Consider the following 115,343-nt stretch of genomic DNA (forward strand, 5'->3'; position numbering starts at 1 on the left):
TTCACCGCATTCGGTTGTTCTTGAATCGTAGATTGGGTATCTAAAAGTAAAAATATACGTTGTGCACATGCTGCCCCATTGGCATAACGTTCAAATAGATCAGTCAGTTCCTGTAAGGGTGCTAAAAATAAAAATACATAGAAAATACTTTCTGCAAACTGGCCAATACTAATGATGCCGTCACTATAAGCATAACTACCAATCACAATAAATCCAGCAGTGGCTAGCGTTGAAAGTAAGCCTGTAAAAGGTGCAAACCAACTGGTCCGCTTACTGCCATAAATAATAGAATGATTAAAGTCTTTCAATAATTCTTGATAACGAGATTGATTGGTTGCGGTGTAATTTAACTGCTGAATGATTTTTGCTCCATTTACTGTTTCAACCAAATGAGCAGTAAATCGACTGCGTTCCTCTGCAACTCGCCCCCAATGTTTTTGCGATGATTTCTTAAAAATTGCAGTCATCCCAAATAAAATGGGGAGCGTCGCAAATAAGCACCAAAAGAAAGGTGGATAGATATGCCAAAGCAGTACTGAAGCTAATCCACAACGCAAAATTGCGGAAAGTAGCTCTGGTGGCCCTTGTATTAAAACAGGCTCTAGCGTTTCGACATCACGATCGGCCCGTGAAATAATCCTGCCAGCCTTGGTACGATCAAAATAGCCGATATTTAAACTTTGGATATGCTGAAATAGAGAACGTCTTAAACCATTAATCACTTTCAAAGCTGCCCGGCCTGAAAGGTATTTTGATACACCTGCTAAAGCAAAACGACACATCCAACTCAAGGTTAAAATGCTCATCGCAATCAATAAAACAGGCTGATGCAATACTGCTTTTCCAGCAATCTGTTGAAAGCCCGAATCTAAAATATATTTCACCACCCAAGGTCGAACAAAAACACTCATCACTTGTAAAATCTCTACCACAATTAACGCGAGCAGCAAGTAGCGAATGGGATAAACCAAAGGAATAAGTTTTTTTAGCATTGCTCTATGAATTGAGGTATTTGCCAAATTTTCTTCGATTTGTAGATCAGCTGATTTTGCGAATGGGCGGAAATTTTTAACACTGCTATTCATGCATTCATCTCCTGCTGTTGTAACTGAAAGCCCATCAACTCACGATAAAATAAACAATCTCGAACTAATTCAAGATGCGTGCCTTGGGCAATAATGTGGCCCTGATCAAGCACAATCACTCGATCAGACAATGCAATCGTGGTTTGTTTATTCGAATTAATAATGATTGTTTTATTCAAAGGGTTGCCACTGCCAGAAAGTGCTGAAAGCCGCTGTAAAACCTGTTTTTCTGTGGTCGCATCCAAGGCACTGCTTGAATCATCTAAAGCTAAAATGGGTGAATTCTTTAGAATAGAACGGGCCAAAGCAAGACGTTGTTTTTGCCCTCCTGACAAGGTAACTCCTTTGTCCCCAATCAACGTATCTAATCCTCCATCAAGTCGTTGTAATAGTTCTGATGCAGAGGCTAAATGTAGAGCATCCCTCATCTCTTGCTCAGTTGCATCTTGCTTAGCAACTCTTAAGTTGTCTGCCAATGTACCGCTAAAAAAGAAATTTTCCTGAGGAATGATCTGAACCAAATGGCGTAATTCAACTAGGCTTAAATCTTTGATATTCGTCCAGCCCGTTTGCTCAGAGCCAATCGAAACTTGCCCTTCTGTTGGGTCAATAAACCGATTGAGTAAATTCATCAAAGTCGTTTTACCTGAGCCAGTTTTACCGACTACAGTGACGATTTCACCTGCTCTAAATTCAACATGACAGTGTTTTAGAATATACTTTTGCGTTGTCTTATCTTGAAAGCTGACATTTTCTAATCGAATGTTTAACTCATCATTTCCTTGCCAAGACAGCGGATATTGTGGATCTTCAATTGCGGACTTCTGATCTAACATTTGCCAGATTCTTGTCGCAGACGAACGTGCATCAGCAAAAATATGTAAGACCTGACCAATGCTTTCAATACGAAACACCAATAAATTTGCCATCAGAATGGCAGCGACAAATTGCCCCACTTGCAACTGATTTTGTCCAATTAAATAAGCACCAAAAGCGATGACCCACAAATAAGAGCATGCAATAATCACTTGGGGGATAGGTAAGCGTTTCGCACTTGTGCTGATGGTCTGAATGGAATGATGAATAAATAGATCTACGGCATGATTAAAGCGCTGTAAAAGTTTCTGTTCGAGTTGAAACGCTTTGACCACCCGAATCCCATTCACGCTTTCCGCTAAGCTATCACTGACTTTTTCGTAGGTAGATGCAACTTGATGATCCAATACCACCAATTGATTGGTCAGTTTAAATAGAACCCCAAGCCCTAAAAAAATAAAGAATAAAGGAACTAATCCGAGCCAAGGATGGTACCAGCACAACAGTCCGACGGTCACAGCAACAACCAGACTTGACTCAAATACTTGTCGCCAGAAATTGATCAATGCTTCTTTTAATTTATCTGAATCACGGGTAGTTCGGGATAACACTTCTCCCAGCCCATGCTTCCAGTGCCATGAAACATCTAAATGCTGTACTTGGGAAAAGATTCTTTCTCTTAAAATACTCAGTAATTGCTGACCAATAGTTAAAGCACTCAGCCCTGCCAGATACTGAACAACTGCCCTCATGCCAGCGATACTGCTAAGTAGAATAAACCAGAACCAAGGATTTAAAGGATCAGAAAGCGCATGCTGAAATAAAGTTTCTCTTTCACTATGTTTTAAGCTATCAATCGCATGTCCGATTGAATATTGTTGCAGTGCCAAGCCGATATTCGCAATAACAAATAAAGTCGCCGTTAATAAGAAACGAAATGGCATAAAGCGATACAAAGCCAAACTTCGTAATAATGGATAATTTTTAAACATAAAAGATAGTAAAAATTTGAGATTTTGTATGAGTGCGAGATTCATGCCAAATTAATGATCTGAAAAAATATTTTAATTCTTTGTTTTATATTACTTTTATAGATGGCTATTTATGGGGGTGTTGATTTTAAAACACTATAGAAATTGATTTGCTGTAATCGCAACAAAATTTGATATATCAACATCATAAAAAACGATATTAAAAATAATTAATAAATATCAACAATTTAATAAATGGCATCAATTTTGCTTTAAAGCATAAAAATCACAAAAGGATGTCATGATGACAACACTTCAAACTCAACCCTTAAATACGCTTTGGTACACGCGCTGCCCTGTACCAACAGGCCTAGGCATTTCAATTCAAAAAGGCTGGCTCAAAGAAAAGTTTAATGAGCAGCAGATTGAAATAAAATCAATTCGAGAATCAAATTCCAAAGATATTCGTAACTCTCATTTTAATCATACGCTTGCCAATTCAGTTCGACACGGTGGCAGTATTCCTGCAATCTGGGCATATGCATCTGGTCAAAAAACTAAAGTGATTGGATTATCTTGGGCTGATGAAGTCCAATTATTGTTAACACGCTACGACTCAAACATCAAAACGGTTGCAGACCTAAAAGATAAACGTTTTGGAATTCCATTCAATCAGGATGCAATTATTGATTTCTCGCGTGCACAGGCGATTCGTGGTTTAGAGAATGCCTTAAAGACAGTAAATTTGGAGGTAAGCGATCTTGAATTAGTCGATTGTTTACGAGCAGATATTTTAACAGCACAACAACAACAGCCAGAAGAAAATGATTCTAGCTTTTATGGTAATCGCAACAAAATCAGCGCAAATGCAGAGATCGTGGCATTAATTAAAGGTGATGTGGATGCCATTTTTCTAAAAGGTGCACATGCTGCGCAGATTGCCCATGATTTCGCCCTGCATACCATTATTGATATTGGCTCACATCCAGATCCTATTCTACGCTCCAATAATGGAACACCGAGAACGCTCACTGTTGATGAAGATTTTCTAACGCAATATCCAGAACAAGCCCAATCGATTGTTGATGCTGTTTTACAAGCAGAACAATGGGCACATGCACATGCAGATGAAACCCATCGTTATTTAGCAAAAGAATGTAATAGCAGTGAGCAATGGGTTCATGCAGCATATGGTGCAGATGCACATCTGAAACTGAACACTAACTTTGATGAAATCTCTATTATTGCTTTACAAGACTTGAGTGATTTTCTCTATCGCTGGAACTTTATTCCTGCACAAATTAATGTTCGTGAATGGCTTGCACAGGATATTTCTATTCAAACTCAAGTGGCTTAATACTTTAAAATTAAAAAGGTTGTCATGATGACAACCTTTTTTTATTGACTTCATTTTACTTAGAAAATTTAGTCACATTTTCCGCCTGCTTCTTTAGAAGTACGGAGTTGTATTCTCCTGGTGGAATATTATTTAAATAATAATTTCCAACATGATAGAGCCTCCAGCGAATTGGATCATGCGTGGTGTGAGTTCGTGCATTTCGCCAGAAGCGGTCTAGGTTCCATTTCGATAAAGTTGAACTTGCCCCAAGTAATCCAAAAATTTCACTCGAAATTTTTAAAGATGCATGATCAGACTGACTACGGGTAGCAGCAACCGATAAAATCAGTTCAGTTTGTAAATCTTCATCCTCTACATTTGCCAAATGCTGTTCAAAAATCTGTGCTGAACGATCCAATAATGCCTCAGCTGAACGAACTAAAACAGCGAATTCACCAATCTGTTTGATGATATGAGGTTCATGTGTAGGCGAATCGACGCCACTTTCTACCCAAGGTCGAGCATGATGTTGTAAATAATCAATCCCACCTTGTAGGGCTCCTTTGGCAATTCCTGTGTCCATTGCAGCATGTAGAATTTGAGGCCAAGTGAGTCCTGTACGTAAAACCGTGCCCAAACCACCGGTATTCCGCTTGGCAACATAACGTTCATCAACAATCACATCTTTAAAATTAACAGTGCCACTGACACTATTATTTTGTCCCATTGCATCCCAGTCATCGAGCAACTCGACTCCCTGCGTATCACGATGAATTAAAATCGAGACTGGTCCATCATCACTCCCAGCAAATAAGGAAATCCATTCTGCGAGTAAAGAGCCGGTAGAATAGAATTTACTACCATTTAATATTAATTGCCCTTCTGAATTTCGCTCTACACGCGTCTTATGCTGAAATTTATCTTTGCCACCCACTTCTGCAAGTGCATTGCCCAAACGCTTTCCGCTTAAGATATCACCCAGTAACTGATCACGAATTTCATCATCATAGCCCGTTAAAACGCCTCGGAACATGGTGAAGTGAATCTGTAATAACTGTCCGACACCACCATCTGCGGATGAAATAATTTTCACCACATTGACCAAGGTTGAAATACTGGCGCCTAAGCCCCCAAATTGCTTGGGTACAATAATCGCAGTTAAACCCGCTTCTGAAATTAAGCGAGCTTGTTCATAAGGCACGGTCTTGTTATAACTGGGGTCTCGAGCAAATTGATTCAGTTGATCCGCCACCTCTTTTGCAATATCAAGTGCTTCTTGCTCACTTTGAATATGCCTGATACTACCTAATTCTAAAAAATTACGTTGGTTAATGTCGTTCATTGTTAACTCCGGAAAATCTGTTCTTTTTTATGCGCAAACTTCAAGTACCTTGTTTTTAAACAAGCTTGGCGCATGAGTAAGCAAAGTTTTGGTATATGTATGTTGAGGGTGACTCAGCACTTGATCTGTTTCGCCATATTCAACAATATGTCCATTTTTTAATACGGCGACTCGATCTGCGATTGCACGAACAACCCCTAGGTTATGGGTCACAAATAGTAAGGTCACCCCTTGCTGTTGGAGGTCTTGTAGCAGTTTTAAGATGGAAGCCTGAACTGAAACATCCAAAGCAGATGTAATCTCATCACAAATCAAAACATCAGGTTGGCATAGCAAAGCGCGTGCGATAGCCACGCGTTGTCGCTCCCCACCCGATAAATCTCTTGGATAGAGTTCTTGAACTTGTATAGGCAGAGAGACTTGTTGAAGTACCTGTGTGACTTTTGCTATGGCGTCTTGTCGAGATGCTCCAAAGAAATGCTGTACAACTTTAATTAATGTCTGACCAATCGTATGCGCTGGATTCAAAGCCTTATAAGGGTTTTGAAAGATATATTGCAGTTTATGCCGCTGCTGCAAATGACGCTGTTGCCCACGCAACGACAAGACTTCATCTGCTAATGTAATTTTTCCATCTGCATTTTCATTCAGTCCAGCAATGACACGCGATAACGTGGTCTTACCCGAGCCCGACTCACCTACCAATGCTAAACACTCGCCTTTTTTAAGTTGAAATGAGATATCAAAAAGTGCCTGTTGCTGCCCATACCATGCATGAATATGTTCAACTTTTAATAAAGCTTCTCTGTCTGTTTCTCTTTCAATCACTTGATGATCAATCTCTTTAAAATGAATCACACCGACATGATCCGAATGGTGACAAGCAACAAAATGCGAATCAAACTGATCTTTTAATTGAGTTAATTCAGGTTGTTTTTGACGACATATATCTGTAGCGAAAGCACAACGTGCCGCAAAAGCACATCCTACTGGGCGCTCATTGGGCGAAGGAGCATGTCCTTCAATTGGAGATAAATATTTACGAATGGCCACATCGGGAATGGCGTTCAGTAAACCTTGCGTATAAGGGTGCTTAGGAGTTTCAAATAGTTGGGTTAATACCGCATCTTCTGCAATTCGACCCGAATACAGAACAATCACCCGATCTGCAATATCTTTGACCACCGTTAAGTCATGCGATACGTAAATAGCCGCAACATGATATTCCCGACATAATTTACGAATGATGTTCAACACCAAGGTCTGGGTCGTCACATCTAATGCGGTGGTTGGCTCATCCAGAACGATCAAACGTGGCTGTAGCAAGAATGCCAAGGCCAATAAAATTCGTTGTTGTTGCCCACCCGAAAGCTGATGAGGATAGCGTTTGAGAAATAGCTCATCCTGCGGTAATCCCACTTCATTTAAAATTTTGGCAACCTTTTGGTATTTTTCAGCGCTCGATAACTGTGTCTGATGGACATCTAATAATTCAAATAAATGTTGTCCAATACTTAATGCTGGGTTGAGTGCTGTTCCAGGATCTTGGGCGACATGACTGATTTTATAACCACGAACCTGACGCAAAGCATGATCATCTAAACTGAGAATATCTTGATTCTCTAGCTCAATTGAGCCTTGAATAATCTTGGCTCCATAGCGTGCATAGCCTAATAAAGCACTTGATAATGTGGTTTTACCTGAGCCACTTTCTCCAACTAGCCCTAGAACTTCTCCTTCTCGTAGGCTAAATGAAATATCAGAAACGATGTGATTGCCGGTGTTGACCAATGCCACGGTTAAGTCTTTTACCGTTAATACGGTATTTTTAAATAGATATGCCATGCTTATTTTTCCTCAATCCGAGCCGCTGCACGTCCAACGCCCTCAGCCAATACATTGGTTCCGAGTGCAAACAAGGCAATTAAGATGACAGGAGCAAATACCGCCCATGGCTGTACCAATAAACCAGCGCGATTTTCATTAATCATGAGTCCCCAATCTGCTGCTGGAGGTGCCACACCATAACCAAGAAAAGCCAAACCAGATAACATACCCACAGCCCATGTCAGCATCACACCCAAATGGATGAGTAAAGGCGTCAACATGTTGGGTAAAATTTCACGAAATAAAATATAGGTTTTTGAGTACCCAAGCATTCTAGCTGCTTCGATATATTCTTGTTCCACCAGATTCAGTGCAACGCTTCGCGCAAGACGCACGACCCCAGGAATAAAAGCAATTGAAACCGTTAAAACAATGAGCCAAGGTTCCCGACCTAACATTGAAACGATAAGCAAGACCAATATAAGATCCGGAAAGGCCATAAAAACATCAGTCAGCCAAGTCACGAACTGATCAATCTTATTTCGGGCAAAAGCAGCGAATATGCCTAAACTAGAACCAATAATTAATGCAACCAAACTGGCAGCCAGTGTCATCCAGATAATAGAAGCCCCACCAGCAAGGACACGTGACCAGACATCATGACCAATATAGTCATAACCTAAAAATGATTTTCCTTCAGGCGGGCCATACGTCATGCCGACTAATGCAGTGGGTTCAAATGGAACCAGTAGCGGGCCAACCAGTGCAAAAATTAAAACTAGAGCTGTGACAACAAATCCAAACCGTACTTGTCTTTCACGAATTAAGGTTTGAAAAAAATTTCTTTGGTACCAATGAAGTGAGCTCATTTCCCACCTCCTTGCTGAAGGTTCTTTAACGCATTGCGGCGGTCAAAAGGTTTTACCGTAATGGGCCGACCCGACTTCCATAACCGTAGCGCCTGACGACGACCTGGCGAACGTGCTTTATGCCTTTTGGCTGTTCGTATCTTGGGGGTGAGTAAGGTTGTGATTAAATCTGCAATTAAATTGACCACCACTACACAAATGGTGAGCAATAAAACAATGGCTTGAATGGTTGGGATATCTCTTAATTCAATTGCGGCATTGAGTGCATTACCAATACCGGGATAACTGAACACCACCTCAATGATGAGTGCACCGCTCAGCAGAACTCGTATGGTGAGGGCTGTTCCCTGCACCACTGGCACCAGTGCATTGGGTAAAACATGTTTCCATATGATCCGTCGCTCAGGAATACCACGTAATCGTGCAGAGGTCACATAGTCCGACTCAAGTGCGTCAATCATGGAACCGCGCACCAACCGCATCAGATATGGAATAAGCGATAAAGCCAAAGTTAAAATCGGTAAAACTAAAAACTCGATTTGGCTAAAAGCTGACTGCTCTGGAATCAACAAAGATGCTGCTGGCAATATGTGCAGGATTGAGGTTGAGAAAAACATCATGAGCCAGATTGCTATTACAAATCCAGGAACAGCCTTGAATAGAATAGAGCTAGAAACAATAATACGATCGAGTTTGCTATCTCGACGGAGTGACAGCCATACACCCAGTACCACAGAAATTGGTACAGTAATGACAATCACCAAGATCGTTAATGCAACGGTATTACCAAAATAATTCTGAACAATCTGCACAACAGGGACATTGGAATCAATCGAACGGCCAAAATTACCTTGCAATAATTGACTCAACCAATGCCAGTATTGAAGCAGTATTGGATCATTCAGGCCCAATTGTTCACGAAGAATTTGAACTGTCGCTTCCGGTGCTTCTGGGCCCAAAATGACGCGAGCCGGATCAGATGGGAGTGCTTGTGTGGCAATAAATACAATAAGACTAATCACCAATACAACCAATACACCTGACAACAACCGTGTGAAAAACCAAGGTAACCATGCTGGTATTTCAAATGATCTCGTCATTGTTTGATGTGGAATGGCTGTCTCTATTTTGCTGGATTGCGTTGTCATAGCGGTCACCCCCTACGCCAAAATTCATCTGTACGCCACGCAGCAAAGCCTGTGCGATCGGGTGTTACGCCACCAATTTGGTTCGAATGTGCATCGAGTACATGGTTAAAACCCCAAATGAGCAAACCACCTTGCTCATGTTGAATATGCTGTGCTTCATGAATGAGAACTTTGCGTTTTTCCAAATCAGGCTGTTGTAATGCGGTATGAACCAATTCAGTAAAACGTTCATTGTTAAATCGGGTTTTATTATTTGCCGCACCTGGCCCATCAATTTGCAAGACGGTTAATAAAAAAGGTCGTGAAACGTTTGAACCTGTACTAAATGCCCAATCCTGTTTTACAGCATCAGCAAAGGTGGCAGCTTCAACCTGTTTAACATTAACGATAACACCCGCCTGAGCTGCATGCTGAGCAAAAACCAATGCAGCATTGCTATCTGGACCTGTATATAAATCAATCGCCAAGCTATTGCTAAAACCAGCTTCTTTCAACAACGCCTTCGCTTTATTTAAATCTTGCTTACGTTGCGCAATACTGTGGTCATATACAGGATCACTAAAGGAATAGAGATCATTTGCAACTCGTCCTTGTCCAGCCAAAGCCCGTTTAACCAAATCATCTCTATTGGCAATCAATCTAAAAGCTTGTCGTACCCGAGAATCATTAAAAGGTGCTTTTAAGGTATTCATATCAAAAGATTGCCAAGCATCAGTTTCTGAGGAAACCAGATTCAGTCGTTTATTGGCTTGAATTAAAGAAATATGCTCGGCACTTACCCCTGAAGCAATGTCAATTTGACCCGATTGCAAAGCAGCAAGACGTCCTGTCTGATCTTTAAAATCAATGATTTCGATTGCATCAGCATAAGGCTTATTTTCTTTCCAATAGTTTTCAAAACGAACAAAGCGTGAACGTTGACCTGGTGTAAAACTGTCAAGCTTAAAGGGCCCAGCCCCGACCACATTTTTAACTGGGTCATAATCTGTAGGAACAATCCCTCCCCAACTCATCCATGCCTCAGGTAAAGCAACTAAGCCTTTTCCTTGAGCAAAAGGGATCTCAACGGTGTATTCATCGACCTTCTTAACTCCATCTCGTTGCAATGAATAAAGATAGGCAGCAAATGGAGAAGCGAGTTTAGGGTCCGTCAAACGGCGTAAGGAGAAAATAACATCATCAGCAGTAATCGTCTTACCATGATGAAATTCGAGTCCTTTTTTTAAGCGAATGGTCCATTTCGTCCCATCATTATTCGGCTCCGCAAATTCAGCAAGTGCGAGTTTAGGCTGGATATCTCTACCCCATTCCCATAATTTTGCATATAAAGGCCAACCTCTAAATGCACTGGACATACCAATAGGCTTGTGCGCATCTAAATTACCTGCTTGATTGCCGTTGATTACTCCAATTTTGATCACACCGCCTTTTTTGGGCGTATCATTTTCAGCTGTACTCGCACGAGTATTCTCGGAAGATGCAGAGTCAGTTTTAGAGCATCCTATCAGACTGATTGCAGCAACAGCGCCAACCCCCAATCCAGTCTGCTTAATCAGTTCTCGACGTGTAATTTTGTTCATGTTTTCTCCCTTAAACGACGACTTCTTGATTCAAGAGAGAATCAATGGATGAATTTTTATTGAGCTTAGGTAACTCAAAACCATGATCGAGCGCTAATAACGGGAACAATAAATCAGCTACACGATAAGCTTCTCCAATTAAAGGGAAACCAGATAAGATAAAGGCAGATACACCATAGCTCTCGTATTCTTTAATCCGTTCAGCAATATTTTCAGCACTGCCGACCAAGGCAGTACCTGCTGCCGGGTTTAAAATATCAAAACCAAATAAAGATGGCCCAGTCCAAACATTAGGATAAATTTCAAAATCTTTAGCACGAGGTAATACTCCATGGCGGAGCAATGTCAGATTTCTTTGAACGATCGGATTTGGGCTTTGATAACTCTCAAAAGTTTCATGAGGAGGAAGCTGTCGTTTAACCGCTTCGATTGCATAATTGACATCTAGCTTATCGAGTAGCGACTGAGCATACTGCCAAGCCTCTTCTTCTGTTTCCCGAACAATAATTTGTAATCGAGTACCAAACTCTAAACTGCGCCCAATTTTTGCAGCCTCAGCCGCAACTTTGCCAAACTTTTCTCCTAGCAACGGTGGGGTATTTGCAAAACTTAAGTACACGTCGAGTAACTCGACAGAATGCTGAACACCTTTGGCAGAAGTTCCAGCTCCCCACAATGGAACACCCTGCTTTTGAGTTGGACCACGCCATTTGGACATAGGAGATCCACCTTCTAGACGTGGGGCAATTTGAATAAATTCGCCCTCAAATCCAGACCGATCACCTAAATAGTTTTGCTGAAATGCTGTCCAGTATTCTTTACTAAAGTCATAACGCTTATCATGCGTATAGTGAATACCTAAAGCGGCTAAACCCTGATCATTTCCATTGACGACATTAAATAACAAACGCCCTTTAGAAAATGCATCAAACGTTTGCGCATATTTTGCCAATACTGCTGGCTGGACTTCTCCAGGATGTTGGGCAACCAGAAACTTTAACCGTTCAGTAAATGGAATTAAACTTGCAGCAACAGCAAGTGTTTCATACTCGCTGTTACCCATAAGTGAACCGTAAAAACCAAGTCGATCCGCAGTAATCGCAATCTGTTGCAAGTGTTCATAATCGGTATCCCACCGCCCAGATTCCAACCAAGGATATGGCCCATCGGGAGCAGTGAGATACCATAAAAGTTTTACAGCCATAGTATTCTCTATATTTATATTTGAATCAGATTTCTAATGAAGTGGAAGTAATCCAAGCGACTTCGCTTTATCGGTTAAACCACTCATTCGCCACTGCTGCTGTAAAACACCCTGTCCGTATTCACGGCTTCCCCCAGCTAATTCAGCCAGTAGCTGAATCTGTGCACCTTCCTCAAGCAACAAGATAAATTCAGCCGTTTCTTGTAATCCCTGACGTCCCCATACAGTTGCACCACCGTTGGCTTCTAAAATTGCTCGATGTTCGATATCAACTTTGAGTTGATCTAAAATGAAATCGACTTCTGCCTGACGGCGATCAATATAAATTGGTAGTTCTTTAAATAAATGAAAGCGCTGAACAGGCACATAACGAATCGGTAAGGTACGATGGGTTTGCGCCCAAGCCCCTAAATTCGGCGCGTGTACATGAGATATTGTGGTGACATCTGCATGCTCGCGAAAAAGTTTGTTATAGCGCCCGCCTGCATTTTTTCTTCCCAATAAAACTTCACCATCAATGGTCTCCACAAGTACTTTGCTTTTTTGATCTTTAGACCACGGTCCTGCATAGTTAAAAGTGACTAAGGTATTATTAGGTCCACGTTCAACAAAATTAACCGTTCCATTTGCCGTGATTGTTCTTGTTTCACGGAACACTTCAAAAGCAAATTCAGCTTTTTCACGGTTCGATTCGATAAAATCATTAAGTTCAGGAGACAGTGGGGTTTGAATAAGTGTTGTCATGATTAATACCCTATTAAAATTGTTTATTTTGGCGACGTTTTAAAACTTCGAGCAAAGGACGGTGATCAACCCAAGTATCAAGATCGATATCGCGCTCGAGAAAACCGTGTAACCAAAGGAAATCTTTTTGTTGTCTTAGAAGCTCTAAGCGCTCTTCACTTAATGATGGATGTAACGATTTATGAAAGTTATTACGGTAGGCCGTTGCGACACTCTCTGCACCTGCAATCGTTTCGTCTTCAAGAATAACCAGCACTTCATCTAAATGATCTTGCGCCCAATCTGCGGTATCAAACAGCTCTTCCAGAAAATCAACCACGACATCAAAGTGATCTTTTAACAAATCTTCATGTACGGTAATTGGACGAGGCGTACCATTGTTTACACGAGAGCTCACATCTTCAAATTGATCCAAATCGATCCCAACTTTTAAACCGCGTTTCGTCGCAGCTTCGACAGCCGATGCGCCTTTTACATAAACAGCATCAACTTCACCAGTGATTAATGCATCTAATCCAGACCAATAGGTACTTGCATCACGTTGTTGTGTATTCGATTCCGCTCGTTCAGGGACTTCAATAAAATCCACATCACGGAAGGTTAAATTCGCAAGTTGCAAAGCACCTCGAATACCCTGTAAAGACATCGCTCTAAAAATGCTACCTGCCCGTTTGTCTGCATATTCAGGTAAAGCAACTTTTACATTTTTTAAATGCTCTGGTTTGCTAATTTCAGAATCAGGGCGAACAATGATCACTTGCCATTCATCAATCCATGTCAAGCCAATGAGCCGACTTGGCGCACCTTCAGAACGAGCAGCTAGTGCTGGAACATTTCCACCTTCACGAAACAATGCGGGTAGTTGATGATCAAAATGATGAACAGATAAGCCTTTTCGGGCATCTTGTAAAACAGCAACATCAATACCATGCTGTTCAAACTTTTCGATCAGTGTCCCACGTTTTAGTGAGATGCCTGTTGCCGTTGGGACTGGACATCGAGTGACCCAGATTTCAGATAAAGTGCTTTTTACAAATTCTTTAGAATTTTCTTTTTTATCGATAACAAGTGACATAGGTATTCCTTAGGATATTTCCAATTTCATATCACTTGTATTGAGCAGCTTTTGTGCCAACATTAATTATTTATAATTTTCAATATCTTATTAAAAATCAAAATCAAGTTATTGTTTATATTTCATCATTTTTTTAAATCAGTGTTGTTTTCACAACACCTAATAAAGAACTGACTTGGCTTAATCATTTTTTAAAATTAGAAATCTATTCTTTGTATATATACCTTAATTTATTATGTGTAATATATTAAACAAAATAAGTTGAGTATATTACATGAAAATATCCTTACTCATATCCTCACTACCTACACAGAATACAACCACTCGTATGAGAGTCTGGCGATCTGTCAAAGCAAGCGGCGCAGCGATTCTAAGAGATGGTGTCTATTTACTTCCTGTTTCCCATAGTATAAAGCTCGACCCTATTGCTAATGATGTTATTTCAGAACAAGGAACGGCTTATATCTTTCATGCAGAGCAACCTACCAATCTTGAATTAGCTGCTTTGTTCAGCCGAAAAGAAGAATACGACGCTCTCTATAAACAACTCTCTGAGTTAAGGGATAGACAGACCAAAGATGAAAAGAAAGAGCTGCTCAAGCAAATCCGTAAATTAAGAAAAAGTATCGATGCACTTATAGAAATTGACTATTACCCTGATGAAACTCAAGCACAGGTTTTAAAGGAGCTTTCCTGTTTAGAACTTTCAATTGCTCGTCTTGGTGAAGTAAATGAGCCTCAAGCAATACAAGCTCATATCCAACTGCTCGATAAAAATTGTTATCAAAACAGAACTTGGGCAACTCGTAAAAAACCTTGGATTGATCGTCTAGCCTCTGCATGGCTAATCAAGACTTTTATAGATACCTCAGCAACATTTATTTGGTTAGAAACCCCAAGTGACTGCCCAAAAGCAGCATTAGGATTCGATTTTGATGGTGCAACTTTTAGCCACGTCAATCACTGGGTAACCTTCGAAGTTCTTTTACACAGTTTTAATTTAGAAACACCTGCATTAAAGAGACTCGCTGAAATTGTTCATTACCTAGATGTAGGGGGAATTGAGCCTCCTGAAGCGATCGGTATTGAAAAAGTTATTCAAGGTATTCGAAGTCAGATAAATGATGATGATCAGCTATTTGCATTATCGAATCAGATTTTCGATGGTTTATATGCCACCCTAGCAAGAGAATAATCATGAAACAAGAACTTGTTATACAACCAGAACAAGAGATACAGTCAGTTTCATTTTGGCAAGCATTCTTATTCTGGCTTAAATTGGGATTCATTAGTTTTGGTGGGCCAGCAGGACAAATTGCTGTCATGCATCAAGAACTGGTTGAACAAAAACGTTGGATCTCTGAAAAACGTTTTTTACATGCGCTCAACTACTGTATGTTATTACCAGGACCTGAAGCACAACAATTAGCAACCTATATCGGTTGGTTAATGCACAGGACTATAGGGGGTATTGTGGCAGGGGTCTTATTCGTTTTACCCTCATTATTTATCCTAATCGCACTCTCATGGGTCTATGTAAAGTTTGGTGATGTGCCGATCATTGCTGGACTCTTTTATGGAATCAAACCTGCTGTTGTTGCAATTGTCTTTCATGCAACATATCGAATTGGTAGCCGATCATTAAAGAATAAGTTTTTATGGACCATCGCTGCTCTTGCATTTGCTGCTATCTTTTTCTTTAACCTCCCTTTCCCCTTAATTGTTCTAAGTGCTGCAATCATTGGATACTTAGCAAGTAAAAAGTATCCAAACTTTTTTACGGGTGGAGGTTCTCATCAGCAAGGTAAAAAGGATTATGGTCCTGCATTCATTGATGATGATACCCCAACCCCAGAACATGCCATGTTTAGTTGGAAGCACTTAGGAAAAATCTTATTTATCGGTGCAACTTTATGGTTTACACCAATTGTAGGTCTAACTCTGACCTTGGGATGGGATCATGCCTATACACAAATGGCTTGGTTCTTTACCAAAGCAGCGCTGTTAACCTTCGGTGGGGCTTATGCGGTACTGCCTTATGTGTATCAAGGTGCTGTAGATTTTTATGGCTGGTTGAGCCCAACACAAATGATCGACGGCCTAGCACTTGGTGAAAGTACCCCTGGCCCACTGATTATGGTGGTTGCCTTTGTAGGATTCCTAGGTGGTTTTAATCATACATTATTGGGAAGTGATCATGCATTTTTAGCTGGTGCTTTAGGTGCCATCATTGTGACTTGGTTTACATTCCTTTTTTCTTTCATATTTATTCTAGCTGGCGCCCCAGTGATTGAAACAACGCATAACGAGTTAAAATTTACTGCACCATTAACAGCAATTACTGCTGCGGTAGTGGGTGTAATTTTAAATCTCGCACTTTTCTTCAGTTATCACGTTTTATGGCCTAGTGGATTCAACCATCCCTTCAACTATGAAGTAGCATCGATTGCCATTGCAGCATTCATCGCCTTATTCCATTTTGAAGTTAAAGTCATGTATGTAATTTTTGCTTCTGCCTTCTGTGGCTTGATCTTGTATATAAGTCCGATAAGCTCAATGTTTTCATCTTGAATAGAAAAGAAAGTGTTTCTATTTATGGTACTCACAATGCCCCGTATCAGTATTTGTCACACATCCTGATGGATCTGTAAAGTCTAATCTAAAAGCCTTTAATTATTGAAATTAAAGGCTTTTAATACCAATTCAAATGATTTCGAATAATATTTTGGTGCAGATGAAGGGAATTTTTGCTCTTAGTCTGAATTGCAATGACAGGAACCAAAGCTGGTCTTCGGTGCAACATGAGAGTGGCGTAACATTGCAGCCAGAATTCGGATATGGTCGACGCCTGTAATACTAAAATAAATGAATCTAATTCACCCAGATTTACCTAAAGATCAACTCACATCTATATAAGAACTCAAACACCTTGTTTAAATTTTAATTGATATGTGTAAACTAAAATTAGAAAAAATATCTACAAGCATCTGGAATCTTTTTAAAAAATCATTTAGGTTTATGAGCAATAATTAATCGCAAGAATAAATTAAATTTATTTTTAACTTTGTTCAAGGCAATTCAAATCAACACTCACAAGTACCAAACATATTATAAATAAAATGCATGGGAGCACATTCAAGATAGACATCAACATTTAGTACTTTAAATATCTCTCCACCACTTAAAACCGTAATAAGATTTCCACGCTTACTTAAAACGACACCTCTCACAATATTCATTTCAACTTTTTCAAAATAACGATTAATATAATTTTTATTTTTATAAAAATAAACCTTCTGTCCAGCCTTAATCACTTTAGGGTTTACTTTTTGATATAAACCACATTCTTTACAAACCCACTTTTCCATTATTGCATCTCGAAATTTAGACTATGAATTTCTGAACGGCGCTAATGTGTGTGACCCAAAGTAATAGACCCAATTTTAGATTAGGTCTATTCCACATTGCTTTGAGTTATATTATAGACTTCCGTCATAAATCAAAAAACGTACAATTTATTTGATCTTAAATTAATCAGCAAAATTATTTAATTCAAGAGATAATCCTTGGATGAAATTCAAAGATATTCAAAAATTATCAAACGTTAAGTTTCGTAGGCTTACCGGTGTTAGTTGGGCTACATTTAACCTCATGTTGGCCGAGCTAAATAAGCATTTACCTCGTCATATTGGTAAAGGACGACCGCATAAATTACCGTTGGAAGATCGTTTGCTCTTATGTATAGAATATTGGAGAGAATATCGAACATTTTTCCATCTTGGTATGAGTTACGGTGTATCTGAAACGAGTGCAATTCGTATCACACGTGTTATTGAAGATACCTTAATCCGTTCTGGAAAATTCAACTTGCCAAAACAACTTCCTAATCGAGATGAAGTGGATTGGGAAGTTGTTGTGATTGATGCCACTGAAATATTAGTTCAACGTCCAAAAAAAACAGAAGAAATGGTATAGCGGTAAAAAAAAGCGACATACCTTTAAATTTCAGCTATCTATGCACTATATAACAGGTGAAATACTGAGTGTATGTGGAAGTCATGGAAGCATGCATGATTTTAAAATATTTAAAAAAAGCATGAGGAAATTAAAATTTAAGCCCTTTTTTATCGTTGATAAGGGTTATTTAGGGATAAAGAAATTGGGTTTTGGATGCCTCATGCCATCTAAAGCAAAGAAAACTGAAAAACTAGATTCTGAATTAAAAAAGTTAAATAAAGAGATTGGTCGTAGACGAATTCAAGTAGAGCATGTATTTGGAAGGATGAAATGTTTTAAGATTTTATCTTGTGTATATAGAAATCGTCGTAAAAGATTAAACCTGCGGTTTAATTTACTTGCTGGCATATACAATTTAGATTGGGTGAAAGATAAACAATTAAATTGATTGAAAAATGATTTATGAAGGAAGTCTTATGTATAAGTCAAATAAATGGATATCGTCGAGAGATATGAAAGATGTAGTACAACAACGATTTCAATGTAGGGGAATAACTACAAGCCTGCAATATTGATTAATAATTAAATTATTATTTTTATAATTTTATTTGTCATCCATCCCCTACAAACATTTACAGCTTGGATTCAAAATAAAAGCTTGAATCTGACAAATTAATTATCTACTTCCGATAAATAAAATATAACATTTCTAATACTATTCACTCCAAAATTAAAAGCCATAACCAAGTGAGTTATTGACTCATTGTTTATATTTATTTGGAAGTCTGATCATGCCCAGAATAGCACTCGCTCTTAGCTTAATATTATATTTTTTAATGACTTCATATATCTTTGCTAGCTCTACAGGAGAAATTTATTTTCATGGTGCAATTATCGAGGAATCTCAATGTCAGGTTTTACAAATAAATCATAAAATACTGTTAGATTGTTCAAGAACAGACCATACTGTATCTGAGTCTAAGGTTTTATCCGATTCACAACTAAAATATCTTGACGAAGAGAACAATCTAGCCGTTATGTTGCTCACCTATCATTAAATAGGATTTCTATTGGCTTCTCATACACGCATCGGGTGAATCGATTCAGGCACACAGCTGAACCAACATTTAAATCAGTTATTAATCTATTTTTTCATTAGTAAGAAAACCATCTATTGCATGATTAAGCTGCATAACAAGCTCTAACACTTGATTAGATCTTTGACCAAGCAATTCAAAATCTGCCGTATTTTCAGCATAACTTTCCAGTTCACGACAATCTCGTTCAATATCTGCTGCACCTAAAATTTGTGCTGCCCCTGCCATACGATGCAAACATCGGGCTAGGCCCACATTATCTTGCTTCTCAATGAGTAAACGAGCTTGTTGTATATCTTTCATATTTTCATTGCGTGTTGTCAGCAATAACTGCCGCAACAGCTCGTTATTATCATTCACTAAATGACGTAAAGCATCTAAATCAACCAGATCCGCTAATTGCTTCTGTACGGATTTATTTGCAACCACACGTCGAAATACTTTATTTAAAAGTGTTTCTAATTGTGCCAGTTGCAAGGGTTTAAACAGACAATCATCCATACCTGCAGCCAAATAGCGTGCTCGCTCTTCAGCTTGCGCATTTGCGGTGAGTCCAAAGATGGTCACAGGTCTGGTTACTTCCTGACGCAATAACTGTGTTAAGGTAATTCCATCCATAACTGGCATATTACAATCAGTAATCACCAAATCAAAATCGTGTTTACGCCAAAGCTTTAAGGCTTGCTCTCCATTCTCAGCTTCCATCACAAAATGCCCTAAGCGTGTAAGTTGAGATTTGAGCAATAATCGATTAGCAGGATGATCATCTACAGCAAGAATACTCAATGGTTGCATACGCTCTGCAACCGTCGTAACACTCTCAACCGATACAGGCTGAAATTGGCGATGTTCAACAGGAAGATGCACTGTAATATGGGTTCCTTTACCTTGCTCACTACGTAAGGTAATTACGCCCCCCATCATTTTGACCAGTTGCATACATATCGCCAATCCCAGCCCTGTACCAACTTGCATTTTCCCAGCATCAGATTGTTTGTAAGGCGTGAATATTTGTCCTTGATCTTCTTCTGCAATCCCTATACCAGTATCAGAGACGACCAGCTCCAAAATCATATGTTGATTTTTCTTACGCAAGCATTTCAGTCCGATTTCAATCGAGCCTTGCTCTGTAAATTTGATCGCATTGCTAATTAAATTAGAAAGCACCTGATGCAAACGCATCGGATCAATAAATATTTCGTCTGGATGCCGAGCATCAATATGACTGTATAAGGTGAGATTCTTTTGCCGTGCTAATCCTTCAAATACGCGAACTATAGGCTGTACTAATTCATCAAAATCAGTCCATTTTGGCGCTAATTCAAGTTCTCCAGACTCAATTTTAGCCATATCCAAAATTTCACCGATTAAATCCATAAGTGATTTTGCCGACTCATAGGCAACCTGTACTGCTTCCATGTCGTTTTTAGTAAATGTTTTATTTGTCACCGTGAGTTCAAGTAAACCAATAATGGCACTAATTGGCGTACGGATCTCATGACTCATGGTGGCCAAAAAAGTACTTTTTGCCCGGCTTGCTTGTTCTGCCCTTTCTCGTGCAGAGGACAGTTCCAGTAACAGTGCTTCATGTTCGGTAATATCCTGCCAACTACAAATAAACCCAACAATTTCTCCATTTATCCCGATGTATGGAACTGCCTGATGGATGATTACACACATCTCATCACCATTCTTAATAATATAACGATGTCTTAATAGCGGTGATCCATGTGGATCATTGAGCATCTCTTTTAAAGTTGAATATACGATGGAAAGCGGGTGTAAAGATGAAGTCAGTGCCAATTTGTCTAAATACTTCTTGTCTAACTTAAAAAAATCCTCCCAAGCCTGATTATTGCTTAGAATATTTCCCTCCCGATCAACCACATAAACTGGTACTAACATACTATTAAATAATGTTTCTCTAAACTCCATCTGTTCCTTTAACTTCAATTGTGCTTTTTTACGCTTACTCATTTTTTGTCGTAAGTAGTAATTCCAACTCAACGAAATCAGAACCAAAGCAATAAAGATGCCCGCAAGCCAGTAAAACTCCCGACGATATACGGTCCAAGTATTCAATTTAACCGCAGATGTCCCTTGCCATTTATATGCAATCATCGAAATATCTCGAGGGGAAATATCCGCTAAGGCCTTGTTGAGAATACTATAAAGTTCTGGTTCATCTCGTTGTACAGCAAAAGCTATATGTGAAAGGTTATCCCCTATTCGAGTAGCAATCTTGAGTTCATGACGAAAATAACTATCAATCATATAATTGGCGCCAATCAAATTATGTACGGCACCATCTACTTTTTTTTCTTTAACCCACTGCATTGCTAAACTAGCATTCTCTGCTTTTACCAATTTAATATGCGGATATTCTGTTTTTATCCATTCCCACAAAGAATTGCCTGGCGTGATTGCCAAACTCTTAACTTCCGATAATCCCTTGGGCGCTGTCGTACTATTTTTGACAATCAGGACAAAAGGAGGCTGAATGTAAGGGCGAGTAAAGATAAGGTATTTATCTCGCTCATCACTGTAACTCATCGCAGCAATCAGATCGGCTTCATTTTGGCGTACTTTCTGAAACATCTCTGCGACATTATCGGCTTCAACCGCCTTAAAATGTAATCCTGTGCGTAAGTGAATCAAACGTAGCACATCCGCACTGATTCCATAAAACTGTCCATTTGAATCCAGCATGGTAAACGGTGCATAGAGTGGATTAATAACGACGCGTACTTCCCGATTCTGATCTAACCAGCGTTGTTCCCGTTCGGTGAATGTCAAGCGTGATTGGAACTGCCATAAATCGGAGCCTGAACTCCATTGATGTGAAATCGCTTTTCGCTGTGCTGGCGGAATAGCCGCCAATACTGTATTTACGGTATGTGGTAAAACCTTCTCATCAGTTCGAAATAAAAAATGTGGCCCGATTTCTTCCGTGGATAAAATTTTAGCAACCGATAACAAATTATCGTAATTGCGTTCGACCAAATAACTCACTGTTGCAAAGCTACCAATAAAATAGTCGTTATTTCCAAATGCCACAGAAGATAATGCTGTTGCAGGTGAGTTATAGCGGACTATCTTTGCTTGAGGATAATATTTTGCGACCCATTCATCAGACAGAGAATCATCCAGCAAAGCAATGCGTATATTCTGAGGTTTTTTTAAATTCTGTGTTAGAACTTCCTCTCGGCCAACCAGTGCAATCGCATCAGGTGTAAAAGGAATACTCGCCTTAAAATCAGTTTCATCCGTAATATCATTGGCATAGTCAATCAACATATCGACCTGCCCCTGATTCAATCCATTAATCGCAGCATCTCGATCTTGATAGCGTAAAACCTGAACACGCACACCTAAAGAATGCGCAATTAATAACGTATAATCAGCAGCAATTCCTTCAAAAATATCGGGTTCTAATAACAGCGCGAAAGGGGGGTTTTTAGGATCATAGACAGCTACTTTTATCTCTTGTTTTTTCCCAAGCCAACGCCAGTCCTTATCCGCCAATTCAAACTCAAGTTGGATCGGTGCTTCACGACTGAAAACTTTCATCAATTGAGGAGACTCTGCGTGTACAACACTCAATAAAAGGCAGAAGACTAAATTAAAGAGTATCCCCAGTTTTCGCATACAATCGCTTACTCCAAATGATGCCGTTGAGCAAAGTCATACAGCTCCATCATATTTTTCAGCTCAAGCTTTTGCATCATTCGGCTCTTATAGGTACTCACTGTTTTATCACTGATATGCATGAGTACTCCGATATCAACCACTTTTTCGCCTTTGGCTAAATAAAGGAGTACTTGTAACTCCTTGGTTGAGAGTTCAGCAATTTTTTTCTTTTCAATATCGGCCTCACTCATCGTATCAGCGACTTGCAGACGTGCCAGCGTACGGGGAAAATAACCGTACCCTCCTCGTAGGGCACGAATTGCGTCGTGAAGTTCAATAAGTTGGTTTTTCTTGCTAATAAATCCATCAGCTCCAGCACTGGCACAGCGTTTGATGTAATGCTCTTCATCTTTGCCACTCAGCATTAGCATGCCGCCTTGATAACCATTTTTACGTAATCGCTGAACAACCTCAATCCCATTCAAAGAAGGCATATCTATATCGATTACAACTAAATCAGGCTTAAACTGCTTAATTAAAGAAACTGCATCCAAACCATCACCAGTTTCTGCAAGCACGGTTATCCCTTCTTTTTCCAAAAGCATTCGGACAGCCAAGCGTGCGACAGGATGATCATCTACAATCAATGCGTTCTGCATATCTTTCCTTTAATATTTATATGATAAATTTTTTCAAAGTATAAATTTATATAAAAAAACCAGTGGATTACGATGCTAATTTTACTACACCGTTCATTTCATAATTGTATTTCTTTTACTACTTCAGTATCAGCTAAAAGCCATACACCAACACACTTTGCTTGACCTTCTGACAGGCATTGTCGGATAAGAAAATAGAATTAAAAGTGAATATAAATCAAATGTTTTTATAATTTTTCAGGCTTCATCTCTGAGTTGCTAAACATCGGAATAGCATCATTTTATAAATAAAAATTTTGAGTCATTTCTATAACAATATGTATAATTCAAGTATGTCATTTAATTTTTTTATTTAATTAGACTAATTTAGCACCAAAAAATTAACATTGTTTAAATCATCTTGGTACCAGACAACAAGCAATCGACTTAATTATTTAGACAGATTGATTTAGAAGTTCCACTTTAACTGCTGTACCATAAGCATAGAAAAGGTTATGAACATCACCAACAATAATGCACCCGAATAACTCAATACTCCTAATACAGCAAAAGTCATTGATATTGCAGCTATTATTAAAGTCGTTAACCATAAACCCAAATTGCTCATTGGAGAAACCTCATACCAAAATTAAATATATAAAAGAGTCTGCTTCGCTTCGCTTTTCTCTTTTTTGCCTCATGATCCATTTACAGTATCTAGATACACGAAGTATGATTTAATGAGACTTCAATTGATGCCCAATATATTGGATTTTTTTGTAAGATTGAAATTTTAATACTGTAGTTAAAGCCCTACATCTAGAGCAAAACGAGATAAATCCATCAATAAATATATAACAACTAAACACATAATCAAATTTCCTGACTATAGCATTACTTGTGACCTCTCTCATAATAGCTAGGCTAGCTTAGCTGTAAATGATTTAAACCTAGTACCCCCCCATTGCTTGTTTAAATCTAAAAACCTCTGGACTGAGTAGAAATCGAACATCTTAGTCCAGTCACCTAAAAGTCGTTTCAGCCTTGAAATTCAACTATTGACAGAGCCAAAATATACAAAAACTGGCTTCACTACTTTTAGAAATATTAGCTTCAATCTGATCGCAGCTGAGCAAAATACTATCTTCTTAGATATCGTCATCTAAAGCGTTCTACAATCTATCTTGTACTCGTGAACATAAATCAGATAGTAAGCATAGGCGTTGTTCATCTAAACGGGGCTTGTCCATCCTTTCCTTGAATTTAACTGCTAATGCCAAATTAATCCTGCTTTTCAGGCAGTCATTTTCCGTTCTTTTCTACAATTTTTCCAATGCGGATACAACCCAATATAAGGGGATGAGGTCTATGATTGTTGAACTTTACTTACCGACTGTTTTTACACTTTAATACGTGAACTTCGCCATTACCGACCACGTCATAGTCCAGATTGGCAAGTATAAAGTGTTTGTCGTTATCAGAATGTTGCAATAATAAATAGATTCAATGCACCTTAGTGATTCTGACTTAGGCTCACCAACAACAATAAAGCATATGTTCCTATATTTTGCCCTGATGTTGCCACAAGAAGTGATAGCTTCTTCTCATCCGACAGGTGATATCGTTTTTCTTTTGGCTGTACTTTTCTGCATTCTGTATCGCCAAGCTTCATTTGTATTTACACTTTATCTAGACTAAAAAAATTGGGGAAATTTTCCCAATAATTATCCGCAGAAGGCAAAAATAAGCTGAGATCAAGTCGGATGATATCGGACAAACAGGCAAATAAAAAAGCCCTTAAGTATTGAACTTAAAGGCTTTTTCATATCGAATCAAACAATCCCGAATAATATTTTGGTGGAGATGGCGTCAGTTGAATCAAACCAGCAACATACGGTTTTATCTATATTTTATTTTAATACAACTTAAATTTACCCAAACTTGCCCCCCTGCGTTTTTGTATTTTTAGGAAGTGGCTAAACTCAACCACTCCTTCTCTTACTTCTAGAATCGGTAACCAATTTTTAAACCATAAGCGATAGCATGATTATTTTTAAATTCAGCCTGTTCTGCCATTTCTTTAATCCCTTCGACAGGTAAGTAGTAAGCGCTATCTTCAGACTTGGCATCTCCTAACCAGTAGTATTTAACACCAGCGGCGATAAAATAATTCTGAGCAGGATTGAATTGCGCACCGAGTCCAATGGACCATGATCCCTTCATTGGCCCCAGCGTTGAAGCAGGATTACCCGTCCCTGAATCCCAACCAACATCGGTGGTAAAACTCCATTTCTCTGTAAATTGATGACCAATTCCTACCGTTGCATTATATTGATCTTTTTGATAAGAATCTAAATCAACACCTTCCGTGTATGCGCCTCCCGTAAGTTCATCCAGATAACTTGCTGTAAGCGCATTATATTGCGTTGGGCGGATATTAAAATCTTTCCAATTCACCCATCTTAAATTCATATAAGCAATTGTGTTTTCGGCAACCCCGGTTTGAAAATCGATATTCACGGATTGAGGGGTTTCGATTGTCGTTTTTGCTGCTTCGACATAGTGCAAAGGTTCACCAAATATACTTTCCTCGACCTGAAATTTATATTTGATTTTAGAGCGATAAGTAACAGCCGCTTTCAACGCAATCTCTGGAATTTGATAGCTCGCCCCAGCAAGCCAGCCCAACTCTCCCTTTTCTTTAAAATTCGCCTCGTAACCATTAAAAGCCTCTGTATACGCCATGCCTCGAAAAGAAGCTTTTCCTTTAACCTCTTGATAAACAGGCCCGCCATAAATCTGAAAGTTCTTAAAAGGTGAATATCCAAATATAAAACTCAAATCCTGACTTTCCACATTTACAGATGTGCCTTCATGACTAAAATCATTATCTGAATAGCTATTGTTGGAGCGAAGTGGATATGCGGTTTTTGCAGCAAATGGTTGGTCGTAAAGCAGGCCGAAACTAAACTGATCGGTTAATTGTAGCTTCAATGCAGCCGTATAAAATTGCACATTTTGCCCAATATCACCTGTTTCACGGCTTTGATTTGCACGCACAAGATCTGGACGATCATGCACGACACCAGAAACTGAAGCGTCAACAGCAAAGGCATTGACTTCAAAATAATGACCATTCTCTAAAAATGGCAGTATAGACTGACCAGACTGATCAAGTGCGGAGGCTTGGGTATAATTACTGATCAACACACCTATTATGCCAAACATAATAGGAGCGAAGTGGAACCGATGGATATTAGAAAATGAGCTATTCAAGCCCTTATGTCTATTCACCTCTCTGGTTTTCGATAATAACCAAGGTAAGCCCACACTTTCCTTGCATATAGATTTTTCCATTATTAAATTCATCCTGAAATTATAATTTTTTGTTTCACCACACGAATGATGAGATATCTCCTTATCCATTTATTCACAAGAAAACAGGATTAAATGGACAAATAACATACTGATAAATAAATTACACAGTGTCAATGACTGTGTGTAATTTATGCAAAAAACTGTTGCATGGAATAATTACATTCAATGCAATTAACTGACAAATAAAATATTTTTAAATATAAAAGCAATAAAATGTATAAATGAATTTTTTATTTATTCACATAAAGTGTTGAAGTCCAAATATTTCGAAGTACCCTGATAACGACCTCGGGTTCTACATGAGATGAACGCCCAAATGCTTCCGAAAGATAACGTTCTTCTAACCAAATCAGCGCTTTTGCTGTTTCGTCGATATCCAAATTTTTTTTAATATTTCCTGCCAGTTGTTCTGCTCTTATGTGTTGAGCAGCCGCCTTGATAAAGTCTTGAATTATAGTTCGATAGACACTATCAACACGTTCATCTCCACTTGCTGCTTCGACAAAGGCCCTTAATAAACGACCATGTTGTACATAGACATTTATAGAGTCGACCAAGGCTCGCTCTAAATCGTCCTGAAGATTATTGCCTGCCAACCACCGTTCCGTGATATTAAACAATTCTCTGGCAATGTTCTCAACAAGACGAAGCGTAAGATCGTGTTTATCACGGAAATGAACATAAAAAGCTGGTCGTTTTAAACCCGTGCGTCGCATGACTTCATCAATATTTAGGTCACGAAAATGGTGTTCATTTAAAAACTGTTCGGCAGCTTTTAATATTTCTCGCTCAGATTCTTTTGGATCATGTTTAGGTCTACGGCGAGAAGTTGTCATATGGTCCTATTCCTATTGGTATGAAGTCATTGTAGGTATTAATAAATCTTTCGACAAGTCTTTGTGCCATTACTCGCCCTCTCTGCCCACTCAAAACCAGAAAAACATGACTCAATAAAAAGCAAAATATAAATTATAAAATTCAGTAATTTAATTCAACCCAACCCTAACCCATTTTCTTTTCCCCCGAACCAGATAGACAATATTGCAATAATTACACAGAGTCATTGACAGTGTGTAATTATTAGCTTAATAATATTCACATGCCTAAACTTCATTCGATACAAATCGAAGTGAAAGTGGACTGGATCAAGGACTTTGTTCATCAGAGAAAATGAAGATTATAAAAATCATCATCTTAGAAATCTAACTGATGCTCAATTTATTAAAATCGTGTGAAGAGGAAAAAGATATGAGTACATCAGATCAAATTACTATTACTGATGTTTTAATTATCGGCGCAGGGATCTCAGGTATTAGCGCAGCCTACCATTTAAAAAAATATAGACCAAATACAACATTCACACTGCTAGAAGGTCGTGACGAAATTGGAGGCACATGGAGCCTGTTCCGTTACCCAGGCATTCGTTCAGATTCAGACATGCAGTCATTTGCATTTGGCTTTAAGCCGTGGACCAATAAAAGGGTTTTTGGCAGTGCTCAAATGATCTGTAATTATTTAAAAGAAACGATCACTGAGAACGACATCGAATCTCATATTCGCTTTGGCCATTATATGAGCAGCGCCGAATTCTCATCTTCTGAAGGTCTATGGACAGTAAAAGTGAAGCGTCAAGATCAGAAAGTTTTAACCACTTTCCGCTCCCGCTTCTTACTGATGAGTACAGGTTATTATGACTATGATAACGGCTATACACCTGAGTTTAAAGGAGCTGAGGAATTTCAAGGACTCATTATTCACCCCCAACACTGGCCAGAAAATCTCGATTATTCTGGTAAAAAGGTGGTGGTGATTGGTAGTGGCGCAACAGCCGTGACCTTAATTCCTGCCATGGCTGAAAAGGTTGGGCATATTACCATGCTCCAGAGATCACCAAGCTATGTCATGGCAGCGCCAAGTACAGATGCAATCGCGAATACTCTCAATCGTGTTTTCTCACCACAACGTGCTTTCGATCTGATCCGCCATAAAAATATTGCCTTAACTCGGGGCGTCTACAATTTAAGTCGTCGCTTTCCGAAGCTGATGCGTCGCTTTCTAATCTCGGATGTACAACGAAATCTACCAAAAGACTTTGATGTAGCGACTCATTTTTCACCGAAATACAATCCGTGGGATGAACGTTTGTGTGTTGTACCCGATGGCGATATGTTCAAAGCAATTTCTGCGGGTAAAGCGTCTGTGGTCACCGATCATATTGAGTGTTTTAGCAAAGAAGGGATTTTACTTAAATCAGGAAAAACGCTGGAAGCCGATATCATTGTGACCGCTACAGGCCTCAATGCTGTCGCATTTAGCAAGACACAATTGATTGTGGATGGAAAAAAAATAGTTTATCCAGAGACCACGATTTTCAAATCAATGATGTTATCCGATATTCCCAACTTTGCTTTCGCATTCGGCTACACCAATCTGGCATGGACCTTAAAAGTTGATCTAGTCTGGAAACACTTCTGTAGATTACTGGATTACATGGATGAAAATAAGTACGCAACATTCACACCAGTCATCAGTGATAAAAGCATGAAACGCATTCCATTTGTAGACCTGAATTCAGGCTACATTCAACGAAGCATCGCACAATTTCCAATGGCAGGTACACAAGGTCCATGGATTGTAAAACAAGATTATAAATTCGATGTTGAACGACTCCGTAAAGGTTCCGTTTTTGATAAAGAACTATGTTTTACAGATGTTGGGCTTAAGAAAAAGCCAAGTGTTGTTCCGGCAGAAACAATGCCAGAACAGATCAAAATTCAGGCTTAACATAACGATTTACATTGATATCTCTTATTGCCAATAGCAATCAAGGATAGAAATCGATCAAGGATAATATAATGGAAAATATTAAATTTACAAGTAAAGGAATTACCTGTTCTGCGTGGTATCTCCCTGCAACCTCAGAAGAGTTTATGACAGCTCAAGGACGGCCTTGCATTGTGATGGCCACAGGTTTTGGCGGTACCAAAGATACAGGATTACTCGATTTTGCCGAGCCGTTCAGCCAAGCAGGTTTTGATACATTGGTATTTGACTATCGCGGATTTGGCGAGTCAGCAGGCTCTCCTAGACAAAATGTCTCTTACATTCAACAGCGTGAGGATTATCATGCTGCGATTGAAACTGCACGGAGTTTGCCCTATGTAGATGGAAGTCGTATTGCGCTGTGGGGCACGTCTTATTCGGGTGGTCATGTGGTGGTGGTTGCTGCCCAAGATTCAAAAATATCGGCTGTCGTCTCCATGAATCCAGCAACTGATGGTTTAGCCGCTCTAAAACAAGTATTCCAGTATGGTGGAATAAAGCAGATAACAACTGCGATCGGTCATGGCATTAAAGATTTAATGCATGCCATCACTCAACGCCCTCCTCATCTCATTCCAATTGTTGGACAACCCGGTACGGCTGCCATGATCAGTACACCTGGCGCTGAAGAAAGCTATACCGCAATGGCGGGTCCAACCTGGCGGAATGAGGTCTGTGCTCGCGCAGCTCTGGAAGTTTCATACAACCGGCCCGTTACTTTTGCAAAAAAAGTGAAGTGCCCTGCTTTGATCCAAGTGGGTTCCAATGACCAGATCGCACCACCAAATCCAGCCCGAAAAACGGCACGTCTGATTCAAGGCCCTACTGAACTGCTGGAATATCCGATTGATCATTTTGATTTTTATACCGAATCATGGCATGGCGCGGTACTCAATGATCAGATCGGTTTCTTGAAAAAGGCACTTGCTCCACAACCCCAGAGAAATGAAAGTTTATAAATTTTCACTGTAGAAAATAATTTAATTCAAATACATACATAAGCTCATAGCATTCTGCGACAGCCTCAAAAATTTAATCAGCTATCGCGATGAAGACTAAAAACTGAAGTGTTATGTATGCAAACCAATCGCACAACAAAGCAGTTCATTGAAATGCTTTGAAATATCATCAATCAGGATGAATAAGGAATTCTTATGTCACTCGTCAAATTAAGCAAAGATACACAAGTCGATGAAATTGTTTCGATTATTAAAAGAGATGGTGGTGTCATCATTGAAAATTTTTTAAATGATGAAATGACCCACGATATTTATCAAATATTATCTGAGCAATTAGAGTTGATTCCAGATGGAGAAGATGAATATTTTGCGGGTACGAAAACCCGCCGAATGAGCCGTTTATTTGCGCGCTTGCCACAAATGCCATTGGTCGCAATGAATCCAGTATTTTTAGATACCGCAAAAGCGATTCTCCAAACTCCACTACAGGCATGGAGCGGTGAAAATAGAATTGAACTCTATCCAGACATTCAGGTTGGTGTGACTCAAGCGATTCAGATCTGGCCAGGTCAAAAAGCACAACCCCTACATCGTGACGATACGGTATGGATGTGGCAACATCCGGGTTATGGTCGTGAAGCCAGAGTACAAATCATGTTTGCTGTGACTGATTTTACAGAAGAAAATGGTGCGACTCGCGTCATTCCAGCCAGCCATTTGTGGGATGATCAAAGAGTACCTAAAGAAGATGAAACCGTCGCGGCCGAAATGAAAGCAGGAGATGCTTTAATCTGGATTGGCTCAACCTATCATGGTGGAGGTGCCAATGTCAGCCAAGCACCTCGTATTGGATTGACTATGTCTTATGATCTGGGCTTTCTCAGACAGGAAGAAAATCATTATTTGAACCGTACCGGGTTTGTCGGAGACTTTTTTATTTAAGTTAGGCCACCTGACCTAACGGGTTAATCTTATCATAGTACATTGCTTCAAACTCAAAAGGCGATACATAACCCAGTGCACTGTGTACACGCTTTTTATTGAACCAATCTACCCAGTTTAGTGTCGCAAGTTGTACATCTGCTAAACCTTGCCAATCTGCTTTTAAATATTCAATCACCTCTGTTTTGTATAAGCCATTCACCGTTTCAGCCAGAGCATTATCGTATGAATCACCTGTCGTACCGACTGATGCTCGTAAATTTGCAGCATCTAAACGATTGGTATAGCGAATAGAAAGATATTGAACACCTCTATCGGAATGATGAATCACATTCTTTGGCATGCCTCGATCGTGCAATGCTTGCTCCAATGCATCGAGCACCATATCTGTATTCATCCGTGTAGATACTTTCCATCCAACAATTGCTCGTGAGAACACATCAATAATAAAGGCGGTATAGACCCAGCCTGAATGTGTTTGAATATACGTAAAGTCACTGACCCATAATTGGTCAGGTCGATCAGCACTAAAATTCCGTTTCACTAAATCATCTGCTCGTTTTTGATCATCTCGGCTACGGGTGGTTTGTTTATTCTTACCACGCCAAACACCTTGTATACCTAGCTTTTGCATCAATCGAGCAACTGTACAACGTGCAATAACATAACCCTCACGTTTCAATTTTTGCCAAACTTTACGTACACCATATCGACCTGAACTTTCTTTCCAAATACGTTTGATTTGCTCTGCATGATGTAAATCATGCAGAGCACGTTTCGCTCGATGTTCTGGGTTATCAACGAAATCTAAAGCCCGATAATAGGTCGAAGCTGCAATCGGTAAAATTCTACAAATCGCTTCAACACCATATAACGCCTTATTGTTATGGATAAAATCCACCATTATTTGTGTGGGCGGTCGAGCTCCGCCTGGGCGAAAAAAGCGGCTGCTTTACGTAGAATTTCATTGGCACGTTTTAATTCTTTAATTTCACGTTCCATTTGCTTCATTTTTTCTTGGTCAGATACCTGTTGTACTTTGGCGGGATTTTGTTGATCTAAGTATTTTTGATACCAAACACGAAGTGTTTCAGGAGTACAGCCAATTTTAGGAGCAATTGCGGAAACTGCTGCCCAATTCGATGGATAATCTTTTTCAGATTCAATTAGTAATTGAACCGCTCTTTCTCTAATTTCGGGGGTATAGTTTGGTTTTTTCATCGGAATAGTCTCTCAGAATATTGAGTCTCCGACAAACCCGGTACGGTTCAATTTATCTCTCTCCACCGAAACAATTAAAAGCTTCCCTGATGAGTTAAGAGGATTACTTGGTTGGAATATGAGCACGACTTTTGTTGGATTTGTCGAACATGAAGGTAAGATGATGAGTCCAATCGATATGTTAAATGTTCAGGAATTTAAAACCACTGGTATTATCTGAGCCTTGGTATCTGGAAATTGGAAAGTAAGAAAACGTCGATCAAGTCGACGTTTTCTTACGCTTTTTATCGCAAATCACTACCTGAATATTTAAAAATTTCTGGATGCTTTAAATATTATCATCACATTCTTATCAGTTCATTTAGACCATCAAATCAATCACTGGTATGCAAGAACTTATATGCACTGTGCCCTGCATATTTTAAATCACCTTCAGTACTGTCCTTACTTCAACACGAGTCAGTGGTTTGGCTAACACAGCTAAAATACTCAATCTAAGCTGATTAACTCTCTGGTCTCCACACTGTTTCCACACTTTTCTAATCGTCACTACACAAATATTCAAAATAATAGCAGCATCAAAAACTCCCCTCATCTGAACAGAATGCTTAAGAGTCAATTTATGCCAAGACTTACATTTCCTCTATTTCAGCCGCTATGTATTCTGACTGTATTTAGCATTCTAATAATAAGTGGCTGTCAGGTGGTTAGCCTAAAAAAACAGACGTTGCATACTACGATTGCCAATGAACGTAACAGTATTCTCACTCAAGGAAAGTTGAGTGGCGCCAGCCTGAATCTGCTCTATATGTCCGATATGGACATGAAATTGTGCATGAAAAACCCAGATGCATGTATTGTCGATCTGGAAAAAATTCCTCAGGTACAAACAGAACAATTATTATCAGCCGCTAGCGAGTTGTATCTATCCAGAGCTCTGACGCTTGCAGACTCGCATGATTGTAAAATAAATAAAAAACCTAAAACCAGCGCTAAACCCGCCCCACAGGTGAATGAATGTTTAGACCAACAACTGCAAGCTTTAGATAAAAGTATTCGTTACAGCTATGCCTATCTGTTTAAGACTTCTCGTCAGCCTCAAGAGCGTATTTTTGATAACCGTCAGGTGCAAATTCGGGACTTTTATAATCAGGCACTCAACCAATTAGTAAATGTGTACAGCGCCAAGAATACTTCTGCAACGATTCCAGAAAACATTAAAATTGGTGAAAGTACCTATACGATTGATATTGATTCATATCCCAAACTACAAGGTAAAAAGCTTGAGAAATTTACTTCAAGCTACAATATGAACTTTTCTGGATTAAGAACCATTAACCGTCGTGATGGTTTCGGTGCAGATTTTGTCGCGGTTTTACACACTAAAGAGAATGATCCCAAGAATGGAAATCCCTATATTCTTGACCCACTCACCTATCCTTATCCAAACGGCGTTAATCCCAATATCCATGAAGCCCATTATCTTGCTTCAACTTTGATTGCCCAGCCAGTCGATGAGCAAGCCACACTCAGCGAGATATTAAGTCGCCCAGATTTCAAAATAAAAATCTATGATCCCTACAATGTAGAAAAGATCAAAATTGAAGATAAAGAATACTCTCTGGCAGCGAACTTCTCTGCGCCCTATGGTTTATGGTTAGCAGAGAATAACTTAGGCTCTGCTGCATATCTAACCTTGATTGACCGTAATCAACGTTTGACTATGCCTCATCTATATATGCTTGAACCCTATAATCCGAATAAAAAAGTGATTGTTTTGATTCATGGACTGGCCAGCAGCCCAGAAGCATGGATTGCTGTAACGAATGAAATTATGGGGGATAAGACACTACGTGAGCATTATCAGGTTTGGCAAGTATTTTACTCGACCAATATGCCCATTCTGGAAAGTCGCTTTCAGATTTCTGCTTTACTCAAACAAACATTTGCCTCTCTCAACCCACAAGACCCTGCATCTCAAAATGCTGTTTTGATTGGTCATAGCATGGGAGGAATTATTAGCCGCCTTTTAGTCAGTCATGCAGATATTTCAAAAGAAGCCTTACCGATGATGAGTAACCACGTTCAAGCTCGGATGAGAAAACATCCAGTTATAGGCGAACGCTTAAAGATGGAACCGATTCCAAACTTTGATCGCGTCATTTTCCTTGCTGCTCCTCATCGTGGAACAAGCTATGCCGACCGCTGGTTCACCGTAACTGCACGAAACATTATTGGACTGCCCTCAGCATTTTTAAAAACATTAACCAATACACTCACGAGCTATGACGATGATCTTAAAGATTTTGTCAGAACCATCAATAACAGGCTACAAAATGGCCCTAGCGATCTGAGTAATAAGTCAGAGTTTATGGAACTCACCTCGGATATACAGCCTAAAGAAGGTTTGGTTTTTCATTCCATCATGGGCAATATCACCAAAAGTAATGATACTAATACCATTACGGATGGCATTGTTCCTTATAAAAGTGCCCATTTAGAAGGTGCGATTTCAGAGAAAATCATTAAAGGCGGGCATTCTATTCAAATAAAGCCTGAAACGGTATTGGAACTTCGCCGTATCTTGAGCCAACATTTAACCGAGCATGGTTTATACAAAGTAAAAAACTAAACATCCAGAGCTAAAGTGAACGCACTTTAGCTTTTTTCGTTATATCACTCGTTTTCTCGTATTCTATTCCGGATCTCTTCTTGCCCTTTTAGCGCATTGTCTAATAGTTTACTGAACAAGATACCCACTCGGTATATAAGCTAAATAAAGCATCTTGAGTGCTGGTTTAATTCGGAGCATCTTTTCCTAAGCGATCTTTCGCAATTTTTTCTGCTGACCAAATTACATCAAGCGATTCAACAGCATTAATACTGTTTGTTCCATTTGCTTTTGTTTTTGTGTATCCGAAACACCTTGAACACTGAATCCCCAATATGCTTCAAATAAACAAGCAAGAACATATGCTGTCGAACTAATCGCATCTTGAGTTGCCTTGGGATACTCCTGTGCCAACTGACTTTCAAAATCAGGTAGCCAATGCTGTGTCCAAAGATCATGCAACATTTGCTTGATCAAGGGATTTCTGGCACTTTGCGCAACCAGTTCTAGCCAAACAATCAAATCATCCTGAGTCCGATAAACTTCGGGCGTGAATAACATGATAATTCTATCACTCAATGGTTTTCCACTGAAACGATGAATAATTTCAGTCCCCATTTCGCCAATGTAATGCTCTATGAAAGCATTGATTAAATCTGCACGTGAAGAAAAATAATGATGAACTAGCGTACGTTGCATGCCTGAAGCTTCCGCTACTTTGGCAAAGGTAATACCTTCTAATCCTTCCTTTGCAACTACTGAGACAGCAGCTTGAAGAATTTCATATGACCTTTCATGCGCCTTACTCGGTCTTCCTACCTTGTTTTCCATCATCGCCATAAATAAAAAAATGTTTACTAATTAATCATACCATATTACTTTACTGACATGACAGTCAATTAATTAAGGGAAGTCATATCATGAAAATTCTTGGGCTTGCTGCCGGTAGCGAAATGGACGCTACAACAGCAAAAATCTTAACTGATAGTGAAATGCTGCATGCCGCTATTCTAGAAATTATCAATATATGTGGGCTGGTTGCCTGTATTGTATTGGCGCTTTCGGGCTGGATTTACGGCGCAAAATTTCTCAAGAAAAACAATTATCTGCTTGGACTAGAATGGTGGATTGTGGCTTTTTCTGCGACAAACTTTGTTTTGTATATGCTAACGGGTGAGCATGTTCATTATTCAATTACAATGTTTCTAGATTCATTCTCACGCAGCTTTGGTATGCCCGTCATTGCCGTACTAGGCTTAATGGCATTGACCCATAATTATAAACCCACAGCGTTGAATGAAGTGCTGCTGTTCGCCGCTGCATTCGCGGGCACTTTTGTTATCTTCTTGGCCGATTTCTTTGACGGTATACGCCCGTATTTTTACGTCGTCATGTGGCTGATTCTTGCGATCTATCTCTGCTACTTCATTCTTTGCTTGGCACGTGCTGGGGAAACTCTGCATGCCGTGGCGACAACATTCACTTTAATCGTCAGCCTCGCCGTCGCAATCGTCTATGACTTCTTCCCGATCCCTGGCGATGATACGCATATGATTTTTATGACCTGGGCATTCATCACTTGGGCTTATGCTGTTATCCAGTTGTATTACGCCTATAACGCACTAGCACGTTCCCAGACACTTTCCAGAGAATCTCTGATTCCAGCCCACTAACCAACAAACCACCAAATAATTACTTTTAAAATCAAACCCTGTACGCAAGTACAGTAAAGATAAAAGGATAGCAAATGAATCATTTCAATGAAGAAATGGCGAACTACAATCCAAGCACATTGCCATTTCGACCTCTTGGTGGCTGGGTAGAAGAACCAAGTGATCTTCAGCCTGAGCTGGAAGGCTCTGTCAACGCTGATGTCATTGTGGTTGGGGCTGGATTTGCGGGGCTCTCCACTGCCCTTGAGCTGAATGCCCGTGGTGCAAAAGTGATTGTGCTTGAACAGGAGTTCGGTGGCTTTGGTGCCAGTGGCCGTAATGCTGGTTATCTGCTTGGCAGTATGGGCATTGAGTTTGAAATGTTCGCAAAACGCGTCGGTGTTGAGCACGCACGAAAATTTGTGAATTTTTATGACGAGGCCGTGTGCTACGTCGAAAAGCGTCTAGCCGAGTTGGAAATTCAATGTGATTACAATCCTTCTGGCATCATACGTGCTGCGATTGATCCTTCTCAGGAAAAATGGCTAAGTCGCAGTATGGAGGTTGGTCGTGAACTGGGTTCAATCACTCGCTTTGTAGATCAAGCAGAGATGCGCGCTCGCGGTATTCCACCAGCGTTTCTATTTGGTAGTGAGCAACGTGGCGGCACGCTCAATCCTGGTAAATATGTCGGCGGTTTACGTCGTGCGGCAATTCAGGCAGGCGTTAAGCTCTATGAAAAAACGCCCTTGCTGTCTTACAGTGAAGGCGCGGAGATAACCTGCAAGACTCCACGAGGTCGTGCAACTGCCTCAATCGTAGTATTGGCGACAAATGCGTTCACACCTCAGTTAGGGTTACTACGTGATAAGGTTGCGCCGATACGCGTATCAGCAATTGAAACCCAACAGTTGTCTCCAAAGCAATTGGCATCTTTGGGTTGGCAGAATAGAGAAGGAATTATTACACCGCATTTGATGATGGAGAGCCATCGTCTCACAGCACACAATACGATGGTGTTGACGGTGAAGAAGTTAAATTATGTTTATGGTTCAAAGACTCCTAATGTGCCAGATCAAGATGCCTATGCTGCACTGGCACAGACCTTGCGTGAACGTCATCCTACCTTGCAAGGTCTTGGTATTAAGCACTGCTGGAGTGGTTACGTTAGCGTGGCATATGATTTTCTGCCTGTGGTAGGTACTACAGGAACGCATCAAAATATAATCTATGTTGCTGGCTGTACTGGGCATGGGCTTGCTACTCAGTCCTTTATGGGGCAGTTACTTGCCGAGAAAATCAAAGGCATTGAGAATCCTATTTTAACAGCCCTGTATCATAAAACGCCTTCGACCCTCCCTGAACCATTGCAGTGGTGTGCTTTTAAAACCGCTTTCTCCGCAGCTGGTTTTTATGATCGTCTAACTGACCGTAAAGCACGTTCTATGAGTACAAATTCGGAGATATAAAAGCTTTAAATAAACAAGCCCTTGAAAGATCAAGGGCTTGTTTAAATGTTTATGAAAACGGTGACAGTTTTTCATTTATTATTTCTGCGGAGTTCGAACCAACTTAGACACATCATATCCATAATCCCGTGCAGTTTGCACATACGATTGATACGTTGCCGCATCCAGATTCGGATCTCTTGATAATATCCACAGGTACTTATGAGATGGGCCTCCGACCAATGCGACACGGTAATTAGAATCAACTCCTAGAACCCAGTAATCTCCTTTGGTGAACGGAATCCATCGTAATCCAGAAGGCAAGAAGCTAACTTTTAGCATACTATTCCCTTCATAAAGGCAAAAAATAAGGTCAAATCAAGTCGGATGATATCGGACAAACAGGCAAATAAAAAAGCCTTCAAGTATTGAACTTAAAGGCTTTTTTATATCGGATCGAACAATCCCTAATAATATTTTGGTGGAGATGGCGGGAGTTGAACCCGCGTCCGCCAGCACTACACTCGAGAATACTACATGCTTAGATATCGTCTATTGTTTTAACACTAAGCGACCCGACGAACAGGGTACAAAGTGCGATCCTCTAGATTTGGTATAGTGTCCCGAGGCTCAACACTATACGGACTTGTGTGCGTGCGCTTCAGTCGGGTTCACTGACCACAAGTATTCAGTGAAGCGGACAAGCTGCCCTTAGGCAGCTAGAGCGTATGATTCGTCGTTTGCGACTATTAAAATGCAAATTTTATTTACGAGAGGAAATGCGCTCTCGGCATGCATCTATGAGTTTCATCACCAGCGTCGAAGCCAATAACATCCCCAAAGTACAGCGCAATGATAACATAGATGGCTAGAATTTAAATGTTAATTTCTAAGCATCGAACAAAATATGCGCTTATAAGTCTATATTGTTGCTGAACTTGGTTTTTCAAGACCTGAATTAAAACAAGCTGCCACAAAGACAGCATTCTCGATATAAACTTATAATGCACCATTACCTAACACAATGCCCTCACGGCGTGGGTCTACACCACCAGCATATTTGCTTTGATTATCAATTTTGACTTTCATAATCGTGGCAATACCGCTGGTTTGTGCCGTATTGGAAATACCATGCCCTTTTGCTTTTAAACCATCAATCAGTTCCAGCAAAGACAACTGGTCGTTTGAGCTATCAATATTAGTATTAGGGCTATTGGTAGCACCGAAGTTCACCAGCGAAGTTGCCTGCTGGGCATTCAGGTTCCAGTCCAATGCCCCAACCAAGGTTTTAACCACATATTGAATAATGGTGCCACCGCCCGGTGAACCTGTTGCCATATAAAATTCATCAGCTGTGGTGCCTTTGAATACCAAAGTGGGTGCCATGGTACTGCGTGGACGTTTGCCCTCTTCCACCCGATTGGCCAACAAGGCCCCTGTTTGATCGACAGGGTAGGCACTAAAGTCGGTTAGCTGATTGGATAACAAGAAACCATCGACCATATGAAATGACCCCATACTGGATTCGACTGTCGATGTCATGGATACCACATTGCCATAAGCATCGACGATGGTGAACTGTGTAGTACCATGCTCAACTGTCTTATCGATGCCCGCATTTGAGTCGAATTGACCTGCTTGCGCCACCCCCATACTTTGATCTGGACTGATCAATGCGGCCCGTTGTTTTAAATAGTTTTTATCAAGCAAACTGGCAATGCCTTTCGCGGGTAATGAAATGAAGTCAGTGTCTGCCACATATTTATCACGGTCTGCATAGGCCAAGCGCTCTGTCTCAGAAACTAAATGTACGCCCATGACATCGGGTATCCCGCCTTCATTTTCTGGCTGTTTCGGCGGATATTTGCTCATATCGAAGTTCTCTAGAATACCCAGTGTTTGTGCAACTGCAATTCCTCCTGAGGATGGCGGTGGCATGGTACACACATAATAACGGTCACGGTAAGTCGTACAGATTGGCGTGCGTTTTTTAACTTGATAATTCGATAAATCCTGTAAAGTCATCAAGCTTGGAGTAATCGGTGTACGGGCAGCATCGTCCCCGATTGTTTGTCCAGCTTTTGCCACGATATTCTGCGCCATTGGCCCACTGTACATGGCTTTTGCACCTTGGCTTGCCAGTGCTTCCAGCGTTTTGGCATAAGCTTTATTGGTCATGGTTTCACCGACTTTTCTCGGTGTACCATCTGGGTAGAAATAGGTCGATACCGCATTGGCATCCAGTGCCAAATGGTCGGCATTACTTGCAATGGCATCGGCCAGACGCCCCGGAATGCGAAAACCATGATCGGCCAGATCAATGGCTTGATTAAAAAGCTGATCCCATTTCAGTTTGCCATGCTCCTGCTGAGCCTGTTCCAGTAATCGCATCACCCCAGGAACCCCGATCGAACGTCCGCTACGGCGGGTACTTGGTACAGGGGCTGCAGATTCTGGATCATGTATATCCTGTCGAATCAGATAGTATTCATTGGCTGCGGCAGGCGCAGTTTCTCGCCCGTCATAAGCTGTGACCATTTTGCTTTTGGCATCGTAATACATCATAAAGCCACTGCCTGCGATAGTACTGGATTGTGGCTCAACCAATCCCAATACCGCCTGTACCGCAACGGCCGCATCAACGGCACTGCCACCCGCTTTTAAAATCTCGCATCCCGCCTTTACTGCCAATGGCGTGTTCGCGACCACCATATATTGATCAGCATATTTAACCGTATTGTTTAATCGATAGCCTGACGCACCTTCGGGGGCCGCTGGATCACCATTCTGGTCTGAACCCACCACCACACTGGAACCATCCTGTACCAGTTTGCTACAGCTCGTTGAATCTTGGTCAATAATTAAATTGGAATTTGATGGGTGATTGCTATTGGAGTCATTGCCCGATTGATCTGATGAGGAATTATTTCCACATCCTTGTAATATGCCAACAGCCAATAGACTACTGAACAAAAATGAATATCTATGATTCACGTGATAACTCCACTATATTGATCGACCTATCCATGCAATTGTCATGCAAGCGTCTTTATTTTTAGGTACAAATGTTTTTAATCTTTGATAAAAAATAACTTTTAGTCATCTCTAATAATTTTAGGCCTTCAATCCTGAGCCCACCAATGTCTCTCCTTGTTTGATCATGTCGTCCTTTTGAACTTTCAGCCCGATTCTGGCACGTATTTCTGGCATAAAAACAGGCAAAATCTAACAATTCCTAGCCAAGACACTATTTTTATACATAAAAAAAAGCATCTCCTAAGAGATGCTTTTTTTCTTCAAAATATCTAGTGTGTTGGCATGCCACCCGTATTGCCTTTCGGCTTTGGACTCATCCAGATCAAGGCACTGGCAAATACAAACACAATCGCCAACAGCATAAACACATGATTGGCAGACATGGTAATGGCCTCTTTATCGACCAGATTCGAAATCATAGCGAGTGTCGCATCAGAAGAGAATCCATTCTGCAACAGGGTATTTTGTACTTCTTGCGGATGTAAATTATTCACCATTTCACTACGCGCCACTTTGGCATGATCATCCCAAATCGTGACTGCAATCGACGCACCAATCGCCCCTGCCATAGTTCTCAAGAAGTTCATCAAACCCGCAGCCGAGGCCATTTCCTGTGGCAACACCGAACCCATTGCAATATTCGACAGCGGTATAAAGAAGAATGGCACGGCAAAGCCCTGCAAGATTTGCGGCCAAGCCAAAGACATAAAGTCAGCATCCGTCACCCAAAAAGCGCGCATTAAAGTCACCACACCCAGCAAGGCTAAACCAAAACTGGCCAATGCACGCGGGTCATATTTGGTTGACAGCTTGGCTACAATCGGGGACATGGTCAGACTGCCAAACCCCATGGTTGCAGTTAGATAACCCGCCCATGTGGCGGTATAGCCTAAATTAATCTGTAGCCACTGTGGAATCAGCACAATACTGCCAAAGAAGGAACCGAAGCCAAAAGCCAACGCCAATACGGACACGGCGAAGCCCCGATGTCGGAACACATGCAAATTCACCACGGGATGCTTTTCGGTCAGCTCCCAGATCATAAACACAATAAAACCAACCACGGCAATTAAAGCCAACATGATTATACTGCTGCTGTTAAACCAGTCTCGTTCATGCCCCAAATCGAGCATCAATTGCAGTGCGCCAATCCAGAGCACCAACAACCCCAAACCAATCGCATCAATTCGTAGTTTTTCTGTTTTGGTTTCAGCTACAGATAACAACCGTATCGCAGCTAAAGCACAGAAAATCCCGACAGGAATATTGATAAAGAAAATCCAGTGCCAAGAAAGATTGTCACTGATTAATCCACCAAGGATTGGACCTAAAATTGGTCCGATTACCGTGGTCATCGCCCAGAGACCCATCGCCTGTGCATGCTTTTCAGGTGGGAAAATCCGCATCAATAAGGTTTGGCTGAGTGGCATGAGTGGACCACCACACAGACCCTGTCCGATACGGAAAAACACCAGCATTTCCAAGGAAGTGGCAAGACCACATAGAAAGGAAAAGATAGTAAAACCAATCAGACCAAAAACAAACACGCGCACTGTACCAAAGCGTCCTGCAAGCCATCCTGTTAATGGCACACAAATCGCTTCTGCAACGGCGTAGGAGGTAATGACCCAAGTGCCTTGTGAACTGGAAACTGCGAGGTTACCTGTAATATGAGGCACAGATACGTTGGCAATGGTGGTATCTAGGACCACCATAAAATTGGAAAGGGCGATGACAAATGCTGCAAGCAGTAGACGCCCACCACTAAGTTCTGCAAAAGGATTTTGCGTTTTCATGGCTAATTACTTCGATGCGAGATCAATATCCGCTTGCATCGACAGCCCCACACGCAATGGATGTTGTGCAAGTTCTTTCGGATCAAGACTGATACGTACAGGTAAACGCTGTACCACTTTAATCCAGTTACCCGTAGCATTTTGTGCAGGAATCAAGGCGAAAGCAGCCCCCGTACCACCAGAAAAACCTTGTACTACGCCATGATAGACCACATCATCACCATACAAGTCAGAACGTAAAGTGACTTTCTGTCCGGCTTTGACTTTCGCCAATTGGCTTTCTTTATAGTTGGCATCGACATACAGTGCAGACACTGGGACTACCGACATCATTACCGTACCCGGTGCAACGCGTTGTCCAATCTGGATATTACGGCGTGCGATCACGCCATCGATAGGTGCTCGAATTACCGTACGTTCTAGATCCAATGTAGCTTGTTCCACATGTGCTTTCGCCACCAATACATCAGGAGTCGATGCTTCATTCAAACCTTGGATCAAGGCATCGTTGGCAGCCAATGTACTTTCCGCAGCTTTACGGCTCGAAGAGGCTTGCGCCAAACCAGCCTGAGCTAATTCCAGACTGGCTTTTGCCGTAGAAACCGCACTTTGTGCCTTACTCAATTCTTCTTTAGAAATCGCGCCAGATGCAGCCAGCTCATTACGACGATTCAATTCCAGTGCAGCACGATCGTAGTCTGCTTGCGCCTTGCTCACTTGTGCTTGTGCACTGGTGATTTCATCATTACGCACCACCACTTGAGAGTTCAAAGAACTGCTATTGGCCTGACTTTGTTTATATTGACGCTGCGCCTTGGCAAGTTCCGCCTGCGCCTGTGCCAATTGAATCTTGGCATCACGCTCATCAATACGCACCAACACATCACCCTGTTTAACCTGTTGCGTCTCTTTCACCAATACATCGGTCACCTGCCCACTGACCATCGAGGTAATCTGTGCGGTTTCTGCGCCGACATAGGCGTTGTCGGTACTAACTGAATGGTTAAAGAACAGTGCCCAAATACCGTACAGGATTGCAGCAAGAATAAGAATGAGTGCGAAAAATCCGAGAAACTTTTTACGTTTTGCTTTCATTGCATCATCTGATGCCGAGTCTGAAGCAACATCCTGAGGCTTGGCTTGGGCGTCGGTCATAGGTTATTCCTGAAAATTAAAGAGACTTTTTAACTTTTGGTTTAATCAGCCGATCAGTTTATTTAAAAAAACTTAACTGAATGTTAAAACCCAAAGTGCAAAACGGCAGCAAAATATTATTGGGCATTTTAACGATAAAAAATCATAATACGAGAATAAAAAAAATAACTGATGCGTTCAATTATTAATTAATGATATTTTTTAAGTAGACTCACGATACAAGTCTTTCCAAATCCCCCCAATCAGCTCTTGGTTTAAAGTTTAATCGCGCGTGTTGCCAAAAACGTTGGCATAAATCGATCTACTCAAAAACGTGGCTACAATTGATCATCTTCATAAAAGCTCTGAAGCAGAAAGCCTGCAGCCAGTTGCCGCTGAATTAAATCAGTGAAGCTATGCCCAAATACCACTACTTCCCCTCTTTGTAACTTGGCATTGAGCGCGTCCGCACTTAGATCCTGAAGATCTGAATAAGGCAAGGTATACATCGGATGAATCAGTCCCTGCTTGGCATATTCAGGATTACGATCTGAAATAAAAACCACAGGATTATAAAACTGGCGATCAGAATCCCTTGAGGTTTTTTAAGACTCGAGAACACATCTTCCAGACCGCTTGAATATCCGCAACCTAGAGGTTTGAAATGGGTTGGATGATCAGGTCAAATTCAGCATTGTGAAAGGCATGCAAATCACACATATTTCCCTGTACAGTCTTGAGATGCAGTCCTTCCCGCTCAGCCACCATGCGATCTTGCTGTAGTTGCTGATCGGAAAGATCAAACACCGTGACATTCGCACCCGCAGCCGCCAACACAGGTGCTTGTTGACCACCTGCAGAGGCTAAACACAAAATATTTTTCCCGACAATCTCACCGAGCCATGCTTTGGCTAATGGTCTTGGGATAATATGCACTTCCCAATCGCCCTGAAGGACTACAGTGATGAGTTCATGGCTAACAGAACGTGACCATGACTGCTGCTCTTGCGCCTGCTTATCCATGCTGCACGATTATGTTTAAGCAAATCAAAATGATGCTTCAGATGAGGTACAACAGCTCCTTTTTCTTGCTGAATCACGTATTCCTTAGGATAGAAATACGTTATCAATGCGGAAAAAGGAAGTTGAATGAAAGACAGAAGTCCATGCTAAAAAACAGCTTAAGTGTTCAACACTTTTTAGTAAGCATAAGAGGCAATTGCTGTCGCAATAGGCTTATCTTCATCATTGACCATGGTCATGCGCATGGTACAACCTTTACGCCCTAAACGTAGCGTTTCAGCACGGGCAATGAAGTATTTTCCACGCCCAGGTGCCAGATAATCGACACGCATGTCTACAGTGGCCAAACGGGATACTTTCTTGATGGTATCAGGCAGATCTTCTGGCGTGGCACGGAGATAGAGTTGCTCCATTGCCGCAACCCCCCCAATACTGTCCAGAATCGTGGCAGCGACGCCCCCATGTAAAATCTGAAATGCCACATTTCCCACCAGTTCTGGTTGCATCTCCACATAGGCTTCAATCTGGCCATCGACCACCCGCATCACCATGCCGCAATATTTAAAAAACGGACAGGCATTGAATGCCTTACATAATTGCTTCGAGACCACTTGGTGGTCTGCCTTGGCACCTAACTGAATATTCCCAGTCCAGTTTCTCTTTACATCATTCATACGCGGCCTACACTCAACGGAAAGAATAACTTTCCATTCTTTTGCACAAATCTAAAAATATGGGGCTACAATAGCGGGGTTTGTAATTGAGTGATGTCGCTGAACTCTCCCCTAGCATGGCTGAATCACTCAATTATTCCTATAGTGTAATACTGAACATCGAGATTGTTATGACTTATACGTTCAATCGTCCAGCTTTTCCTGCGACTCGCATGCGCCGTATCCGTAAAAATGACCAACTTCGTGCCATGGTCAGCGAAACTCATTTAACGGCAGATCACTTGATTTATCCAGTGTTTGTATTACCAGGACAACAACAAACCCAAGACATTCCGAGTATGCCCAATGTGCAACGTTTGTCCGCTGATTTATTATTAAAAAAAGCAGAAAACCTGCTTGAACTCGGGGTTTCAAAACTGGCTTTATTCCCAGTCACCCCTCAACAAGATAAGAGCTTAACTGCAGAAGCCGCTTGGCATGAAGATGGCTTGGTACAAACCACTTGCCGCCTCCTTAAAAAAGAATTACCAGAGATGGTCTTGATTACCGATGGTGCACTTGATCCTTATACCACTCATGGTCAAGACGGTATTATTGATGACACGGGTTATGTACTCAATGACGAAACCGTTGAATGCTTAGTAAAACAGGCGCTGAGCCATGCTGCGGCAGGTGCCGATGTGATTGCACCAAGTGACATGATGGATGGCCGTATCGGTGCGATTCGCCAAGCACTTGAACAAAATGATTTTATCTACACCAACATCATGGCCTATTCAGCCAAATATGCCTCAAGCTTCTATGGTCCTTTCAGAGATGCAGTCGGTTCTGCCAGCAACTTGAAAGGCGGTAATAAATATAATTACCAAATGGATGTGGGGAACCGTGCTGAAGCCTTGCATGAGATTGCACTGGATCTACAAGAAGGTGCGGATATGGTGATTGTTAAACCAGGTATGCCTTATTTGGATGTAGTGCGTGAAGTCAAAGATACTTTTGGCGTACCTACCTTTATCTATCAGGTCAGCGGCGAATATGCCATGCTTGCCGGTGCAATTCAAAATGGCTGGTTATCTGACAGCGTGATCTTAGAATCATTATTGTGTTGCCGTCGTGCAGGTGCAGATGGGATCTGGACCTATTTTGCTGAAGATGCAGCCCGTAAATTAAAAGAGATGAAATAGAAGTTATGTTTCATCTATCCGAAAATGATAGTATCTACTCCAGAGTCTTGTTGAGCTCTCATCCTTTTTCTGGATTAGCCTTCGGCTCGACCTACTTTTCTTTCGGGAAAAGTAGGCAAAACCATTGTCATTCGCAAAACCTGTTCACTTCTTACATTTTTCTAATATTGAGGATGTATAACAGGGCTTCTCTTAGCGTATATCACGCAGGTTGCGAATGACGTCTTCCGTGTAGCAAATTTCAAGATACGTTTTTATCTTAGAAACCACTTAAATTAAAGTTATGCATATTGCCATCATTGGTGCGGGTATTAGTGGCTTAATGTCAGCATTGGAACTTGCTGAACAAGGCTGCTCTGTCGATATTTTTGACCAACAACAAGCAGGTCAAGCCGCCTCATGGGCAGGTGGAGGTATCCTCTCGCCGATGTATCCTTGGCGTTATGCGCCCGAAGTCAATCAACTGGCGCAATATGGCAAGCCCCTCTACCAAGCATGGAATGAAAAACTGCTGCCTGTTACGGATATTGATTTTCAAATCCACGATACAGGCATGCTAATTTTCGATCAGGACGATTTTGAAATTGGCTTGAATTACGCCACTCGATATCAAGAACCGATGCAACACAGTGAACTGCTCAATCGTTCTCAACTACAGCGCGTCAACCCATATATTTCAGCACAATTCCAACACGCAATGTATTTCCCATACCTGTCCAATGTCCGTAATCCACGTTTATTACAATCGTTAATTTGCTATTTAAAACAACACGCTGCGGTACGTTTCTTTGAGCATTGCCCTGTTGAAAAACTGATGATTCAAAATAAAAAAGTTCAATGGATTGAAACCGAAGATAGTCGGAAATTTACTGCAGATCATATGGTGATTACGTCTGGGGCATGGAGTCAGCAATGGCAACAGCAGCTTCAACGCAATATCCCGGTATATCCCGTGCAAGGGCAAATGCTGTTATTTAAAACCCCTGAAAACTGGCTGCCAACCATGTGCATGAATCGGGTGATGTATCTGATTCCACGTCAAGATGGTCACATTGTCTGTGGTTCAAGCATGGCAGAGACTGGCTTTAGTACTGCGGTGGATGAACATACCCAGCAAGATATCCTCACTGCCTGCTTAGAGATGGTGCCTGAGTTAGCGCAATTCCCGATTGTAAAACGCTGGGCGGGTTTACGTCCAAGTTCCCCACAGGGTATTCCCTATATCGGCCTCATGCCAGACTTGGAAAATCTTTGGGCTAACTTTGGGCATTTCCGCAATGGCCTGTGTATGGGCTCGGGCTCAGCGCGTCTACTACGTCAGCTCATTTTGAAGCAAGACCCACTGGTTGATCCCCTAGCCTATTCACCTCTGCGCTTAAAGCGACAGGATTTAATTTCCTGCTAAAATTTCAGTTAATGCCACATTCAAATCTGGATATTGAAATTGGAAGCCCTGTTCTAACAACGCCGTAGGTGCCACATACTGACCATTCAAAATAAGCTGCGATTGTTCACCAAGCACCGATTTAAACACACACTTAGGCATTGGTATAAAAGGTTTACGTCTTAACATCTGAGCAGCCATTTGAACGAACCGCTTTTGATTGATTTGTTCTGGGGCGACAAGATTATACGCCTTTTGACTGTGATTAGATTGCAACAGAAAAACCATGGCATTCAGTACATCTTGGATATGAATCCACACGACTGGTTGCTGTCCTGAACCAATTTGTGCAATAGTATTCAGTCGAATCGGTAACAGCATTTGTGGCAAAATCCCGCCCCGTCCAAAAACTACACCTAAACGAATGATCTTGGTATTTTGTTGACTAAATTTTAAAGCGGTCTGTTCCCATTTTTGGCAAAGTTCGGACATAAAAATCGCTTGTGGTGGCGTATTTTCATCACAAACAAGTTTCCATTGCTCTTGTGGATCAATACCGTAATAACCAATCGCAGAGCCAGAAATAATGCATTTGGGAACAATTTGCCGATGTTCCAGCCATTGATATAGTTGTTCTGTCACCGTAACACGGCTGTGTATTAATTGCTGTTTACGCTGTTCCGTCCAGCGTTTTGCACCAATATTTTCACCAGCCAGATTAATCACATAATCAATCTGTTGCGTTGCAATTTGATCAAGATCATTCACCCAACGTAGCGCTGAATGCTGAGAAACCCGATTTGGCTGTCGGGTCAGTGCAATGATTTGATAGTGTTGTTCTAATAAAAAAGGCAACAAATGTGAGCCAATAAAACCACTTGCACCTGTGATTAAAACCGTCTGTTTTTGCATCGCACTCTCATCCCGCATGATATTGATCAGATCAATGTCTAACTCTTAGCAGAATAAAAGTGAATTACAAGTGAACTTTGTTCAACTAATTGAACATTTTATTGGCCATTCGCTGTGCTTGCGGTCCGTAAAACCAATAGGTAATTAAGAAGAGCGGCACGGCAATCACAAACCACATCGCTAAAATACTAAGCAAAAATGCAGGTTGTTTCAGATATAACAAGAAGTTTTGCCAGACCTCAGGGTCTTTACGTGCAAAAATAAACAGCCCTAACAATAAGCCACAAACGTTATAGCCCCAAAAGATCAAACTAAATCCGATGCTTAAACGTTTCCTTTCCTGTGGCGTCGGTGCACGGCGCTGTTTCTTCAAAAATTTGAATAAAATAACAATGATGGCAATTAAATAGGGAATAGCAGTCAATACGCCGCCAATACTATTAGGCAAAATGGCTGCTAGCACACCAACCAACAAAGTCGCAGTAAAACAAATTATGAAAAACCAGAAATAATACAAACGCAATGAAATCATATAGATAAACCTAATTAAACTGGTCTTAAGTAATAATTATAAATTTTTTTCACTTTTTTTTCATTTTAATGTCAACCAATCCTCAAGCAACAGCGTTATATAGGGTACAAGGTCGCAGCAACCGATTGGACATTGCACGGCATCCGCAGTGTTTTCGGTGACCTTTCATTATGACTCTCCATCTTTCGCAATGGTTGTGTTAGCAGCCAGAACCATTGAAAAAGATTTTGACCGACGATTTATCATCACTCGAATCGTCGGTTTTTATTTGCCTGAAATTTGTATGCTAAAACGTATCAGCAACATACATTTTCATCAATTCCCCCTCATCATCTTGAACCCTTGTTAAAAATACCCAACCGCATTTTTCATAAAAATCATCTAGGTCTGTGACCAGATACAGTTTCTCAAACCCTAAAGTTTTCATTTCCGCACGTATGAAGTCCAACAGTTCCCTTGCAATATTCTGCTTCCGATAAGCCTCTTCAACAAATAGCGCACATAGATTGGGACTAAGGTCGTTACGGTCATGAAAATCATTCTCGATCACTCCAGCCCCTGCAATGATTTGCTGATGTTTATTCAGAATCAGATACCATTGTGGAATTTCTCCTGGCTGTTCAATTGAGATTTGTATGCTGTCTCGATAGGCCTCAATAGGGATTTCCCATTTATCTGAAAACCACATTGCGGCCTGCGCTAAAAGCTCTGGTGTATTAATCAGTTTAATGATATTCATCAATTTCAACTTCATCTCTTTAATCAAGACTAAATTACATTCTTTCAATCAAGTACGCGGCGCGAGGAATCTACTTACATAAATCGTTATCTGTAATTTCCCCGATCTATTTAGAATAATTTCTAGACAATAACTACAAAAGGATAGCTGCCATGAACAGTATTATTTATTTTGAAATACAGTCGTCAGATCCACAACGTGACATTCATTTTTATCAATCAGTATTTGGCTGGAAATTTGAAAAAGTGCACGACTTACCGATCGAGTACTATCGAATTGCCACAGAGGGGATTTACGGCGGTTTACTGCAACGTCCCGTTGCAACACCACCAACAGGATGTGGCAGCAATGCTTTTACCTGTAGCATCGAAGTAGAAAGTTTCGATGCTACAGCAGCTAAAATTCTTAGCTTAGGCGGCATTGTAGCGATGGATAAATTCGCCATCCCGAATCGTTGTTGGCAAGGTTATTTCCTGGATCTTGATCACAATACCTTTGGGATTTGCCAGATTGATGAAAAAGCAGTATAAAAAAAATTATTAATTTTTTTATTGAAAAATCACAATGCCTTTTCCGATTGAAGAAGAATATATCATGGCGGCTGAACTGGAATTACAGCTGAGATTTCCTCAATCATTTAGAAATAAAATGATTGAGGAAAATGGTGGTGAATTGTTCATCGTCGATCATAATTGGCAAATTTTTCCTTTTTTTGATCAATCCAATCCCAAAAGAAAAATGCGGACATGTAATCATATTGTTCGAGAAACTAAACTCGCACAGGCATGGGATGGATTTCCTGAATCTGCAATCGCATTTGCTCAAAATGGCTGTGGCGATTATTTAATTTTTCTTCCTGATCCGCTCAAGCCAAATGTTTTAGCAGAATCCATATTTGTTTGGTTTCATGAAACTCATCAAGTAGAGCAACTCATTCATCCTGTATTTTAAAAAATATTAGGGTCTGTTGACATTTACTGTTCATAATTAAACCTATAAAGGTAGCCATAAAAATATACAGGCTAAGGCAACAGCACTTTGATAATTTCTTTTGAGCTTGTCATATCGAGTAGCTATCCCTCTAAATTGTTTTAATCTACAAAACATATTTTCAACTAAATGCCTGATTTTATATAAATACCAGTCCATATGATCATTGTTCGATTGGCTATTTATTTTCTTTGGTATATTCGCTTTTGTTCCTGTTTTTCTGATCTGCTCACGCAGTGGTTCTGAATCATAGCCTTTATCTGCGCATACCACTTCTGTCTCTTTTAAATCTAATGTTGCTATTAAATCAGGTGCAACTTTGATGTCATGTGTAGTGCCATCGGTAATCATGAAATCAATAGGATTGCCATGTGAATCAACAATCAAATGTATTTTTGAGGAGTTTCCTCCTACACTTTTAGAAATGGATTGATTCGCTATACCGGCAGAATGTTGATGAGCACGTACGTGAGAGCCATCAATAAAAATCCACTCCATATCGGGGCATGATGCTAATAATTTGAATAATCTAAGCAACTTACCGCTGCTTGACCAACGATTAAAACGTTTGAAAATAGAGTTTGATTGACCGAAATAGGAAGGAATATCTCGCCACGGACAGCCTGTTCTAATTCTATAGAGAATAGCTTCAATAAAATTACGTAAATTTGAGTTGTGATGAATAGATAAATTACGCAAAATAGTTTTCAACTTTTGCCAGTGTTGATCTGTCAGCATGGTACGAGGCATAGCGAATAGTAAAATTGGGTTTGGCGATTTGATTTTACTACTTCGCTATTTTTTTAAGCTAAAAGTGTCAACACACCCTAATTACCGCCCCTTAAACTGCGGTGGGCGTTTTTCTAACATCGCGCGAATCCCTTCTTGAGCATCTTCAGATACAAACAGTGGCATTAAATAATTGTTCATTTTTTCAAATGCCACGCTTTGCCCCTGTGTTACTGCATCTGTTGCAGAAGCCAATAACGCCTGTACAGCCAATGGTGCAGAAACACAGATTTCTTTAGCAATTTCCAAGGCACGCTCAAGTTGCTGCCCTGACGCCACCACCTCCGAGACAAGGTTCAATTCATAGGCCGTTTTGCTATCAAAAGTTTTGCCCGTTAATAAATAAGGCATTGCTTTTTGCCAACCTGCAGCCTGCACGAAACGAACAGTTGCACCACCAAATGGCATGATGCCGCGTAATACCTCCAACTGACCAAAGATGGTATTTTCACCGGCAATCACCACATCGGCATTCAGCATTAACTCCACCCCAGCGGTATAGCAGATCCCTTGTACTGCCACAATGACTGGTTTAGTCCGATGCCGACCACCTGTTCCCCACGGATTCACCTGATCCGCTGCAAAATTAAAAATGCCTTGTGAAATTTTAGACTGTAATTCCACCAGATCTAGGCCCGCGGTAAAATGATCACCATGCGCAAAAATCACGGCGCAACGCAATTCAGCATTGTTTTCATATTCTGTTAAAGCAAGGGATAAATCCTGAATCATATGGCTATCGAAAGCATTACGCTTTGCCACCCGATCCAAGCCAATCAACATGATGTGATCAATAATTTCGCGGCTTACTTGACCTAAGCTCATTCTATATTCCTCATTGTTAAAATAATGCTATGGAGCTCAAACTAGAGCATCGCTTAAAAATGATCAAGCGGCATCTTGTAGTGCTTTTTCTGCTGAGCAAGACGCTCCCTTCGCCCTAAATACGTGCTACCTTATTCGGGTTTATTTTATTTTTAGATTCATTTATGACCGTGCGTTTTTTTCATACGTCTGATTGGCATTTGGGGCAGTTTTTTTATAATCATTCCCGCCACTACGAACATGAACAATTTCTGGCATGGTTACTTGAGCAGATCAAAGCCAAACAACCGCATGCCTTATTGATTGCGGGCGATATTTTTGATGTGATTAATCCCAGCTCACAGGCACAAAAACAACTGTATCAGTTCCTTGCCGATGCTCATGAGCTTGCCCCACACATGCAAACCTTAATGATTGCAGGCAATCACGACTCGGGTTATCGCATTGAACAGGTTGAGCCTCTTTTAGAAAAATACAATGCCAAAACCGTTGGAGTGATTCGCTGGAATCAAGATAAAAGCCTCGATCTAGAACGTTTAATTTTGCCAATTTATGACGAGCAAAAACAGATTGTGGCGTGGTGTATTGCCCTGCCATTTCTACGATCAGCTGAAATCACAGGCTTTAATGAACACACCACCAACAGTCAAAATGCGATTGCTTATTTGCATCAACAATTGATCGAAGAAGCCAAACGCCGTAAAACTGATGATCAAGCCCTGATTCTAATGTCGCATGCGCATATGCAAGGCGGAGAAACCTCCGATTCAGAACGACCAATTATTATTGGTAATGAAGAAGCCCTATCTACGGCTCTGTTCGATGACAGCATTGATTATGTAGCACTGGGGCATTTGCATAAACCGCAAAAAGTACAGCATCCACATATTCGTTATAGCGGTTCACCTATTCCTCTGTCATTTAGTGAAATCAACTATAAACATCAAGTGGTTGAAGTGACCGTTGATCCTAAAAAAAATGAAGACGCGTTTAGCTTTGAAGCTCTGCCAATACCTCGAAGTATTCAACTGCATAAAATTAAAGATGAACTCAGTGCAGTCATGCAACGCCTGCGCAATCTGCCAAATGAACCGATCGAAAATCTCGAGCATCGTGAATATGTCGATATCGAATATCACACCACGACCCCACCACAGCCTAACCTACGACAACAATTTGAAGATGCCTTACCCAAAGATCGTTATCGGTTGGTGCGGATTTCCAGACAATACCTCTCCAATGAAAGTACTGCCGAGAGCAAGCAAACGATTAGCCTAGAGCCACCAACACCCGAAAAACTATTTCAGCAAATTTGGGAGAAAAAAGGCTATCACGCCGATGATGAAGTCACCAAAGACTTTATGAGTTTAGTCGCAGAAGCGCAAAAGCAACTTGAAGATGATCAGACTGTTTAGGGACCTGCCATGAAAATTTTATCAATTCGGCTGAAAAATTTGGCATCTTTAGCAGATGAGCATTTTATTGATTTTGAGACTGAGCCTTTGGCCAGTGCGGGACTGATCGCCATTGTCGGAAAAACTGGCGCAGGAAAATCCACGATTTTAGATGCCATGTGTCTGGCATTATTTAATAAAATTCCGCGCCTCAAAGAAAGTGATGGCAAACTGTTAGATGTCGATGGTTCGGAACTACTGACCAACTCTCCTTTGACGGTTCTACGTCGTGGTACAGGACATGGTTTTGCCGAACTGTGTTTTGTGGCACAAGATCAAAAGCATTACCTTGCACGTTGGGAAATTAAACGCGCCCGTGAAAATGCCAGTGGCAAACTGCAAAGTGTACAACGCTCACTCAAATGCCTGACCGATGGTGTGGTCGTTGCAGACAAAAGCAAAGCAGTTGAAGCCCATATTCAACAGATTACTCAACTCAGTTTTGAGCAATTCACCCGTGCGGTACTGTTGGCACAGTCTGAAGTCACCGCTTTTTTAAAGGCACGCGATAATGAGCGTGGTGAGTTACTCGAATATCTGACCAATTCCAGTATTTTTGCCAAAATTGGACAACTGGCTTTTGAAAAGACCCGTGAAATCAGCAACCAGCGCAAGCAATTGGAAAATGTGCTCGGTCATATTGAAATCAGTTCAGATGAAGAAATTGCCGAATTAAAAGCTCAATTCCAGCAGGTACAGCAACAGGTTCAACAGTTGGAAGCTAACAAAGTTCAGCTCAATCAACAGCAACAATGGTTTGAACAGCAACAGAAACTTCAAACTGAAATCACACTAAAACAGCAACAGCATGACATTCAGATTCAAGCATATGAGGCATTAGCAGCAGATCGCAGTCGACTCAGTCAACTCGAAATCTTTTCAGGCATTCGTCCTGTTGTATTCCAACAACAACAGCTGGAAAAAGCACTGCAACAGCTTGAGCCACAGATTCAACACAAGCAGCAGCACTTTTCGACATTAAGCACGCACTTTGAGCAAGAAAAAACAGCTTATACCCAAGCTGAAACAGCCTTACAGCAATTTCAAAGCTTTGAACAAAAACATCAGCATGAACTCTCCCAAGTGCGTAAATATGTACAAGAACGTGAATATATTGCCGATGAATATAAGAAAACTAAAGTACGCTTAAGCCAAAACGAAGCGCAACAACAACCATTGCTTGAGCAACAACAGCAGTTTGAACAAAGCCACCATAACCTATCCATACAACAGCAGCGCTGTTTTGAACAACTGCAACAAAGCGTACAATTCTCCGCTTTAGATAAAGGGTTGAATGCTCATATTCAGCAGCTCAATCAATTTATTCAGCAATACCAAAAAGTCGAACAAAATTTAGGTTCGATTCAACAGGCACAGTCCAAGCTTGAGCAAGATAAAATCCTATTGCATGAACTCATGCAAAAATTTGGTCCACCACAACAGATTGAAAATCAGATTGAGCAGAAACAAAAACTCAGAGAACAGCAACAGGCTCGACTGAATCAACTGGATCTGACTCAACAAAAATTACAGTATTATTTTGAACTTAAAAAAGAATACGAGGCACTGACTCATCAGCTTAGTACCACACAGCAACAATATCAGCAGCTGGAACAACAACTGCAAACAAGTGAAGTCGACTTTCAATCTGCCAAAACTGAACGGGAAAAATTACAGCAAGTATTGCAACAACAACGTTTATTGCATGCTGAAAATATCGAACATCTGCGGGCTGAACTCAAACACGGCGAAGCTTGTCTGGTCTGTGGCAGTACCGAACATCCCTACCGTGATGATGCAAGTCAGCTCTCCAAAGCCTTGTATAAACTACAACAACAGCAAGAACAACAGGCTCTTCAACACGAACAACACTATTTTCAGCTTTGGCAAAATATACAGCAGCAATTTACCCAAATTCGTACCGAACAGACCCAATTACAGTCGGCCGTGCAACAAGCGGATGACAAATTCAAGCTGCAACATCAGGAATTAGTCAAACATGCAGCACAGTTCGACGTCCAGTTAGATTTAACTCAGCCGCATGCGGAAATAGCTAGAGCGCAACAGCAATGGGGCAATGAGACAAGCCAATTCAAACAACAGATCGAACTTGAGTTACAGCAACTGCATCAGGCCAATAAAGACCACTACAACCTGACCCAGATCATTCAAAATATTCACTATCAAATCGAAAGCGTACAGCAGTTACAACAACAGATTCAGCATATTATAGATTGCCTAACGCATGATGAACAAAGCCTATGGCAGCAACAAACCTTAGGCTACGCGCCACAGCTCGTGCAACGTTTGCAGCAGCGCACCCAACAACTTGAACAAGCTGAGACCCTAAGCAAACAACAAGACCAACTCAAACAGCAACTGAATTTATTAAAGTCCAATCTAGTCGGTTTACTGACTCAACATACCGAGTTTAACCAGCAACTCAAAGACATCGAAGTTAAAGGCAAACAAAATACAGAATCTGCGCATCAACTCATTGTAGCGATGACCGGTTTAACCGAACTTAAAGCCAATGAATGGCTAAATCAACATGATCAACAACGCCAACAATTACAACAGCAATATCATCAAAACAAGCAAAGTTTTGAACAAGCTCGTCAAAGTTTTGAACAGCAGAAAAATGAATTGGAACTGCTTAAAGCCCACCAGCAGCAGCAACAAGCGACCCATGCTCAAGCCAAAAATGAAATTCATGCATGGCTGAGCCAACATCCCGAGTTTGCAGAAAAGCAGTTGGCTGACTTACTTAGCATTGGTACAGAACAAGAACAGCAGATTCGAACGGCATTACACAATGCAGAGCGCTTGCTCAATGAAGCCGCCTCTGCACTCAAAACACTACAACAGCAATTAGATGTTCATCAGCAACAACAACCGCACATTGAACAAACACAGTTGCTTGAGCACATCCGTCTCAATCATGAACAGTTGCAACAACACGCTGAACAACGTGATCAGTTCAAACTGAAATTGGAAGTCCATCAACAAAATGTCGCCAAACAAAAGCAGTTTGCCGATCAAATCCAGCAGATTCAGCAGCAGGAACACCGCTGGAATAAAATTTCCAGTTTGATTGGTGATTCTAAAGGCAAGGATTTCCGTGATTTAGCCCAGCAATATAATCTGGATATTCTGCTCGAATATGCCAACCAGCAACTCAACATGTTGTCACAGCGTTATACCTTAAAACGTTTGGATAACTCCCTCAGCCTAGCCATCATTGACCATGATATGGATGGAGAAACCCGTTCCGTGGCTTCATTGTCTGGCGGTGAGTCTTTCCTGACCGCCCTTGCGATTTCTTTGGCGATTGCCAATATGGCGTCTGGCTCAATGAAAATCGAGTCGCTGTTTATTGATGAAGGTTTTGGCACGCTGGATGCCTCTTCGCTACATATGGTAATGAATGCCTTGGATCAACTGCAAAGCCAAGGACGCAAAGTCATCCTCATTTCACATATTCAGGAGATGCACGAACGGATTCCTGTACAAATTCAGGTACAGCCGATTGGGTCAGGTTCGAGTCGGATTGAGGTGGTCGGGTAAATAAAACCGAATGCATAGAATAAACAACTTCGGTTTATCCGCGATTGAAATGTTGAGCATATTTAATAATATATTTTCATAGGGAGTACTCTATCTTCCCTATGAAAATATAAGCAGTCATGCGTTGTTAGTGAATACACAACACCACAACAGCAAAACCTAAACAATATAGACCAAACAAATGCCAACGGCCATGCTCTAACCAAGAAGAGAGCCATTTCAATGCAAGTAGACCAGCACCAAAGCTAAAACACATGCCAAGCAAACTTGGGGTTATGACATGTGATAATTGCCCATGCGCAACAACTTGCCCCCCTTGAGCGTGAACTAAACGATACAGCTCTTTTAAAATAACAGCTGGGGTTAATACCACCGCCAGTGCAAAACTAAATTCTTCTGCTCTCTGACGCGATACTCCCAAGAATAAACCCGTCGAAATCGTCGCACCTGAGCGGGAAAAACCGCGAAAAGGCAAACAAAGTGCCTGTACGGCGCCAATAATCGAAGCACTCCGTAAATTGATATTGCCTTGCTGTCCTCGATCTAAGCGCGATGATAAAATAATCAGTATCCCTGCTGCTGCAAGTGCCGCTGCCATTAATTTTGAATTACTAAACAGATGTTCAATCTCAAAACTACTCGCCCCACCAAAAAATACATGTTTAATTAAAGCTTGCAATGCTAGACCCAATACACCCGTAATCAGTGTTGCCAGCACAACATAGAATGCCTGACGTTTAAAACTTTCCCATGAAGAAAAATAGGTGTCTTTCCATGATTTCCAAAAATAGACAATAACCGCAAACATTGTACCTGTATGCAACATGACCAGCAGGAAGGTCATATCTGGTGCAGAAGGATCATACCCCATGAGCTTTTCAGCTAAAATTACATGTGCTGAGCTAGAAACAGGTAATAATTCTGCGAAGCCCTGAATGATCGCTAGAATAAAAACGTGTAATAAATCCATACATTACAAACTCAAACATTAAAATATTTGCGTTATAAATGAGAAAAATTAAGCTTAAATTAATTGATTACAGATTCACCACAAAATACCCGACCCAAAGCGGAAATTATTCTTTCTTTAGCGCTTCCCTCGCTCCAAACAAGGCTGTTCCAATTCTGACCATGGTTGAACCTGCTGCAATTGCAGCATCTAAGTCAGCCGACATGCCCATACTCAGGGTATCCCAGTCTTGCGGCTGTACATGTTGAGCTTTTACTTGTTCAAACAAAGCTTTAGCATCAGCAAATGCAGCATGATTCTCGGGTGCAGGAATCACCATCAAACCACGTAAACGTAGCTTGGGCAGTTGGCTAATTCGCTGAACCAGCTCCGCCACCTCTTCTGGCTGGCAGCCATCTTTAGAATCCTGTCCATCAATATTCACCTGTAAACAAAGATTCAATGCTTTTTGCTGATCTGACCGTTGGCTGGATAAACGTTCGGCAATAATCAAACGATCAACCCCATGCACCCAATCAAATTTTTCCGCCAGATGTTTGGTTTTATTGCGTTGCACATGACCAATAAAATGCCATTCGATCTCTAAATCTTGCAGTTCCTCAATTTTTTCTAGTGCCTCTTGCAAATAATTTTCCCCAAAACAACGCTGCCCAACTGCATACATCGTTCTAAGACGAGTACTTGGGTGTGTCTTTGAAACAGCCAACAATTGCACTGTTGCAGGATCTCGTTGTACATGCTGACAGGCCTGTTCTATTTGATTTAAAACAGATTGACGGGATTGTTGCGATTGATTCATTGACACAGTTCTCATTTACGGAATCTTTTTTTGCTCAGACATTCTTTCAGGTGTTGGTATGCCTGCATGAAAGCCTTATATTATTCTACAAAATAATGAGACATTTTAGTTTGTTTCGGGGAAATTATGGATATTACAGAATTACTCGCCTTTTCAGTTAAAAACGGTGCTTCAGATTTGCACCTTTCAGCGGGTATGCCTCCTATGATTCGAGTGGATGGTGAAGTCCGCCGTATCAACTTGCCAGCACTTGAACATAAAGATGTACACCGCTTGGTGTATGACATTATGAATGATAAACAACGTCGTGATTTTGAAGAAGATCTAGAAACTGACTTTTCATTTGAAGTTCCCAATATCGCCCGTTTCCGTGTCAATGCATTTAACCAGAACCGTGGTGCTGGTGCAGTATTTCGTACCATTCCATCGAAAGTTTTAACCATGGAAGATTTGGGTCTGGGTAGCATTTTTAAAGAAATTTGTGACTATCCACGTGGCATTGTACTGGTGACTGGCCCAACAGGTTCGGGTAAATCAACCACCCTTGCAGCGATGATCGACTATATCAATGAAAACCGTTATGACCATATTCTAACCGTCGAAGACCCGATCGAATTTGTTCATCAATCAAAGAAGTGTCTGATCAACCAGCGTGAAGTTCATCGTGATACACATGGCTTTAATGCAGCACTGCGTTCAGCGCTGCGTGAAGACCCTGATATTATTCTGGTCGGTGAGATGCGTGACTTGGAAACCATCCGCTTGGCGCTCACGGCCGCGGAAACAGGTCACTTGGTTTTTGGGACACTACATACTACCTCTGCGGCAAAAACCATTGACCGTGTCATCGACGTATTCCCTGCAGAAGAAAAAGACATGGTTCGTGCCATGCTGTCTGAATCATTGCAAGCCGTGATTTCTCAAACGCTGTTGAAAAAGAATGGCGGTGGTCGTGTGGCTGCTCATGAAATCATGATCGGAATTCCTGCGATTCGTAACCTTGTACGTGAAAACAAAGTCGCACAAATGTATTCTGCGATCCAAACAGGTGCCAACTACGGTATGACCACTTTGGATCAAAGCCTGAAAACACTGGTGTCTAAAGGCTTAATTAGCCCACAAACTGCTCGTACAGTAGCAAAACAACCCGAATCATTCCTATAAAAATAAATGGATTAGAGAAATATCATGGATTTTAATGATTTACTCAACTTGATGATTCAACAAAATGCATCGGACTTGTTTGTCACCGCAGATGTTGAACCATCAATGAAAATTAACGGACAAATTGTGCCTGTTTCAAAAAGCAAACTTTCAGGGGAAATTGTGGGTCAATTGGTGCAATCCATTATGACCGATAAACAGCGTAAAGAATTTGCCGAGACACGTGAATGTAACTTCGCGATTATGAATCGTGAAAAGACGGCACGTTTCCGTGTCAGTGCCTTTCAGCAGCGTGATATGCCAGGTATGGTACTGCGTAAGATCGAAACCCATATTCCAAGCATGGACGATTTGAAACTGCCTGAAGTGCTGAAAGAACTGGCCATGACCAAACGTGGCATTATCATCTTTGTCGGCGCAACAGGTACTGGTAAGTCGACCTCTTTGGCTTCCATGATTGGTTACCGCAATCAAAACTCGAAGGGTCATATCATCACCATTGAAGACCCAATCGAATTTGTGCATCAACATGCAGGTTGTATTGTCACGCAACGTGAGGTCGGCATTGATACCGATTCATTTGAAATTGCGCTGAAAAATACACTGCGTCAGGCACCGGATGTGATCTTGATTGGTGAGATCCGTTCTCGTGAAACCATGGACTATGCCATCGCCTTCGCAGAAACAGGCCACTTGGTCCTCGCCACCCTGCATGCCAACAATGCCAACCAGGCGCTGGATCGTATTATTCACTTCTTTGAAGCCGATCGTCATAGCCAGCTCTATATGGACCTGTCGCTGAACTTAAAAGCATTGGTTGCACAGCAACTGATTCCAACCCCAGATGGTAATTCACGTCGCGCTGCAATTGAGATCTTGATTAATACACCACTTTTGGCTGACTATATCCGTAAGGGCGAAATTCATGAGATTAAAGATCTAATGAAACGTTCTCGTGAGTTAGGCATGCAAACTTTTGACCAAGCCTTATTCGATCTATATAAGGCAGGTCAGATCACCTATAAAGATGCCTTAAAGCATGCAGACTCTCCAAATGATCTACGTCTTACCATCAAACTGTCAGAAGAAGGTGCTGACCAGTTATTAAGTGCAAGCCGTAATATCACTTTCGATGGTCAATAATTCAAATTAACCCATTAAAAAAGGGAAGGTTTTTGTAACCTTCCCTTTTTTATTTGTTCACTTTTGGTGAACTTTTCGATTTTAATACAATCGTGCTTATTTTTTACGATAAGCCTCTTGGCATTCGGCATCACTACAGTAACCGTACAGGTTTAAAGAATGTCCAGTTAGGGCAAAGCCATGCTGGTCTGCAACTGAATGTTGCTCTTTCTCAATAATATCATTTGTAAATTCAACAACTTTATTACAGTTCAAGCATACAAGATGATCATGGTGATCTTCCTGCATGATTTCAAAAACCGAGTGATTGTTTTCAAAATGGTGACGCTGAATAATACCTGCAGCTTCGAATTGTGTTAACACTCGGTAAACCGTTGCTAAGCCAACATCTTCGCCTTGTTCAAGCAAAGTTTTATAAATATCTTCAGCACTTAAATGATGTTGTTTTGAATTTTCTAATAATTCCAAAATCTTAATACGAGGAAGGGTAACTTTAAGTCCAGCTTTGCGTAAGTCTTGATTGGAAATCGGCATAAAAAAAGGTCTCTCAACAAATCTTAAGTTGGAATAGGCAATAGAGTTTAGATGCAGTATGATCTATCCTTGAACCAAATGCATCATCATTTATCAGGATAGTGTAGCAAAATGCAAAAAATCATGCTGGCGTTGTTCGTCACTTCAGTACTTAGCGGTTGTTCAGTCTTTGGTGTTTATAAAGTCGATATTCCACAAGGAACACCATTAACCAAAGCACAAGCTTCTCAAGTACAAGTGGGCATGAGCTTTCAGCAAGTCCGTTTCTTGCTTGGCAGCCCAACGGTTACAGATCCACTGAATCCACAACGTTGGGACTACATTTACAACTATATCCCAGGCACTTATGCGAAAAAAGCAAAAATACCTGCAGCACATGGTCAACATTTAAAAGTTTATTTTGATGCGAATGGTAACGTAGAACGTATAGAAGGCTTAGATACGATTCCAGAATCACAACCTGGTTTACCGGCATCAAAAGAAGCCATTTTGACTGCGCCACCACTATAACGGCTTTCCCATAAAAAGAAACCCCTCATCGAGTCTATCATGAGGGGTTTTATTTATGAACTTGATGGTCTAAAACGATTACCCTTGATAAAACGTCCGACTGGGTTCTTAGCAGCCCGATTACGGCGAATATCTTTCGGATTAATGGTTAAAGCTCGGTAAATCTCGACTCGATCGCCTGCCTGAAGCACGGTATCGATTTCAATTTTGCTGCCAAACACACCCAAATGTAAAACTTCTGGCAATGTAGTTTGTTCAGCCAAACCACTCGATTCAATTGCCTGTTGCGCGGTCATACCTTCACGAAAGGCAACAGCAAGATGAAATTGCTGCTCAGGCGTTGCAAAGGCCACCCAAACTTGTTTTGTTTGTTCCATTAGAGTGTTTGTCCAACCACCGCAACAATTGCGATCAGGATTGACAGTGGCAGCACTAAACGTACCGCAATACGCCATACGTTATAGAACATCTCATTACTAAAACCCATGGCTTTACGAAGATGACTGATCTTCATAATCCACCCCGCAAACACGGCGTAAATCAGACAAATTACCAATCCCCATAACATCAACAAGCTATTAAAAATTTGTTCAACTTGTGGCGCTGCCCATACAGCAATTGCTGCAAGCAGGATTGCCCATTGCACCACAATCGCAAGCTGGCGTTGTACTAATTGTTCTTTTGCAAACTGAATCAGTAATGCCGCAGACATAATTGCGGCAAAAATCCATGCCAGAGCAGGAAGTTGTGCCTGAACAGAGAAGAAACCAAACGCAATCACTGCAAGTAACTGAGCCACCCAGATCGGTAAAACCGCAGTTGTTGCCGCGTTCTGTTGTTTAACCACGGTTAGACTGCTTTGCCAATAGATGCCTAAGCCCAAGCCACTTGCGACCAAAGCCAATACCGTTGCATTACCCCACTCTTTAAACTCGACAGCCGTCCAGTGCCAAGCCTGTAAATGTGTTCCCATTACATTGGCAAACACAAATGCAGCCAGTACGCCAATGGTTGTGAGTCCAATTAAAATCTGACGGGGAATGAAAGAAAGTCCAACTGCGACAATGGCAAAGATTGCGAAAAGCGCCTGATTGGGTAAATTAGGGCTCAGTTGCTGTGTAACGACATGCGTTGCAGTCGTCAACACACTACCTGCAAAAAAAGGTACGAATACAACGGCTAACCATCCCACAATCCGCCATCTTGGTGAAGCATCTGCATCACGCGTTAAGCCCGAAAGTGCTTGTAGCGCAGTAGTCTGTGAACGCTTAGCTAAAGCAATTTCAAGATAACCAATCGGTAATGCCAATAAAATCATGGTTCCCAACCACAGTAACCAAAAATCAAATTGGCGGTCAATCTGGATACCCACAGTCGGAGCCAATGTGGTAATCATGACAAATGATAGGCAAAACGCCATCACTGGAGCCAACCAGCGTGACAGAGTTGTGTCCTGCATAATGCATTCCTTGAAAAATCTTTGAACTCATTGCGCTTTATGGAGTTTGCAATGAAATATTCAATCTATTTTGCCTTTCTCACGCCTGAAAATCAAAACAAAAGATATCGAAAGAAAAAAGCAAATCACCGGTGAAGATGATTTGCTGCGCACGAGTTATTATTTTATTCATTAGACCCCCTGTATATCACTCATACCAACCTTATTATTTTTCATAACAAGGAGTCTTTTTTTATTATCTTATTATTATGAGAAGAAACGAGCGAACCAGTTTTTCCCTTTTTTCTTTTCATTTTCTTTGATGATTCCAATCATATTTTCTTTCACTGCACCAACATAATCTGCATCATCATGACGGATATGGTTAATCAACCATTTTGAAAGAGCTTCATGCAGTTCACTATCAATTTCCTGCCCCAGCTCAAAACGTTGGCGATAGGTCTCAATCTTTTTGATAAATAAATCATGCACTCGCTTGTGTGGTACACGATATTTATAGTTTGCTTCTTCTTGCAAACTTTCTTCAAAGGTAAAATGCGATTGGGTATAATCAATAATATTATCTAAAATACCTTTTAATTTGGCTCGATCATCACCTTCGTTTAATTCATCAATTTCATTAATATAATCTAGAATACGACGATGCTGATCATCGATCACCTCTATTCCTGTATTATATTCGACAGACCATTTCATACCCATATCGAACCCCAAACCATATTTGATTTATTGAATAAGAATATAATATCGGCAATGCAATTAAATAAAAACGCAGCATTTTTGTCAGGTTTTAAATATTTTTACACAAAACAAATTAAACTATTGTTTTATATTTAATTAAATATTTTAACCAATCAAAACACTCAAGTATTTTTTAACCAATAAGAAAAAATATCTATCTAATTTTATTAAACTAACTACAGAATATGAAGATAAATTCGATATAAAGATATATTTAATATATATATTTATATTATCTTTAATACTGGTCTGCTTTGGTTACGCGTTTTAATGCAGGATTTTGCGCCTCGCGTATTAAGCGCTCTACTTGAGTTAATGCCTGTAAAATGGGTTGACCATGCTGAAATAAAATCATTTCCCCTGCTTGATAAGCAGTCCATGCCTCATTATGTGTTAAAGGCTCAGTCGTGATCACAGCAACCCGATCTTCTGGTGTGGTAACTTCACTAAAATCCACTTTAACGTCGAGATCAATCAAATGTGCGTGCTGGAATGGATACTCGCGTACTAGCCAATGTAGCTTGGTGGTGGCATAACTAAATAAAGCTTTACCATTCGACAAGCAGAAATTAAATGTGCCATGTTCCGCAATCTGAGGCGCTATACGCTGTAAAAGTGCAAAAATCTCTTCCAAACTTGGCTCGGTATAGCCAAATGCTTGCACGAATTGATCAAGTAAATAACAGAATGCAAGTTCACTATCGGTATTGCCTACTGGCTCAAAACGACCACTCAATTCAGGTTTAAAGTCATACAAATCACCATTATGGGCAAAAATCCAATGTCTGCCCCAAAGCTCGCGCAAAAAAGGATGTGAGTTTTCAAGGTTAATTTTACCTTGAGTCGCTTTACGGATATGCGCGATGACATTACGTGATTTAATTGGATAATTACGAATTAAATCAGCAATAGGTGATTCGACCGCAGATTGATTATCCACAAATAAGCGGCAAGCTTTGTCTTCAAAAAAAGCAATTCCAAAGCCATCACAATGATCTGAGGTTACCCCTGCCCGTTGTGAAAATCCACGGAAAGAAAAGGTAATATCGGTTGGAGTGGCGCAATTCATTCCTAATAGCTGGCACATATCTTTAAACTAGCAAACATCTAAGCCTATTGTGCATGAGGGATAGATATTTTGTAAATCTGAATATGTGCTCAGTATTAGATTAACAATGATAAGAGGTTCTGTTGATATTACACAGATGCTTGCGACAGAGGGTATTTTTAGCTGATACGAGGCAGGGCTTGTAAAATTTAGTAACTCTAAATGAACAAGACATAACGACGTAGCGGCAAAAAATATCCCTGTCCCGTAGGGTTATGGTTAAAACGGCTCTAAACGTCAGTATGAAACTTGATATGAGCCATCATAGTAGGTATTTCATGCATTGATTATGTTGTTTTAGCCCATAACGCAATGCATGGTTGAAGTATCAACAAAACCTTACTAGCGTTGTACCATTTTGTTCATTACAAAAGAGGTCGCAATCTTATTCACTTCCAGAAAAACAAAATAATCCAGACATTTAAAATTTTCGTCATAAAACGCTTGTTTGGAAAGTTTAGACTGCATGCCCAGATAGGTCTGAAATAATTTTGGCATGCGTTCATCTTGCGGAAAGCTATAATCAGGACGTTCTGGTTCAAAACTGCGTTTTGAACGAATATCAATCGTTTGATGTTCACTCAACTGCTGAATTTGGCGATGGGTATAATAAGCGCGCGCCAAGTTGTCTTCTAAATGAATACTGACACAGCCCATTAAGTATTTGGCACGCATGGACCAGAGTACTTTAGGAACCAAGTTTAACCAGAGCATGGACAGTGCCTTCCCGGAACGGAATTTGGGATGTACACAAGTTCGTCCAATTTCGAGAATACTGGGTAAATGAGAAAATTGCGGGATGATTTCAAATTCTTTTGCACTGTAACTTTGCCCAATTTCATAGCCCTGAAACAGTTTAAGTCGCGTATACGCAACAATTTCACCCGTCCATTTTTCGCGTAAAACTGCATGTTCACAACCGAAATCATAAAGATCCTGATCTAGACCGTCTTCAAAGTGCATACCAAATTGGTGACTAAATTGTGTTGCTCTAAAACGTTGTACTTCTTGTAATTCTTTTAAATTATCCACCCATTCAAAACGGAATTGATTTTGAGCTGGTTTGTGGCGTAAAGGTAAAGTCAATGTCTGGCGATATTGATTTAATTTTTCTAGCATAATGAAAGCTCCTTATGGCTAAATTCACCTTAAATCGCTTAAATGACACTAACATGACTAAAACATGAACAGGTCGTGACAAAAAAAGACCTGCTAGAGGTCTCTTTTAACGCAAATACAATGAATTAATGCTTCACACGATTGGTAATTAAAGTACCCACACCATGATCGGTAAAAATTTCTAATAGACTTGCATGTGGTACACGCCCATCCACAATATGCGCGCTTACAACGCCACCTTTAACTGCATCTAACGCACAACCCACTTTTGGAATCATGCCACCATAAATCACCCCAGTTTCTATCAGACGATCAACTTCTTGCGTGCTTAAACCCGTCAATAAGTTTTTATTTTCGTCCAATACACCGCTGATATTGGTCAGTAGAATCAACTTTTCTGCACCTAATGCTTCTGCAACTTTTCCAGCCACAAGATCCGCATTGATATTATAAGTATTCCCTTCCTCGTCTACACCAAGAGGGGCAATCACAGGGATAAAATCGCTTTGCGTGAACATTTCCAGAACGTCGGTTTTCACACCAGTCACTTCACCAACCATGCCCAAATCAATTTGCGAAACAGAGCCATCGGCTTCCTGTTTTTCCATCAATAATTTGCGAGCACGCAACAAGTTTCCATCTTTACCTGTTAAACCAATAGCACGTCCACCATGCTTATTAATTAGGTTAACAATCGATTTATTGACACTGCCGCCCAAAACCATTTCAACCACTTCCATCGTGGCTTGGTCGGTTACACGCATGCCATCGATACGGGCAGACTCTTGTCCAAGACGTTTTAACAATGAATCCACTTGTGGACCACCGCCATGTACAACAATTGGATTTAGGCCAACGGTTTTTAACAACACGATGTCACGAGCAAAGGAACTTTCTAGCTCTGGGTCCGTCATCGCATTACCACCATATTTTACAACCAGCGTTTTTCCTGCAAAACGTTGGATATACGGCAAAGCTTCGATCAAAATTTTTGCTTTATCAATGCCGATATGCTCATGTGGCATGCGTCTCTCCTTATTCGGTCTGTGCGAGTTCTTGGGCAATCTGTGGATATTGGTCTTGTAGCATAACCACAAATTTCTGACGAATTTCAATTAATCGGTTTTGATTATCTGCATCAAAACGGACGGTAAAATATTCGCCAGTATTGGATGCTCGAATAATGCCAAATCCATCGTCAAAATCAAGTCTTACCCCATCAATTTTACTTAAGCGTGCCCCTAAACCATGACTTAAGATTGCAATATCATTTAAAACCTGATGAGGATTGGCATCATGGGTATTGATATAAGTATCTTCCGTACAGCAGCGTTCTGGATAGCCGCTTAACAGCTCAGATAGGCTGGATGCACCAGATTGAGTCAGATATTCCATCACCCGCAATGCTGCATAAAGTCCATCATCATAGCCAAAGCCACGTCCATCATTAAAGACATAATGACCAGCATATTCACCACCAAATACTGCCGCACCTTTGGATTGAGACAAATAGGTACGCAGGAAACTACTCCCTGTACGAATCATTTTAGCTCGCCCTTCCAAGCGCTGTACCGTATCCGCAACTAAACGGGAGCACTTCACATCAAATACGATTTCTTTATGTGGATGTTGCTGTAAACACATTTGTGCAAATAAAGACAATAAACGATCAGGACTTATAATATGTGCATTTTCATCCAGTAAAACCACCCGATCACCGTCACCATCCAAAGCAATGCCGATATCTGCTTTTTCAGCAAGAATGGCAGCCTGTAACTTGGTTAAATGCTCAGCATGTGACGGATCTGGTGCATGATCCGGAAAATGCCCATTGGCATCGCAACGCAACGCAATTACCGTACAACCCAGTTTTTCCAAAACCAGCTTGGCACAACGCCCTGCTGAACCGTTCAATCCATCTAAGACTACTTTTAATGGACGCGCTAGCTGAATATCAGTCAGTAAGGAATGTTGATACTGTAAACAATATTCAGGAACAATATGGTGTGCTGTATTTTCTAAACAGAAAATATTATCATTTTGTATTAATGCGATTTGTGCAAACTGTCCAACTTGTTGAATGGTTTCTGGTGTTGGCGGTTCACCTTGTAAAATCCACTTAATACCATTATCAGACTTCGGGTTATGGCTGGCTGTGACCATCATACCGTTACCACCAAAATCACGAGCAATAAAATACATCATGGGTGTGGAACAACAGCCAATATTGATCACGTGTAATCCTTGCCGCTCAAATATCTGCTGAATGATATTGGCATAAGCAGGACTGCTTAACCGTGCGTCATAACCAATGACAACCTGCATCTGTTCAGCATTTTTATATTGTGATGCCAAAGCGTAGGCAATCGAGCAAATAATATTGGGCGTTAAATTACTTAGCTTTCCGCGAATATCATAGGCACGGAAAATATTCAGAGGAAATGTATGTTGTATATTCACTGCAAGCCCCTATTTTTATAATCTTTTGATCCATATAAAACGCAGAACTATTAAGAAATTAATTCCCCTTTTTTCAGAAAAATTAAAATAATGAATCAGCTGCTTTGTAATATATATCGGAGCAACAATCAATATGAAAAATGCAACGTTTTTCAGCAAAACATTGCATTTAAAATGATAATGACTAAAAAGCTTACTGTTTTCCAGTATGGCCAAAACCACCCGCACCACGCTCAGTTGCCACAAATTCATTCACTTGTTCAAACTCAGCCTGAACGACAGGAACCAATACATATTGTGCTAAACGTTCACCTGGCTCTAAACGGAAGGTATTCTGACCACGGTTCCAGACTGAAACCATCAACTCACCTTGATAATCAGAATCAATCAGACCAACCAAGTTACCTAATACAATACCATGTTTATGGCCTAGCCCTGAGCGAGGTAAAATCAAACCCGCAAAATTTGGATCTTCAATATAAATCGCCAAGCCTGTTTTCACTAAAACAGTTTCACCGGCAGCAATTTCAATCGCTTCATCTAAACATGCACGCAAATCGAGACCTGCTGAACCTGTCGTTGCATAGGAAGGCAAAGCCCACTCTTGACCTAAACGTGCATCTAATACTTTAACTTGGACTTTCATTACAACTTCCTACTTACAATCTATTAACGTTTCAATAATGCTTTTAAATTAGCGAGATACTGCTGTGCCTGCTCTTTTGGATCAACATTCGGCGCCAATTTCTTTTTACGGCCATGCCATTCCAAATCATCTTGTGGCATCTCATCCAAGAAACGGCTTGGCGTCATTTGACGCATTTGCCCACCATTCTTACGCTGCTCCGCCAAGGTTAGAGTCAAGCCCTGACGTGCGCGGGTAATGCCTACATACATCAAACGGCGCTCTTCTTCGATGGTTTCCGATGCAATCGAGTTTTTATGTGGAAGTAGTTCCTCTTCCAAACCGATCATATAAACATACGGAAACTCTAACCCTTTTGCTGCGTGTAGGGTTAATAAGTTCACCTTATCGGTGTCTTCTTCTTCCTGTTGTTGCTCAAGCATATCCAGCAACACCAACTTACGAATCACACTCTCGATGTTTTTCTCATCCACATCATCGGTACGATTGAGTAGATTTTGAATACTGCTATATAAACTTTCGATACTGTCGAGTTTGGTTTTTTCCTGCGCAGGTGTAGCGGCCTGTTCACGGATATAATCGATATAGCCTGCTTCATTGATCATTTGACGCACTTTCGGCATCGGCTCATCGTCATCCAGCAGCTCACGCGTAAAGGTTGCGATAAAATCAGCAAACTCATGTAATTGTGTGGCAGCTTTCTTTGGCAACACCATGCTTAAGCGCTGATCTGAAGATGCGGTTAATAAAGACAAGGTATTTTCTTGGGCAAATAAACCGAGTTTTTCTAAAGTGACAGGGCCAATTGCACGTTTGGGTGTATTAATAATACGCAAGAATGCACTGTCATCTTCTGGGTTAATGATCAGGCGTAAATAACTCATCACGTCTTTAATTTCAGCGCGTGCGAAGAATGACTGACCACCAGACAATTTATACGGGATCTGCATCTGACGCAGCTGCGTCTCGATTACACGTGCTTGGAAGTTCCCCCGATACAACACTGCATAATCTTTCCAGTTTTTACCATTCATTAGCTTATGCGTAATCAGGTCTTTCACTACGCGTTCTGCTTCATCGTCATCATTTAGACAGGTAATGACCCGAATGGTTTCACCATGCCCTTTGTCACTCCACAATTTCTTATCGAAGATATGCGGATTATTTTCAATCACGGCATTGGCTGCTTTTAAGATACGACTGGTTGAACGGTAGTTTTGCTCCAGCTTAATCACTTTAAGGTTATGGAAATCTTCTTTTAACAATGCCATATTTTCAGGCTTTGCCCCACGCCATGCATAAATCGACTGGTCATCATCGCCTACGGCGGTGAATTGCCCCATCACGCCAACCAACAGCTTCACCAAGGTATATTGCGCAGTATTGGTATCCTGATATTCATCGACCAGTAAATAGCGAACACGGTTTTGCCATTTGTCACGTACTTCAGCATTTTCCTGCAGCAAACGGGTTGGCATCACGATCAAGTCATCAAAATCTACTGCGTTATAGGCACGTAAATTTCGCTCATAAAGCTGATAAAGATGCGCGAACTGTACATCTTCAACCGTTTCACAGGTTGAATGGGCTTGTTCAGGCACAACCAAGTCGTTTTTCCAATCTGAAATTTTCTTCATGGCCTTAGCAAGAAGCTCTTTGCTCTCCGCCCCCGATAAATTATCGCGTTGCATCAAATCCATCAGAATGCGTTTGCAGTCATCGGCATCTAAAATAGAGAAATTATTTTTAAGTGGTAAATGTTTTAATTCCAGACGCAATAAATTCAAACCAAAAGTATGGAAAGTTGAAACGGAAAGCCCTTTTGCTTCTTCACGTGACAGCAATTTTCCCACACGTTCCTTCATTTCTCGTGCAGCTTTATTGGTAAAAGTCATTGCCGTAATACGATAGGCTGGAATCCCACATTGCTGCACCAGAAAAGCAACTTTTCGGGTGATTACAGAGGTTTTACCTGAACCTGCACCTGCAAGTACCAACAATGGCCCCTGAACATATTTCATTGCTTCAAGTTGCTTGTCATTGAGTTGACTGGCAGATGACATGGGTTATACCTCTCTCGTTTCCGAGCCTGATTTTTCGAGCACAATTATAGACATCTCTGTTTTATAATCCCAATAGTAAATCTAGGGATATGTATAAATTATGATGTTTCAATTTTATAATCACGACATAGCTTGTCGTAAGTTTTAGCATGCCATAAAAAAACCACCCGAAGGTGGTTTTTTAGAAATCAGTAAAAATTACTGTTTCGCATAAATGCTGATTTCTACACGACGGTTTTGCTCTTTACCAGCAGCAGTTGTGTTTGATGCGATTGGGTTTGCTGAACCTAAACCTTGAGCATCAATACGGCTACCAGAAATACCTTGACCTGCTAAATAGTTTTTAACAGATTGAGCACGTGCTTGAGATAATGGAAGGTTGATTGAATCATTACCTGTGTTATCGGTATAACCCGTTACAAGGATCGCACTCTTGTTATCTTCAGCTAAAGTTTGTGCTACTTTGTTTAAAGTACCGTAAAAATTAGGTTTGATGTTTGATTTGTTGGTATCAAAGGTGATGCTACCAGGCATAATGAGCTGAACAGAACCATCTGGATTACGGCCAACTTCTACACCTGTACCAGCCATTTGTTCACGTAACTTTTTCTCTTTATTATCAAGATATAAGCCACTTGCACCGCCAAGAACCGCACCAATTGCCATCGCACGGTTATTTTGCGAACTGCTACCGTTACCAATACCTTTAGAAATACCGTAACCTAAGGCTGTACCAAGTACTGCGCCCATTGCAGCTTTGTCATATTCAAAACCGTTACCGCCATTTCCCGTAGTTTGGCAACCAGAAAGAACCAAACCAGCCCCTACGAGTGTTGAAATTACTAATGCACGCATTGCGTAGCTCCTGTCTATGTATTTTGTTGTCTGGACAAATAATGAATGAGAAAATTCAGCTAGACCATTGATATTTTGTTAATAGTAAACAGTTTATTTGTATTTTTGTAATATTTTGATGCATTTTACTTGATTGCAGCAACACAATTTCTCCAACATTAATCAGATCTCACTCTCAAAGACAAATTGAGACATATATCACAAAACAAAAATCGTTTGAATTTTAAATATGACATTATATTTCAAGTTGCCCTTTCATTTATTGAAATCAGCTTATCGGGTGAATATATAAAAAATGTCAATATCTTAAAATATACAGTTGTATTTCAACATCTGTTGTTTATAGTTGGAACATCTCTTTTTTCAAACATATGCACTCAAGGCTGAATTTATGGCTACCGTGAATAAAAAAGCATCCCTATTGCAAAAAGTCAGTAAAGGATTAACCGTTAGTTCAGTAATTACTGGAAGTACCTTTTTTCATGGTCCACCTGTACTTGCTTTAGGTTTAACCAAATTATTCAAAAAATCTGCAAAAGTCGATGAAACCAACATTCAAATTACCAACAGTTGGTTAGGGGTTAACAACTGGTTAATTGACCATGTATTGCCCGATTTACACTGGGACATCAGTATTGATGAGCAGCTCGATCTTAATTTACAAGGTCGATATATGATGATCTGTAATCATCAAAGTTGGGTAGATACCACCGTGAATCAGTATTTTGGCCTAACCCGCATGCCCTTGACGCGTTTCTTTACCAAGTGGGAACTAATTTTTATTCCATTTGTAGGCCAAGCGTTCAAAATCTTGGGCTTCCCGATGATGAAACGTCATAGCAAAGAACAGATTGCCCAAAATCCAGAACTAAAATCGCGTGATATGCTGGAAGCACGTAAAGCCTGTGAACAATTACTCAGCCAGCCATTTACTTTATTAAACTATTTAGAAGGCACTCGATTTACCCCTGAAAAACATGCTGCACAGCAATCCCCTTTCCAAAATCTGCTCAAACCTAAAGCAGGTGGTTTAGCCTTGGCGCTTAATATTCTGGGTGATCAAATTGATGCCCTCGTCGATATGACCATTGTTTATCCTGACGGTGCACCAGGTTATGGTGAATTTTGGCTTGGAGATGTCTCCCGTATTGCGGTAGATTTACGTAAAATCGATATTCCCGAATGGGTCATTGGCGGCAATTATGAAGATGATCCTATTTATCGTGAACGCTTCCAAAAATGGGTTGATCAGATCTGGACAGAAAAGGACCAGCTGATTACACAAATGAAAGCCAGGTATCATCAATAATCTCTTCAGGGATTGAGCACAAACATGACCGAGCAAGACTCAGGAAAAAACTCTAAATATAGCTATGTTAATCCGAACAGCCCGTTCTTTAAGCTGTTTTTGGTCTATGACATTTTCATGGTTTTTATTATTGTTTTCAATTTGTTCTGCTTAGGCATGAACTTTTTCCTGATGAGCAATATCGGCGCCTGGTTTTTTAATACCATTCATTTGGCCAATGTGCTTGAGTTCTATCGAACCCATTTACATCCGTGGGTCATTACCACAGAGGCCTGGTTCATTATCTTCTTGATTGTAGAACTCGGCGTACGTTGGTTTTTATCAATTGTACAAAAGCATCATGCGCGATGGTGGTTTTTCCCCTTTGTACATTGGTACGAGATTATTGCGATTATTCCGCATTTACGTTTTTTACGATTATTTCGGGCTGGGATTATTGCTTATCGTTTGCATGAACTAGGGTATAAAGTGATCCCCGAGGGGATGCGCACCAAAGCTATTTTCTATTATCGTGTGGTGATGGAAGAGCTATCTGACCGTGTTGTCATCACGGTGATCGATGGCGTTCGACATGAGCTTGAAACCAGTTCCAGTCATAAAAAAATTATTCATGATTTAGTTGACCATCATCGCCAGCTCTTTACAGTAACGCTTGCCTCAATGTTACAAGAGTCGCTTGCCAGTGCTTTGCAACAGCAACAACCAATGATTACTCAAAAAGTTGGTGTCATTGTTAACCAAGCCATTGAAGACACCCCTGAGCTAACACAATTGTTGCGTTTGATTCCAATCGTAGGTGGAAAAATCGAACAACAAATTCAAAGCATTGGTCAACGCTTAGGAGAAAATATTAGTGCTGGTCTGATTGAACCATTTACAGCAGGTTCAACAGAAAGACCCAATGAGAATTATCAGTTGATTGCGCAAAAAGTGAGTGAGTTAAATATCGACAATCAATATCTGGAAGAACTGGTTGAGTCTGTGGTCTATGAAAGCCTAGAAGCCATTCGAAAACAGGTCAAAGTCAAACAATGGCAGCAAACTTTGCAAGAATCTGATCAATTGGATAAAAAAGCGGAATGATTACAAGAAAAATTACCAATCAAGCTAGAGAATTGGTGTAATTTGTTCTAGCATTTGCTTTTATTTACAACTGCTTTAACACAATAGAGCGCTTAAAAAGCCCTGAAGGATAAATTATGGCTGACATACGGATTACGGGCAGAATGGTCAATTTTAGTCGACTGACTTTCGACACCAATGACCATAATGCAATCCGCCAGCAACTTAGCAATACCCTGAACGAAGGTTCTTATACTGGAACATTGGTCATTATCGACAGTACTGTTGAACAAGAACTGATTGCGCTCATTCAACTGCTCATTGATTTAGGCCTACAGCCAATGGCCGTTATTGATGGTATTTTGGGTGATGAAGCTCGTGCAATTCAATTCCCTGTACTACCAACAGATCAGCCCTTGCAGCGTATCAAAGCATCAAAAGAGCAAGTGGTTGAGCATGCGCCTGCAAAAACAGCAGATAACTCTGCAATACAAACACCACAAAAAAACACATCGAATGCGTATATCACCTCTTATCATGATGAGATTTTGCGTACAGGCCAATGTTTGGTACAAGATCAAGGCGATATCATCTTAAATGCCGGCATGAATAGTGGATCAGAGGTCATTGCATCTGGAAATATTCACATTTATGGCAACGCTCGTGGTAGAGTCATTGCAGGTGCAGGTGGGCAAGCTGCGGCACGTATTTTCTGCCACTCGCTAGAAGCAGAATTAATTTCGATTGCAGGGACCTATTGTGTTGCAGATGATATTCCCAAAGATATGATCAAAAAGCCTGTACATATTTATTTAAATAACAAGCAAGAACTTGAATTTGAAGCCTTGCAGTTTTAATTTATTTAATTGAGTTTTAAGCACCAAATAAGCCCTTTTAGGGGCGTATGACCATAAATAGGAGTGGATTCGGTGGCCAAAATTGTTGTCGTAACGTCAGGCAAAGGTGGTGTAGGTAAAACTACAACAAGCGCATCTTTTGCAACAGGTTTAGCCCTACGTGGTCATAAAACTGTTGTGATTGATTTCGATGTAGGTTTACGTAATCTAGATTTGATTATGGGCTGCGAACGCCGCGTTGTTTATGATTTCGTCAATGTCATTAATAATGAAGCACGCTTACAACAAGCGCTGATCCGTGATAAAGATATTGAAAACTTATACATTCTCCCTGCATCACAAACTCGTGATAAAGATGCCTTGAGTGATGAGGGTGTTGCACGTGTGATTGATGAACTTTCTCAAGAGTTTGACTACATCATCTGTGACTCGCCAGCGGGGATTGAACGCGGTGCGATTTTAGCCATGTATCATGCGGATGAGGCAATCATTGTCACTAACCCAGAAATTTCATCAGTTCGTGACTCAGACCGCATTATTGGTATGCTCGACAGCAAAACCAAAAAAGTTGAGCAAAATGAAGGACGTATCCGTAAGCATTTATGTATCACTCGTTTTAACCCAGAACGTGCTGATAAACAAGAAATGTTGACGATCGATGATATTTCAAAAGATATTTTACGTGTGCCGACATTAGGGGTTATTCCTGAGTGCCCAAGCGTACTCCAAGCATCAAACGAAGGTAAGCCAGTGATTCTTTATTCAGAAGCAAAAGCTGGTCAGGCTTATGATGACTTAGTGGCTCGTTTCCTTGGTGAAGACCGTCCTTATCGACACATTGCAGTACAGCCAAAAGGTTGGTTAGCTAGACTATTTGGAGCGTAATTATGGCAGGATTCTGGAGTAAACTTTTTAGCAGTGATGAAAAACCATCAAGTGCACAAACTGCCAAAGATCGTTTAAAGGTCATTGTTGCCTCTGAGCAAGGTTTAGGTCGTCGCCTAGGCCAAGACAAAATCGACCAGATGAAGAAAGAAATCATGCAGGTGGTGAGTCGTTATGTTCGTGGTGTGGATGAACAGCATATTCAAATGCAGGTTCGTTCAGAAGCAAATATCGAAATGTTAGAAATGAATATCAATTTACCTGAAGATCGATAGAAGTTTTTTCATTAGCGATTTCTCGCAAATAAAGGCAAAATACGCGGGTGGATCAGGAAAGCATGGCTTTCCTCCACTTCAAGGATTTTGCCTTTATTATTTTATAAGACTGAGGAGATTGTCATGGCATTATCACAGCCAGCAACTTTCAATGAAGAATGGTCAGATGAGCGTGTGTTTGCCTACCTTAACCAACTTCCTCCCACTGGCGTCAATGCTGACTTTCACGTGCTTTATCATGCCTTCAAACATATGCGCCCAAATGACTATGAGCGCTTAATTACTCAGTTTTTGGCCGATGGCCGTAACTTGAATGCCACCAACCCAGAAGGTCAGCGCATTCATGATGTGATTGCACAGTTCCCACGTCAAAAAGATGGTTTCCTAGAAGTATTGGCAAAATTTGCTTAATGACTTAAAAAATAAAGCCATAAAAAAGCCTCTAATCATAGAGGCTTTTTTATTAGATCACTGCTGATTAAACCAGAATATCCCGTTTACCATTGGCGCCCATTGAGCTGACAATGCCATTCTCTTCCATCTGGTCAATAATGCGCGCCGCACGGTTATAACCCAAGCTAAATTTACGCTGCAGCGACGAGGTGGATGCCTTACGGGTTTCCAGCACAAAGGAAACACATTGGTCATACAACGCATCTCGGCTTGGGTCACCATCGCCATCTTCAAAGCCACGAGAAGTTGGCTCTTCATCAAATGGTGTCAGGATCTCATCGACATAATCAGGCTCACCACGTTCACGCCAAGCATCACAAATACGGTTGACTTCATCATCACTAATAAATGCACCATGGACACGCTCAGGCTCGATTTTACCCGGCCCCAAGAACAACATATCACCATGACCGAGCAAGTCTTCCGCGCCACCTGCGTCGAGAATGGTACGCGAGTCAATTTTACTGTTTACGCGTAAAGCAACGCGGGTTGGAATATTGGCTTTAATCAAACCTGTAATCACGTCAACCGAAGGACGCTGTGTTGCAAGCAGTAAGTGAATTCCTGCTGCACGCGATTTCTGTGCCAAACGGGTAATCATTTCTTCGGCTTTTTTACCGACCTGCATGATCATGTCGGCAAACTCATCCGCAACAATTACAATCGATGGTAATGGCGCCAAACGCGGTGCACGCTCACCCACAACAGAATCACTGGCTTTCCATGTAGGATCAATTAAATCCTCACCATTGGCAATCGCCTCTTCGACCTTACGGTTATAGTCACTGAGTTTACGAATTTTCAGGAATGACATCAGTTTATAACGGCGTTCCATCTCATTCACACACCAGTTTAATGCACTGACCGCATCTTTCATGTCAGTGACTACAGGCGTTAATAAGTGTGGAATATCGTTATAGTTAGCCAATTCGAGCTGTTTCGGATCAATTAGAATCAAACGTAACTGATCAGGTGTGTACTTCAATAACATCGAAAGGATCATCGAGTTGACTGCAACAGACTTACCAGAACCTGTGGTTCCCGCAACCAGCATATGTGGCGCTTTACCGAGGTCAGTAATGACAGGATTACCTGAAATGTCTTTACCCATCGCCATAGAGAGCAAACCCGCAGGGTCTTCAAAAGCTGGCGTTTTCAATAACTCAATCAACCGCACCATTTCACGGCTACTATTTGGTACTTCAATTCCGATATATGGTTTTCCTGCAATCACTTCAACCACACGAACAGATGCCATCGACATTGAACGTGCCAGATCGCGTGAAATATTGGTCACTTTAGAGGCTTTTACACCCGGTGCAAGATCGAGTTCAAAGCGTGTTACGACTGGTCCCGGCTGAGCTTCGACTACCTGCGCCTTCACATTAAACTCTTGTAGTTTAATCTCTAAAAGCTCAGAAAGGCGCGCGAGTTGCTCAGCGGTAAAATTGACCTTTTTATTTGGATCAACTTCATCCAGCAATTCCAGACCCGGTAAAGTCGGTAGATCACGGCGTTTTTGCGCGACTTGCATGGCGCGTGACATTGGACGACCAAACGCATCCGTTAACGGAGCATCTAGATCAAAATCTTCTTCGAGATCTAAATCCGTATCTGGATCTGCTTTACCTGCCGTTTCCTGCCATGCTTCGATAAAGGCTTCTTTAGACAAGGTTTCTTTCGGCGCAGCGACCTCAATCGGTGCTTTTACAAAAGCAGAGGATTGGGCATAACTGCTACTACGAGGAGATGCTTGTTCGCGCTCTTCCTCAACCATAAGATCACGAAAGTCATCTCTATCCTGTTCAGCAGTGCCGTGCATTTCTTCTGCAACAGGATGGATTGTATTTTGTGCTGGAGCAATATAAGGCTGCTGAGCTACAGGTCGTGCAGACTCGGTGATAAGTGCTTCGATATCTGATTCAAACTCAATATCATCCCCACGCGGAGAAGGATGAGATGGAGGCTCTTGCGTAAACGGCGTATGTAAATCTGTTGCTGTCTTACTATTCGGTACAGCAGCCAATAACTCATCAAAGATTTGGTCATCGTTCCAATCTAGATGACTATGATTGGCTGTTTGAGCTGTTGCTACATGTGCAGCAGGCGCTGTGAACTGGGCAGAATCATCTGCAGCTCTCAACAATGCATCAATCTCTTGTTTATGGCTGGCATCATCACGCTGTAAGGCACGCCATACTTCACCCGTTTGAACCAGACGTTGACTTTCATTTTCAAACTGATGTGCACGTTGTAAGGTCTGTTCAAACGCGTCTTCTTGCGGAGCTATTTGAGCTTGGGTACTGCCCTGTTGTTCTTTCGCAACCACATCAGCAAATAATTTTTCCGCCATCAACTGATGATGTGAATCATCAATTTTAATCAGTTTTGCCTGAACCTGATTGGCTTTAGGCGCATCCATCTCTGGTGCAGAGTCCGAGTCTTTTACTGCTTTATTTTTGATTGCTGCTGTTTCAGAAGCTGCCAGTTGCTCGGTCAGATCATACGCAGACTCATGCTGAGGTACATTTTTATAGAATAAATCTTGTAGATAAGCAGGTGTATTTTTCAATGTTGCCCAAGTTTTGTTCCACTGAATCCCAAAAGCCAAGGTCAATAATAAAATACTAAACGCGAGTAAGAACAAGGTTGCACCATAAATGGTCAACAAATGCGATAAGCTTTGCCCCAATTCATAACCAATGATCCCCCCTGCCGCATTATCCAAAGTATCTGCGGGTGTATTCCAATGCAGATACAACAAGCTGGAAATTGAAAGAATCAAGAAAAACTGGGCTGCATAACGAAATGGACGATTGAGAAAACTTCTCGGCCACCACACTTGAATGGCTTCAATAAACAAGAAAATCGGGATAAGTAAACTCGCCCACCCCAGAAAACCGAACAGTAAATCTGCGATCCAAGCACCCGCTACACCGCTGGCGTTTGAGACCTGTTGGGTATCACTGGAAATATGCATCCAGCCCGGATCAAACGGTGTATAGGTTACTGTGGCAAGAAATAAATAAATGCCAAAAGAAATCAAAAATAATGTCATTAAAAAGCGTTGTGCATAAACACTTGACACCGCAGTCATATACAGTCCTGTAACCCAATTCGTTATTTGTTGGTATCTTTTAAGGTCTAAATTACCTTAATCAATAAGTTTTATATTATGCACTCGTTCTTACAAAAAAGATGCACGATTGTTTACTGTTGTTGTTAACATCCTGCACGGATATAGTTCAATTCGATTGAGTTAATCAATATTATCCCGATCGATTTACCCCACTCCCCGCTGGATTCACGTATAATTTTAGCAGTTTCAATATAAAAAGGATGTTCTTTAATGAGCGCTCGTCACTCACGATTAATTATTTTGGGTTCTGGTCCTGCAGGCTATAGCGCAGCAGTATATGCAGCACGTGCTAACCTCAAGCCAACACTGATTGCAGGTTTGCAACTCGGTGGTCAATTAACAACGACCACTGAAGTTGACAACTGGCCAGGTGACCCAGAAGGATTAACGGGGCCTGTACTGATGGAACGTATGCAAGCTCATGCGGAACGTTTCGGTACAGAAATCGTCTACGATCATATCAATGAGGTAGATCTTAACACTCGCCCATTCGTGCTCAAAGGCGATATGGAAGAGTACACATGTGATGCGCTGATTATTGCAACAGGTGCGACAGCACAGTATTTAGGTCTTGAGTCAGAAGCCGCATTTATGGGTCAAGGTGTGAGCGCATGTGCAACCTGTGATGGCTTCTTCTACAAGAACCAGAATGTCATGGTTGTCGGTGGAGGTAATACAGCCGTTGAAGAAGCACTGTATCTTTCTAATATTGCAGCGCATGTCACACTGGTTCATCGTCGTGACAGCTTACGTTCAGAAAAGATTTTGCAAGATCATCTTTTCGCCAAAGAAAAAGAAGGCAAAATCAGCATTATCTGGAACCATCAAGTCGATGAAGTCTTGGGGGACAAAACTGGCGTAACGGCTGTTCGCATTAAATCTACCCAAGATGCAAGCACGCAGGATGTTCAAGTTCAAGGCTTGTTTGTTGCGATTGGACATAAACCGAATACTGGCATGTTTGAAGGTCAATTAAATCTACGTGATGGTTATATTCAGGTACATAGCGGTACTGCGGGTAATGCCACTGCGGCCTCTGTTGAAGGTGTTTTTGCTGCGGGTGATGTTGCTGATAGTATCTACCGTCAGGCCATTACTTCAGCAGGATCAGGCTGTATGGCGGCTTTAGATGCAGAGAAATATCTCGATAATCTAAACTAATTAGGCCAATATCGAAAAACCACCAATCTTTGGTGGTTTTTTTATGCAACTATCCATACAATCAAAAAATTGACGACTTTTTACACACACCTGCAATCAGCCTTTTAGGATATATCAATGACAACGACCTGGACGAATGGCTACCAAACGGAAGTGAACTATACCTACGGTTATTATCGAGACCTCAGCCCGAATTTCCAAAAGTTTTGCTTACTCTTGAACGGTATCGATAGCCCAGACTTTCAGGAAAATCATCATCATTGCGAACTGGGCTTCGGTCAGGGCGTCAGCATTAATATTCATGCAACCTCGAATGAAGCCGCATTTTATGGAACGGACTTCAATCCAGCCCACGCAGCTCATGCCAATCAGCTGGCTGAACAAAGCAAGACCGAACACTATTTCTATGACGACAGCTTTGAAGAGTTACTGCATCGTTCTGACTTGCCCATGTTTGACTCTATTAGCTTGCATGGGATCTGGAGTTGGATCAGCTATGAGAATCAATACATTATTCTTAAATTTATCCGCAAGTTTCTAAAGCCCAATGGTATTGTTTATATTAGCTATAACTGTGTTACGGGTTGGGCAGCCAATATGCCAATTCGCGAGTTGTTCCATAGTCACTTCAAGTTCAATAGTAAAAGCACCAATCCACTGCAAAAGGTCAATGAAGCACTAAACTTTAGTGAAGATTTATTGCAACAAAACCCTATTTTTGCCCAACGCAATCCCAATGCATTGCAAAAAGTAGCCGATTTAAAACAACAAAATCCCAATTATTTGATTCACGAATATCTCAATCAAGACTGGCAATGTTTTTCCTTTCAGCAGATTGTCCGAATTCTGGATGAAATCAAACTGTCTTATGCAGGCTCAACCGATTTAAGTACGCACTTAGATAATATTAATTTTTCTGAGCAACACCAAGCCTTTCTAAATGCCATTGAACATCCCATTTTCAAAGAACAATGCCGTGACTATTTTGCCAATACCCAATTTAGACGCGATCTGTTTATTCGAGGGAAAAATAATTTAACCCCGTTACAAACACAAGAACGACTGCGCAAAACGGCCTTTGTATTACTGACGGCCAAGGAACAACTCCCAACCAGTATCAGTGGCCTGTTAGGAACATTTAATCTCATTGAAGAAATTTATCAGCCTATTGGAGATAAATTTGCTCAGGAAAACTATCGCCCACTGACCATTGCTGAATTAGAGCAAAGTCTTCCTCAGCTCAATTATGCCAAAATTCTCAATGCCTTGGTCATTCTCTCGCATCTCGGACTGGCCCAACCCTGCCAGAGCTTAGAGCCAAAGCAGCAGACGTTGGAGCAATGCCACCGTTTGAATCATTATTTACTGCAACAAGCCAGCTTTCATCAAAACTATAATGTGTTGATTAGCCCAATTACGGGGATCGGTTTAGCAACAGAACACTTCCATCAATTGTTTTATCGCGCACATTTTGTTGAAGGTCTAAAGTCTGCGAGCGAATTTGCCCATTATGTGCAGGATGTGCTGAATCAACTCAATTGGTTAGTTTTGAACAGTGAAGGGAAAACCGTATCGGACCAAGAACAAAGCCTCGAAATTATTCAAGGCAAAGCACAATTGTTCTTGGACAGCAAAAAACTCCATATTGCCAAACAACTGCGCTTATTTAGTTAAACCCGATATGGGAATGGCAATAACGAAGATTGCCATTCCTGACAACTTCAGTTAGCTTAAAATGATTGTTATTTAGTTTTGGTGCTATGCAACTGCTTCCGCCCTCATATTATATTTTCCCCAATCCAGTTGAAGCTGATCCCGAAGGTCAAGGATTTATCTGTATTGGAGCTGATCTGTCGCCTTCCACTTTATTTGAAGCTTATACGCATGGATTATTTCCTTGGTTCAATGAAGATGAACCGATTTGCTGGTGGAGTCCCGAGCCAAGGTGCATTATCGAACCTCATGCCTATAAACCGAGTAAATCTTTGCTTCGAAATATGAAGAAACATGATTATCGAATTACCGTCAATCATGCTTTTGAACAAGTGATTCGCTCATGCTCTATGCCACGTAGTTATGCCAATGAAACATGGATCAGTGAAGATATCATTGAAGGCTATTGCGCATTATTCCAAGCGGGTTATGCTTATAGTATTGAGGTATGGAACCAAGACAAACTGGTCGGTGGCTTATATGGTGTCACGATCGGCAAAGGTTGCTTCGGTGAGTCGATGTTTAGCACTGAAACCGATGTTTCTAAAATGGCTTTCTACACCCTGATGCTGATTGGACAAGAAAATCAGTTGCCTTGGATTGATTGCCAATTGGTCAATGATCATCTTCTGAGCCTTGGTGCCCGTACACTTTCTCGCCAAGACTATCTTAAATCGTTACAAGATGTAATTATTGCCCCCTCTATCAATTGGAAAAGTTATCAAGAACGTGTATTTTCAAGTAAAACAATAGCAGTTTTTGCAAAATTAGACGGTTAACGGATGAACACCTTGGAGGGACAGATTAATGAAATCATATCAACCCAAGTCCCTTTTAAATGACTTACAGTACTATATTACGCCGCCACATGATTGCAGTTATCTCGATAACAAATCGGCACGGATGGTGTTTTTAGATCCAATTCACCGTATTGATGTGGTGACCTTGTCAGAACTTTCTCGTGTCGGTTTTCGTCGTAGCGGCGATTTTGTCTATCGTCCAGAATGTCATCTGTGTCGCCAGTGTTTATCCTGTCGGGTTCCTGTTCAAGAATTTAAAATGAACAGCAGCCAAAAAAAGGCATGGAAACGCAATCAAGATTTACAAATGAGTATCTTGCCAACCTCACAGGCAACCCAACAACATTACGACCTATATGAACGTTATATCAATGAACGCCATGCCGATGGCGATATGTTTCCTGCCAGCCTAGATCAGTTTGAGAAATTTCTTGTACATAGCTGTACAGAAAGTTTCTTTATTGAGTTGTGGAAAGATCAAAAGCTGATTGGGGTTTCAACCTGTGATTTAATGGATGATGGACTTTCAGCGGTTTATACCTTTTTTGATCCAGATGAGCAACGTCGCTCACTCGGTGTTTTCGCGATTCTCAAACAAATCGAATATGTACGCACACTAAACCTAGATTATCTCTACTTAGGCTATTGGGTACCACATTCACCTAAAATGAATTATAAATCGCAATATACCCCACTGGAGTTATTGCTCGATGGACAATGGCGTCGACTCAATCGCCCGCTCTCAGACCATGAAATCCATCAGCTAGGAAATTCATTGATGAGTACGCTCCCCTCTGAGTGGAATAATTTAATTATTAAATAACGCAGCAAAATCATCGGTGCATGTTTTGACCATAATCACAGCATGCTCTCTTGAGCCATCCGTATTGGGATAATAATTTTTGCGTAAGTCAATTTGATGAAAGCCGGTTTTTTCATACAAACCAATGGCGGCTGTATTACTTTCACGGACTTCTAAAAAAATCTGAATTGGATTGTTTTTTAACTGTTGAATAGACTCATCCAACAATTTATAACCGAGCCCCTTACCTTGCTGGCTTGGATGTATCGCCATCAACAATAAATTTGCTTCATCTAAAACTGGCTGTAGAATACAAAAACCCACCACCTGATTGGCTTGCTGATAAACCGTACATTGATACGAAACCAAGGATTCTTGGAACTGCTGCCTAGACCAAGGATGGCTTTGCACCAAACCCTCAATCGCAGTCACACTCTCCAAGTCATTTTCTTGCATCAATCGAATCACGAGTTATCACTCTATAAAATACTGATGCAGATTATCAGCAATTTAAAACAAAATTTGAATAAAAAAATGGGCAGTTTTACTGCCCTATATCCTTAACTTAGATTAAAACCTAATTCAGCGCGCCATTTATTCAAAAGCGCGGTAGTATCGTCATCATTCGGATGAAATTTCGGTCTTAAAAAATCTAATAAGGTCGGAATTTGACGGGTCATAAAACCTTTATAGCCATACATAAATTTAATCATGTATTTGCTATCACGCCATGTCAGCTTGCCATCTGTTTGCAGCAGTTTGGCCGTGAAATAAGATTGAGTAACAAAAATGAGCCCCATTGCGATGACTAAAGCTAATGAACGCATAAAATACGCTTTAACACCTTGACCATACATGGCTTGATAGACATCAAAAGCAACCGCTTTATGCTCATTTTCTTCTACCGCATGCCACATCCATAAATGATACATGGTTTGATCCATAAACATGGCTTGGATATCGGGATTACTTAATAACTCTTCAGCAATAGTAGAAGTAAAGTGTTCCAACGCACAGGTTCCCGTTAAACCAATCATTTCTTTACTAAAACCAAAAGGTTTTAAAATTTTTGAAGCAATACCAATGGTTCTATTAATTAACCGACCAGTTTGTTCTTCCATTTCACGTACTTTATAACCATACGCTTCAGCCGAAGCGTTAAAGGCCAAATGCTCTTTAGAGTGCATTGCTTCTTGACCAATAAAGGCACTGATTTCTTTCTGAAGTCGCTCATCTACAAGTTTGGGATCATTTCGCACCGCACGGGTGCTATTCACAAAGAACTGCTCACCTTCTGGGAATAACGCTGAAAGTGCAGTCATAAAATGTGTTAATGCTGCATCGCCATTAGCCCAATAACGTGGTACTTCACCAAATTCAAAATCCATGCGACGTACAGGAAAACTGGCGCCAGCTCGGTTTGAAATATTGACTTTCGCATTCATACCTTGTTCTCCTACGCGATAAATATTTTTTGCCTGATTGTTTTTATACTTTATTTATACGCTCTTTTCAGTGCATGAAATAAGTGCAGATAAGGTCAGAAAAACATCATATGAGGACATCTGAATCTGCTGAAAATCTTGTATGAAATGAACAATTAAAATGAAAAAAAGACAACATTGATTGTCCCCTTTTCAGTAATTACAGAGCTAAACCAAAGAGATTTTACAGACCTAATTTTGCCTTCCAATCTTGTAATAGTTGTACGGTATCTAAATCATTGGGATGGAAACCAGGTTTGAAGTACGCCAGCATTTCACCCGCCATTCCAGCGATAATTCCTTTCGATGGACTATAGGCATATTGATAAATCATACCCAATTCTTTCAGGTTCAATTTTCCATCATCTCTCAATAGTTTTATAACGAATGAAGATTGGGTCAGAAAAATCGCAACCATCGAAACAACCAGTGCAGTATTACGTAATGCGTATGCTTTTACGCCACGACCAAAAATTTCCTCATACACATCATAGGCAACTGCTTTATGTTCATTTTCTTCTACCGCATGCCATAACCACATATATTCCATGGTCTTGTCTTGCATCAATGCTTGAATATGCGGATTACGTAGTAACTCCGAAGCAATCGTTGCAGTAAAGTGCTCCAGTGCCGTTGTTGCGGTCAAATCCACCATTTCTTGTGTCATACCAAATGGCTTTACTAATTTAGCAAATAGTTTACGACCCGTTTGAATGACGACACCTGTTCTTCGTTCCAAGGTTTCAACGTCATGTCCATATTTTTGAGCAGAAGCATTAAAGTTGACATGTTCTTGGGTATGCATGGCTTCTTGACCAATAAAAGCACTGATTTCTTTTTGCAGTTTATCGTTATCTTTGATGGCCGAGTGGTAACGTACAGCACGAACCGAATCGATGAAGAGTTTTTCACCGTCTGGGAATAATGCAGATAAACCTGTCATAAAATGCGTTAGACCAGCAGAGCCACTGACCCAATATTCTGGAACCTGATCAAAATCAAAATTCATACGACGTACTGGGAAACTTGCACCTGCACGATTCGAAACATTTACTTTAGCATTCATGCTACCTACTCCTTTTCAGTGAAATATCTTCACTGAGCACTTTTGTTCGTTTTCTTGAGTTTTATATTACGTTTTTATACGAATCAATTAAGTGCAGTTTAGGACAGCGTATTATCAGTTTAGGACATGAGGAGGAAATTTTAATTAAGTATTAAAATTTTCGACGCAAGAGAAAAGGAGTGATAAGTGAAACTACTTTTCTAACCTAAAAGAAAAATTTAATTGAAGACTAGAGTTTCGATAGTAAGACAAGAAATACAAAAACAATAGGCATAAAAAAACACCCCAAAGGGGTGTTTTTTTATCACTCTAAGCGATTATGCAGTTACTTTAGCAACAACACCAGCGCCTACAGTACGACCACCTTCACGGATCGCAAAACGTAGACCTGGGTCCATTGCGATCGGGTGAATTAATTCTACTGACATTTCTACGTTGTCACCAGGCATAACCATTTCAACGCCATCTTGTAATTTGATCGCGCCAGTTACGTCAGTTGTACGGAAGTAGAACTGTGGACGGTAACCGTTAAGGAATGGAGTGTGACGACCACCTTCTTCTTTAGAAAGTACGTATACTTCTGCATCGAATTTAGTGTGCGGCTTGATTGTACCTGGTTTAGCAAGTACTTGACCACGTTGTACGTCTTCACGCTTAGTACCACGAAGTAAGATACCACAGTTCTCACCAGCACGACCTTCGTCAAGAAGTTTACGGAACATCTCAACGCCAGTTACAGTTGTCTTAACCGTATCTTTGATACCTACGATTTCAACTTCTTCACCAACTTTTACGATACCCGCTTCTACACGACCAGTTACTACTGTACCACGGCCTGAGATTGAGAATACATCTTCGATTGGCATCAAGAATGCTTTATCGATAGCACGTTCTGGTTCTGGGATGTAAGAGTCAAGCGCTTCAACAAGAGCAAGAACTGATGATTCGCCATATTGACCAGCATCACCATTAAGTGCTGCAAGTGCTGAACCACGGATAACTGGAGTGTCATCACCTGGGAAGTCATAAGTAGATAGAAGTTCACGAACTTCCATTTCTACCAATTCAAGTAATTCTTCATCATCAACAAGATCACACTTGTTCAAGAATACGATGATGTAAGGTACACCAACCTGACGTGAAAGAAGGATGTGTTCACGAGTTTGTGGCATTGGACCATCAGTCGCAGCACATACAAGGATCGCGCCGTCCATCTGAGCAGCACCAGTAATCATGTTTTTAACATAATCGGCGTGGCCCGGGCAGTCTACGTGAGCGTAGTGACGGATTGGAGAATCGTATTCTACGTGTGATGTATTAATTGTAATACCACGTGCTTTTTCTTCAGGAGCTGAGTCGATTTGTGAGTAATCTTTCGCTTCACCGCCGTAAGTTTTTGCACAGATAGTTGCAATCGCAGCAGTTAAAGTTGTTTTACCATGGTCAACGTGACCAATTGTACCCACGTTTACGTGTGGTTTATTACGTTCAAACTTGGCTTTAGCCATGATGATCTTCCTTTATAAACTGCTCATGAGGGTCGCCCATGAGCACTTGGTTTTTTAACTAAATTTTAGTTGGGTAATATAGTAATCGAAAGATTACTCGTCGTCACCTTTTTTACCGCCAGCTTGGAACTTAGCGATGATGCCTTCCGCCACGTTACGTGGAGTTTCAGCGTATTTAGCGAATTCCATAGAATACGTCGCACGACCTTGAGACATAGAACGCATTTGAGTCGCGTAACCAAACATCTCAGCCAATGGAACTTCTGCTTTAATTGCTTTTGTTCCACCAGGAAGATCGTCCATACCTTGAACCATACCACGACGACGGTTTAAGTCACCCATGATATCGCCCATGTAGTCTTCTGGAGTTTCAACTTCAACTTTCATGATTGGTTCAAGAAGGATAGGATCAGCTTTCATGAAACCGTCACGGAAAGCATATGAACCAGCCATTTTGAACGACAATTCATCAGAGTCGACATCATGGTAAGAACCATCGAATAATGTCGCTTTGATACCCACAACAGGGTAACCAGCCAATACACCATTCTTCATACGTTCTTGAATACCTTTATCAACCGCACCAAAGAATTCTTTAGGTACAGTACCGCCGACAACTTCTTCAGCGAATTCGTATTCTTTACCAGCTTCTTCAACATCCATAGGTTCTAAACGAACATATACATGACCGAATTTACCTTTACCACCTGTTTGACGAACAAACTTACCTTCTTGTTCAACAGACTTTTTGATCGTTTCACGGTAAGCAACCATTGGTTTACCAATGTTCGCTTCAACACCGAATTCACGCTTCATACGGTCAACGATGATGTCAAGGTGAAGCTCACCCATACCAGCAATAATTGTTTGACCAGATTCTTCGTCTGTACGAACGCGGAACGATGGATCTTCTTTAGCCAAACGACCTAAAGCAATTGACATTTTTTCTTGGTCAGCTTTAGTTTTTGGTTCAACAGCCAATGAAATTACTGGCTCTGGGAATTCCATACGCTCAAGGGTAATGATGTTTTTCTCATCACATAATGTATCACCCGTAGTTACGTCTTTAAGACCTACACACGCTGCGATATCACCTGCACGGATTTCATCAAGATCTTGACGTTCGTTCGCATGCATTTGCACGATACGGCCGATACGTTCACGCTTAGATTTAACTGGGTTATAAACCGGATCACCTTGTTTAAGAACACCAGAATAAACACGTACGAAGGTTAAGTTACCTACGAACTTATCGTTCATGATTTTGAACGCAAGTGCAGAGAACGGCGCTTCGTCAGATGCTTCACGAGATGCTTTAGTTTCATCTTTGTCGTCAAGAATACCTTCAATTGCTTTAACTTCTGTTGGAGAAGGCAAGAATTGAATTACAGCATCCAACATACGTTGAACACCTTTGTTCTTGAACGCTGAACCACAAAGCATAACTTGGATTTCAGACGCCAATGTACGTGAACGAAGACCAGCGATGATTTCTTCTTTAGAAAGATCACCTTCTTCTAAGTACTTGTCCATTAACTCTTCAGATGCTTCAGCCGCAGCTTCAACCATCTTAGTACGCCATTCTTGAGAAGTCTCAACGAGGTCAGCAGGAATATCACCGTATTCGAACTTCATACCTTGAGATGCTTCATCCCAGATAATCGCTTTCATTTCGATAAGGTCAACAACACCTGTAAATGTATCTTCTGCACCGATTGGCACAACGATAGGTACAGGATTACCACCTAAACGAGTTTTAACTTGCTCAACAGCACGGAAGAAGTTTGCACCAGTACGGTCCATCTTGTTCACGAATGCTAAACGAGGCACTTTATATTTGTTCGCTTGACGCCATACAGTTTCAGACTGAGGCTGTACACCACCAACTGCACAGTAAACCATGCACGCACCGTCAAGAACACGCATAGAACGTTCAACTTCGATTGTGAAGTCTACGTGTCCCGGTGTATCGATTACGTTGATACGGTGTTGTTGGAATTGGTTAGCCATACCAGACCAGAAACAAGTTGTAGCAGCAGAGGTAATTGTAATACCACGCTCTTGCTCTTGTTCCATCCAGTCCATTGTTGCTGCACCATCGTGTACTTCACCAATTTTGTGAGATACACCTGTGTAGAACAAAATACGTTCAGTTGTAGTTGTTTTACCTGCGTCAATGTGCGCAGAAATACCGATGTTACGGTAATTACTAATTGGGGTTTGGCGAGCCATGATGTCTACATTCCTAAATGTTATATTTAAAACAGGACGCATCAATTAAATTGATGCGCGCGAATATCCATGCAGGCAACTTAAATACCCGCAAAGCCCCCACTTTGGTAAAGAGCGATGTTGAATCGTGCTGCGGTACGCATGAATATTCTCCTGATTAGGGACTGTTTTATCCGCTTAGAAACGGTAGTGAGAGAAGGCTTTGTTGGCTTCAGCCATACGATGCACGTCTTCACGTTTTTTGATCGCTGCACCTTTACCTTCAGCTGCATCAAGCAACTCACCAGCAAGACGTAAAGCCATCGTTTTTTCAGAACGCTTAGCAGCAGCATCTACTAACCAACGCATAGCTAGAGCAGTACGACGGGATGGGCGTACTTCCATAGGTACTTGATAAGTAGCACCACCAACACGGCGTGCTTTTACTTCAACCATAGGACGAACTTTTTCAAGAGTAGTCTCGAAAAATTCAACCGGGTCTACTTTGTTTTTTTCTTGAACGCGGTCTAAAGCACCGTAAACGATACTTTCAGCAATAGATTTTTTACCATCTTGCATTACGTGGTTCATGAATTTAGCGATTGTTTGGCTGCTAAATTTTGGATCTGGAAGGATCTCACGAGCAGCGACTACGCGACGTCTTGGCATTTTAATACACCTAATAATATGACACTTCAGGATAATCCAGCAGTTTGTACAAGTGTCATGTACACGACGCTGGCCTTACTATACGTCGCTTGAATTACAAATCTATGAAGAATTCAAACAAGCGAAACGCTAAAGGGTTGTTTGGGCTAGTTTCCTAGAATTACTTCTTAGGACGCTTAGCACCGTATTTAGAACGTGACTGGTTACGATCTTTAACGCCAGCACAGTCTAAAGAACCACGAACGGTATGGTAACGTACACCTGGTAAGTCTTTAACACGACCACCACGGATAAGAACAACACTGTGCTCTTGTAAGTTATGACCTTCACCACCGATATAGCTAGATACTTCAAAACCTGAAGTTAAGCGAACACGGCAAACCTTACGCATTGCTGAGTTAGGTTTTTTAGGTGTAGTAGTATAAACACGTGTACATACACCACGACGTTGTGGACAAGCCTTCAACGCAGGAACTTTTGATTTTTCAATCAAAGTCGTACGACCCTTACGGATCAACTGATTTGTTGTTGCCATTTGGCAATTCTCCCGTTATTAAACAACCTTAAAAAAAGAAAATAACCTCTTTTTAAGGGCACATAATTGTAAGCTAAGAAGTAAAAATGGTCAACATTGTTAGTGCTGACCATTTCTTGGCTTTGTTGTGTTTTGATATCTAAAATTGCATACAACGCTTAACTAGGTTTTGTTGATGCAGGTTCGATATCAAGTGCCTTCGTTTCTGTACCCATTTCAGTACTCTCTTCTACTGGCAGGTGCTCTTGCTGCTTTAGCGCAGGCTGCTGTTCAGTATGCGGATGCTCAACCACATGCTGCTCAGCTAATTGCTGAATTCCCTCTTGAACCTTGTCATCCACAGACCCCGTAGCAGCCGTATTTTCTTTGGTTTGAACAGTCACTTTGGTAATCACATTATTCTGTTGCTCTGATGTGGTGTTATTGCCTTCAACTGCCGCAGAACTTAATAAACGTGGACTCGCTTTTTTCAGCTGCTGTTCTGCTTTGAAATAAGCTTCTAAAGGTGAAGTTTTTTCATTTGGATGTTGATTAATATAAAATCGGGCCGCACCAAAAATCGCCTGAGATTTATGGCCAACATCATCCAATAATCTCCAACTATAGAAACCACCCAATGCTGCACCCGCAATTGGTGTCAGTTTACCAATTACTGATGCTTGAGGAATACGATTGAGCCAGTTCCATTTAAACTGACCATTTTCATCGACCAACCACTTTTTCACCAGTTCAATATCATTATTTGAACCGAGCAGTTGCTGGAATTGCTGTAAATCATGGGTTTCCAACATGGATTGCAATGCTTTTAAGGCGACGAGCAAAGTCTGTTTTTCCGCAACCAAACTTAAGTCAATTTCTTTAAAGACAAAGGCAACGATCTCTTGATCTGCATCTTCGGTTAAATCAAAACCGTGCGAACGTCCTGTCTGATATATGGTTCTCAAAGCCAGTACGATTGAAGCCGGGATATCAATCGCCGCACCCCACACCCCTGTAGCACCTGTAATTGCACCTTGAGCTGCTGCGAGTAATTTATTCTGCTCAATCAATGCCTGGCTTAAACGTTGTGAACGCCCCGTATCCTGTGTCAGCTCAATAATATCTTTCACCCCGGCTTCTTCCAGAATTTTTTCTGTTAAGGAGCTATTCGAACTAAACTCATTCAACCATTGAAATAAATAGTCAGACACCTTTTCTCCTAAATCTGGAGATACAAATGAAGCAACATTATTAACTCGGTTGTAATGGCGACCTAACAACTGATGTGACAGTTTCGGGAATTGTTGGCGTAACATTTGTTGAGGATTTTCATATTTTTCCACCTCAAACGGGCTTTTAAAACGCGCCTTCCCTTCGACAATATTGGATGAGTTGACCAATTCCGCACCCGATGTTGTTGGAACCACTTGCAGTTTTTGTAATTCTGAACTGAGCTTTTTAGCCACTCCAAAGGCTTGTGCAAATAAACCTGAAGATTGCTTGTTTTTAGATTTTGTCATCAAGTACCTCTGTTGTGTAATCTGTGCATCTCTAGGTAAATACTAGGTTGAATGCAGATTTATCTCAACTTTTATCTGTGTACTTTCATTACGTTTCGTCACAACCACACCAATATTTACGAATATTTACACAACTGGAAATAGTCATAAAATTTGCCATAAGAAATAAAAAACCTTTCTGCTATTATGGTGTCATTCACTCATAAGCCATTTTAATCGTTATTTTCTCCTGATTTGTATTCGTAGCGAGATGCGCAAGGCTTAGTATTACCAGAAAAGGGAACTGTAAATGAAACGTGTTGTAATCACTGGTATGGGCATTAACTCATGTATCGGTAACTCTTTAGAAGAGGTCACTCATTCTTTAAAAAATGGAATCTCAGGAACACGTTTAAACCCTACTTATGCAGAACTGAATTTCAAAAGCCATGTCAGTGCAGCTGCTGAACAGGATTTTGAGGGCATTGACCGCAAACTCAAACGCTTTATGGGCGTGTGTGCAATGTATGCTTATAATGCAGCAGTTGCAGCAGTAGAACATGCCGGACTTAAACAAGAAGATTTGGCCAACAATCCACGCTACGGTATCGCAGGTGGTAGTGGTGGTAACTCAACAGCATCTGTTGCCGAAATGGTGAAATTATTAGAAGAAAAAGGCGCACGCAAAATCGGTCCGTTCTTTGTTCCTCGTAATATGAGTAATACCATTACCGCAAATGTGGGTGTTGCCTTTAAACTCCAAGGGATCGCTCATTCGATTACCAGCGCATGTGCAACGTCTGCCGATGCCATTGGTTATGCCTACAACCTGATCCAACTGGGTAAACAAGATTTAATGCTTGCCGGTGGCGGTGAAGAAGACCACTGGTCACAAAGCTTGTTGTTTGATGCGATGGGTGCCTTATGTTCAAAATACAACGACGCACCTGAAACTGCCTCACGCCCATACTCAAAAGATCGTGATGGCTTCGTCATTGCAGGTGGTGGTGGTTTCGTGGTACTTGAATCACTCGAACATGCACAAGCCCGTGGTGCTAACATTTTAGCTGAAGTGATTGGCTATGCCGCAAACAGTGATGGTGCAGACATGGTTGCACCAAGTGGTGAAGGTGCAACACGTTGTATCATTATGGCCTTGGACGAAGCTAAACAGCATGGCGTAGAGCAGATCGACTATGTCAACACCCATGGTACATCTACACCGGCAGGCGACGTGACTGAGCTTAAAGCCATGGAGCGTGCATTTGGTGAAGGTCAGGTTCCGCCACTCAGCTCAACCAAATCAATGACAGGTCATAGTCTTGGTGCTGCGGGTGTCCAGGAAGCCATCTATTCGGTATTGATGATGCAAAATGACTTTATTGCACCCAACATCAACGTGACCGAGCTGGATGAAGGTGCGCAAGGTTTCGATATTGTACTTGAAAAACGTGATGCAAAACTGAATACTGTCATGAGTAACAGTTTTGGCTTTGGCGGCGTAAATGCTTGCCTTATTTTCAAGAAGTGGGATGCGTAGAGGGTCCGTTAACATTTCACAGATGCTTGCGACAGAGGATATTTTTTAGCTAATACAAGGCATGACTTATGAAACTTAGTCATTCTAAGTGAATAAGGCATAACGTAGTAGCAGCAAAAAATATCCCTGTCCCGAAGGGTTATGACTAAAACTTCCCTAAACTTCGTTATGAAACTTGGCAATGGAGTCACCATTACCTACGTTCCATGCCTTGTTTAAGTCATTTTAGTCTATAACGCAAGCATAGTTGAAATATCAACACACCCTCGCCCCCACTGAGGATGATCAATGGATGCACCTTCTGATGCTTTTTTGTGGGTAAAAGCATTACATATTATTGCTGTGGTGTGTTGGTTCGCTGCTTTGTTCTATCTACCACGTCTTTTTGTTTACCACGCCATGAGCGAAGATACCGTCAGTCATCAACGCTTTGAAGTGATGGAACGCAAGTTGTATCGCGGGATTATGTGGCCATCTATGATTGCCACACTCATTACCGCCCACTTTCTGGTTGACTGGGGTGATGCAACCCGACATTACCATGAGGCATTATGGTTCTATCTCAAAGTCGGCTTGGTAGGTCTGTTAGTGATTTACCATTTTGTCTGTGGTTATTACCGTAAAAAACTGATTGGCAATGCGCACTATAAATCACATAAGTTCTGGCGTTTCTTCAATGAAATGCCAACCCTGATCTTGTTTGCGGTGGTGATTTTAGTTGTAGTCAAACCTCAGTTTTAATTCAACAGCACTGTTCTTTTTCTAATGCTGTAGCTTAGACTACAGCATTAACCCCAATTCAAACTACAAACAGCTTATCCCCTTCAAGTTTAAAGACACTTGCTGAAAGTGAGTCTCTTTTTTTGTTTTAAAATTACGATAGCTTGCGCCATAAAGAATATAGCCTTGTGACACAAAGGTATATTGCCCCGTTACTTTGCCATCAATCAGCTCATTCATGGTTTTATAAACCTCAGGCTGAGCAAACTTCTCCACCTCAACCTCTTCAATATGGACTGGCACAGAAAGCTTTATATCTTTGAGATAGGGATAATACTTAATCGACTGTATCTTTTGATATTCTGGTGAAACCAATAAAATTGAATTTTTACCATCCGTAAAACAGTAATATTTATTACTTGCATAGCTTTGTACGCACACAGATAAAAATAAGCACAACAAGACAATTTTCTTCATTTTTTCTCAACCAATGATTGATCTGTGTATAGATATTCTGACAATCAGATCATAAAAATTGCTTTATTCTTAACGGCACTTTATTTGATAAGCCTGACTTTTTCATTTGATCCGCATAGATCATGTAATTTTTTCTGGCTTGACCTAGATTTTTTAAAGCGAAATAGACATCCGCTCGATTTAAATAAGCCACGGTCCGATTCGGATCCAACGTTATCACATGCTTTAACAACCTCAAGGAATCATCATAATAGCCCATTTGATAGAGAAAAAATGCAGCATCATTTAGCTCAACTGCATCCTGTTTTTGATAAGTCGATAATTGGCAGTCAATGCTTTTAATAATTTGCCTGATCCCTGATACTTCACTTTTATGGACCTGTTTTAATTGTTCCGAGGGTAAATAAGGAAAATACTCAACTCCGTCTTTGCCACCACCAATATCGGCCATCCATAGCGGCGTTTTACTCTTTTTATCCCATTGCCCACTACAACTATTTGAAATCAGACTCGGTATCGTATCTAAAATCACTTTCCGGTTATTATCGACCACAAAACACTGTGTCATTTCGGTTTCAAATCGATCCAAGACTGCTGAATAGTGATATTGATGATTTTGATAAGAATCAATGACTGGAAGGACAAGCTTGGAATGACCATTTAACTCCTCTAAGGGAGAACCCGTACAATTTTTATAATGCTTGATATCTAAATCCGCATAAGACGCACTACTCATCAAGCAGAATGAAAAAAACATTGATTGAATGCTTCGCATACCAAAATTCATCCTTCCTACGGCGTATTTTTGTTCTAAAATAAACGGTATATCTCAGTTTTTAATACTTAAAGCTCAAATGATCAAAGCATTTCCAGCGTTTATACAAAGATTAAAAGCTCGCTTTATTTCCAGCTTAATCTTTTATCTCAAAATGAATCAATTCCAATATCGTGGTTTGACGTCTGGTGAAATCGAAATGGCGCGTCCCGTCTTTGGTGATTTAATTGATTACACAAAAATTAAAATCTTTAACATCCCCTATTTACCTTGGCAACCTGTCAATATTTTTATGGCACCGAATGGCAACCTATTCGTTCATCAAAAATATTTCAGTCCGGACTACTCGACTTGCTCCCTCTCCTTGCAGGGAATTTTTATTCACGAACTGGCGCATATTTTACAGTTTCAACAACACACCCATGTGATTGTTAAAGGTGCAATCCTTCAGGCAGGCTATTACCTCAGCTTTAAACAATATAACCCTTATCAATATCGCTTGATCCAAGGTAAAGCTTTTTCTAGCTATAACATTGAGCAGCAAGGGGATATTGCACGCGATATTTTTTTGAACAGAATTCCCAATATTATCCTCAAAAACTAAAAAGCCCCGTAATTTATATTTACAGGGCTTTTTAAGTAAGTAATTCACACTTGAACTTATGCAGCAGTGCCTTTACCAGTTTCAATTGGGTGTTCATGACTATCATCCATATCAGTCGTAAATTCTACACGCATCGCATCCTTAACAATGGTTCCTATACGCCCAACACCAATGGCTAAACCCAAGGCGATTACAGGCAATAAAATCGTTGAAGTCATAATTTGCTACCTCTTTATTTAAATGACTATTTAACAAATCAGCTTAAGCTTGCTGGTCTTGCTCACGGAACATGACTGTACCAATACGACCCACAACCACTGCTAAACCAAACGCAACCACAGGAAATAATAAAACTGACATCTTCTTTACCTCATCAATCCATACATCAAAATTGAATGATCAATTAAACTTGTTGATCTTTTTCTTGGAACATTACGGTGCCTACACGGCCAACGACAACAGCCAATCCAAAAGCAATCACAGGAAATAATAAAACTGACATTATTGTTACCTCTTTATTTTCGTGTTTGAGTACACTGGATCTACATCAAAGTGTACGCCTGTTCACATTAATTAGGATAATAGCAGTGCACAAATGTACACTCAAGTGTCGCAAAGATATTCCCGACAAACGGTATAAAAAACACTCAAAATAAACCCAAGACCATGAATATGCTATATTTTTAAAAAAGTACAAGTGTTTCACCTATTCCGATACAATAAAAAATATAGAAAGTGATTATTTTTTCTCAAGTTTTTGAAATACCCATAACTGTTGTAATTGATATGTCATATCCAGATGTAAAAATGGCATGAAAAAAACTTGCTATGATACTCTTCAATTTCTTCACAATTACGCACCATAATCATGCAAATATTGAGGAATGTTGCTGTTTTATACAGAAAAACTTGTTATTTTTACGCAGAAAAATGCGCATTTAGTATATATTAGTAAACTTGTCATTTTTCTTTAAGATATAAAATGTTTGGCGCCATGATATACACTTGTTTTTAATAACTATACCCATATAAATCAGAAACTTGTATATCAGAACTTGTTAAAACTCAGGACTAGGTTTGAATGAAAAATTTTAAAGTTGCCCTTGCTCAATTCTCTCCGCACATTGGCAATATTGATGCAAATACTCAAAAGATGGTTGAGCAAGCAAATTTAGCGAAACAACAACAGGCTGATTTGATCATCTTCCCAGAGCTTTCTACGATAGGTTATCCAGCCGAAGACTTATTACTTCGCCCAAATCTACAAAAACGCACTCAAAAAGCGTTTGTTCAACTCAGCGAAGTTAAAGATATCCTCATGGTGTTTGGTTTTGTACATCAAACTGAGGACGGTCATCGCTATAACTCCGCTGCTGTCATGAAAGATGGGCAGGTTTTAGGGGTTTATAACAAACACAACTTACCAAACTATGGCGTGTTTGATGAAAAGCGTTACTTCCAAGAAGGCCATCAACATCTTGTGTTTGAATATTTAGGTCACAAGTTCGGTGTGTTGATTTGTGAAGATGTCTGGTCATTGAATACCGTTAAACAACTCAGTCAACTGAATGTTGAAACGGTACTGGTCTTAAATGCTTCACCTTATGAAGTAGGTAAACCGCAACATCGTATCCAGACCTTAAATGAACTGGCAAAACAGTTAAATCTCAATCTGATCTATGTCAACCAAGTCGGTGGACAAGATGATTTGATTTTTGATGGTTCAAGTTTTGTCAGCAATCATGATGGTCAATTGGCATTACAAATTCCAAGCTTCCAAGAAGCTTTGGCTTATGCTGAATACGATACTGAGCAAAAGCAATACAAAACAACTGATGCGATTCCAGCCTTAGAAACCTTTGCCGAGATTTATCAAGCATTGGTCATGGCAACACGTGATTATGTACAGCGCTCAGGTTTCCCAGGTGTGATTCTAGGCTTATCTGGTGGGATCGACTCTGCTTTGACCCTAGCCATTGCAGTTGATGCAATTGGTGCTGAGAAAGTCCAAGCCGTGATGATGCCATATACCTACACCTCACAAATGAGTGTCGAAGATGCGACTGAACAAGCCCGTCGCATGGGCGTGACTTTTGGTATTGCAGAAATTCACCCGATCGTGAACAGCTTCATGCAAACCTTGTTCCCATTCTTTGGCAACGCACCTGCTGACGCGACAGAAGAAAACTTACAAGCGCGTACTCGCGGTACTTTATTGATGGGTTTATCGAATAAGTTTGGTAACCTCGTGCTTTCTACTGGCAACAAGTCTGAAATCTCAGTAGGTTATTGCACCTTGTATGGTGACATGGTCGGTGGTTTCTCTGTACTTAAAGATGTGTATAAAACCATTGTATTTGAACTGGCAAAATACCGTAATACGCTAGAAGCAACCCCTGTAATTCCAGAGCGTGTGATTACACGTCCGCCATCGGCAGAACTTCGTCCAGATCAAAAAGACCAAGATTCCCTACCTGCGTATGATGTACTTGATGCCATCTTATATGCTTATATTGAGGAAGATCTCAGCCAAGCAGACATTATCGCCAAAGGCTACGAAGCCGAAGTGGTCGAGAAAGTGATTCGCCTGGTTGATCGTAATGAATACAAGCGTCGTCAGGGCGCGATTGGGCCACGTATTAGTTCGCGTGCCTTCAGTCGCGAACGACGCTATCCTATCGTCAACGGATGGACCGCGAATGACTGAAAAAATTGTTTCTGAAAAGTCACAATTACTTGCTCAAGCAATGATGCTTGAGCAAGTTTCATTTTACAAAAACCAACTTAGCACTCAACTCTCCGCTGATTTCTTTCAGCAATTTATTCAACTGTTTCTTCAACATGCACCCAATATTCAACTCAAAGAAGTGGTTGAACTCGCGCAAATTCAGGCTGTGGTTAAACGCTATGCCTTTGAAATGCAACTTGGTGCAGGCCTATTAGAATTTATTGGGGAAATTGCTCAAAGACTGCATGTCTTTTCATTACAATCCTCGGCACAATTACAAGATGTATTTTCCGACCACCAGTTTGAAATGTGGCTGTCCAAGTTTTTAGAGCTGGAAAACATCCGCCATTATTTAAATCAATTTTTAAAAGAAAGCCCTTCTATTCAGCAACTGTGCCAATACATTGCGACCACAACACTACAAAACAAATTACCAAAACTGTTTGCTCAATCAAATGAGGTACGTATTTCTGAAAGTAAATATGAATGGCAACATAAGCTCAAAAGCTTCTCACATCGCCAGCAGCAACGGATTGAACAAAAAATAGAAGAGAGCATTGGTCGCTTCATTCAAGAACAATTAGTCGATCTCAGCCTACTTTCTGATGATGATCTTGAGAGTCTGGTTCGCAATATCTGGGATGATAATAAAGCTCAGCCCCTATCCGAATACACCAAACAAGTGACGCCACTGGATGTAGAAGAATTCTTTGTTATGATTTATGAGTACTGGAAAGAATTACGCCAGTCCACTTTCATACAGGATTTAATCTTATACGGTGTTAAAGTGTTTTATGACTTCTATAAAGATGAAAGCCTGGCCGATGTGTTCGCGGCAATTGGCTTAGAAGAAGCCGACCTGCTCAATGAAGCCGTACGATTCTATCCAAAAGTTGTGAAAGCATTGGATGAGCACGGCGTATTAGAACCGATCATTACTTTGATCCTCAAACCGTTCTATGAAAGCCCACAAACCCTAGCCGCCATCGAAAAGCATCTATAAAAATAAAGCCTGTAAATGAATAACTCGTTTACAGGCTTTTGCATGTCTGATGCATTATTTTTTTCGAGCAGAATCCAGATAAAAAGAAACCACGCAGGAGCGTGGTTTTTAAAATGGTGGCTATGACGAGACTTGAACTTGTGACCCCCGCATTATGAGTGCGGTGCTCTAACCAACTGAGCTACATAGCCGTAAACTGTGTGCGCATTATCTAGTGTTCCGCATAACGGGTCAAGTCTATCGCCTTGAAAATATAGAACATATGAACAGTTTTTAGGCTTTTAATCCTTAATTGATCAAATTTCAACACATCTTTACCTCAACCACGGGATTTAGTCATGATCGGGCTTTGATTTGAATAAAAATAACCAGAAAACTTCGCATCAAAAAGATTGTTTTGAAGATTATAAAAACTGCAGATAAAAAGAGACCACGCAGGAGCGTGGTCTATAAAATGGTGGCTATGACGAGACTTGAACTTGTGACCCCCGCATTATGAGTGCGGTGCTCTAACCAACTGAGCTACATAGCCGAAAACTGTGGGCGCATTATCTTAACTTTCAATACACACGTCAAGCACAATTTTAAAAAATTTGAGAAGTGGGCCTATAAGCCGGGTTCTGTCGAGGACGATCATTCCTCTAGGCGTACAATCACTCGTACGCTCAAGCGACCTACCCGAATCCAGCACGGGCCGTGCCTCAGGATTCCTATTTGGTCTTGCTTCTGGTGGGGTTTACCTTGCCGTGAACTGTTACCAGACACGCGGTGCGCTCTTACCGCACCCTTTCACCCTTACCTATCCTACCTAGCCTCCCTTTATTCAAGGGAGGAACGGAGGGATTGGCGGTCTACTCTCTGCTGCACTTGCCGTCGACTTTCGCCGCCCAGGCGTTACCTGGCACCATGCCCTATGAAGCCCGGACTTTCCTCCCCTGTTTCAGTCACGGAGACCTCCACAGCAGCGACCGTCCGGCCCACTTCGTGGCGCATCTTATCAAAGTTCGCCGTTAATTGCTCGTATTTTTTTGCGCAGTTAATTTTTTGTATTTCGCCATCAGATCATCATGCGATTCGACATGTTGAGGATCGAGCGGAATACAATCAACGGGGCAAAACAACTGACACTGTGGTTGATCATGATGACCAATGCATTCTGTACAGAGTGCAGGATCAATCTCATAAATCAGCTCACCCATATAGATGGCTTCATTGGGACATACAGGTTCACAGACATCACAGTTAATGCATTCATCTGTAATATATAAGGACACGCTACCAACCTTGTTGATGTTTACGTTCAAAGGCCTCAACCACAACGGGAGGCACAAATTTGGTCACATCACCTTTTAAACGAGCAATTTCTCTCACCAGAGTAGATGAGATAAATGAATATTGCTCAGATGGAGTTAAAAATACCGATTCAAAATGTGGATCAAGCTGACGGTTCATATTGGCCAGTTGAAATTCATATTCAAAATCTGAGATTGCTCTTAAACCACGGAGTACCGCTGTTGCATGCTGTTCACGGAAGAAATTGACCAATAGGCCATCAAAGCCAACAAATTCAACATTGTTCAAATGACTCAATGATGCTTTTGCTAATTCAACACGCTCTTCTAAACTAAACACTGGATTTTTATGATGACCAATCGCAATTGCAACCACAACTTCATCAAACATTTTTGATGCTCTTGCAACCAAATCGACATGTCCATTGGTTATTGGATCGAAAGTCCCCGGATAAATCACACGTGTTTTAGACATGCGGTGTACTCTAGTTAATGAGATAAGGCTTGTATTTTAACAAATGCTGGCTCTAAATGCGAAATTCCTAAACATTGGAAAAAGGTTGCGTTTTACGGCACAATAGAGCCAATTGTGGAAGTTTAAATTATGGCGCAAGCAACAGTAGTGAAGAAACATAATGGTGGCACGATTGCTCAAAATAAAAGAGCGCGCCACGATTACTTTATCGAAGAAAAATTTGAAGCAGGCATGTCCCTACAAGGTTGGGAAGTAAAATCTCTGCGCGCTGGGCGTATGAGCTTAACTGAAAGCTATGTCATTTTTAAAAATGGTGAAGCTTTTTTATTTGGCTCACAAATTCAGCCCTTGTTATCTGCCTCAACCCATGTGGTTCCAGAAGCAACGCGTACGCGTAAATTGCTACTCTCTCGTCGTGAGTTGGAAAAGCTTTTGGGTGCAGTCAATCAAAAAGGTTATTCATGCGTGCCTTTGGCATGTTATTGGAAAGGCCATTTGGTCAAACTCGAAATTGCCTTAGTGAAAGGTAAGCAATTACATGACAAGCGTGCCACTGAAAAAGACCGTGACTGGCAACGTGATAAATCTCGTCTGCTGCATAAGTAATAAAAAACCTCCAATTGGAGGTTTTTTTTATAAACCATTATTTTTAAAAATAAAATAATTTTCTGTATAATATATGGATGTAATAGACCCATTACTAATCCATTTAACAGCAATGATAAAAAGTATTATCTAAGCTATCTATCTACCAATTAAATTTCTCATACAATGTTTCAACTTTCAAGTCATTTATAAAAACCTCAACTTCAGATTTAGGCGGAAGATATAAAATTACACCATCATCAACATAAACAAATTCAAAAAAATGATCTAAATCCTTATTAGAAAAATTTATTTTGATTACGTCATCTTTCTTCAAGAAAAATGTATCTGTTGATGGCTCAAAATAAATTTTAACTTCCTTAGCAGATTCATTAATAAAACTAAATAGCATTACCATTTCTCCAAAATCATTTCCATAAATTCTGCTCGGGCTGCTAGTGTTCTTGTAGGATTATTCTTATCTTGTCTAAGCTCTTCGTATTTCCACAGTAATCATAAAATGATGTTTAATTTTGAGTAGTCATTTATCTATATTTCAGGAAAATTTTGATCTTGCGATAAATCTTCATACCACCATTTTGTTGAATCAGAATTTTTTTTCATATGAAAATTATAATTAAGAATACCTACAAGAAGTAAAAAAGATTGATTTTGTTCAGTTTTAGGTAACTTTAAAAACTTATGTAACCCAACTTTTAAAGCTGATGTACTCATAAGACCAGTTTGCTCTATACTTTTCAATATTTGAACAGGCGTGTGTCCAATTTTTAACCCCGAAAATAATCTTGCAGGCTCAAGAAAGTTTTTTATTGAACTCGCAGACATTCCTGATTGCTGTACATAATAAATTAAAGTCTCTAGCATCAGAATTATTTGTTCATCATCTAAGTTATTAAACCATTCCAATGAATCATTTAATGGTATAATTCCTTGTGCAACCTTATTCAAATAAATAGCGATTTCATTCTTCATTTACTTATACTCCCTCGGAGTAAAAATTATATGTGGCTATACTTTATTTAATTATATTAACTACATTTTTTTAATTTTTAATACTGACCATCAACGAATATTTTCCAACCAAGCTCTACCCTCTACAACGCGGATTAGCATCAACTACTTCATTCTTCCCTTCAATTGTGTACTTCCCATAACCAGTAAGTCGGCTCTTTTGAATGCTCCAATATGAAGAGACCTTTAGACATGGCGGGGAACTATTACGAGCAAAAAACAGGCAATAGTTCAGTTATGATTGTCTTACTAAAAATCAAGCCACAACGTGTTTTAATCGTAATTCAGCCAAATATTTCCCAAACTTGCGCGCAGTTTCCAGATCCCCTTCAGGTGGAGTGACTTCTACACTGGCATTGTCAGACTGGGTCATCAATCCTAAAAAGCTCGACATACGGTTAATATCCGAAGGACTTCGTCCTGTCGGCATAAACGGTAAGCCTGCCCATAACATGCCGTGCTGCATCGCAAATAAATTAATCTGTTGTAATACTGCCAGCTTATCACCGCTGAGACCACCGCCATTGGTGAAACCCGCTGCCAACTTACCTTGCCAGCTCCGCGCCAACCAGCGTTTAGACGAGTCTTCCATAAACTGTTTTAAAGCTGAGGTTAAACTTCCCATATAGGTCGGACAACCCATTACAATCACATCGGCCTGATCGAGCAAATCCCATTGTGGCGCAGCCACAGACAGTAGATGCACTTCGGCACCCGCCTGCTCTACACCCTGAGCAATGTATTGCGCAACTTTGGCCGTATGCCCATAAGGACTATGATAAACCACACAAACTTTAACTTGGGAACTTACTTGCTCAATCACAGACATGGAGAATTTGAAAACCAATGAATTGGATCAAGTTTAACATTTTTAAATGCCACAAGGCGAATCAAGCATGCCAAGCGTGCTTTTATTGCATAAACACTAAACTTGCCATCCGCCCCGTTTTGACATCACGGCGATAAGAGAAATAATCTTGGTTCTGTTGATACGAACATTGATCACCACCTAAAATAGTCTCGACGCCTAGACGATTGAGAATAAAACGAGCGATTGCATATAAATCGGCTTGGTATTTACCTTCCACTTGACCTGTAATAAATGCCGAAGCTAATTCAGGATATTTGTCACAGAAAGCTGCTTTCACTTCGGCACCGACTTCAAAGCAGGGTTGGCTAATGGCTGCACCTAACCATGCCCAAGTGGGCTGAGATTGCATTTCAGCCACAGTATTTTCAATAATCCCATTGGCCAAGCCACGCCAACCAGCATGTAGGTTGGCAACTTCCGTCCCATCAGCATTGCCCAACACCACAGGCAAGCAATCAGCCGTCATCATCATTAAGGCATGGCCTGTTTTTTGGGTGACCAGACCATCGCCTTCAAGGGCAATAAATGGAATCTGTTCATTGACGGTATGGCAAATGGTGCTATGTGTTTGCGTCATCCATGTGATTTTATCTACACCGAATGTAGATAACTCATTCAGCAATAACATGCGATGTTGCTGAACACGTTGCGCATCATCATTGACATGCAAAGCCAAATTAAATCCTGATAGATTCTGATTCGATGTTGTAATGCTCTGAGGATGTTCAATCCGCGTTTGTGCTACATAGACCCCTTTCGGCAGACCTTGTACAAATTCCATAACTATCTCCTGAGCTATATTTTCTACCGTCAACCTCTCCCTAACCCTCTCCTCAAAGGAGAGGGAATTTAAGGCACTCTAAGACATTGACTTCACGAAAGTCTGCCTCCTTTAAGGAAGGAGATTTAGAGGGAAGTAGTGCTTTACTTAATAGGCTTCATTTTCACTGCGCAATACTTCAACCAATTGGGTGAAGTCTTCTGGCCACGGCGCTTCAAACATCATTTCTTCACCTGTACGTGGATGAACCAGCCCCAACTTCGCGGCATGCAGCGCCTGACGCTTAAAGCTACGCAACATATCCGTTAATTTTTCTGAAGCGCCAGCAGGGAAACGGACACGGTTGACATATACAGGATCACCCACCAAACCATGACCTAGATAACTAAAATGCACACGGATCTGATGAGTACGGCCTGTTTCCAACTGTGCCTGAACACGGGTAAAGTCACGGAAGCGTTCTTTTACATTGTAATGTGTTACTGCATCACGTCCGCCCGGTAAAATCGCCATTTTGATACGATCCACAGGATGACGTTTGATCGGTTCATCAATGGTGCCACCTGCAATGATGTTGCCATAGGCAATCAAATCATAAACACGGTAAACCGTTTTCTTAGCCAATTGCTTGCTGAGTGAGAATTGTGCTTCAAGATTTTTTGCAACCACCAGTAAACCACTGGTGTCTTTATCGATACGGTGAACCAAGCCAGCACGAGACAGCTCGGCCAGTTTAGGTGCATGATAAAGCAAGGCATTCACTAAAGTTCCTGTTGGATTCCCCGCACCAGGATGAACCACCATGCCTACTTCTTTATTGATGACAATAATATCGTCATCTTCATAAACAATATTCAATGGAATATTTTCAGGCTGGCTTGAGGTTTGTGCTTCAAGTTCAACATCGAGTGTTAATAATTCATTTCCTTCACAGCGGTACTTGGGCTTAACGATGTTACCATTTACCAACAGATGGCCATCTTTCATCCATTGCTTGAGTTTTTCACGAGAAAACTCGCTCCAAACCAATGCGGCAACCTGATCAATACGTTGGCCTAAATAGTTTTCATCAAGTTGAATTTGCAACGATAAACGTGTTGCAGTTGAATCGGAATTATGATTATCTGCATCGACAGAATCTTCGAGTAAGAAATCTGTTTCAGAGAAGTTTGAATTGGAAGATTGTGCTGAAGTCATTTGATGATCGGTACAAAAATGGTTTAATAGCACCATTGTAGCTCATTGCCCAGAATAACAGAGGAGTTTTTATGTCGCTACCACGTTATAAAATTACGGTGCTTGCACTATCTTTAGGTGTAGCGTCTGCATTTGTGGGCTGTAGCAGCAATCCAAGTAAGAAAGAAGTGGTTGATAAAGGACCACAATCAAGTGAACAAGTTTATTATGACAAAGCCTTAAAATCGCTTGAACGTAATCAATATACCGATGCGGTTAAATCACTTGAAGCTTTAGATACGTATTATCCTACTGGACAATATACACAACAAGCTCAACTTGAGCTTCTCTACGCGAAATTCAAGCAAAAAGATTATGAAGGTACGATTGCACTGGCTGATCGCTTCATTCGTTTAAATCCGCAGCACCCAAATGTTGATTATGCCTACTATGTTCGTGGCGTAGCCAATATGGAACTGAACTATGACAGCTTGATTCGTTATACCTCATTGCAACAATCTCATCGTGATGTGAGCTATGTCAAACTGGCTTACCAAAACTTTGTAGACCTAATTCGCCGTTTCCCAAGCAGTCAATATTCAGTCGATGCAGCACAGCGCATGAAATTTATTGGTCAGGAACTTGCTGAAAGTGAAATGAATGCCGCACGTTTCAACATTGAGCGTAAAGCTTGGTTGGCTGCGGCTGAACGTGCGCAATGGGTGATTGAACATTATCCGCAAACCCCACAAACGCCAGAAGCTTTAGCAACCCTGGCTTATAGCTACCAAAAATTGGGCGATCAAGCGACCTCTCAACAATATATTGAGATTTTAAAACTTAATTATCCAAACTTGGTCAAATCCAATGGTGAAGTGAATTTACGTGCAGCACGTAAAGAAGGTAGCTGGGTCAATCGTGCAACTTTAGGTTTGCTGGGTCGCGAATCAAAAACGGTACAAACCAAAGCGGAAACAGCAAGCACTGCTGAACAGCGCAGTTTAACCAACCGCTTAAGCTTTGGTTTACTGGACAAACCAGAAACAGAGCAAGTTGCACCCGTTGCTGTACCAGAAACCTCTGCTCCAGCCAATGCCAACAAACCAAGCTGGAAAAACCGTTTAAGTTTTGGCCTGTTAGATAAACCTGAAGCAAATAACTCATCGGAGAATGATGCTGCAAACTAATTTGCAATCATCTGATACATCAAACAGGCAAGTCTTTCTTGCCTGTTTTTTATTTTATGCAACAATGATTCCTGACATTTTTGCGATGCAACAATGTGCTACTCCCCGTCTTAAATGGTTAAATACATATGGCAATTCCACAACATACGATTGATCAAATTTTAGATCGAACCGACATTGTCGATTTGATCGGTCAACGTGTGAAGTTAAAAAAGACGGGACGTACCTACTCAGGCTGTTGCCCATTCCATCAGGAAAAATCGCCCTCTTTTCATGTTTATCGCGATAAGCAGTACTTTCACTGCTTCGGTTGTCAGGCCAACGGCAATGCCATTCGTTTCTTGATGGATATTGATGGCCGTAACTTTGTCGATGTGATGAAAGAGCTGTCGAATAAAACTGGCATCGAGTTACCTAAAGATAATCAAGACAATAAAAAGCTGTCCTATAAACGCAGTCCTCAACAAGTGGCAGCCCCTCAAGCAATAGCCAAACCTGTCATAGAGAATCCTGCGCCACCAACAGCTGTAACCGATGAATTCATCGACGGGCATTTTGTCGATATGGATCGTTATATGGATGATCCTTTTGCCCAGTTCGATCCTTCTTTCAGTATCGTTGATGAACAAGTACAGGAAGGCAATCTCTACGATCTGCTGGAAAATGTGGCTCAGTTTTATGAGCGTCAACTACCCAATAGCCAAAAAGCGCAAAACTATTTCAAACAGCGTGGCTTATCCCCCCAGACCATTCAATTTTGGCGTTTGGGTTATGCCCCTGAAGACTGGCAACATTTAGAAAAAGCTTTTCCACAGGATATTGAAGGTTTAAAACAACTTGGCCTGATCCGTTCCAGTGACAGTGGTCGAGATTTCGATTTATTGCGTGAACGGGTGATTTTCCCGATTCGTGATCATAAAGGTCGTGTGGTCGGCTTTGGTGGGCGTGCCCTCAACGATGAGATCAAACCCAAATATATCAACTCACCAGACTCGGAAGTATTCCATAAAAACCAACTCCTGTATGGACTATACGAAGGCCGTAAACTTAAAGCCAATGACTGGTTAATGGTTGAAGGCTATATGGATGTAATTGCCTTACAGCAATATGGGATTAATGGCGCGGTGGCAACGCTGGGAACCGCCAGTAATGCCGAGCATTTAACCACCCTGTTTAAACAAAATTCTCGTATTACCATTGCTTTTGATGGTGATGCAGCAGGCCAAAAAGCAGCACGTCGTACGCTAGAAATAGCACTACCTCTGCTCAATGATGGTCGTGAATTAAAATTCTTTGTGCTTCCCAATGAACATGACCCTGACTCTCTCATTCGTCGAGAAGGTTTAGAAAACTTCCAGAAATTATTACAACAAGCCCCCCTCCTGTCAGACTTTGTATTTGCACACCTGACTGGACAACATGATGTTAGCACCCCCGAAGGTAAAAGCTTGGTCATGGGTGAACTACGCGAATTAACCGAACTGTTGCCCAAACACGGCTCATTTCGTTATTTGCTGAGCCAGTCTTTCCGAGAAAAACTTGGTCTGGGCAAACGTTTTACTCCACAAATCAGCCATGATGCCTCATTGTCTTTTAACATTCAGACCAAAGATGAAGATTTTGCAGTGGCAATTTTAATGCACCATCCCTTCCTCTATATCCATTTTGAAGAACTGCGTGCGGTGATCGACCCAAATGAACTGTTAGCCAAGATTCTGGCGGCACTCAATATTGTGTTTGATGACTTGCCTGATGATCAGGAACTGGCGACCTATTATGTACTCGGCGCATGTAGCAGTTATAGCCATGAACTGGCAGATATCATGCAACGAACCAATATTCAATCACTAACTCAAGCACCTGAAATTGCAGACAAACTGGCGAAAGAATATGCGTTGGGACTGCAAGAAAAGTATTTACGCTTAAAGCTCAAATCGCCAATTTCTTTAATTGAATCGCGTAATTTACGTCAACAACTGAACGAGTTGACCAAACAGATTAGTTTACGTTTATTGTCTTGATGATCATTACTGGCGTGGCTTACGCTCATGTTCAAACACATCTTGCAAATGTTGCTGTAGCCATTCGAAATAATCTGGATTTTCAGCTTTAGCGGCTTCTCTGAGTAAAATCGAAGTGGGATGCATCAGTTTTTGCGTCAGACGATGCGCAAACTCTTGCATCACCTGCTCTGCAGCATGACCATGTTGCAGTGACTCTAAAGCATGTGCCAACTCTTTTTGGCTGACTTCCTCACTGTGCTGACGGTAAGCCTGAATGGTACCACTGGCCTCTTTAACCTTTTGCTGGGTCATCAATTGGGTTGCCAATTGATTGACCATGATTTCAGCTTCAACCGCGGCCTGACGACGTTGTGCCAGATTCTCATCAATCACGCTTTGTAAGTCATCAACACCATACAAATACACGTTATCCAATGATTCCACTTTCGGATCGATATCACGAGGAACGGCTAAATCGACCATTAGCATCTGCTGATAACGGCGTTTTTTCAGGGCAACTTTAACGTCTGAATACTCAATCACTTGATGCAAACTACCTGTACAACTAGAGACCACATCCGCTCGATGCAAATTGTGTGCAAGTTCAGCAAAGGGAATGATTTCAATCTCGACCTGATGGGCAATTTCTTGCGCCAATAGATCAGCACGTTCACGACTACGGTTACAAATCAGAATTTTTGCTACGCCCATTTCTGCCAAATGTTTAGCAACCAGACTGTTCATTTCGCCTGCCGCAACCACCATCACCGTCAGTTTTTCGGTATGGCTAAACACTTGTGATGCCAATTGCGCAACGGCATAGCCCATTGAAACAGCATGACTGCCCACCGAAGTTTCGGAACGGACACGCTTTGCTGCATAAAAGGCATATTCAAAAACACTGTTCAATTCAGGCGAAACAGTTTCTGCATCTTTGGATAAGGCCAAGGCGCTTTTAACCTGACCTAAAATTTGCGGCTCACCCAGCATTAGCGAATCCAAACCACTGGCTACACGCATCAAATGTGTAACCGCCTGGGCATTCTCGTAACGATAAACATGATGAATTAACTGTTTTACATCAATATTATTCACGTGGGCCAGCCAATTCAGGATGCTCTCAGCATCTTCTGTCATGGCATAGACTTCGGTACGGTTGCAGGTTGACACCACTACCAAATCATTTAGCGATGCATGTTGGTTTTGTTCAAGCAATAGCGCAGCTAATCGCTCTGCATTGAAAGCAATTTGTTCACGAAGTTCAACAGAAGCTGTTTGATGGTTGACGCCCAATGCAAAGAAAGACATATCAGATCATCATTTCGCTAAATTTATGTTATTGTGCAACATCGGTGTCATAAAAAGCATTACTTTGGATCAATAAAAATTGCGTCAGCTATATCGCCGTACCCTTTTTAGCGGCAAGACGATTAGACGGTATTCTACCACAATCTTGTTGTTAGGTAGCATGAGCTCTTATGTCTCTGCACAAGCAATACACGACATGTATGCAGAGAAGAGCTTTGAGCATGCCCTGCAACAGAGCATGGTCGCTGAATTCTCCCTTGCTTATGATGATATTGCAACTGCATTACACAATTATACTGTACTTGCGATTCGCAGCAATTCAACCACGATTAAACAGCGTGCTTTAGATATCGCATTAGAATACAATGATTTACAATCAGCACTTAACATTGCCACACATTGGGTCGAACAGGAACCCAAAGATGTGCCTGCGCTGTTTTATTTATCACATATTGCACTTAAAACTCATGAATATGAGTTAGCAGCAAAGACATTAGATAAAATTTTAAATATTGACCCAACTGCCGATCTCGAGGAAATTTTAGTTGGGATTGCTCCTGAACAAGCCCCAGATCGGGAAATTCTGCTAAATGCACTGCGCGCCAGCGAAGAACGAAACAACCCCTCCATTCTCGCCTTGATTGCGGGTTTAGAAGCCCAAGATGGTTTATATGAACAGGCACTGAATAATATTAATCAAGCCTTACGCAAACGTTCAAAATCCACCAGTTTTATTTTAATGAAAGCCAATCTCCTGATGGCTCTGCGTAATGATGAGGAAACCAAAAAATGGTTTGCCCAAGCAAGTCGCAAAAACAAGAGCAATGTGGATGTTCGAATGGCAGAAGCACGTTATTACATTCAAATTAATCAGCAGCAAGAAGCCTTAGATAAACTAGAAGATATCATCAAGGATCATCCCAAGGCCGAAGAAGCCCTGTTTATTGCTGGTTTGACCAGCATTGATTTGAAGCAATACGAAAAAGCTGAACAATATTTAGTTGATTTGCGTTCCTCGGCAAAATATCAGAATGAAGCCTATTACTATCTAGCGATTAATGCACAACGCAAACAGCATTATGAAACGGCCAAAGCCTATTATCGTCTGGTCGATGGTAGTCTCTATATCGTGTCCCGCCGCAATATGATTTCAATTTTTGAGAAACAGGGACAATTAAATGATGCTTTACGCTTCTTAACGCAGGAACGGGTCAACTATCCGCAACATGCCAGCTTCTTATATCAGGCACAGGCTGATATTTTAAAGAAGATGGATAATAAAAAGGCAGCTTTAGCACTATTAGACGAAGCAATTAAAAGCTTGCCGGATGATCCTGAATTAATTTATGCCGAGGTATTGTTACTCGACCCTTATACAGATCGGGATAAATTAGACAAAACCTTAAAGCAGCT

General features: G+C 40.9%; 99 protein-coding genes, 2 tRNA genes, 2 other RNA genes, 3 pseudogenes and 1 other annotated feature (2 of these 107 running past the window's edge). Of the genes and pseudogenes, 40 read left to right on the plus strand and 66 right to left on the minus strand.

Annotation, left to right across the window (positions count from 1 at the left end):
- A protein-coding gene (locus F895_RS15655) for an ABC transporter ATP-binding protein (RefSeq protein WP_005239111.1) crosses the window boundary here: on the minus strand, window positions 1–1,085 show its 5' portion. 748 nt of this gene lie to the left of the window's left edge; 1,085 of the gene's 1,833 nt are visible here — the first part of the coding sequence; the start codon lies at window positions 1,083–1,085; its stop codon lies beyond the left edge, outside the window.
- On the minus strand, window positions 1,082–2,893 hold the full coding sequence (locus F895_RS15650; protein ID WP_128568549.1) for an ABC transporter ATP-binding protein: 1,812 nt from the start codon (window positions 2,891–2,893) through the stop codon (window positions 1,082–1,084). Before F895_RS15650 ends, F895_RS15655 begins: the two co-directional genes overlap by 4 nt.
- 283 nt (window positions 2,894–3,176) lie before the next feature.
- On the opposite strand from F895_RS15650, the gene F895_RS15645 reads away from it, so the two are divergent.
- Complete coding sequence (locus F895_RS15645) at window positions 3,177–4,229, plus strand: ABC transporter substrate-binding protein (protein ID WP_005239123.1); 1,053 nt, start codon at window positions 3,177–3,179, stop codon at window positions 4,227–4,229.
- Window positions 4,230–4,284: 55 nt separating this feature from the next.
- Here F895_RS15645 and F895_RS15640 read toward each other — a convergent pair whose 3' ends face one another.
- Genes F895_RS15640 through F895_RS15605 form a run of 8 tightly spaced genes read right to left on the minus strand, consistent with a single transcriptional unit; the run spans window position 4,285 to window position 14,000 of the window.
- Complete coding sequence (locus F895_RS15640; RefSeq protein ID WP_005239125.1) at window positions 4,285–5,553, minus strand: acyl-CoA dehydrogenase family protein; 1,269 nt, start codon at window positions 5,551–5,553, stop codon at window positions 4,285–4,287.
- 27 nt (window positions 5,554–5,580) lie between these two features.
- Complete coding sequence (locus F895_RS15635) at window positions 5,581–7,398, minus strand: dipeptide ABC transporter ATP-binding protein (RefSeq protein ID WP_005239127.1); 1,818 nt, start codon at window positions 7,396–7,398, stop codon at window positions 5,581–5,583.
- A gap of 2 nt (window positions 7,399–7,400) precedes the next feature.
- Window positions 7,401–8,249: an ABC transporter permease gene (locus F895_RS15630; protein WP_005239129.1), complete on the minus strand. Its 849-nt coding sequence runs from the start codon at window positions 8,247–8,249 to the stop codon at window positions 7,401–7,403.
- Window positions 8,246–9,397: an ABC transporter permease gene (locus tag F895_RS15625; protein ID WP_005239130.1), complete on the minus strand. Its 1,152-nt coding sequence runs from the start codon at window positions 9,395–9,397 to the stop codon at window positions 8,246–8,248. Before F895_RS15625 ends, F895_RS15630 begins: the two co-directional genes overlap by 4 nt.
- A gap of 5 nt (window positions 9,398–9,402) precedes the next feature.
- Entirely contained in the window at window positions 9,403–10,977 is a 1,575-nt protein-coding gene (locus F895_RS15620) for an ABC transporter substrate-binding protein (RefSeq protein ID WP_005239131.1), read from the minus strand.
- 10 nt (window positions 10,978–10,987) lie between these two features.
- Window positions 10,988–12,181 carry an LLM class flavin-dependent oxidoreductase gene (locus F895_RS15615; protein WP_005239132.1) on the minus strand — a complete coding sequence of 398 codons (1,194 nt, stop codon included), beginning with the start codon at window positions 12,179–12,181 and terminating at the stop codon, window positions 10,988–10,990.
- A 33-nt stretch (window positions 12,182–12,214) separates the two neighbouring features.
- Window positions 12,215–12,925 carry a class II aldolase/adducin family protein gene (locus F895_RS15610; protein WP_005239133.1) on the minus strand — a complete coding sequence of 237 codons (711 nt, stop codon included), beginning with the start codon at window positions 12,923–12,925 and terminating at the stop codon, window positions 12,215–12,217.
- A 13-nt stretch (window positions 12,926–12,938) separates the two neighbouring features.
- Complete coding sequence (locus F895_RS15605; protein WP_005239134.1) at window positions 12,939–14,000, minus strand: ABC transporter substrate-binding protein; 1,062 nt, start codon at window positions 13,998–14,000, stop codon at window positions 12,939–12,941.
- 274 nt (window positions 14,001–14,274) lie between these two features.
- On the opposite strand from F895_RS15605, the gene F895_RS15600 reads away from it, so the two are divergent.
- Together F895_RS15600 and chrA are read left to right on the plus strand one after the other, a co-directional pair.
- Window positions 14,275–15,195: a chromate resistance protein ChrB domain-containing protein gene (locus F895_RS15600; protein WP_005239135.1), complete on the plus strand. Its 921-nt coding sequence runs from the start codon at window positions 14,275–14,277 to the stop codon at window positions 15,193–15,195.
- 2 nt (window positions 15,196–15,197) lie between these two features.
- Window positions 15,198–16,571 (plus strand): chromate efflux transporter, encoded by a 1,374-nt coding sequence (gene chrA, locus F895_RS15595; RefSeq protein ID WP_005239136.1) that lies wholly within the window; start codon window positions 15,198–15,200, stop codon window positions 16,569–16,571.
- 512 nt (window positions 16,572–17,083) lie between these two features.
- On the opposite strand, the gene F895_RS15590 is transcribed toward chrA, so the two are convergent.
- Window positions 17,084–17,368, minus strand: coding sequence for a hypothetical protein (locus F895_RS15590; RefSeq protein WP_005239137.1), 285 nt, complete (start codon window positions 17,366–17,368; stop codon window positions 17,084–17,086).
- A gap of 202 nt (window positions 17,369–17,570) precedes the next feature.
- Here F895_RS15590 and F895_RS15585 point away from each other — a divergent pair, with 202 nt between their 5' ends.
- Window positions 17,571–17,975, plus strand: a complete 405-nt coding sequence (locus F895_RS15585) for a transposase family protein (RefSeq protein ID WP_000669095.1) — start codon at window positions 17,571–17,573, stop codon at window positions 17,973–17,975.
- A 37-nt stretch (window positions 17,976–18,012) separates the two neighbouring features.
- Window positions 18,013–18,405: pseudogene (locus F895_RS19315) on the plus strand (transposase family protein); the annotation flags it as partial.
- Between the two features lie 691 nt (window positions 18,406–19,096).
- Here the strand turns inward: F895_RS19315 and F895_RS15570 are convergent.
- From F895_RS15570 to F895_RS15555, 4 genes are all read right to left on the minus strand, one after another.
- The gene (locus tag F895_RS15570; protein WP_005239139.1) at window positions 19,097–22,702 is read right to left on the minus strand and encodes a transporter substrate-binding domain-containing protein; all 3,606 of its coding nucleotides are present in this window, start codon (window positions 22,700–22,702) and stop codon (window positions 19,097–19,099) included.
- Between the two features lie 8 nt (window positions 22,703–22,710).
- Window positions 22,711–23,343, minus strand: a complete 633-nt coding sequence (locus tag F895_RS15565) for a response regulator (RefSeq protein WP_005239140.1) — start codon at window positions 23,341–23,343, stop codon at window positions 22,711–22,713.
- Between the two features lie 1,983 nt (window positions 23,344–25,326).
- On the minus strand, window positions 25,327–26,679 hold the full coding sequence (locus tag F895_RS15560; protein WP_005239143.1) for an OmpP1/FadL family transporter: 1,353 nt from the start codon (window positions 26,677–26,679) through the stop codon (window positions 25,327–25,329).
- A gap of 251 nt (window positions 26,680–26,930) precedes the next feature.
- Window positions 26,931–27,536 (minus strand): TetR/AcrR family transcriptional regulator, encoded by a 606-nt coding sequence (locus F895_RS15555; protein WP_005239144.1) that lies wholly within the window; start codon window positions 27,534–27,536, stop codon window positions 26,931–26,933.
- Between the two features lie 412 nt (window positions 27,537–27,948).
- Here F895_RS15555 and F895_RS15550 point away from each other — a divergent pair, with 412 nt between their 5' ends.
- The 3 genes from F895_RS15550 to F895_RS15540 all read left to right on the plus strand — a co-directional run bounded on the left by F895_RS15550 (window position 27,949) and on the right by F895_RS15540 (window position 31,424).
- Window positions 27,949–29,484, plus strand: coding sequence for a flavin-containing monooxygenase (locus F895_RS15550; protein WP_005239146.1), 1,536 nt, complete (start codon window positions 27,949–27,951; stop codon window positions 29,482–29,484).
- 71 nt (window positions 29,485–29,555) lie between these two features.
- Window positions 29,556–30,482, plus strand: coding sequence for an alpha/beta hydrolase (locus F895_RS15545; RefSeq protein ID WP_005239147.1), 927 nt, complete (start codon window positions 29,556–29,558; stop codon window positions 30,480–30,482).
- A 195-nt stretch (window positions 30,483–30,677) separates the two neighbouring features.
- Window positions 30,678–31,424, plus strand: coding sequence for a phytanoyl-CoA dioxygenase family protein (locus F895_RS15540; RefSeq protein ID WP_005239149.1), 747 nt, complete (start codon window positions 30,678–30,680; stop codon window positions 31,422–31,424).
- Window position 31,425: 1 nt separating this feature from the next.
- On the opposite strand, the gene F895_RS15535 is transcribed toward F895_RS15540, so the two are convergent.
- A protein-coding gene (locus tag F895_RS15535; protein WP_107114716.1) for an IS3 family transposase occupies window positions 31,426–32,645 on the minus strand; the annotation gives its coding sequence in 2 pieces (ribosomal slippage) (window positions 31,426–32,369 and window positions 32,369–32,645; 1,221 coding nt in all).
- Window positions 32,254–32,370: a sequence feature (AL1L pseudoknot), on the minus strand. It overlaps the preceding gene by 117 nt.
- A 52-nt stretch (window positions 32,646–32,697) precedes the next feature.
- Here F895_RS15535 and F895_RS20420 point away from each other — a divergent pair.
- Together F895_RS20420 and F895_RS15525 are read left to right on the plus strand one after the other, a co-directional pair.
- Window positions 32,698–32,865: pseudogene (locus tag F895_RS20420) on the plus strand (phytanoyl-CoA dioxygenase family protein); the annotation flags it as partial.
- Window positions 32,866–33,267: 402 nt separating this feature from the next.
- A complete protein-coding gene (locus tag F895_RS15525) occupies window positions 33,268–35,277 on the plus strand; it encodes an esterase/lipase family protein (protein ID WP_005239151.1) in 2,010 nt (669 codons plus the stop codon).
- 222 nt (window positions 35,278–35,499) lie between these two features.
- Here the strand turns inward: F895_RS15525 and F895_RS15520 are convergent, their stop codons facing one another.
- On the minus strand, window positions 35,500–36,096 hold the full coding sequence (locus F895_RS15520) for a TetR/AcrR family transcriptional regulator (RefSeq protein ID WP_005239153.1): 597 nt from the start codon (window positions 36,094–36,096) through the stop codon (window positions 35,500–35,502).
- A gap of 80 nt (window positions 36,097–36,176) precedes the next feature.
- Between F895_RS15520 and F895_RS15515 the strand changes: the two genes are divergently transcribed.
- Together F895_RS15515 and F895_RS15510 are read left to right on the plus strand one after the other, a co-directional pair.
- Complete coding sequence (locus F895_RS15515; protein ID WP_005239155.1) at window positions 36,177–36,929, plus strand: thioredoxin domain-containing protein; 753 nt, start codon at window positions 36,177–36,179, stop codon at window positions 36,927–36,929.
- Window positions 36,930–37,003: 74 nt separating this feature from the next.
- Entirely contained in the window at window positions 37,004–38,377 is a 1,374-nt protein-coding gene (locus tag F895_RS15510) for an NAD(P)/FAD-dependent oxidoreductase (protein ID WP_005239157.1), read from the plus strand.
- Between the two features lie 78 nt (window positions 38,378–38,455).
- On the opposite strand, the pseudogene F895_RS19330 reads toward F895_RS15510, so the two are convergent.
- The 8 genes and pseudogenes from F895_RS19330 to F895_RS15490 all read right to left on the minus strand — a co-directional run.
- A pseudogene (locus F895_RS19330) lies at window positions 38,456–38,710 on the minus strand (lipocalin family protein); the annotation flags it as partial.
- A 125-nt stretch (window positions 38,711–38,835) separates the two neighbouring features.
- Window positions 38,836–39,195, minus strand: a transfer-messenger RNA (tmRNA) gene (ssrA, locus tag F895_RS19335).
- A 160-nt stretch (window positions 39,196–39,355) separates the two neighbouring features.
- Window positions 39,356–41,350 carry a gamma-glutamyltransferase gene (gene ggt / locus F895_RS15505; RefSeq protein ID WP_005239160.1) on the minus strand — a complete coding sequence of 665 codons (1,995 nt, stop codon included), beginning with the start codon at window positions 41,348–41,350 and terminating at the stop codon, window positions 39,356–39,358.
- 311 nt (window positions 41,351–41,661) lie between these two features.
- Window positions 41,662–43,188, minus strand: a complete 1,527-nt coding sequence (locus F895_RS15500) for a DHA2 family efflux MFS transporter permease subunit (protein WP_005239162.1) — start codon at window positions 43,186–43,188, stop codon at window positions 41,662–41,664.
- A 6-nt stretch (window positions 43,189–43,194) separates the two neighbouring features.
- Window positions 43,195–44,343 (minus strand): HlyD family efflux transporter periplasmic adaptor subunit, encoded by a 1,149-nt coding sequence (locus F895_RS15495; RefSeq protein WP_005239164.1) that lies wholly within the window; start codon window positions 44,341–44,343, stop codon window positions 43,195–43,197.
- Between the two features lie 317 nt (window positions 44,344–44,660).
- A complete protein-coding gene (locus F895_RS20220; RefSeq protein ID WP_005239166.1) occupies window positions 44,661–44,888 on the minus strand; it encodes a hypothetical protein in 228 nt (75 codons plus the stop codon).
- Window positions 44,889–44,973: 85 nt separating this feature from the next.
- Complete coding sequence (locus F895_RS20225) at window positions 44,974–45,345, minus strand: class I SAM-dependent methyltransferase (RefSeq protein ID WP_005239168.1); 372 nt, start codon at window positions 45,343–45,345, stop codon at window positions 44,974–44,976.
- Window positions 45,346–45,521: 176 nt separating this feature from the next.
- Window positions 45,522–46,019 (minus strand): thioesterase family protein, encoded by a 498-nt coding sequence (locus tag F895_RS15490; protein WP_005239170.1) that lies wholly within the window; start codon window positions 46,017–46,019, stop codon window positions 45,522–45,524.
- Between the two features lie 170 nt (window positions 46,020–46,189).
- On the opposite strand from F895_RS15490, the gene hemB reads away from it, so the two are divergent.
- Both hemB and thiO read left to right on the plus strand, forming a co-directional pair.
- Window positions 46,190–47,203, plus strand: coding sequence for a porphobilinogen synthase (gene hemB, locus F895_RS15485; RefSeq protein WP_005239172.1), 1,014 nt, complete (start codon window positions 46,190–46,192; stop codon window positions 47,201–47,203).
- A 283-nt stretch (window positions 47,204–47,486) separates the two neighbouring features.
- Complete coding sequence (gene thiO, locus F895_RS15480; RefSeq protein WP_005239173.1) at window positions 47,487–48,608, plus strand: glycine oxidase ThiO; 1,122 nt, start codon at window positions 47,487–47,489, stop codon at window positions 48,606–48,608.
- Here the strand turns inward: thiO and F895_RS15475 are convergent.
- The 3 genes from F895_RS15475 to F895_RS15465 form a co-directional block, all read right to left on the minus strand.
- Entirely contained in the window at window positions 48,594–49,499 is a 906-nt protein-coding gene (locus F895_RS15475) for a TIGR01777 family oxidoreductase (protein ID WP_005239176.1), read from the minus strand. The genes thiO and F895_RS15475 overlap by 15 nt on opposite strands.
- A gap of 85 nt (window positions 49,500–49,584) precedes the next feature.
- Window positions 49,585–50,031, minus strand: coding sequence for an ABZJ_00895 family protein (locus tag F895_RS15470; protein ID WP_005239178.1), 447 nt, complete (start codon window positions 50,029–50,031; stop codon window positions 49,585–49,587).
- Between the two features lie 286 nt (window positions 50,032–50,317).
- Entirely contained in the window at window positions 50,318–50,770 is a 453-nt protein-coding gene (locus F895_RS15465) for a GNAT family N-acetyltransferase (protein ID WP_005239179.1), read from the minus strand.
- A 152-nt stretch (window positions 50,771–50,922) separates the two neighbouring features.
- On the opposite strand from F895_RS15465, the gene F895_RS15460 reads away from it, so the two are divergent.
- On the plus strand, window positions 50,923–51,300 hold the full coding sequence (locus F895_RS15460; protein ID WP_005239181.1) for a VOC family protein: 378 nt from the start codon (window positions 50,923–50,925) through the stop codon (window positions 51,298–51,300).
- A 34-nt stretch (window positions 51,301–51,334) separates the two neighbouring features.
- Window positions 51,335–51,721, plus strand: a complete 387-nt coding sequence (locus F895_RS15455; protein WP_005239182.1) for an SMI1/KNR4 family protein — start codon at window positions 51,335–51,337, stop codon at window positions 51,719–51,721.
- 42 nt (window positions 51,722–51,763) lie between these two features.
- On the opposite strand, the gene F895_RS15450 is transcribed toward F895_RS15455, so the two are convergent.
- Window positions 51,764–52,510, minus strand: a complete 747-nt coding sequence (locus F895_RS15450) for an IS5 family transposase (RefSeq protein ID WP_004912080.1) — start codon at window positions 52,508–52,510, stop codon at window positions 51,764–51,766.
- A gap of 81 nt (window positions 52,511–52,591) precedes the next feature.
- Window positions 52,592–53,374, minus strand: a complete 783-nt coding sequence (locus F895_RS15445; RefSeq protein WP_005239184.1) for a crotonase/enoyl-CoA hydratase family protein — start codon at window positions 53,372–53,374, stop codon at window positions 52,592–52,594.
- A 164-nt stretch (window positions 53,375–53,538) separates the two neighbouring features.
- Here F895_RS15445 and F895_RS15440 point away from each other — a divergent pair, with 164 nt between their 5' ends.
- Window positions 53,539–54,789: an exonuclease SbcCD subunit D gene (locus F895_RS15440; RefSeq protein ID WP_005239186.1), complete on the plus strand. Its 1,251-nt coding sequence runs from the start codon at window positions 53,539–53,541 to the stop codon at window positions 54,787–54,789.
- Between the two features lie 9 nt (window positions 54,790–54,798).
- Window positions 54,799–58,395, plus strand: a complete 3,597-nt coding sequence (locus F895_RS15435) for an AAA family ATPase (RefSeq protein ID WP_005239187.1) — start codon at window positions 54,799–54,801, stop codon at window positions 58,393–58,395.
- A gap of 127 nt (window positions 58,396–58,522) precedes the next feature.
- Here F895_RS15435 and F895_RS15430 read toward each other — a convergent pair whose 3' ends face one another.
- Both F895_RS15430 and F895_RS15425 read right to left on the minus strand, forming a co-directional pair.
- Window positions 58,523–59,365, minus strand: coding sequence for an undecaprenyl-diphosphate phosphatase (locus F895_RS15430; protein WP_005239189.1), 843 nt, complete (start codon window positions 59,363–59,365; stop codon window positions 58,523–58,525).
- A gap of 106 nt (window positions 59,366–59,471) precedes the next feature.
- Window positions 59,472–60,164: a YggS family pyridoxal phosphate-dependent enzyme gene (locus F895_RS15425; RefSeq protein WP_005239191.1), complete on the minus strand. Its 693-nt coding sequence runs from the start codon at window positions 60,162–60,164 to the stop codon at window positions 59,472–59,474.
- Between the two features lie 126 nt (window positions 60,165–60,290).
- On the opposite strand from F895_RS15425, the gene F895_RS15420 reads away from it, so the two are divergent.
- Complete coding sequence (locus F895_RS15420; protein WP_004655144.1) at window positions 60,291–61,328, plus strand: type IV pilus twitching motility protein PilT; 1,038 nt, start codon at window positions 60,291–60,293, stop codon at window positions 61,326–61,328.
- A 24-nt stretch (window positions 61,329–61,352) separates the two neighbouring features.
- Window positions 61,353–62,471 carry a PilT/PilU family type 4a pilus ATPase gene (locus tag F895_RS15415; RefSeq protein WP_005239193.1) on the plus strand — a complete coding sequence of 373 codons (1,119 nt, stop codon included), beginning with the start codon at window positions 61,353–61,355 and terminating at the stop codon, window positions 62,469–62,471.
- Between the two features lie 96 nt (window positions 62,472–62,567).
- Here the strand turns inward: F895_RS15415 and fur are convergent, their stop codons facing one another.
- Window positions 62,568–63,005, minus strand: a complete 438-nt coding sequence (fur, locus tag F895_RS15410) for a ferric iron uptake transcriptional regulator (RefSeq protein WP_005239195.1) — start codon at window positions 63,003–63,005, stop codon at window positions 62,568–62,570.
- A 111-nt stretch (window positions 63,006–63,116) separates the two neighbouring features.
- Between fur and F895_RS15405 the strand changes: the two genes are divergently transcribed.
- A complete protein-coding gene (locus F895_RS15405; RefSeq protein ID WP_005239197.1) occupies window positions 63,117–63,515 on the plus strand; it encodes an outer membrane protein assembly factor BamE in 399 nt (132 codons plus the stop codon).
- A gap of 53 nt (window positions 63,516–63,568) precedes the next feature.
- Here F895_RS15405 and F895_RS15400 read toward each other — a convergent pair whose 3' ends face one another.
- The 10 genes from F895_RS15400 to F895_RS15355 form a co-directional block, all read right to left on the minus strand.
- Window positions 63,569–63,892 (minus strand): RnfH family protein, encoded by a 324-nt coding sequence (locus F895_RS15400; RefSeq protein ID WP_005239199.1) that lies wholly within the window; start codon window positions 63,890–63,892, stop codon window positions 63,569–63,571.
- On the minus strand, window positions 63,892–64,974 hold the full coding sequence (locus F895_RS15395) for an SLC5/6 family protein (protein WP_005239200.1): 1,083 nt from the start codon (window positions 64,972–64,974) through the stop codon (window positions 63,892–63,894). Before F895_RS15395 ends, F895_RS15400 begins: the two co-directional genes overlap by 1 nt.
- A 246-nt stretch (window positions 64,975–65,220) precedes the next feature.
- Window positions 65,221–65,676 (minus strand): bacteriohemerythrin, encoded by a 456-nt coding sequence (locus F895_RS15390; protein ID WP_005239202.1) that lies wholly within the window; start codon window positions 65,674–65,676, stop codon window positions 65,221–65,223.
- Window positions 65,677–65,953: 277 nt separating this feature from the next.
- Window positions 65,954–66,802, minus strand: coding sequence for a class II glutamine amidotransferase (locus tag F895_RS15385; protein WP_010590110.1), 849 nt, complete (start codon window positions 66,800–66,802; stop codon window positions 65,954–65,956).
- Window positions 66,803–67,165: 363 nt separating this feature from the next.
- Entirely contained in the window at window positions 67,166–67,942 is a 777-nt protein-coding gene (locus F895_RS15380; RefSeq protein WP_005239205.1) for a GNAT family N-acetyltransferase, read from the minus strand.
- A gap of 125 nt (window positions 67,943–68,067) precedes the next feature.
- On the minus strand, window positions 68,068–68,967 hold the full coding sequence (gene argB / locus F895_RS15375; RefSeq protein WP_005239207.1) for an acetylglutamate kinase: 900 nt from the start codon (window positions 68,965–68,967) through the stop codon (window positions 68,068–68,070).
- Window positions 68,968–68,977: 10 nt separating this feature from the next.
- Entirely contained in the window at window positions 68,978–70,402 is a 1,425-nt protein-coding gene (locus tag F895_RS15370) for a phosphomannomutase/phosphoglucomutase (protein WP_005239209.1), read from the minus strand.
- Window positions 70,403–70,595: 193 nt separating this feature from the next.
- Window positions 70,596–71,048 (minus strand): dUTP diphosphatase, encoded by a 453-nt coding sequence (gene dut, locus F895_RS15365; protein WP_005239211.1) that lies wholly within the window; start codon window positions 71,046–71,048, stop codon window positions 70,596–70,598.
- Between the two features lie 23 nt (window positions 71,049–71,071).
- Window positions 71,072–73,111 (minus strand): DNA helicase Rep, encoded by a 2,040-nt coding sequence (gene rep / locus F895_RS15360; RefSeq protein ID WP_005239212.1) that lies wholly within the window; start codon window positions 73,109–73,111, stop codon window positions 71,072–71,074.
- A gap of 198 nt (window positions 73,112–73,309) precedes the next feature.
- A complete protein-coding gene (locus F895_RS15355; protein ID WP_005239214.1) occupies window positions 73,310–73,966 on the minus strand; it encodes a YiaD family glycine zipper/OmpA-like lipoprotein in 657 nt (218 codons plus the stop codon).
- Between the two features lie 391 nt (window positions 73,967–74,357).
- Between F895_RS15355 and F895_RS15350 the strand changes: the two genes are divergently transcribed.
- From F895_RS15350 to F895_RS15325, 6 genes are all read left to right on the plus strand, one after another.
- Window positions 74,358–75,275 (plus strand): acyltransferase, encoded by a 918-nt coding sequence (locus F895_RS15350; RefSeq protein WP_005239217.1) that lies wholly within the window; start codon window positions 74,358–74,360, stop codon window positions 75,273–75,275.
- A gap of 24 nt (window positions 75,276–75,299) precedes the next feature.
- Complete coding sequence (locus tag F895_RS15345) at window positions 75,300–76,358, plus strand: hypothetical protein (protein ID WP_005239219.1); 1,059 nt, start codon at window positions 75,300–75,302, stop codon at window positions 76,356–76,358.
- A gap of 116 nt (window positions 76,359–76,474) precedes the next feature.
- A complete protein-coding gene (gene minC / locus F895_RS15340; RefSeq protein ID WP_005239221.1) occupies window positions 76,475–77,194 on the plus strand; it encodes a septum site-determining protein MinC in 720 nt (239 codons plus the stop codon).
- A 72-nt stretch (window positions 77,195–77,266) separates the two neighbouring features.
- Window positions 77,267–78,079, plus strand: a complete 813-nt coding sequence (gene minD, locus F895_RS15335; protein ID WP_005239223.1) for a septum site-determining protein MinD — start codon at window positions 77,267–77,269, stop codon at window positions 78,077–78,079.
- Between the two features lie 2 nt (window positions 78,080–78,081).
- Window positions 78,082–78,354 carry a cell division topological specificity factor MinE gene (gene minE, locus F895_RS15330; protein WP_004655180.1) on the plus strand — a complete coding sequence of 91 codons (273 nt, stop codon included), beginning with the start codon at window positions 78,082–78,084 and terminating at the stop codon, window positions 78,352–78,354.
- A gap of 123 nt (window positions 78,355–78,477) precedes the next feature.
- On the plus strand, window positions 78,478–78,765 hold the full coding sequence (locus F895_RS15325; protein WP_005239225.1) for a PA4642 family protein: 288 nt from the start codon (window positions 78,478–78,480) through the stop codon (window positions 78,763–78,765).
- A 67-nt stretch (window positions 78,766–78,832) separates the two neighbouring features.
- Here F895_RS15325 and F895_RS15320 read toward each other — a convergent pair whose 3' ends face one another.
- The gene (locus F895_RS15320; protein ID WP_005239226.1) at window positions 78,833–81,904 is read right to left on the minus strand and encodes a DNA translocase FtsK; all 3,072 of its coding nucleotides are present in this window, start codon (window positions 81,902–81,904) and stop codon (window positions 78,833–78,835) included.
- Between the two features lie 252 nt (window positions 81,905–82,156).
- On the opposite strand from F895_RS15320, the gene trxB reads away from it, so the two are divergent.
- The 4 genes from trxB (at window position 82,157) to F895_RS15300 (ending at window position 86,443) form a co-directional block, all read left to right on the plus strand.
- Entirely contained in the window at window positions 82,157–83,107 is a 951-nt protein-coding gene (gene trxB / locus F895_RS15315) for a thioredoxin-disulfide reductase (protein WP_005239227.1), read from the plus strand.
- Window positions 83,108–83,224: 117 nt separating this feature from the next.
- Window positions 83,225–84,781, plus strand: a complete 1,557-nt coding sequence (locus F895_RS15310) for a methyltransferase regulatory domain-containing protein (protein ID WP_005239229.1) — start codon at window positions 83,225–83,227, stop codon at window positions 84,779–84,781.
- 86 nt (window positions 84,782–84,867) lie between these two features.
- Window positions 84,868–85,599, plus strand: coding sequence for a leucyl/phenylalanyl-tRNA--protein transferase (aat, locus tag F895_RS15305; RefSeq protein ID WP_005239231.1), 732 nt, complete (start codon window positions 84,868–84,870; stop codon window positions 85,597–85,599).
- 28 nt (window positions 85,600–85,627) lie between these two features.
- On the plus strand, window positions 85,628–86,443 hold the full coding sequence (locus F895_RS15300) for an arginyltransferase (RefSeq protein ID WP_005239233.1): 816 nt from the start codon (window positions 85,628–85,630) through the stop codon (window positions 86,441–86,443).
- Here the strand turns inward: F895_RS15300 and rimI are convergent.
- From rimI to F895_RS15260, 8 genes are all read right to left on the minus strand, one after another.
- Window positions 86,429–86,890: a ribosomal protein S18-alanine N-acetyltransferase gene (gene rimI / locus F895_RS15295; protein WP_010590108.1), complete on the minus strand. Its 462-nt coding sequence runs from the start codon at window positions 86,888–86,890 to the stop codon at window positions 86,429–86,431. The two genes, F895_RS15300 and rimI, sit on opposite strands and share 15 nt — an antisense overlap.
- A gap of 92 nt (window positions 86,891–86,982) precedes the next feature.
- Window positions 86,983–87,867, minus strand: coding sequence for a metal-dependent hydrolase (locus F895_RS15290; protein WP_005239237.1), 885 nt, complete (start codon window positions 87,865–87,867; stop codon window positions 86,983–86,985).
- Window positions 87,868–88,090: 223 nt separating this feature from the next.
- Entirely contained in the window at window positions 88,091–88,972 is an 882-nt protein-coding gene (locus F895_RS15285; RefSeq protein ID WP_005239238.1) for a metal-dependent hydrolase, read from the minus strand.
- 317 nt (window positions 88,973–89,289) lie between these two features.
- A complete protein-coding gene (tuf, locus tag F895_RS15280; protein WP_004655200.1) occupies window positions 89,290–90,480 on the minus strand; it encodes an elongation factor Tu in 1,191 nt (396 codons plus the stop codon).
- Window positions 90,481–90,573: 93 nt separating this feature from the next.
- On the minus strand, window positions 90,574–92,712 hold the full coding sequence (gene fusA, locus F895_RS15275; RefSeq protein ID WP_005239239.1) for an elongation factor G: 2,139 nt from the start codon (window positions 92,710–92,712) through the stop codon (window positions 90,574–90,576).
- 177 nt (window positions 92,713–92,889) lie between these two features.
- Complete coding sequence (gene rpsG, locus F895_RS15270; protein WP_004655203.1) at window positions 92,890–93,360, minus strand: 30S ribosomal protein S7; 471 nt, start codon at window positions 93,358–93,360, stop codon at window positions 92,890–92,892.
- Between the two features lie 160 nt (window positions 93,361–93,520).
- Window positions 93,521–93,895 carry a 30S ribosomal protein S12 gene (gene rpsL / locus F895_RS15265; RefSeq protein WP_004638184.1) on the minus strand — a complete coding sequence of 125 codons (375 nt, stop codon included), beginning with the start codon at window positions 93,893–93,895 and terminating at the stop codon, window positions 93,521–93,523.
- 158 nt (window positions 93,896–94,053) lie between these two features.
- Entirely contained in the window at window positions 94,054–95,394 is a 1,341-nt protein-coding gene (locus F895_RS15260) for an EcsC family protein (RefSeq protein WP_005239241.1), read from the minus strand.
- Window positions 95,395–95,683: 289 nt separating this feature from the next.
- Here F895_RS15260 and F895_RS15255 point away from each other — a divergent pair, with 289 nt between their 5' ends.
- Complete coding sequence (locus tag F895_RS15255; RefSeq protein ID WP_005239242.1) at window positions 95,684–96,913, plus strand: beta-ketoacyl-ACP synthase II; 1,230 nt, start codon at window positions 95,684–95,686, stop codon at window positions 96,911–96,913.
- Between the two features lie 288 nt (window positions 96,914–97,201).
- Window positions 97,202–97,654, plus strand: a complete 453-nt coding sequence (gene hemJ / locus F895_RS15250) for a protoporphyrinogen oxidase HemJ (RefSeq protein ID WP_005239243.1) — start codon at window positions 97,202–97,204, stop codon at window positions 97,652–97,654.
- Window positions 97,655–97,717: 63 nt separating this feature from the next.
- Here the strand turns inward: hemJ and F895_RS15245 are convergent, their stop codons facing one another.
- Both F895_RS15245 and F895_RS15240 read right to left on the minus strand, forming a co-directional pair.
- Window positions 97,718–98,110, minus strand: a complete 393-nt coding sequence (locus tag F895_RS15245; protein ID WP_005239245.1) for a hypothetical protein — start codon at window positions 98,108–98,110, stop codon at window positions 97,718–97,720.
- Window positions 98,111–98,159: 49 nt separating this feature from the next.
- The gene (locus tag F895_RS15240) at window positions 98,160–98,885 is read right to left on the minus strand and encodes a tetratricopeptide repeat protein (protein WP_005239248.1); all 726 of its coding nucleotides are present in this window, start codon (window positions 98,883–98,885) and stop codon (window positions 98,160–98,162) included.
- A gap of 79 nt (window positions 98,886–98,964) precedes the next feature.
- On the opposite strand from F895_RS15240, the gene F895_RS15235 reads away from it, so the two are divergent.
- The gene (locus tag F895_RS15235; protein WP_005239250.1) at window positions 98,965–99,489 is read left to right on the plus strand and encodes a hypothetical protein; all 525 of its coding nucleotides are present in this window, start codon (window positions 98,965–98,967) and stop codon (window positions 99,487–99,489) included.
- 56 nt (window positions 99,490–99,545) lie between these two features.
- Here F895_RS15235 and F895_RS20025 read toward each other — a convergent pair whose 3' ends face one another.
- Window positions 99,546–99,707 (minus strand): hypothetical protein, encoded by a 162-nt coding sequence (locus tag F895_RS20025; protein ID WP_005239251.1) that lies wholly within the window; start codon window positions 99,705–99,707, stop codon window positions 99,546–99,548.
- Window positions 99,708–100,570: 863 nt separating this feature from the next.
- Here F895_RS20025 and F895_RS15230 point away from each other — a divergent pair.
- Both F895_RS15230 and F895_RS15225 read left to right on the plus strand, forming a co-directional pair.
- On the plus strand, window positions 100,571–102,196 hold the full coding sequence (locus F895_RS15230) for an NAD+ synthase (protein ID WP_005239256.1): 1,626 nt from the start codon (window positions 100,571–100,573) through the stop codon (window positions 102,194–102,196).
- Window positions 102,189–103,220 (plus strand): hypothetical protein, encoded by a 1,032-nt coding sequence (locus F895_RS15225; RefSeq protein WP_005239258.1) that lies wholly within the window; start codon window positions 102,189–102,191, stop codon window positions 103,218–103,220. Before F895_RS15230 ends, F895_RS15225 begins: the two co-directional genes overlap by 8 nt.
- A 114-nt stretch (window positions 103,221–103,334) precedes the next feature.
- Here the strand turns inward: F895_RS15225 and F895_RS15220 are convergent.
- The 5 genes from F895_RS15220 to coaD all read right to left on the minus strand — a co-directional run bounded on the left by F895_RS15220 (window position 103,335) and on the right by coaD (window position 104,987).
- A tRNA-Met gene (locus tag F895_RS15220) sits at window positions 103,335–103,411 on the minus strand.
- 264 nt (window positions 103,412–103,675) lie between these two features.
- Window positions 103,676–103,752, minus strand: a tRNA-Met gene (locus tag F895_RS15215).
- A 61-nt stretch (window positions 103,753–103,813) separates the two neighbouring features.
- Window positions 103,814–104,204, minus strand: an RNA gene (rnpB, locus tag F895_RS19215) — RNase P RNA component class A.
- Between the two features lie 26 nt (window positions 104,205–104,230).
- Entirely contained in the window at window positions 104,231–104,494 is a 264-nt protein-coding gene (locus F895_RS15210; RefSeq protein WP_004655229.1) for a YfhL family 4Fe-4S dicluster ferredoxin, read from the minus strand.
- A 1-nt stretch (window position 104,495) separates the two neighbouring features.
- Window positions 104,496–104,987, minus strand: coding sequence for a pantetheine-phosphate adenylyltransferase (gene coaD / locus F895_RS15205; RefSeq protein ID WP_005239260.1), 492 nt, complete (start codon window positions 104,985–104,987; stop codon window positions 104,496–104,498).
- A 129-nt stretch (window positions 104,988–105,116) separates the two neighbouring features.
- Between coaD and smpB the strand changes: the two genes are divergently transcribed.
- Window positions 105,117–105,593: an SsrA-binding protein SmpB gene (gene smpB, locus F895_RS15200; RefSeq protein WP_005239263.1), complete on the plus strand. Its 477-nt coding sequence runs from the start codon at window positions 105,117–105,119 to the stop codon at window positions 105,591–105,593.
- A 142-nt stretch (window positions 105,594–105,735) separates the two neighbouring features.
- Here the strand turns inward: smpB and F895_RS15195 are convergent, their stop codons facing one another.
- The 5 genes from F895_RS15195 to rluD all read right to left on the minus strand — a co-directional run bounded on the left by F895_RS15195 (window position 105,736) and on the right by rluD (window position 109,453).
- Window positions 105,736–105,984 carry a hypothetical protein gene (locus F895_RS15195; RefSeq protein ID WP_005239265.1) on the minus strand — a complete coding sequence of 83 codons (249 nt, stop codon included), beginning with the start codon at window positions 105,982–105,984 and terminating at the stop codon, window positions 105,736–105,738.
- Window positions 105,985–106,121: 137 nt separating this feature from the next.
- Window positions 106,122–106,565 (minus strand): DUF5958 family protein, encoded by a 444-nt coding sequence (locus tag F895_RS15190; protein WP_005239267.1) that lies wholly within the window; start codon window positions 106,563–106,565, stop codon window positions 106,122–106,124.
- A gap of 295 nt (window positions 106,566–106,860) precedes the next feature.
- A complete protein-coding gene (locus F895_RS15185; protein WP_005239270.1) occupies window positions 106,861–107,433 on the minus strand; it encodes a flavodoxin family protein in 573 nt (190 codons plus the stop codon).
- 82 nt (window positions 107,434–107,515) lie between these two features.
- The gene (pgeF, locus tag F895_RS15180; protein WP_005239272.1) at window positions 107,516–108,256 is read right to left on the minus strand and encodes a peptidoglycan editing factor PgeF; all 741 of its coding nucleotides are present in this window, start codon (window positions 108,254–108,256) and stop codon (window positions 107,516–107,518) included.
- 147 nt (window positions 108,257–108,403) lie between these two features.
- Window positions 108,404–109,453, minus strand: a complete 1,050-nt coding sequence (rluD, locus tag F895_RS15175; protein ID WP_010590145.1) for a 23S rRNA pseudouridine(1911/1915/1917) synthase RluD — start codon at window positions 109,451–109,453, stop codon at window positions 108,404–108,406.
- Between the two features lie 71 nt (window positions 109,454–109,524).
- Here rluD and F895_RS15170 point away from each other — a divergent pair, with 71 nt between their 5' ends.
- Window positions 109,525–110,619, plus strand: coding sequence for an outer membrane protein assembly factor BamD (locus F895_RS15170; RefSeq protein WP_005239276.1), 1,095 nt, complete (start codon window positions 109,525–109,527; stop codon window positions 110,617–110,619).
- A 128-nt stretch (window positions 110,620–110,747) separates the two neighbouring features.
- Entirely contained in the window at window positions 110,748–112,640 is a 1,893-nt protein-coding gene (locus F895_RS15165) for a DNA primase (RefSeq protein WP_005239277.1), read from the plus strand.
- 6 nt (window positions 112,641–112,646) lie between these two features.
- Here F895_RS15165 and hemA read toward each other — a convergent pair whose 3' ends face one another.
- Entirely contained in the window at window positions 112,647–113,930 is a 1,284-nt protein-coding gene (gene hemA / locus F895_RS15160; RefSeq protein ID WP_005239278.1) for a glutamyl-tRNA reductase, read from the minus strand.
- Between the two features lie 79 nt (window positions 113,931–114,009).
- Here hemA and F895_RS15155 point away from each other — a divergent pair, with 79 nt between their 5' ends.
- Window positions 114,010–115,343: the 5' portion of a tetratricopeptide repeat protein gene (locus F895_RS15155; protein ID WP_005239279.1), read on the plus strand. It continues 385 nt past the right edge of the window; 1,334 of the gene's 1,719 nt are visible here — the first part of the coding sequence; its start codon is at window positions 114,010–114,012; its stop codon lies beyond the right edge, outside the window.

The sequence above is a fragment of the Acinetobacter sp. CIP 64.2 genome, assembly GCF_000369645.1.
Taxonomy (GTDB): Bacteria; Pseudomonadota; Gammaproteobacteria; order Pseudomonadales; family Moraxellaceae; genus Acinetobacter.

Excerpts from the sequence above, each read along its gene's own strand:
- F895_RS15650 (WP_128568549.1), bottom strand. The coding sequence starts at position 2,893 with ATGTTTAAAAATTATCCATTATTACGAAGTTTGGCTTTGTATCGCTTT.
- F895_RS15645 (WP_005239123.1), top strand. The coding sequence starts at position 3,177 with ATGACAACACTTCAAACTCAACCCTTAAATACGCTTTGGTACACGCGC.
- F895_RS15640 (WP_005239125.1), bottom strand. The coding sequence starts at position 5,553 with ATGAACGACATTAACCAACGTAATTTTTTAGAATTAGGTAGTATCAGG.
- F895_RS15635 (WP_005239127.1), bottom strand. The coding sequence starts at position 7,398 with ATGGCATATCTATTTAAAAATACCGTATTAACGGTAAAAGACTTAACC.
- F895_RS15630 (WP_005239129.1), bottom strand. The coding sequence starts at position 8,249 with ATGAGCTCACTTCATTGGTACCAAAGAAATTTTTTTCAAACCTTAATT.
- F895_RS15625 (WP_005239130.1), bottom strand. The coding sequence starts at position 9,397 with ATGACAACGCAATCCAGCAAAATAGAGACAGCCATTCCACATCAAACA.
- F895_RS15620 (WP_005239131.1), bottom strand. The coding sequence starts at position 10,977 with ATGAACAAAATTACACGTCGAGAACTGATTAAGCAGACTGGATTGGGG.
- F895_RS15615 (WP_005239132.1), bottom strand. The coding sequence starts at position 12,181 with ATGGCTGTAAAACTTTTATGGTATCTCACTGCTCCCGATGGGCCATAT.
- F895_RS15610 (WP_005239133.1), bottom strand. The coding sequence starts at position 12,925 with ATGACAACACTTATTCAAACCCCACTGTCTCCTGAACTTAATGATTTT.
- F895_RS15605 (WP_005239134.1), bottom strand. The coding sequence starts at position 14,000 with ATGTCACTTGTTATCGATAAAAAAGAAAATTCTAAAGAATTTGTAAAA.
- F895_RS15600 (WP_005239135.1), top strand. The coding sequence starts at position 14,275 with ATGAAAATATCCTTACTCATATCCTCACTACCTACACAGAATACAACC.
- chrA (WP_005239136.1), top strand. The coding sequence starts at position 15,198 with ATGAAACAAGAACTTGTTATACAACCAGAACAAGAGATACAGTCAGTT.
- F895_RS15590 (WP_005239137.1), bottom strand. The coding sequence starts at position 17,368 with ATGGAAAAGTGGGTTTGTAAAGAATGTGGTTTATATCAAAAAGTAAAC.
- F895_RS15585 (WP_000669095.1), top strand. The coding sequence starts at position 17,571 with ATGAAATTCAAAGATATTCAAAAATTATCAAACGTTAAGTTTCGTAGG.
- F895_RS15570 (WP_005239139.1), bottom strand. The coding sequence starts at position 22,702 with ATGCGAAAACTGGGGATACTCTTTAATTTAGTCTTCTGCCTTTTATTG.
- F895_RS15565 (WP_005239140.1), bottom strand. The coding sequence starts at position 23,343 with ATGCAGAACGCATTGATTGTAGATGATCATCCTGTCGCACGCTTGGCT.
- F895_RS15560 (WP_005239143.1), bottom strand. The coding sequence starts at position 26,679 with ATGGAAAAATCTATATGCAAGGAAAGTGTGGGCTTACCTTGGTTATTA.
- F895_RS15555 (WP_005239144.1), bottom strand. The coding sequence starts at position 27,536 with ATGACAACTTCTCGCCGTAGACCTAAACATGATCCAAAAGAATCTGAG.
- F895_RS15550 (WP_005239146.1), top strand. The coding sequence starts at position 27,949 with ATGAGTACATCAGATCAAATTACTATTACTGATGTTTTAATTATCGGC.
- F895_RS15545 (WP_005239147.1), top strand. The coding sequence starts at position 29,556 with ATGGAAAATATTAAATTTACAAGTAAAGGAATTACCTGTTCTGCGTGG.
- F895_RS15540 (WP_005239149.1), top strand. The coding sequence starts at position 30,678 with ATGTCACTCGTCAAATTAAGCAAAGATACACAAGTCGATGAAATTGTT.
- F895_RS15525 (WP_005239151.1), top strand. The coding sequence starts at position 33,268 with ATGCCAAGACTTACATTTCCTCTATTTCAGCCGCTATGTATTCTGACT.
- F895_RS15520 (WP_005239153.1), bottom strand. The coding sequence starts at position 36,096 with ATGGCGATGATGGAAAACAAGGTAGGAAGACCGAGTAAGGCGCATGAA.
- F895_RS15515 (WP_005239155.1), top strand. The coding sequence starts at position 36,177 with ATGAAAATTCTTGGGCTTGCTGCCGGTAGCGAAATGGACGCTACAACA.
- F895_RS15510 (WP_005239157.1), top strand. The coding sequence starts at position 37,004 with ATGAATCATTTCAATGAAGAAATGGCGAACTACAATCCAAGCACATTG.
- F895_RS15500 (WP_005239162.1), bottom strand. The coding sequence starts at position 43,188 with ATGAAAACGCAAAATCCTTTTGCAGAACTTAGTGGTGGGCGTCTACTG.
- F895_RS15495 (WP_005239164.1), bottom strand. The coding sequence starts at position 44,343 with ATGACCGACGCCCAAGCCAAGCCTCAGGATGTTGCTTCAGACTCGGCA.
- F895_RS20225 (WP_005239168.1), bottom strand. The coding sequence starts at position 45,345 with ATGGATAAGCAGGCGCAAGAGCAGCAGTCATGGTCACGTTCTGTTAGC.
- F895_RS15490 (WP_005239170.1), bottom strand. The coding sequence starts at position 46,019 with ATGAATGATGTAAAGAGAAACTGGACTGGGAATATTCAGTTAGGTGCC.
- hemB (WP_005239172.1), top strand. The coding sequence starts at position 46,190 with ATGACTTATACGTTCAATCGTCCAGCTTTTCCTGCGACTCGCATGCGC.
- thiO (WP_005239173.1), top strand. The coding sequence starts at position 47,487 with ATGCATATTGCCATCATTGGTGCGGGTATTAGTGGCTTAATGTCAGCA.
- F895_RS15475 (WP_005239176.1), bottom strand. The coding sequence starts at position 49,499 with ATGCAAAAACAGACGGTTTTAATCACAGGTGCAAGTGGTTTTATTGGC.
- F895_RS15470 (WP_005239178.1), bottom strand. The coding sequence starts at position 50,031 with ATGATTTCATTGCGTTTGTATTATTTCTGGTTTTTCATAATTTGTTTT.
- F895_RS15465 (WP_005239179.1), bottom strand. The coding sequence starts at position 50,770 with ATGAATATCATTAAACTGATTAATACACCAGAGCTTTTAGCGCAGGCC.
- F895_RS15460 (WP_005239181.1), top strand. The coding sequence starts at position 50,923 with ATGAACAGTATTATTTATTTTGAAATACAGTCGTCAGATCCACAACGT.
- F895_RS15455 (WP_005239182.1), top strand. The coding sequence starts at position 51,335 with ATGCCTTTTCCGATTGAAGAAGAATATATCATGGCGGCTGAACTGGAA.
- F895_RS15450 (WP_004912080.1), bottom strand. The coding sequence starts at position 52,510 with ATGCCTCGTACCATGCTGACAGATCAACACTGGCAAAAGTTGAAAACT.
- F895_RS15445 (WP_005239184.1), bottom strand. The coding sequence starts at position 53,374 with ATGAGCTTAGGTCAAGTAAGCCGCGAAATTATTGATCACATCATGTTG.
- F895_RS15440 (WP_005239186.1), top strand. The coding sequence starts at position 53,539 with ATGACCGTGCGTTTTTTTCATACGTCTGATTGGCATTTGGGGCAGTTT.
- F895_RS15435 (WP_005239187.1), top strand. The coding sequence starts at position 54,799 with ATGAAAATTTTATCAATTCGGCTGAAAAATTTGGCATCTTTAGCAGAT.
- F895_RS15430 (WP_005239189.1), bottom strand. The coding sequence starts at position 59,365 with ATGGATTTATTACACGTTTTTATTCTAGCGATCATTCAGGGCTTCGCA.
- F895_RS15425 (WP_005239191.1), bottom strand. The coding sequence starts at position 60,164 with ATGAATCAATCGCAACAATCCCGTCAATCTGTTTTAAATCAAATAGAA.
- F895_RS15420 (WP_004655144.1), top strand. The coding sequence starts at position 60,291 with ATGGATATTACAGAATTACTCGCCTTTTCAGTTAAAAACGGTGCTTCA.
- F895_RS15415 (WP_005239193.1), top strand. The coding sequence starts at position 61,353 with ATGGATTTTAATGATTTACTCAACTTGATGATTCAACAAAATGCATCG.
- fur (WP_005239195.1), bottom strand. The coding sequence starts at position 63,005 with ATGCCGATTTCCAATCAAGACTTACGCAAAGCTGGACTTAAAGTTACC.
- F895_RS15405 (WP_005239197.1), top strand. The coding sequence starts at position 63,117 with ATGCAAAAAATCATGCTGGCGTTGTTCGTCACTTCAGTACTTAGCGGT.
- F895_RS15400 (WP_005239199.1), bottom strand. The coding sequence starts at position 63,892 with ATGGAACAAACAAAACAAGTTTGGGTGGCCTTTGCAACGCCTGAGCAG.
- F895_RS15395 (WP_005239200.1), bottom strand. The coding sequence starts at position 64,974 with ATGCAGGACACAACTCTGTCACGCTGGTTGGCTCCAGTGATGGCGTTT.
- F895_RS15390 (WP_005239202.1), bottom strand. The coding sequence starts at position 65,676 with ATGGGTATGAAATGGTCTGTCGAATATAATACAGGAATAGAGGTGATC.
- F895_RS15385 (WP_010590110.1), bottom strand. The coding sequence starts at position 66,802 with ATGTGCCAGCTATTAGGAATGAATTGCGCCACTCCAACCGATATTACC.
- F895_RS15380 (WP_005239205.1), bottom strand. The coding sequence starts at position 67,942 with ATGCTAGAAAAATTAAATCAATATCGCCAGACATTGACTTTACCTTTA.
- argB (WP_005239207.1), bottom strand. The coding sequence starts at position 68,967 with ATGCCACATGAGCATATCGGCATTGATAAAGCAAAAATTTTGATCGAA.
- dut (WP_005239211.1), bottom strand. The coding sequence starts at position 71,048 with ATGAAAGTCCAAGTTAAAGTATTAGATGCACGTTTAGGTCAAGAGTGG.
- rep (WP_005239212.1), bottom strand. The coding sequence starts at position 73,111 with ATGTCATCTGCCAGTCAACTCAATGACAAGCAACTTGAAGCAATGAAA.
- F895_RS15355 (WP_005239214.1), bottom strand. The coding sequence starts at position 73,966 with ATGCGTGCATTAGTAATTTCAACACTCGTAGGGGCTGGTTTGGTTCTT.
- F895_RS15350 (WP_005239217.1), top strand. The coding sequence starts at position 74,358 with ATGGCTACCGTGAATAAAAAAGCATCCCTATTGCAAAAAGTCAGTAAA.
- F895_RS15345 (WP_005239219.1), top strand. The coding sequence starts at position 75,300 with ATGACCGAGCAAGACTCAGGAAAAAACTCTAAATATAGCTATGTTAAT.
- minC (WP_005239221.1), top strand. The coding sequence starts at position 76,475 with ATGGCTGACATACGGATTACGGGCAGAATGGTCAATTTTAGTCGACTG.
- minE (WP_004655180.1), top strand. The coding sequence starts at position 78,082 with ATGGCAGGATTCTGGAGTAAACTTTTTAGCAGTGATGAAAAACCATCA.
- F895_RS15325 (WP_005239225.1), top strand. The coding sequence starts at position 78,478 with ATGGCATTATCACAGCCAGCAACTTTCAATGAAGAATGGTCAGATGAG.
- F895_RS15320 (WP_005239226.1), bottom strand. The coding sequence starts at position 81,904 with ATGACTGCGGTGTCAAGTGTTTATGCACAACGCTTTTTAATGACATTA.
- trxB (WP_005239227.1), top strand. The coding sequence starts at position 82,157 with ATGAGCGCTCGTCACTCACGATTAATTATTTTGGGTTCTGGTCCTGCA.
- F895_RS15310 (WP_005239229.1), top strand. The coding sequence starts at position 83,225 with ATGACAACGACCTGGACGAATGGCTACCAAACGGAAGTGAACTATACC.
- aat (WP_005239231.1), top strand. The coding sequence starts at position 84,868 with ATGCAACTGCTTCCGCCCTCATATTATATTTTCCCCAATCCAGTTGAA.
- F895_RS15300 (WP_005239233.1), top strand. The coding sequence starts at position 85,628 with ATGAAATCATATCAACCCAAGTCCCTTTTAAATGACTTACAGTACTAT.
- F895_RS15290 (WP_005239237.1), bottom strand. The coding sequence starts at position 87,867 with ATGAATGCGAAAGTCAATATTTCAAACCGAGCTGGCGCCAGTTTTCCT.
- F895_RS15285 (WP_005239238.1), bottom strand. The coding sequence starts at position 88,972 with ATGAATGCTAAAGTAAATGTTTCGAATCGTGCAGGTGCAAGTTTCCCA.
- tuf (WP_004655200.1), bottom strand. The coding sequence starts at position 90,480 with ATGGCTAAAGCCAAGTTTGAACGTAATAAACCACACGTAAACGTGGGT.
- fusA (WP_005239239.1), bottom strand. The coding sequence starts at position 92,712 with ATGGCTCGCCAAACCCCAATTAGTAATTACCGTAACATCGGTATTTCT.
- rpsG (WP_004655203.1), bottom strand. The coding sequence starts at position 93,360 with ATGCCAAGACGTCGCGTAGTCGCTGCTCGTGAGATCCTTCCAGATCCA.
- rpsL (WP_004638184.1), bottom strand. The coding sequence starts at position 93,895 with ATGGCAACAACAAATCAGTTGATCCGTAAGGGTCGTACGACTTTGATT.
- F895_RS15260 (WP_005239241.1), bottom strand. The coding sequence starts at position 95,394 with ATGACAAAATCTAAAAACAAGCAATCTTCAGGTTTATTTGCACAAGCC.
- F895_RS15255 (WP_005239242.1), top strand. The coding sequence starts at position 95,684 with ATGAAACGTGTTGTAATCACTGGTATGGGCATTAACTCATGTATCGGT.
- hemJ (WP_005239243.1), top strand. The coding sequence starts at position 97,202 with ATGGATGCACCTTCTGATGCTTTTTTGTGGGTAAAAGCATTACATATT.
- F895_RS15245 (WP_005239245.1), bottom strand. The coding sequence starts at position 98,110 with ATGAAGAAAATTGTCTTGTTGTGCTTATTTTTATCTGTGTGCGTACAA.
- F895_RS15240 (WP_005239248.1), bottom strand. The coding sequence starts at position 98,885 with ATGCGAAGCATTCAATCAATGTTTTTTTCATTCTGCTTGATGAGTAGT.
- F895_RS15235 (WP_005239250.1), top strand. The coding sequence starts at position 98,965 with ATGATCAAAGCATTTCCAGCGTTTATACAAAGATTAAAAGCTCGCTTT.
- F895_RS20025 (WP_005239251.1), bottom strand. The coding sequence starts at position 99,707 with ATGACTTCAACGATTTTATTGCCTGTAATCGCCTTGGGTTTAGCCATT.
- F895_RS15230 (WP_005239256.1), top strand. The coding sequence starts at position 100,571 with ATGAAAAATTTTAAAGTTGCCCTTGCTCAATTCTCTCCGCACATTGGC.
- F895_RS15225 (WP_005239258.1), top strand. The coding sequence starts at position 102,189 with ATGACTGAAAAAATTGTTTCTGAAAAGTCACAATTACTTGCTCAAGCA.
- coaD (WP_005239260.1), bottom strand. The coding sequence starts at position 104,987 with ATGTCTAAAACACGTGTGATTTATCCGGGGACTTTCGATCCAATAACC.
- smpB (WP_005239263.1), top strand. The coding sequence starts at position 105,117 with ATGGCGCAAGCAACAGTAGTGAAGAAACATAATGGTGGCACGATTGCT.
- F895_RS15195 (WP_005239265.1), bottom strand. The coding sequence starts at position 105,984 with ATGCTATTTAGTTTTATTAATGAATCTGCTAAGGAAGTTAAAATTTAT.
- F895_RS15190 (WP_005239267.1), bottom strand. The coding sequence starts at position 106,565 with ATGAAGAATGAAATCGCTATTTATTTGAATAAGGTTGCACAAGGAATT.
- F895_RS15185 (WP_005239270.1), bottom strand. The coding sequence starts at position 107,433 with ATGTCTGTGATTGAGCAAGTAAGTTCCCAAGTTAAAGTTTGTGTGGTT.
- pgeF (WP_005239272.1), bottom strand. The coding sequence starts at position 108,256 with ATGGAATTTGTACAAGGTCTGCCGAAAGGGGTCTATGTAGCACAAACG.
- rluD (WP_010590145.1), bottom strand. The coding sequence starts at position 109,453 with ATGACTTCAGCACAATCTTCCAATTCAAACTTCTCTGAAACAGATTTC.
- F895_RS15170 (WP_005239276.1), top strand. The coding sequence starts at position 109,525 with ATGTCGCTACCACGTTATAAAATTACGGTGCTTGCACTATCTTTAGGT.
- F895_RS15165 (WP_005239277.1), top strand. The coding sequence starts at position 110,748 with ATGGCAATTCCACAACATACGATTGATCAAATTTTAGATCGAACCGAC.
- hemA (WP_005239278.1), bottom strand. The coding sequence starts at position 113,930 with ATGTCTTTCTTTGCATTGGGCGTCAACCATCAAACAGCTTCTGTTGAA.